This window comes from Nonomuraea sp. NPDC049607 (genome assembly GCF_040675375.1).
Taxonomy (GTDB): Bacteria; Actinomycetota; Actinomycetes; order Streptosporangiales; family Streptosporangiaceae; genus Nonomuraea.
Genome location: NZ_JBFAOV010000036.1, coordinates 1 through 93,042 on the forward strand (window position 1 = coordinate 1; position 93,042 = coordinate 93,042).

At 73.7% G+C, this 93,042-nt stretch carries 97 protein-coding genes; 40 read left to right on the forward strand and 57 right to left on the reverse strand.

What is annotated here, in order from left to right:
* Positions 1-472 precede the first annotated feature (472 nt).
* A complete protein-coding gene (locus tag AB0J97_RS42005) occupies positions 473-1,222 on the forward strand; it encodes a hemerythrin domain-containing protein (protein ID WP_364100060.1) in 750 nt (249 codons plus the stop codon).
* Here the strand turns inward: AB0J97_RS42005 and AB0J97_RS42010 are convergent.
* On the reverse strand, positions 1,206-1,907 hold the full coding sequence (locus AB0J97_RS42010) for an ABC transporter ATP-binding protein (RefSeq protein ID WP_364100063.1): 702 nt from the start codon (positions 1,905-1,907) through the stop codon (positions 1,206-1,208). The genes AB0J97_RS42005 and AB0J97_RS42010 overlap by 17 nt on opposite strands.
* Positions 1,904-2,971, reverse strand: a complete 1,068-nt coding sequence (locus tag AB0J97_RS42015) for an FtsX-like permease family protein (protein WP_357705710.1) — start codon at positions 2,969-2,971, stop codon at positions 1,904-1,906. Before AB0J97_RS42015 ends, AB0J97_RS42010 begins: the two co-directional genes overlap by 4 nt.
* A 148-nt stretch (positions 2,972-3,119) precedes the next feature.
* Here AB0J97_RS42015 and AB0J97_RS42020 point away from each other — a divergent pair, with 148 nt between their 5' ends.
* Positions 3,120-4,304 (forward strand): sensor histidine kinase, encoded by a 1,185-nt coding sequence (locus AB0J97_RS42020; RefSeq protein ID WP_364100066.1) that lies wholly within the window; start codon positions 3,120-3,122, stop codon positions 4,302-4,304.
* On the forward strand, positions 4,301-4,924 hold the full coding sequence (locus tag AB0J97_RS42025; protein ID WP_364100069.1) for a response regulator transcription factor: 624 nt from the start codon (positions 4,301-4,303) through the stop codon (positions 4,922-4,924). Before AB0J97_RS42020 ends, AB0J97_RS42025 begins: the two co-directional genes overlap by 4 nt.
* 23 nt (positions 4,925-4,947) lie before the next feature.
* On the opposite strand, the gene AB0J97_RS42030 is transcribed toward AB0J97_RS42025, so the two are convergent.
* Together AB0J97_RS42030 and AB0J97_RS42035 are read right to left on the reverse strand one after the other, a co-directional pair.
* Positions 4,948-5,445, reverse strand: coding sequence for a DUF1269 domain-containing protein (locus tag AB0J97_RS42030; RefSeq protein WP_364100072.1), 498 nt, complete (start codon positions 5,443-5,445; stop codon positions 4,948-4,950).
* Between the two features lie 26 nt (positions 5,446-5,471).
* Positions 5,472-7,286, reverse strand: a complete 1,815-nt coding sequence (locus AB0J97_RS42035) for an alkyl sulfatase dimerization domain-containing protein (RefSeq protein WP_364100075.1) — start codon at positions 7,284-7,286, stop codon at positions 5,472-5,474.
* A 141-nt stretch (positions 7,287-7,427) separates the two neighbouring features.
* Between AB0J97_RS42035 and AB0J97_RS42040 the strand changes: the two genes are divergently transcribed.
* On the forward strand, positions 7,428-7,925 hold the full coding sequence (locus AB0J97_RS42040; RefSeq protein WP_364100078.1) for a potassium channel family protein: 498 nt from the start codon (positions 7,428-7,430) through the stop codon (positions 7,923-7,925).
* Here AB0J97_RS42040 and AB0J97_RS42045 read toward each other — a convergent pair.
* Both AB0J97_RS42045 and AB0J97_RS42050 read right to left on the reverse strand, forming a co-directional pair.
* Entirely contained in the window at positions 7,920-8,096 is a 177-nt protein-coding gene (locus tag AB0J97_RS42045) for a hypothetical protein (RefSeq protein WP_357705580.1), read from the reverse strand. The two genes, AB0J97_RS42040 and AB0J97_RS42045, sit on opposite strands and share 6 nt — an antisense overlap.
* A gap of 33 nt (positions 8,097-8,129) precedes the next feature.
* A complete protein-coding gene (locus tag AB0J97_RS42050) occupies positions 8,130-10,271 on the reverse strand; it encodes an NACHT domain-containing protein (protein WP_364100081.1) in 2,142 nt (713 codons plus the stop codon).
* A 131-nt stretch (positions 10,272-10,402) separates the two neighbouring features.
* Between AB0J97_RS42050 and AB0J97_RS42055 the strand changes: the two genes are divergently transcribed.
* From AB0J97_RS42055 to AB0J97_RS42065, 3 genes are read left to right on the forward strand one after another with little or no spacing between them, the layout of a single operon-like run.
* Positions 10,403-11,179 carry a carotenoid biosynthesis protein gene (locus AB0J97_RS42055; protein WP_364100084.1) on the forward strand — a complete coding sequence of 259 codons (777 nt, stop codon included), beginning with the start codon at positions 10,403-10,405 and terminating at the stop codon, positions 11,177-11,179.
* A complete protein-coding gene (gene crtI, locus AB0J97_RS42060) occupies positions 11,161-12,600 on the forward strand; it encodes a phytoene desaturase family protein (RefSeq protein WP_364100087.1) in 1,440 nt (479 codons plus the stop codon). The genes AB0J97_RS42055 and crtI (AB0J97_RS42060) overlap by 19 nt, the downstream gene beginning before the upstream one ends.
* Complete coding sequence (locus AB0J97_RS42065; RefSeq protein WP_364100090.1) at positions 12,597-13,784, forward strand: glycosyltransferase family 2 protein; 1,188 nt, start codon at positions 12,597-12,599, stop codon at positions 13,782-13,784. The genes crtI (AB0J97_RS42060) and AB0J97_RS42065 overlap by 4 nt, the downstream gene beginning before the upstream one ends.
* Here AB0J97_RS42065 and AB0J97_RS42070 read toward each other — a convergent pair.
* A complete protein-coding gene (locus AB0J97_RS42070; protein WP_357705585.1) occupies positions 13,735-14,331 on the reverse strand; it encodes a glycerol-3-phosphate acyltransferase in 597 nt (198 codons plus the stop codon). The genes AB0J97_RS42065 and AB0J97_RS42070 overlap by 50 nt on opposite strands.
* Between AB0J97_RS42070 and AB0J97_RS42075 the strand changes: the two genes are divergently transcribed.
* Positions 14,303-15,010, forward strand: coding sequence for a spheroidene monooxygenase (locus AB0J97_RS42075; RefSeq protein WP_364100094.1), 708 nt, complete (start codon positions 14,303-14,305; stop codon positions 15,008-15,010). The two genes, AB0J97_RS42070 and AB0J97_RS42075, sit on opposite strands and share 29 nt — an antisense overlap.
* A 5-nt stretch (positions 15,011-15,015) precedes the next feature.
* Here the strand turns inward: AB0J97_RS42075 and AB0J97_RS42080 are convergent, their stop codons facing one another.
* Genes AB0J97_RS42080 through crtI (AB0J97_RS42090) form a run of 3 tightly spaced genes read right to left on the reverse strand, consistent with a single transcriptional unit; the run spans position 15,016 to position 18,328 of the window.
* On the reverse strand, positions 15,016-15,981 hold the full coding sequence (locus AB0J97_RS42080) for a phosphate acyltransferase PlsX (RefSeq protein WP_364100096.1): 966 nt from the start codon (positions 15,979-15,981) through the stop codon (positions 15,016-15,018).
* Entirely contained in the window at positions 15,978-16,877 is a 900-nt protein-coding gene (locus AB0J97_RS42085) for a phytoene/squalene synthase family protein (protein WP_364100099.1), read from the reverse strand. Before AB0J97_RS42085 ends, AB0J97_RS42080 begins: the two co-directional genes overlap by 4 nt.
* The gene (crtI, locus tag AB0J97_RS42090; RefSeq protein ID WP_364100102.1) at positions 16,874-18,328 is read right to left on the reverse strand and encodes a phytoene desaturase family protein; all 1,455 of its coding nucleotides are present in this window, start codon (positions 18,326-18,328) and stop codon (positions 16,874-16,876) included. Before crtI (AB0J97_RS42090) ends, AB0J97_RS42085 begins: the two co-directional genes overlap by 4 nt.
* Positions 18,329-18,490: 162 nt before the next feature.
* Between crtI (AB0J97_RS42090) and AB0J97_RS42095 the strand changes: the two genes are divergently transcribed.
* The 4 genes from AB0J97_RS42095 (at position 18,491) to AB0J97_RS42110 (ending at position 21,796) form a co-directional block, all read left to right on the forward strand.
* Positions 18,491-19,417: a MerR family transcriptional regulator gene (locus AB0J97_RS42095; protein WP_364100105.1), complete on the forward strand. Its 927-nt coding sequence runs from the start codon at positions 18,491-18,493 to the stop codon at positions 19,415-19,417.
* A 90-nt stretch (positions 19,418-19,507) separates the two neighbouring features.
* Entirely contained in the window at positions 19,508-19,996 is a 489-nt protein-coding gene (locus AB0J97_RS42100; protein ID WP_364100108.1) for an RNA polymerase sigma factor, read from the forward strand.
* 45 nt (positions 19,997-20,041) lie between these two features.
* Positions 20,042-21,208: a prolyl oligopeptidase family serine peptidase gene (locus AB0J97_RS42105; protein WP_364100111.1), complete on the forward strand. Its 1,167-nt coding sequence runs from the start codon at positions 20,042-20,044 to the stop codon at positions 21,206-21,208.
* A 51-nt stretch (positions 21,209-21,259) separates the two neighbouring features.
* Positions 21,260-21,796, forward strand: a complete 537-nt coding sequence (locus tag AB0J97_RS42110; protein WP_364100114.1) for a hypothetical protein — start codon at positions 21,260-21,262, stop codon at positions 21,794-21,796.
* A 112-nt stretch (positions 21,797-21,908) separates the two neighbouring features.
* Here AB0J97_RS42110 and AB0J97_RS42115 read toward each other — a convergent pair whose 3' ends face one another.
* A complete protein-coding gene (locus tag AB0J97_RS42115; RefSeq protein ID WP_364100117.1) occupies positions 21,909-23,528 on the reverse strand; it encodes a zinc-binding dehydrogenase in 1,620 nt (539 codons plus the stop codon).
* A gap of 89 nt (positions 23,529-23,617) precedes the next feature.
* Between AB0J97_RS42115 and AB0J97_RS42120 the strand changes: the two genes are divergently transcribed.
* Entirely contained in the window at positions 23,618-24,565 is a 948-nt protein-coding gene (locus AB0J97_RS42120) for an AraC family transcriptional regulator (protein ID WP_364100120.1), read from the forward strand.
* A gap of 35 nt (positions 24,566-24,600) precedes the next feature.
* Here the strand turns inward: AB0J97_RS42120 and AB0J97_RS42125 are convergent, their stop codons facing one another.
* Complete coding sequence (locus tag AB0J97_RS42125; protein ID WP_364100123.1) at positions 24,601-25,584, reverse strand: winged helix-turn-helix domain-containing protein; 984 nt, start codon at positions 25,582-25,584, stop codon at positions 24,601-24,603.
* 222 nt (positions 25,585-25,806) lie between these two features.
* On the opposite strand from AB0J97_RS42125, the gene AB0J97_RS42130 reads away from it, so the two are divergent.
* Entirely contained in the window at positions 25,807-26,568 is a 762-nt protein-coding gene (locus AB0J97_RS42130) for a hypothetical protein (RefSeq protein ID WP_364100126.1), read from the forward strand.
* A 49-nt stretch (positions 26,569-26,617) separates the two neighbouring features.
* Here AB0J97_RS42130 and AB0J97_RS42135 read toward each other — a convergent pair whose 3' ends face one another.
* The 3 genes from AB0J97_RS42135 to AB0J97_RS42145 all read right to left on the reverse strand — a co-directional run bounded on the left by AB0J97_RS42135 (position 26,618) and on the right by AB0J97_RS42145 (position 28,230).
* Positions 26,618-27,295, reverse strand: a complete 678-nt coding sequence (locus tag AB0J97_RS42135; protein ID WP_364100129.1) for a hypothetical protein — start codon at positions 27,293-27,295, stop codon at positions 26,618-26,620.
* A gap of 120 nt (positions 27,296-27,415) precedes the next feature.
* Positions 27,416-28,012, reverse strand: coding sequence for a cadmium resistance transporter (locus tag AB0J97_RS42140; protein WP_364100132.1), 597 nt, complete (start codon positions 28,010-28,012; stop codon positions 27,416-27,418).
* A 62-nt stretch (positions 28,013-28,074) separates the two neighbouring features.
* On the reverse strand, positions 28,075-28,230 hold the full coding sequence (locus AB0J97_RS42145; RefSeq protein WP_364100135.1) for a hypothetical protein: 156 nt from the start codon (positions 28,228-28,230) through the stop codon (positions 28,075-28,077).
* 29 nt (positions 28,231-28,259) lie between these two features.
* Here AB0J97_RS42145 and AB0J97_RS42150 point away from each other — a divergent pair, with 29 nt between their 5' ends.
* Both AB0J97_RS42150 and AB0J97_RS42155 read left to right on the forward strand, forming a co-directional pair.
* Positions 28,260-28,445: an antibiotic biosynthesis monooxygenase gene (locus tag AB0J97_RS42150; protein ID WP_364100138.1), complete on the forward strand. Its 186-nt coding sequence runs from the start codon at positions 28,260-28,262 to the stop codon at positions 28,443-28,445.
* 128 nt (positions 28,446-28,573) lie between these two features.
* A complete protein-coding gene (locus AB0J97_RS42155; protein ID WP_364100141.1) occupies positions 28,574-28,933 on the forward strand; it encodes a hypothetical protein in 360 nt (119 codons plus the stop codon).
* Here AB0J97_RS42155 and AB0J97_RS42160 read toward each other — a convergent pair.
* Positions 28,921-29,877 carry a LysR family transcriptional regulator gene (locus AB0J97_RS42160; RefSeq protein WP_364100144.1) on the reverse strand — a complete coding sequence of 319 codons (957 nt, stop codon included), beginning with the start codon at positions 29,875-29,877 and terminating at the stop codon, positions 28,921-28,923. The genes AB0J97_RS42155 and AB0J97_RS42160 overlap by 13 nt on opposite strands.
* Positions 29,878-30,012: 135 nt before the next feature.
* Between AB0J97_RS42160 and AB0J97_RS42165 the strand changes: the two genes are divergently transcribed.
* Together AB0J97_RS42165 and AB0J97_RS42170 are read left to right on the forward strand one after the other, a co-directional pair.
* Positions 30,013-31,254 (forward strand): MFS transporter, encoded by a 1,242-nt coding sequence (locus AB0J97_RS42165; RefSeq protein WP_364100147.1) that lies wholly within the window; start codon positions 30,013-30,015, stop codon positions 31,252-31,254.
* 23 nt (positions 31,255-31,277) lie between these two features.
* A complete protein-coding gene (locus AB0J97_RS42170; protein WP_364100150.1) occupies positions 31,278-31,922 on the forward strand; it encodes a cysteine hydrolase in 645 nt (214 codons plus the stop codon).
* On the opposite strand, the gene AB0J97_RS42175 is transcribed toward AB0J97_RS42170, so the two are convergent.
* Positions 31,897-33,000 carry a HAMP domain-containing sensor histidine kinase gene (locus AB0J97_RS42175; RefSeq protein ID WP_364100153.1) on the reverse strand — a complete coding sequence of 368 codons (1,104 nt, stop codon included), beginning with the start codon at positions 32,998-33,000 and terminating at the stop codon, positions 31,897-31,899. The genes AB0J97_RS42170 and AB0J97_RS42175 overlap by 26 nt on opposite strands.
* The gene (locus AB0J97_RS42180) at positions 32,993-33,688 is read right to left on the reverse strand and encodes a response regulator transcription factor (RefSeq protein WP_364100156.1); all 696 of its coding nucleotides are present in this window, start codon (positions 33,686-33,688) and stop codon (positions 32,993-32,995) included. Before AB0J97_RS42180 ends, AB0J97_RS42175 begins: the two co-directional genes overlap by 8 nt.
* 141 nt (positions 33,689-33,829) lie before the next feature.
* Between AB0J97_RS42180 and AB0J97_RS42185 the strand changes: the two genes are divergently transcribed.
* Entirely contained in the window at positions 33,830-34,084 is a 255-nt protein-coding gene (locus AB0J97_RS42185; protein ID WP_364100159.1) for a hypothetical protein, read from the forward strand.
* Between the two features lie 14 nt (positions 34,085-34,098).
* On the opposite strand, the gene AB0J97_RS42190 is transcribed toward AB0J97_RS42185, so the two are convergent.
* The 3 genes from AB0J97_RS42190 to AB0J97_RS42200 all read right to left on the reverse strand — a co-directional run bounded on the left by AB0J97_RS42190 (position 34,099) and on the right by AB0J97_RS42200 (position 36,493).
* Positions 34,099-35,319 (reverse strand): MFS transporter, encoded by a 1,221-nt coding sequence (locus AB0J97_RS42190; protein ID WP_364100162.1) that lies wholly within the window; start codon positions 35,317-35,319, stop codon positions 34,099-34,101.
* A gap of 96 nt (positions 35,320-35,415) precedes the next feature.
* A complete protein-coding gene (locus AB0J97_RS42195) occupies positions 35,416-36,165 on the reverse strand; it encodes a class I SAM-dependent methyltransferase (RefSeq protein WP_364100165.1) in 750 nt (249 codons plus the stop codon).
* Positions 36,166-36,280: 115 nt separating this feature from the next.
* On the reverse strand, positions 36,281-36,493 hold the full coding sequence (locus tag AB0J97_RS42200) for a hypothetical protein (RefSeq protein ID WP_364100168.1): 213 nt from the start codon (positions 36,491-36,493) through the stop codon (positions 36,281-36,283).
* Between the two features lie 139 nt (positions 36,494-36,632).
* On the opposite strand from AB0J97_RS42200, the gene AB0J97_RS42205 reads away from it, so the two are divergent.
* Positions 36,633-37,844, forward strand: a complete 1,212-nt coding sequence (locus tag AB0J97_RS42205) for an MFS transporter (protein WP_364100171.1) — start codon at positions 36,633-36,635, stop codon at positions 37,842-37,844.
* Positions 37,845-37,878: 34 nt separating this feature from the next.
* Here AB0J97_RS42205 and AB0J97_RS42210 read toward each other — a convergent pair whose 3' ends face one another.
* Positions 37,879-38,937, reverse strand: coding sequence for a spore photoproduct lyase family protein (locus tag AB0J97_RS42210; protein WP_364100174.1), 1,059 nt, complete (start codon positions 38,935-38,937; stop codon positions 37,879-37,881).
* A gap of 264 nt (positions 38,938-39,201) precedes the next feature.
* Between AB0J97_RS42210 and AB0J97_RS42215 the strand changes: the two genes are divergently transcribed.
* From AB0J97_RS42215 to AB0J97_RS42225, 3 genes are read left to right on the forward strand one after another with little or no spacing between them, the layout of a single operon-like run.
* Positions 39,202-39,660 (forward strand): hypothetical protein, encoded by a 459-nt coding sequence (locus AB0J97_RS42215; RefSeq protein WP_364100177.1) that lies wholly within the window; start codon positions 39,202-39,204, stop codon positions 39,658-39,660.
* Positions 39,661-39,681: 21 nt separating this feature from the next.
* Positions 39,682-43,164 carry a hypothetical protein gene (locus AB0J97_RS42220; RefSeq protein WP_364100180.1) on the forward strand — a complete coding sequence of 1,161 codons (3,483 nt, stop codon included), beginning with the start codon at positions 39,682-39,684 and terminating at the stop codon, positions 43,162-43,164.
* 1 nt (position 43,165) lies between these two features.
* Positions 43,166-47,530 (forward strand): hypothetical protein, encoded by a 4,365-nt coding sequence (locus tag AB0J97_RS42225; protein ID WP_364100183.1) that lies wholly within the window; start codon positions 43,166-43,168, stop codon positions 47,528-47,530.
* Positions 47,531-47,635: 105 nt separating this feature from the next.
* Here AB0J97_RS42225 and AB0J97_RS42230 read toward each other — a convergent pair whose 3' ends face one another.
* Positions 47,636-48,484, reverse strand: coding sequence for a helix-turn-helix domain-containing protein (locus AB0J97_RS42230; protein WP_364100186.1), 849 nt, complete (start codon positions 48,482-48,484; stop codon positions 47,636-47,638).
* A gap of 502 nt (positions 48,485-48,986) precedes the next feature.
* Here AB0J97_RS42230 and AB0J97_RS42235 point away from each other — a divergent pair.
* Both AB0J97_RS42235 and AB0J97_RS42240 read left to right on the forward strand, forming a co-directional pair.
* Positions 48,987-50,753, forward strand: a complete 1,767-nt coding sequence (locus AB0J97_RS42235; RefSeq protein ID WP_364100189.1) for an acyltransferase domain-containing protein — start codon at positions 48,987-48,989, stop codon at positions 50,751-50,753.
* 126 nt (positions 50,754-50,879) lie between these two features.
* On the forward strand, positions 50,880-51,206 hold the full coding sequence (locus AB0J97_RS42240) for a hypothetical protein (protein ID WP_364100192.1): 327 nt from the start codon (positions 50,880-50,882) through the stop codon (positions 51,204-51,206).
* A 65-nt stretch (positions 51,207-51,271) separates the two neighbouring features.
* On the opposite strand, the gene AB0J97_RS42245 is transcribed toward AB0J97_RS42240, so the two are convergent.
* From AB0J97_RS42245 to AB0J97_RS42260, 4 genes are all read right to left on the reverse strand, one after another.
* Positions 51,272-51,868: a hypothetical protein gene (locus tag AB0J97_RS42245; protein ID WP_364100195.1), complete on the reverse strand. Its 597-nt coding sequence runs from the start codon at positions 51,866-51,868 to the stop codon at positions 51,272-51,274.
* A gap of 67 nt (positions 51,869-51,935) precedes the next feature.
* Positions 51,936-52,349 (reverse strand): DUF6294 family protein, encoded by a 414-nt coding sequence (locus AB0J97_RS42250; RefSeq protein ID WP_364100198.1) that lies wholly within the window; start codon positions 52,347-52,349, stop codon positions 51,936-51,938.
* A 61-nt stretch (positions 52,350-52,410) separates the two neighbouring features.
* Positions 52,411-52,863 (reverse strand): cupin domain-containing protein, encoded by a 453-nt coding sequence (locus tag AB0J97_RS42255; RefSeq protein ID WP_364100201.1) that lies wholly within the window; start codon positions 52,861-52,863, stop codon positions 52,411-52,413.
* Positions 52,860-53,252, reverse strand: a complete 393-nt coding sequence (locus tag AB0J97_RS42260; RefSeq protein WP_364100204.1) for a VOC family protein — start codon at positions 53,250-53,252, stop codon at positions 52,860-52,862. The genes AB0J97_RS42255 and AB0J97_RS42260 overlap by 4 nt, the downstream gene beginning before the upstream one ends.
* Before the next feature lie 60 nt (positions 53,253-53,312).
* On the opposite strand from AB0J97_RS42260, the gene AB0J97_RS42265 reads away from it, so the two are divergent.
* Positions 53,313-53,936 (forward strand): TetR/AcrR family transcriptional regulator, encoded by a 624-nt coding sequence (locus AB0J97_RS42265; protein WP_357705626.1) that lies wholly within the window; start codon positions 53,313-53,315, stop codon positions 53,934-53,936.
* Between the two features lie 75 nt (positions 53,937-54,011).
* Here AB0J97_RS42265 and AB0J97_RS42270 read toward each other — a convergent pair whose 3' ends face one another.
* Positions 54,012-54,248 carry a hypothetical protein gene (locus AB0J97_RS42270; protein ID WP_357705627.1) on the reverse strand — a complete coding sequence of 79 codons (237 nt, stop codon included), beginning with the start codon at positions 54,246-54,248 and terminating at the stop codon, positions 54,012-54,014.
* A gap of 68 nt (positions 54,249-54,316) precedes the next feature.
* Positions 54,317-54,718 carry a DUF6223 family protein gene (locus AB0J97_RS42275; RefSeq protein WP_364100209.1) on the reverse strand — a complete coding sequence of 134 codons (402 nt, stop codon included), beginning with the start codon at positions 54,716-54,718 and terminating at the stop codon, positions 54,317-54,319.
* Positions 54,719-54,934: 216 nt separating this feature from the next.
* On the opposite strand from AB0J97_RS42275, the gene AB0J97_RS42280 reads away from it, so the two are divergent.
* Positions 54,935-56,047 carry a histidine kinase gene (locus AB0J97_RS42280; RefSeq protein WP_364100212.1) on the forward strand — a complete coding sequence of 371 codons (1,113 nt, stop codon included), beginning with the start codon at positions 54,935-54,937 and terminating at the stop codon, positions 56,045-56,047.
* Positions 56,044-56,709 carry a response regulator transcription factor gene (locus tag AB0J97_RS42285; protein WP_364100215.1) on the forward strand — a complete coding sequence of 222 codons (666 nt, stop codon included), beginning with the start codon at positions 56,044-56,046 and terminating at the stop codon, positions 56,707-56,709. The genes AB0J97_RS42280 and AB0J97_RS42285 overlap by 4 nt, the downstream gene beginning before the upstream one ends.
* A gap of 20 nt (positions 56,710-56,729) precedes the next feature.
* On the opposite strand, the gene AB0J97_RS42290 is transcribed toward AB0J97_RS42285, so the two are convergent.
* Positions 56,730-57,584 carry a universal stress protein gene (locus tag AB0J97_RS42290; RefSeq protein ID WP_357705631.1) on the reverse strand — a complete coding sequence of 285 codons (855 nt, stop codon included), beginning with the start codon at positions 57,582-57,584 and terminating at the stop codon, positions 56,730-56,732.
* A 202-nt stretch (positions 57,585-57,786) separates the two neighbouring features.
* On the opposite strand from AB0J97_RS42290, the gene AB0J97_RS42295 reads away from it, so the two are divergent.
* Positions 57,787-58,662 carry a universal stress protein gene (locus AB0J97_RS42295; protein WP_364100218.1) on the forward strand — a complete coding sequence of 292 codons (876 nt, stop codon included), beginning with the start codon at positions 57,787-57,789 and terminating at the stop codon, positions 58,660-58,662.
* Positions 58,663-58,677: 15 nt separating this feature from the next.
* On the opposite strand, the gene AB0J97_RS42300 is transcribed toward AB0J97_RS42295, so the two are convergent.
* On the reverse strand, positions 58,678-59,283 hold the full coding sequence (locus AB0J97_RS42300; protein ID WP_364100221.1) for a hypothetical protein: 606 nt from the start codon (positions 59,281-59,283) through the stop codon (positions 58,678-58,680).
* 225 nt (positions 59,284-59,508) lie between these two features.
* The gene (locus AB0J97_RS42305) at positions 59,509-60,387 is read right to left on the reverse strand and encodes a hypothetical protein (protein WP_364100224.1); all 879 of its coding nucleotides are present in this window, start codon (positions 60,385-60,387) and stop codon (positions 59,509-59,511) included.
* Positions 60,388-60,521: 134 nt separating this feature from the next.
* Here AB0J97_RS42305 and ppk2 point away from each other — a divergent pair, with 134 nt between their 5' ends.
* Together ppk2 and AB0J97_RS42315 are read left to right on the forward strand one after the other, a co-directional pair.
* A complete protein-coding gene (ppk2, locus tag AB0J97_RS42310; protein WP_364100227.1) occupies positions 60,522-61,316 on the forward strand; it encodes a polyphosphate kinase 2 in 795 nt (264 codons plus the stop codon).
* Between the two features lie 123 nt (positions 61,317-61,439).
* Positions 61,440-62,630, forward strand: coding sequence for a MarP family serine protease (locus tag AB0J97_RS42315; protein ID WP_364100230.1), 1,191 nt, complete (start codon positions 61,440-61,442; stop codon positions 62,628-62,630).
* Positions 62,631-62,647: 17 nt separating this feature from the next.
* On the opposite strand, the gene AB0J97_RS42320 is transcribed toward AB0J97_RS42315, so the two are convergent.
* The 12 genes from AB0J97_RS42320 to AB0J97_RS42375 all read right to left on the reverse strand — a co-directional run bounded on the left by AB0J97_RS42320 (position 62,648) and on the right by AB0J97_RS42375 (position 75,574).
* The gene (locus AB0J97_RS42320; protein ID WP_364100233.1) at positions 62,648-63,205 is read right to left on the reverse strand and encodes a hypothetical protein; all 558 of its coding nucleotides are present in this window, start codon (positions 63,203-63,205) and stop codon (positions 62,648-62,650) included.
* Between the two features lie 112 nt (positions 63,206-63,317).
* Positions 63,318-64,814, reverse strand: a complete 1,497-nt coding sequence (locus AB0J97_RS42325; protein ID WP_364100236.1) for a carboxylesterase family protein — start codon at positions 64,812-64,814, stop codon at positions 63,318-63,320.
* A gap of 128 nt (positions 64,815-64,942) precedes the next feature.
* Positions 64,943-66,055 carry an alcohol dehydrogenase catalytic domain-containing protein gene (locus tag AB0J97_RS42330; protein WP_357705639.1) on the reverse strand — a complete coding sequence of 371 codons (1,113 nt, stop codon included), beginning with the start codon at positions 66,053-66,055 and terminating at the stop codon, positions 64,943-64,945.
* Positions 66,055-66,972 carry a DMT family transporter gene (locus AB0J97_RS42335; protein ID WP_364100240.1) on the reverse strand — a complete coding sequence of 306 codons (918 nt, stop codon included), beginning with the start codon at positions 66,970-66,972 and terminating at the stop codon, positions 66,055-66,057. The genes AB0J97_RS42330 and AB0J97_RS42335 overlap by 1 nt, the downstream gene beginning before the upstream one ends.
* A gap of 26 nt (positions 66,973-66,998) precedes the next feature.
* Positions 66,999-67,610, reverse strand: coding sequence for a glycerol-3-phosphate responsive antiterminator (locus AB0J97_RS42340; RefSeq protein ID WP_364100243.1), 612 nt, complete (start codon positions 67,608-67,610; stop codon positions 66,999-67,001).
* Between the two features lie 10 nt (positions 67,611-67,620).
* On the reverse strand, positions 67,621-69,174 hold the full coding sequence (locus AB0J97_RS42345; protein ID WP_364100246.1) for an FAD-binding oxidoreductase: 1,554 nt from the start codon (positions 69,172-69,174) through the stop codon (positions 67,621-67,623).
* Positions 69,171-70,844 carry a glycerol-3-phosphate dehydrogenase/oxidase gene (locus AB0J97_RS42350; RefSeq protein WP_357705643.1) on the reverse strand — a complete coding sequence of 558 codons (1,674 nt, stop codon included), beginning with the start codon at positions 70,842-70,844 and terminating at the stop codon, positions 69,171-69,173. The genes AB0J97_RS42345 and AB0J97_RS42350 overlap by 4 nt, the downstream gene beginning before the upstream one ends.
* Positions 70,841-72,367 carry an FGGY family carbohydrate kinase gene (locus AB0J97_RS42355; protein ID WP_364100250.1) on the reverse strand — a complete coding sequence of 509 codons (1,527 nt, stop codon included), beginning with the start codon at positions 72,365-72,367 and terminating at the stop codon, positions 70,841-70,843. The genes AB0J97_RS42350 and AB0J97_RS42355 overlap by 4 nt, the downstream gene beginning before the upstream one ends.
* On the reverse strand, positions 72,364-73,800 hold the full coding sequence (locus AB0J97_RS42360) for an MFS transporter (RefSeq protein WP_364100253.1): 1,437 nt from the start codon (positions 73,798-73,800) through the stop codon (positions 72,364-72,366). Before AB0J97_RS42360 ends, AB0J97_RS42355 begins: the two co-directional genes overlap by 4 nt.
* A gap of 197 nt (positions 73,801-73,997) precedes the next feature.
* On the reverse strand, positions 73,998-74,495 hold the full coding sequence (locus tag AB0J97_RS42365; RefSeq protein WP_364100256.1) for a hypothetical protein: 498 nt from the start codon (positions 74,493-74,495) through the stop codon (positions 73,998-74,000).
* A 98-nt stretch (positions 74,496-74,593) separates the two neighbouring features.
* Positions 74,594-75,139, reverse strand: coding sequence for a GNAT family protein (locus AB0J97_RS42370; RefSeq protein ID WP_364100259.1), 546 nt, complete (start codon positions 75,137-75,139; stop codon positions 74,594-74,596).
* A gap of 36 nt (positions 75,140-75,175) precedes the next feature.
* Positions 75,176-75,574, reverse strand: a complete 399-nt coding sequence (locus AB0J97_RS42375) for a hypothetical protein (RefSeq protein ID WP_364100262.1) — start codon at positions 75,572-75,574, stop codon at positions 75,176-75,178.
* Positions 75,575-75,734: 160 nt separating this feature from the next.
* Here AB0J97_RS42375 and AB0J97_RS42380 point away from each other — a divergent pair, with 160 nt between their 5' ends.
* On the forward strand, positions 75,735-76,259 hold the full coding sequence (locus tag AB0J97_RS42380; RefSeq protein WP_364100264.1) for a GyrI-like domain-containing protein: 525 nt from the start codon (positions 75,735-75,737) through the stop codon (positions 76,257-76,259).
* 5 nt (positions 76,260-76,264) lie between these two features.
* On the opposite strand, the gene AB0J97_RS42385 is transcribed toward AB0J97_RS42380, so the two are convergent.
* The 5 genes from AB0J97_RS42385 to AB0J97_RS42405 are packed head-to-tail and all read right to left on the reverse strand — an operon-like array spanning position 76,265 to position 80,432.
* Positions 76,265-77,491 carry a hypothetical protein gene (locus tag AB0J97_RS42385; protein WP_364100267.1) on the reverse strand — a complete coding sequence of 409 codons (1,227 nt, stop codon included), beginning with the start codon at positions 77,489-77,491 and terminating at the stop codon, positions 76,265-76,267.
* The gene (locus tag AB0J97_RS42390; protein ID WP_364100270.1) at positions 77,488-78,153 is read right to left on the reverse strand and encodes an ABC transporter ATP-binding protein; all 666 of its coding nucleotides are present in this window, start codon (positions 78,151-78,153) and stop codon (positions 77,488-77,490) included. The genes AB0J97_RS42385 and AB0J97_RS42390 overlap by 4 nt, the downstream gene beginning before the upstream one ends.
* The gene (locus AB0J97_RS42395) at positions 78,146-78,652 is read right to left on the reverse strand and encodes a PadR family transcriptional regulator (RefSeq protein WP_364100273.1); all 507 of its coding nucleotides are present in this window, start codon (positions 78,650-78,652) and stop codon (positions 78,146-78,148) included. The genes AB0J97_RS42390 and AB0J97_RS42395 overlap by 8 nt, the downstream gene beginning before the upstream one ends.
* Positions 78,653-78,702: 50 nt before the next feature.
* Entirely contained in the window at positions 78,703-79,332 is a 630-nt protein-coding gene (locus AB0J97_RS42400) for a response regulator transcription factor (protein ID WP_357705653.1), read from the reverse strand.
* The gene (locus AB0J97_RS42405) at positions 79,329-80,432 is read right to left on the reverse strand and encodes a sensor histidine kinase (protein ID WP_364100277.1); all 1,104 of its coding nucleotides are present in this window, start codon (positions 80,430-80,432) and stop codon (positions 79,329-79,331) included. Before AB0J97_RS42405 ends, AB0J97_RS42400 begins: the two co-directional genes overlap by 4 nt.
* Before the next feature lie 87 nt (positions 80,433-80,519).
* Between AB0J97_RS42405 and AB0J97_RS42410 the strand changes: the two genes are divergently transcribed.
* Both AB0J97_RS42410 and AB0J97_RS42415 read left to right on the forward strand, forming a co-directional pair.
* Positions 80,520-81,224 carry an ATP-binding cassette domain-containing protein gene (locus AB0J97_RS42410; RefSeq protein WP_364100280.1) on the forward strand — a complete coding sequence of 235 codons (705 nt, stop codon included), beginning with the start codon at positions 80,520-80,522 and terminating at the stop codon, positions 81,222-81,224.
* A complete protein-coding gene (locus AB0J97_RS42415; protein WP_364100283.1) occupies positions 81,221-81,961 on the forward strand; it encodes a hypothetical protein in 741 nt (246 codons plus the stop codon). The genes AB0J97_RS42410 and AB0J97_RS42415 overlap by 4 nt, the downstream gene beginning before the upstream one ends.
* A 26-nt stretch (positions 81,962-81,987) precedes the next feature.
* Here the strand turns inward: AB0J97_RS42415 and AB0J97_RS42420 are convergent, their stop codons facing one another.
* The gene (locus AB0J97_RS42420) at positions 81,988-82,824 is read right to left on the reverse strand and encodes an EamA family transporter (protein ID WP_357705657.1); all 837 of its coding nucleotides are present in this window, start codon (positions 82,822-82,824) and stop codon (positions 81,988-81,990) included.
* Between the two features lie 117 nt (positions 82,825-82,941).
* Here AB0J97_RS42420 and AB0J97_RS42425 point away from each other — a divergent pair, with 117 nt between their 5' ends.
* Positions 82,942-83,541 (forward strand): XRE family transcriptional regulator, encoded by a 600-nt coding sequence (locus AB0J97_RS42425; protein WP_364100287.1) that lies wholly within the window; start codon positions 82,942-82,944, stop codon positions 83,539-83,541.
* Positions 83,542-83,556: 15 nt separating this feature from the next.
* Here AB0J97_RS42425 and AB0J97_RS42430 read toward each other — a convergent pair whose 3' ends face one another.
* Together AB0J97_RS42430 and AB0J97_RS42435 are read right to left on the reverse strand one after the other, a co-directional pair.
* Positions 83,557-84,312: a ZIP family zinc transporter gene (locus tag AB0J97_RS42430; RefSeq protein WP_364100290.1), complete on the reverse strand. Its 756-nt coding sequence runs from the start codon at positions 84,310-84,312 to the stop codon at positions 83,557-83,559.
* A gap of 143 nt (positions 84,313-84,455) precedes the next feature.
* Positions 84,456-85,712: a cation:proton antiporter gene (locus AB0J97_RS42435; protein WP_364100292.1), complete on the reverse strand. Its 1,257-nt coding sequence runs from the start codon at positions 85,710-85,712 to the stop codon at positions 84,456-84,458.
* A 188-nt stretch (positions 85,713-85,900) separates the two neighbouring features.
* On the opposite strand from AB0J97_RS42435, the gene AB0J97_RS42440 reads away from it, so the two are divergent.
* Both AB0J97_RS42440 and AB0J97_RS42445 read left to right on the forward strand, forming a co-directional pair.
* Positions 85,901-86,422, forward strand: a complete 522-nt coding sequence (locus tag AB0J97_RS42440; RefSeq protein WP_357705661.1) for a snapalysin family zinc-dependent metalloprotease — start codon at positions 85,901-85,903, stop codon at positions 86,420-86,422.
* 82 nt (positions 86,423-86,504) lie between these two features.
* Positions 86,505-87,926, forward strand: a complete 1,422-nt coding sequence (locus AB0J97_RS42445) for a hypothetical protein (protein ID WP_364100296.1) — start codon at positions 86,505-86,507, stop codon at positions 87,924-87,926.
* A 16-nt stretch (positions 87,927-87,942) separates the two neighbouring features.
* On the opposite strand, the gene AB0J97_RS42450 is transcribed toward AB0J97_RS42445, so the two are convergent.
* On the reverse strand, positions 87,943-88,476 hold the full coding sequence (locus AB0J97_RS42450) for a GNAT family N-acetyltransferase (protein WP_364100299.1): 534 nt from the start codon (positions 88,474-88,476) through the stop codon (positions 87,943-87,945).
* A 53-nt stretch (positions 88,477-88,529) separates the two neighbouring features.
* Entirely contained in the window at positions 88,530-89,132 is a 603-nt protein-coding gene (locus AB0J97_RS42455; protein ID WP_364100302.1) for a hypothetical protein, read from the reverse strand.
* 63 nt (positions 89,133-89,195) lie between these two features.
* Here AB0J97_RS42455 and AB0J97_RS42460 point away from each other — a divergent pair, with 63 nt between their 5' ends.
* Together AB0J97_RS42460 and AB0J97_RS42465 are read left to right on the forward strand one after the other, a co-directional pair.
* Complete coding sequence (locus AB0J97_RS42460; protein WP_364100305.1) at positions 89,196-89,792, forward strand: TetR/AcrR family transcriptional regulator; 597 nt, start codon at positions 89,196-89,198, stop codon at positions 89,790-89,792.
* A gap of 53 nt (positions 89,793-89,845) precedes the next feature.
* Positions 89,846-90,337, forward strand: a complete 492-nt coding sequence (locus AB0J97_RS42465) for a nitroreductase family deazaflavin-dependent oxidoreductase (protein WP_364100308.1) — start codon at positions 89,846-89,848, stop codon at positions 90,335-90,337.
* 30 nt (positions 90,338-90,367) lie between these two features.
* On the opposite strand, the gene pip is transcribed toward AB0J97_RS42465, so the two are convergent.
* Both pip and AB0J97_RS42475 read right to left on the reverse strand, forming a co-directional pair.
* Positions 90,368-91,330, reverse strand: a complete 963-nt coding sequence (gene pip / locus AB0J97_RS42470) for a prolyl aminopeptidase (protein WP_364100311.1) — start codon at positions 91,328-91,330, stop codon at positions 90,368-90,370.
* 12 nt (positions 91,331-91,342) lie between these two features.
* A complete protein-coding gene (locus AB0J97_RS42475; protein ID WP_364100314.1) occupies positions 91,343-91,792 on the reverse strand; it encodes an ATP-binding protein in 450 nt (149 codons plus the stop codon).
* Between the two features lie 125 nt (positions 91,793-91,917).
* Between AB0J97_RS42475 and AB0J97_RS42480 the strand changes: the two genes are divergently transcribed.
* Positions 91,918-92,769 carry an MEDS domain-containing protein gene (locus AB0J97_RS42480; protein ID WP_364100317.1) on the forward strand — a complete coding sequence of 284 codons (852 nt, stop codon included), beginning with the start codon at positions 91,918-91,920 and terminating at the stop codon, positions 92,767-92,769.
* 13 nt (positions 92,770-92,782) lie between these two features.
* Here the strand turns inward: AB0J97_RS42480 and AB0J97_RS42485 are convergent.
* A partial coding sequence (locus AB0J97_RS42485; protein WP_364100320.1) for a hypothetical protein occupies positions 92,783-93,042 on the reverse strand: 260 nt, incomplete at its 5' end.

Genomic DNA, 93,042 nt, shown 5'->3' on the forward strand with positions numbered 1-93,042 from the left:
GCCGCGCCGAGGGTGCTCTCGGCGGCGTCGGCCGGGATCGCCGTCGCCAGTGCTGTGATCAGGCCGAGGGCGCCTAACGCGCCGGTGATCAGTGCTCGGCGGCGCCGGCGGGTGACGGATGGGGACGGGGCGTTGACGCTCATGTCTGAGCCTCCGTATGCGAATCAAGGGATGGAACGGCGGGACGCGCCCCCGGACCATCGATCTGACGGGGAGATCGCCTTGAGGACTCAGTGTGAGAATCGGTCCGAAACTTGTCAAGAATGATATGAAAAGTTTCGGACCGCTACGCCTCCGTGCGGAAGAGGAATGCAGGACCAGGCATGCGGAAAGTTTCGGCCCATTGCCTCGGGATCCGCGTGAACGTTTCATCGCCGTCGTCGTGCAGAGGGAAGGATTACCGGGCCATTCGCGTCGGAACACCGGCGGACGGGCAGCACCTGGGAGGACGGCTGGGGAACGGGAGCGGGCGATGAGGGACGAACAGCGCGAAGGCCGCACGCCACAGAGCGTGCGCCGCCGCGAGCTGCTGACCATGCCCGTCGCCCTGGCCTGCGGCTCGGCGGCGCTGACCGGCTGCGACGCCACGCTCCAGGCCCGCGGCGCCATGACCGCCACCCCCACCCCCGGCCCGGAGCGGGAGGTGCCGGTCACGCCGCCCGAAGACCTCATGCGCGAGCACGGAGTGCTCAAACGCGTCCTGCTGATCTACCGGGAGGGCGTCCGGCGGATCGAGGCCGGCGAGCGGGTGCCGGCGGGCCCCCTGCACGCCGGGGCCGGCATCATCAGCACCTTCATCGAGCAGTACCACGAGCAGCTCGAAGAGCGGTACGTCTTCCCGCCCCTGGTCAAGGCGGGCAAGCTCACCGACGTCGTCCCCGTCCTGATCCTGCAGCACCGGCGCGGACGCGTCCTGACCGGCCGCATCCTGGGCGCCACCGCCCGGCCCACCTCCCAGGTGGCCCGTCGCGGCCTGGCCGCGGACCTGACCGCCTTCGTCCGCATGTACGAGCCCCACGAAGCCCGCGAGGACACCGTGGTCTTCCCGGCCATGCGGGAGGTGATCCCGCCCGGGCAGTTCGCCGACCTGGCGGAGACGTTCGAGGACGAGGAGCACCGCCGTTTCGGCCCGGCCGGGTTCACCGGTGTGGTCGGGCAGGTGGCCGACATCGAGAAGGCGCTCGGCATCTACGACCTGAACCAGTTCACACCCCGCGGCTGACCGCGGCTGACCATGGCCGGGCACCGAGCCTGCCGTCGTCCATGGCCAGGACGGTGTCCACCTTCGCCAGGGTGGCCAGGTCGTGCGTGACCATGACGGTGGCCAGGTCGTTCTTCCTGGTGAGGTCGGCCAGCAGGGAGACGATCCGCTCGCCCCGGTCGTGGTCGAGCGCGCTGGTCGGCTCGTCCACCAGCAGGACCTCGGGGGAGTTCATCAACGCGCGGGCGATGTTGACGCGCTGGCGCTCGCCGCCGGACAGCTGGTGCGGGCGCTTGTGCTCCTTGCCGCCCAGGTCGACGGCGAGCAACAGCTCCCGTGCCCGCGGGCCCGCGTCGCGGGGGGACTCGCCGGCCAGGTGCGCCATCACCAGGAGCTGGTCGAGCGCGGTCAGCGAGGGCAGCAGGTTGGCCTGCTGGAACACGATGCCGACGTGGTCGCGGCGGACCCTGGTGCGGACCGCCTGCCCGGCGCTGGAGACGTCCTGCCCGGCGATGATCACGCTGCCCGCCGCGGGCGTGATCAGCGTGGCGGCGACGGCGAGCAGGCTGGACTTGCCCGAGCCGGACGGGCCGACCACCGCGGTGAACTCGCCCGGCCCGACGGCCAGACTGACGTGGTCGAGCGCGGTCAGCGTACGGTCGCCGTCGGGGTAGGTGAGGACGACGTCGGTGAGCTGGAGGGTCATCGGGAGGCTCCCAGGGCGGTCAGCGGGTCGACAGAGGTGATCTTGCGGATGGCCAGCGCGGCTCCGGCCGCCCCGAGGACGATCATCACCGCCACCGGGGCCACGGTGGTCGTCACCGACAGCACGAACGGGACGGTCCCCTCGGCCAGCGCCCCGAGACCCGCCCCGAGCAGCCCCCCGACGCCCGCGCCGACCAGCAGCACGATGACCGCCTGGGCCAGCGCGTCCCGCAGGAGGTAGCCGGAGCTCGCGCCCAGCGCCTTGAGCACGGCGACGTCGCCGCGCCGCTGGATCGTCCAGACGGTGAAGAAGGCCCCGATGACCAGGGCGGAGATCGCGAACAGGAAGCCGCGCATCAGCTGGAGCGACCCGTTCTCGGAGGAGAACGAGCCGATCGCGGCGGGGGCCTCGGACAGCGGGACCGTCGTGGTGCCGATCCGGGCGTCGGCCGCCTCCAGCCCGGCAGTGCCGCTGGAGGGCAGCGCCAGGACGGTCGCCACGCTGTCGGCGCCGCCCTGGCGGCCCATCTGCTCCCAGTCGCCGATGCCGAGCCAGACGACGGGCGTGTGGCTGTAGGACGCCTGGCCGCCGACGCCGGAGACGGTGAAGTCCTTGCCCGCGATCCGGACCGTGTCGCCGGTCTTCACCCCGGTGTCGGCGGCGAGCGCGGCGGACAGGACGATCCTCCCCGTGTCCACCGGCCGCCCCTGGGCCAGGGCGCCGCCCGGCTGGACGCCGAAGAGCGCCACCCCCGCGCTCCGATCGTCGCCGTAGCCGAGTCTCGACATGGAGACGCCGAGCCTCTCGACGGAGTCGCCGGCCACCCGCCGCCACTCCTGCCAGGTCTGGTCGGTGACGCGGCTGTCGGCGAAGGCGGGCTTCCCGCCCCCGGCGAAGACGAGGTGCCCGGCGGGCAGGCTCTCCACGGCCGAGATGTTCTCCCGCGCCAGCCCGGCGGTCAGGCCGGACAACATGGTCACCAGGAGCGTGATGAGGAAGACGACGGCGCCCATGAGGGCGAACCGTCCCTTTGCGAAGCGCAGGTCTCTGAGCGCCACGAACACGGCGCGTCCCCCGTTGCGGTTGAAGGTCACATTGGCGTTCCCCAGCGTGCGGGCGTCCGGTGCCCGCCCGCATCGTGCATGCGGTCCGCCCGGAATACTTCTTTTGGACGATTTGGGGTGCGGGGCCGTCGCATACGCTTGGTGAGAGATGTCTGACTATCCGTTCCCGCCCGCCCTCCGGCTGCTCCGCTGGACCGTGCACGGCACGTTCGCGATCCTCCTGGTGGTCGCGCTGGTCGGCGTCGCCGGGAAGGGGCGGTTCGCGCTGGTGCTGGGCGGAGCGCTCCTCGGGGTCCTCTACCTGGCCGGTCTCGTGATCGAAGAGCGGCTGCCGCACTTCGGCGGCCCGACGCACCTGCGGCTGGGCCGGATCTGGCTGGTGCTGACCACGGCCGGATGGGCGGGGCTCGCGCTGGCCGCACCGCAGTTCGTCTGGCTGGCCTTCCCGCTCTTCTTCGCCTACCTGCACCTCCTGCCGCTGGCGGTCGCGGTGCCGGGCGTGGTGGCGCTGACCCTGGCGGCCGTCCTGGCCGCCGCCTGGCACGAGGGCCGGCTGACCGCCGCCCTGGTCATCGGCCCGACGATCGGCGCGGCGGTGGCCACCCTGATGGCCATGGTCTACAAGGCGCTGCACGCCGAGAGCGAGGAGCGCCGCCTGCTGATCGACGACCTGGTCCGCACGCGGGGGAAGCTGCTCCAGGCGGAGGGCGACGCCGTACGGCTGGCCGAGCGGGAACGCCTGGCCAGGGAGATCCACGACACGCTGGCCCAGGGCATGTCCAGCATCATCCTGCTCCTGCGCGCGGCCCGGCGGGACCTGGCGGAAGACCTCCCGGCCGCCGAGCGCCGCATCGCCGAAGCGGCGGACGCGGCCAAGGAGAACCTGGAGGAGGCCAGGAACTTCGTCCGCGCCCTGGCTCCTCCGGCGCTGCAACACGCGTCTCTGGCCGCGGCGCTGCGCAGGGCCGGCGACTCGGCCGTGGCGGGCACGCCCATCCAGGCGCGCTTCGAGATCTCCGGCACCCCGGCGCCGCTGCCCGCCGACTACGACGCCACGCTGCTGCGCATCGCCCAGGGCGCCCTGGGCAACGTCAGCCGCCACTCCGGAGCCGGTCACGCAGGGGTGACCCTCACGTACCTGGACGACGTGGTCGTGCTGGACGTGTACGACGACGGCCGCGGGTTCGACCCCGTACGTACGGCCGGGTTCGGCCTGCGCGCGATGCGCGAACGGGTGAGCGCCCTGGGCGGCAGCCTCACCGTGGAGTCGGCCCCCGGCGAGGGCACGGCCGTCGTGGCGACCCTGCCGCTGCCGCCCCTGGAGGGGCCGTGATCCGGATCGTCCTGGTGGACGACCATCCCGTCGTCCGCTCCGGCCTGCGTGCCATGCTGGCCGGGCAGCCCGATTTCGACCTGGTCGGCGAGGCCGCCACGGGCGAGGAGGGCGTGGAACTGGCCGCCAGGCTCGCCCCCGACGTCGTGCTGATGGACCTCCAGCTCGGGGCGGGCATGCACGGCAGCGAGGCGACCCGCCGGATCGTGGCCCTGGACGGCCCCCGGGTCCTGGTGCTCACGACGTTCGACACCGACGCCGACATCGTGGCCGCCATCGAGTCGGGCGCGACCGGCTACCTGCTGAAGGACGCCCCGTCGGAGGACCTGCACGCCGCCGTCCGGTCGGCCGCCACGGGGGCCGGCGCGCTGGCGCCGAGCGTGGCCGCGCGCCTGCTGGGCCGGGTCCGCGCTCCCGACGCCACGCTCAGCCCGCGCGAGCTGGAGGTCCTCGGGCACGTCGCCGCCGGCCTGTCGAACCGGCAGATCAGCAAGGTGATGTTCCTCAGCGAGACCACGGTCAAGACCCATCTGGCGCACATCTACACCAAGCTGGACGTGGACTCCCGCACGGCGGCCGTCGCCGCGGCCTCGAAGAGGGGCCTCATCCGTCCCCCGTGAGCCGGAACCGATGAGGCCGTGGGTCACACGCCGGCCCTGGCGGCCTCGGCGGTGGCGCGCAGCTGCTCCTCCTGCTCGTGGCTGAGCGAGGTTTGCAGGATGTCGCCGCCGTACTGGGCGATCTCCGGGATCACCTTGTCGGGGGTGCTCTGGACGACCAGGAGGAACAGGGCGGCGGTGCCGGGTTCGAGCTTGGCGCCCAGCTCGCGCATGAAGTCGTCGTTCACCCCGGTGTCGGTGAGCGCGCCGCCGACCGCTCCTCCCGCCGCGCCGAGCGCCATGCCGAGCAGGGGCATGAGGAACAGCAGGCCGATGAGGCCGCCCCACAGGGCGCCGCCGGCCGCGCCCATGCCCGCCAGGCTGGTGGCCTGGTGCAGCTTGATCTTGCCGTCCTCCCTGCGCTCGACGACGGCGGCGTCCGCCAGCTTGATCAGGTTCTCCTTCTGCATCTGCCCGAGGCGGTCGCGTACGGACATGGCGGTCTGGACGTCGGGGTAGGCGATGGCGATCAGGTTGCTCATGGCGGTTTCTCCTGCGGTTCGCGGTTTCAGGGCGTGACGATGGCGAAGTCGGGCTTGGGCTGGTCCAGCACGGAGGTCAGGCGGCGCAGGACGGCCAGGTCGCCGTCATGGTCGATCCCGCCCCCCTCCGTCCCGGCGTCGCCGTCACCGGCGAGCAGGCCGAGCAGGCGCTGTCGGCTCAGCCGCAGCGTCAGGTCGGCCCCGTTGCCCGAGGGCGACTTCTGGTGGACGAGGACGCCGTTGGACATCGTGGTCCGGTGGCGTTCGTCCAGGTCGGTGAGGTGCCAGTCGATGGCGAAGCGCTCGTTCCAGGCGGCGGGGCCGTTCACCCGGATGGCCAGGGAGTCGAAGAGCTGCTCGCTGGACAGCGCGCCGAGCATGTCGGGTGAGGTGGTGTTGGTGGGGGCCGGCGAGGGGCCGTCCTTCAGCTCGCCCGCGCCGGTGAGGTAGAAGTTGCGCCAGGTCGCGTTCTCGGCGCCCTGGCCGAGGCGGGTGTAGACGCGGGCCAGCAGCCTGCGGGCCGAGGCGTCGTTCTCGTCGGCGTACACGGCGTGGTTGAGCAGCGTCGCGGCGAAGCGCAGGTCGCCTTCGTTGACGTAGCGGTCGGCCAGGCTCACCACGGCCGAGGTGCCGCCGAACGCCTCGACGTAGCGGCGGGCCTGCTCGACGGGCGGGTGTTCCCACAGGTGGGCGGGGTTGCCGTCGAACCAGCCCAGGTAGCGCTGGTAGATGGCCTTGACGTTGTGGCTGACCGAGCCGTAGTAGCCGTGGGTGTGCCAGACCTGCTCCAGAGCCGGCGGCACCTGCACGACCTCGGCGATCTCGGCGCCGGTCAGGCCCTGGTTGAGCAGGCGGAGCGTCTGGTCGTGCAGGTAGGCGTACAGGTCGCGCTGCTGGGACAGGAAGGTGACGATGTCGTCCCTGCCCCAGGTGGGCCAGTGGTGGGAGGCGAAGGCGACGTCGGCCCGGTCGGCGAAGAGCTCGACGGCCTCGGTCAGGTAGCGGGCCCAGACGCGGGCGTCACGGACCACCGCGCCGCGCAGCGTGAGGATGTTGTGCAGGTTGTGGGTGGCGTTCTCGGCCAGGCAGAGGGCGCGGCGGTCGGGGAACAGGAAGTTCATCTCGGCGGGGGCCTCGGTGCCCGGGGTGAGCTGGAAGACGATGCGCACGCCGTCGACCGTCTCCTCCTGGCCGGTGCGGGTGACGTCCACGTTCGGCGGGATGAGGGAGACGGTGCCCTGCGAGGTGCCCATGCCCAGCCCGCAGCCGAGCTGGCCCTCCGGGGTCCGGGGGAGGAGCTGGCCGTACATGTAGAGGGCGCGGCGGTTCATGGCGGTGCCGGCGTAGACGTTCTCGGCGACGGCGTGTTCCATGAAGTGGGCGGGGGCCAGGATCGGCACGTCGCCGTCGGTGACGCCGCGTACGCCGCCGAAGTGGTCGACGTGACTGTGGGTGTAGACGACCCCGGTGACCGGGCGGTCGCCCCGGTGGTCGCGGTAGAGCGCGAGCGCGGCGGCGGCGCACTCGGCCGAGACCAGCGGGTCGATGACGACGACGCCGGTGTCGCCCTCCACGAGGGTCATGTTGGACAGGTCGAGGCCGCGCACCTGGTAGATGCCGTCGGTGACCTCGTACAGGCCCTGCTTGGCGCACAGTTGCGCCTGCCGCCACAGGCTCGGATGAGCGGTCTCCGGGCAGTCGCCGGCCAGGAAGTCGTACGCGTCGTTGTCCCAGACGACCTCGCCGTTCCTCGACTTGACCACGCCGGGGGTCAGCTTGGCGATGAAGCCGCGATCGGCGTGGTCGAAGTCCGTCCGATCCTGGAAGGGAAGGTCTGCCATGAGACCGTCCTGCCCTCGGCCGTCTTCGATGAGGGCAACGAGGACCCCAAGAAAGAGCATGCCCGGACGCGGCGTTCACCCTTGGCCGATTGCATACCCTCGCCCGCGTTGCACGCCGCCCGGCCGAGGAAGGCTGATCACATGTGTGCTTCTCGGGCCGGGCTGCTGGCATGGGCGCGCAGCGCGGTCGCGGCCGCGGTGATCACCGGCGTCTACTTCGCCGCGCCGCTGCCGGCGGGAAGATCGCAGGGCGCGTCGCCCGAGCTGCGCGCCCTGGCCTGCCTGGCCGGGGTGATGATCCTGGCCTGGCTGCTGGTGCGGCAGGTGGAACGCGCGCTGCGGCCCGGACGGTTCCTGGCCGAGCAACTGGCGATGCTGCTGACCGTCGTCGTCGTGGTGGTGGTCTTCTTCGCGGCGCTGTACTACGTGATGGCCGACCAGTTCCACGGGCTGCGCACGCGGGTGGACGCCCTGTACTTCTCGGTGATCACCCTGGGCACCGTCGGGTACGGCGACGTCGTCCCCTTGGGGCAGGGGGCGAAGGCGGTGGTCATCGTGCAGGTGATCTTCGACCTGGTCGTCGTGACGTCCGCGCTCGCGGTCATCGTCGGCGTGTGGCGCTCGCGTCCCTGGTCATGAGGCTTCCCATTCCTGGCAGGGGATCAGCGGGTGGTGGCGGTAGATGGTGCCGATGATCCGCTTGTCCGCCTGGATGTAGACCTCCTGGGAGGCCGGGCCGCAGGCGCACTCCGGGGACTCCTCGTGCCCCACGCTGTCGTCAATGGGACGTATATGCACAGTCTTTTGCATGGCGTCTTCTCCGGGGGAGAGGGAAGGCTTGGGTCATCTTATCCCTGTATGTGCATTTATTTGGTCGTTTGTCGCATTTTTTGGTGGTAAAGGATGCTCGGCCAGGTAGTCCTGGAGCTCGCGGTGACGGAACTGGTAGGCGACCCCGGAGATCCGCAGCAGCCCCGCGTCGTAGCACCGGTGCAGGAACCGTCCCAGCCGCCATGGCAGCCGCCCGCGCGTGGACAGCAGGAATCCCAGGTAGCGGCGCGCCAGCAGCGGCGACCAGGACGCCACCAGGGACATGCCGAACACCGCGCTCCCGGTGGCCGCCGTGGCGACCGACAGCCCGTCCAGCAGCTCCGCGAACCAGATCCCGAGGATGAACCCGAATCCGGGACCGAAGGTGAGCGCCGCCACCAGCGTCGAGACGACGTCGCCGCGGATGATCGCCCTGGGGTCGGCGCCGTCCCAGGAACCGCCGTCCCCGTTCTGACCGCCCCGCCCGGTCGCCATGCCGATCCCGAACAGGAGGCCGAAGACGACCGGCACCCACAGCGGAAGGGCGGTGCCGAACTCCATGACCACCGCCGCCCCCGCCAGGCAGCCGCCCAGGGCGGCGAGCACGCCGTCCACCACGGCCTTCCTGCGGTCACGTACGCGGCGGAGCCGGCGGAAACCGGCCTCGTCCGCCGTGGACCACACCTCCCGCCAGGCCCTGAACGGTTCCAGCAGCAGGCCCACCGCCACCACGCCGGGCAGCAGGAGAAGCATGAGCGCACCCACCGCCGCGCCCGTCAGCCGGCCGTCCACGATGTGCACCTGCGAGACCGCCAGGACGGCCAGGGCGACGACGACGCCGACCCCGGGGAGGCAGGTCGCCAGGGCCACCAGCGCGCCGACGACCCGAGGACGATCACCCGCCAGCGGCCACAACTGGTGCAGCACCAGGTCGGTGCCGGACAGCACGCGTCCGTGGAACGGCGGCCGGCCCACGTTCCCGCGCAGATAACCGGCCAGGACGGCCAGCCAGGCATGCGTCCGCTCGGCGGTGGGCCCCTTCCCCGCCGGGGCCGCCGCGGCCAGGCGGGCGGGGATGAACAGGCCGAGAAGGTGCTCCCGCACGGACGACTGGTCGGCGAACTCCGTGAGCACCTCGGGGGAGCGCACGTAGCGGCCGGTGCGCGGGTCGCGTTCCTCGTAGACGCTGACCGCCAGGGTCAGCCGCCACGGCGTGCCGAGCGCGTCGGCCAGGACGTGGCCGTCGCGGGTCAGCGCGTCCAGCACCGGCCGCCAGCGGTCCGGGTCCTCCTGGTCGGTGACGGCCTGGATGAAACGCCATGCCTTGTCGCTGGTCACCGTCCCCACGTCGACCCGGACGACGCCGCGGGGGACCGCCCGGTCGGCGACCAGGGCGTCGTACTGGCCGGTACGGCAGGTCACGATCAGGCTGCAACGGTCCGGCCCGTGCTCGTAGTCCTCCAGCGCGCGCAGCACCCGGGCGGCCCGCGACCCGTAGCCCGGCTCGTCGGTCTCGTCCACCTCGTCCAGCCCGTCGACGACGGGCAGGATCTTCTCCGCCGCCACGAGCGTGCGCGCCATCACCGGCTTCAGACCGTACGTCGCCGTCAGGTGCCGGGCGAGCATGGTTCTCACCGGCACGTCCGGGTCGATGCTCGTCGCGGAGATCCGCACCGGGACGCGGTCGTCGGGCTGCCTGCCGGCGAGCAGCTTGAGGACCAACTCGATCGCGAGGACGGTCTTGCCCGACCCCGCCACTCCGGCGATCACGAACCGTCGCGGCTCCCGCAGGCCGCGGAAGTAGTCGGCCACCTGCGTCAGGGTGCCGGACGGCGGGGCGGAGAGGGAACCGCCGGTGGGGCGGAAGAAGAAGTCGACGTCGATGACGACGTCGCTGCCCTTGCCGCCCAGCAGCTGGGCCCGCTGGGCCCGCTCCTCGGTCAGCACCCGCCGGGCCAGCAGGATCCCGGCCGCCTGTACGTCGGTGTCGGCCACGCGCTGCGCCTGCCACCAGGAGATCACGGCGAGGACGGTCCCGACGAGCGCGAACCCTCCGCCGACCGGGTCGACGTCGCCGGGATACCGCGTCCACAACCGCAGCGCGGCGGCGGTCAGCATGACCATCCCGATCGCCACGCCCGCCCGGAACCACCATGCCTTCGTACGCCGCGTCACGGTCCCAGCATGTCAAGCGCGCCCCTGACGTGTGCGGGGAAAGGCGCAAAGAACCCGCTTCGTCCCGTACCGGCTCGCGATCCGCCTCGGGACGTGCAACCCCTGACGCGGCACCTGCGAAACACAGGTATGTGGAACGCACACCAGGCCGGCAGGTGACGGGTGCGGCCCTGAGGCCGGCCCGCGCGCTCGGCGTGCTGTCGGCGCTGGCCATGGTCGGCTGCCAGGTGGCGTCAGAGCTGGATTCGCAGCCCGGACGGCTCACCGCGGTGATCGTCGCCCTGCTGGCGACGTGCGCCGTGGCCTTCGCCGCGGACGCCTGGGGGGCGGCCAGGGCGGCGGCCGCCTTCGCCGGAGCGGCGCTGACCGGGTACGCGGCCGAACTGGCCGGGCTGCTGACCGGGTTCCCGTTCGGCTCCTACAGCTACAGCGAGGCGCTGCGGCCGCAGGTGGCCGGTGTCCCCGTGCCGGTGGTGCTGGCGTGGGGCGGCATGGGGCTGGCGGCCTACGCGGTGGCGGTCGCGGTCGTGCCGTCCGGCGGGCCGGCCCGGGTGTGCGCGGGCGCGGGCGCGCTGACGGCGTGGGACCTGTTCCTCGACCCCCAGATGGTCCGGCTCGGGTTGTGGACGTGGGCGCGGGAGGGCTTCTACCGCGGCGTGCCGCTGAGCAACTTCGCGGGGTGGCTGCTGGTGTCGGCGCTGGTCATGGTGGTCGTCGGGCGGATCGCCCGCGCCACCGGGCCGGCGCGCGGGCTGCTGGCGCTCTACACGGTCATGGCGGTGATGGAGACGGTGGGCTTCGCGGCGGTGTTCGAGCCGCCCGACCTCCTGGTCGCCGCCGCCGGAGGGATCACGATGGGCGCGTTCGCCGCGCCGGCCTGGAGGCGGTCATGGCCGAAGTCACGGTGATCGGCGGCGGGGTGGGCGGCATGGCGTGCGCGCTGCTGCTGGCCCGCCAGGGGCACGAGGTGCGGCTGTACGAGCAGTCGCCGCGATTGGGCGGCAAGCTGGCCGAACATCGGCGTGACGGCTTCACCTTCTCCCTCGGCCCGTCGCTGCTCACCATGCCGCGCGTGCTGCGCGACCTGGGGCTCGACCGCGAACTGATCGAGCCGGCGCTGCTGTGCCGCTACCGCTTCGCCGACGGCACGGTCCTGGACGCCCACCGCGATCCGCGGCGGATGGCCGCCGAGGTGGAACGGCTGGCGCCGGGGGAGGGACGGGCCTGGTCGGCCTTTCACGACTGGGCCCAGGGCTGTCTGCGGGCGGCCGAGCGGACCGTGTTCGCCGGGCCGCCGATCCGGCGGCAGGGCAGGCCGCGCCTGTCGGACCTGACGGCGGTGGCCCCCACGCGCACGCTGGCCGGGCTGGCGCGGCGCCACTTCCGCGACCCCCGGCTTCGTCAGTACGTCGGCCGCTACGCCACGTACGCGGGATCGAGCCCGTACCGTGCGCCGGCCGCGCTGGGGTGCGTCCCGGCGCTGGAACACGGGCAGGGCGTCTGGTACGCGCCCGGTGGGCTGGCCCGGCTGGCCGACGACCTGGCGCTGCTGCTGAAGGCCGCGGGAGTGGAGATCTTCCTGTCCGAGCCCGTCACCGCCGTCGAGGCCGACGACTCCAAGGTCACCGGCGTGCGGCTGGCGGGCGGGCGCCGGGTGCGGGCCGACATCGTGGTGGCCAACACCGACGCCGCCGCCCTGTACGGACGCCTGTCCCCCGACCGGCGGCGGCTGCGCCGGATCGCCCGGCTCGGGACCTCGTCCTCGGCGTTCCTGCTGCTGGCCGGGGTGGAGGGGCGCACGCCGGGGCTGCCGCATCACTCGGTGCTGTTCTCGGCCGACTACGAGCGGGAGTTCGCCGACATCTTCGACCGGCGGCGTCCGCCCCTCGACCCGACGGTCTACGTCGGCTGCTCGGCGGTGGACGACGCCTCCCAGGCCCCGCACGGGGCGGAGAACTGGACGATGCTGGTCAACGTGCCCGCTCGTGATCCGGCGCGATGGGGGATCGGGGTCGAGGCGTACCGGGACCTGGTGCTGGAACGGCTGGCCGGGCGCGGCTTCGACCTGGCCGGGCGGCTGCGCTTCGTCGACGTCCTCACCCCCGCCGACCTGCGGGATCGTTACGGCGCGTGGGGCGGCGCGATCTACGGCAGCGCCTACCGCGGCAGGCTGGCGTCCTTCGCCCGGCCGGGCAACCGGGGGCCGAGGCGCGGGCTGTACCTGGTGGGCGGCTCGGCCCACCCGGGCGGAGGACTGCCGATGGTGGCGCTGGGCGCCCGCATCGTGGCCGACCTGGTGGCCCAGGACCTCACGGACGGCCCCCGATGAGGCCGGTCCGGGGCGCGGTCACCGTCGCGCAGGTCGCGGCGGCGGCCGTCGTGGTGGCGCGGCTCGCGCGGGGACGGCGGCGGCTGCCCGCGCTCCTGCCGCGTCCGGCCGCCGGCGAGCCGGTGTCCGTGGTGATCCCGGCGCGGAACGAGGAGGCCAGGATCGGGCCGTGCCTGCGCGCCGCGCTCGCCGCCCCCGCCGTCCGCGAGGTGATCGTCGTCGACGACGGCTCCGGGGACGGCACGGCGAGGCTGGCGGCGTCCCTGGGCGCCGTGGTCGTCACCGCCGATCCGCTGCCGCCCGGCTGGGTGGGCAAACAGTGGGCGCTGCGCCAGGGGGTGGCCGCCGCCCGGTCCGACGTGGTGGTCACGCTGGACGCCGACGTCCGGCCCGAGCCCGGCCTGTTCGGGGCGCTGGCCGCCACCCTGGACCGGTACGACCTGGTCAGCGCCGGCCCCCGCTTCGTCTGCGACGGCCCGCTGGAGCAGGCCCTGCACGCCTCGATGCTGGCGACCCTCGTCTACCGCTTCGGCCCGGTCGGCCCGCCGAGCCCCCCGCCGCCGCACCGGGCCCTCGCCAACGGCCAGTGCATGGCCTTCCGCCGGGCCCGGATGACCGAGACGGACGGCTTCGCACTCGTACGCGACCGGATGACCGACGACGTGGCGCTGGCCCGATGCCTGGCCGGACGGGGCTGGTCGGTCGGCTTCCTGGACGCCGGCGGCCTGCTGGAGGTCGACATGCACGACTCGGCGGGCGAGCTGTGGCGCGAGTGGGGACGTTCGCTGCCGCTGGCCGACGTGACCGGGCCCGGATGGCAGGCAGCCGACCTGGCGGTCGTCTGGCTGACGGCGGCGCTGCCCGTGCTGCGGCTGGCCGCGGGCCGCCCGACCGGCCTGGACCTGGCGCTGCTGGGCCTGCGGGTGTCGCTGACGGCCGCGCTGCGGGGCAGCTACCGGCGGCCGGGCGCGGGGCTGCTGCTGTCGCCGCTGCTGGACCCGGCGGCCGCGTTCCGGCTGACGCAGGCCACCGTACGGCCGGTGCGCAGGTGGCGCGGCCGCACGTACGGCCAGGTCACCGGCGGCGGCCGCACGTACGGTGAGGTCAGCGGCGGCGGCCGCACGTACGGTGAGGTCAGCGGCGGCGGCCGGCCAGCGCGGCCTGCCCGAAGCGGAGCCCGATGAGGCACATCAGCGCACCGGTGGCCGCCACCAGCTCGGCGGGCATGAACAGCAGCTGCAGCAGCGGCACCCCGAACACCGCCAGCCGCGCGCCCACCGCGAACGACCGCGTCACCAGCGCCGCAACGGTCAGCGCCGCCACGGCCAGCGCGAACGCCGGCGGGCAGATGACCGCGACCCCGCCCGCGAAGGTCAGCACGCAACGCCCGCCCCGGAACGCGGCGAACAACGGCCACGCGTGCCCCGCCATGGACGCCGCCACGGCCAGGTACACCGGCGCCACGCTCGCCCCGGTGACCACGCCGAAGGCGCCGGTGTGGCCGCCGCTGACCAGGAGCCCCGCCAACGCGGCCAGAGCGCCCTTCAGCGTGTCGCCCGCGAAGACCGGCACGCCCGCCCGCCGCCCGAGCTGCTCCTTGACGTTCCAGTACCCCGGGTTGCGGTCGCCGACGTGGCGCGGATCGACGCCGTGCGCCCGCCCCGCCAGGACCGCGACCGGCACCGAGCCCAGCAGGTAGCCGATGACGACCGCCACGAGCACCTCAACCATCGCGTCGTTCCACCTCGTCCGGTACGGCGGCAGGGGGGCGATGAAGCACATGGCCTTCGACCGGCCGCTGCTGCGTCGCGCCGGGGGCCTGCGGTTCTGGAAACTGCTCGGCACCGGCAGCGGCCGCTCGATGTCGCTGGGGGCCGATCTGCGACGCTGGGCGCTGTTCGCCGTCTGGCGCGGGGAGGACGACCTGGAGGAGTTCCTGCGCAGCTCGCCGATCGCCGATCGCTGGCGGGCGGAGGCGTCGGAGTACTGGCAGACCCGGCTGGCGCCGCTGGCCTCGCGCGGCGCCTGGGCCGGTCGCGACCCGTTCGGCGACCTCACGGCCCGCGACGACGGCGGACCCGGTCCGGTGGCGGTGCTGACCAGGGCGTCGATCCGGCCCGGCCGCCTGGTCGCCTTCTACCGGTCGGTCCCGCCGGTCGAGGAGCTGCTGCGGCGGCAGGACGGCTGCCTGGCCTCGGTCGGCATGGGGGAGTGGCCGCTCGCCCGGCAGGCCACCTTCTCGCTGTGGCGCGACCGGCGGGCCGTACGGGCCTTCGCCTACCAGGGTCAGGCCCACCGGCAGGTCATCGAGCGGGTACGGGCACACGACTGGTACGCCGAAGAGCTGTTCGCCCGCTTCGTCCCCTACGCCGGCGAGGGCAGCTGGGACGGGCGCGACCCGCTGGGCTGACCCGCTCATCCCGCCGCCGCCGTCACGATCCCGGCCGCCGGGGCGCGTCCCGCCAGAGTGCTGGCCACCACGCAGGCGCGGGCGATCGTGGCCGCCCGCGAGGAGCCGTGCGCGACCACGACGGTGCCGCGCAGGCCCAGCAGGACGGCCCCGCCGTGCGTCTGCGGGTCGTAGCGGGCCGCCACCTCGGCGAGCCGGCCGGGGGAGGCGATGCCGGCGCGGGCGACCATGGTCAGCGCCGTGCGCACGCAGCCTTCGACGTTCTTGAGCACGACGTTGCCGGTGAAACCGTCGGTGACGATCACGTCCACCGTGCCGGCCAGGACGTCGTGACCCTCGACGGGCCCGTGGAAGCGCACCGGCAGCCCGCCGAGCAGCTCCTCCGCCTGACGGGCCAGCCGGTTGCCCTTGCCCGGCTCGGCGGCGATGGACAACAGCCCCACCACCGGGTCGGCCACGCCGAGCACGGCCCGCGCGTAGCCCGCGCCGAGCTGCGCGAACTGGGCCATCATGGCGGGGCTCGGATCGGCGATCGCGCCGGCGTCCACCAGCACGCTCGCCCCGCCCGCCAGGGACGGGAGCGCCACGGCCAGCGGCGGCCGCAGCACGCCGTCCGCCCGCCCGATGCCGCGCACCGCGCACGCGACCACCGCGCCGGTGGATCCGGCCGACACCAGCGCCCCGGCCTCGCCCCGTCCGACCAGCCCGCAGCCGACCGCCAGGCTGGAGGCGGCCAGCGCGGTCGCGCCCGCCCCCCGCTCGGTCATGGGCACGGCCTCCTCGGCGTGCGCCACCGCGAGCTCACCCGCGGCGCCGTGCCGCCGCAGCTCCTCCTCCAGCAGCGCCGCCGGGCCTGCCAGGACGACGGGCACGCCGTGCTCGCGGCTCGCCAGCACCGCGCCCGCGACCACCTCGGCGGGCCCGTGGTCGCCGCCCATCGCGTCCAGGACCACGGGGGCCGCGCCGGTCACGGCAGCTCCACGCGGACGCGCCGCTCGGCCATGCCCGACCCGGCGGAGGCCAGCAGGTGACGGGCGAAGACGGCGGCCTTGCGACGGCGCGGCACCCGCACCCGCCCGGCCAGGACGTCGAAGCCACGGCGTTCGATCTCGGTGAGGATACCGCCGTACAGCTCGAAGGCGGCGCGCACGCACGGCCGCGAGGAGGCGACCAGCAGGCCGATCCCGGGGTCGGCGGCCCGGTAGTGGGCGCGGGCGCGCTCGGCCTCGAAGGCCAGCAGGTCACGCACCGCCCGCCGGGCCCGCGGCTCGCCCAGCATGTCAGGGGCGACGCCGAACTTGTCCAGGTCCTCCATCGGCAGGTAGACGCGGCCACGCGCGAAGTCCTCGGCGACGTCGCGCAGGAAGTTGGTGAGCTGGAAGGCCAGGCCGAGCTGGCGGGCGGGCTCGCGGGCCCGATCCTCCTGGCCGGGCGCCGGCTCCAGCAGCGGCAACATCATCGTGCCGATCGCGGCGGCCGATCCCGACATGTAGCCCAGCAGGTCGTCGTAGGTCGCGTAGCTCCGCACGGACAGGTCGGCGCGCATCGAGGAGAGAAAGGCCCGGACGTCGCCGTGGTCGATGCCGAACGAGTGCACCGTGTGCAGGAACGCGGGCAACATCGGATCGCCGGTCGCCGTCCCGGCGAGTCCCGCCGCGACCTGGGCGGTCAGGTCGTCGAGCGCGCGGGCCCGGTCGCCGGTCATGGTGAAGGAGTCGACGATCTCGTCGGCGTACCGGGCGAAGCCGTACAGGGCGTGCACGTGCCGTCGTTTCCACTGCGGCAGCAGCCGGGTGGCCAGGTAGTAGGAGCGGCCGTAGCGGGCGTGCAGCCGGCGGCAGCGTTCGTAGCTGGCGGTGAGCGTCAACGAGCCTCCTTCAGTATGCGTTCGGCGGCGAGCCGGCCGGAGATCAGCACCGGGGGGATGCCGACGCCGGGCGCGGTGTACATGCCGGCGAAGTGCAGTCCGGGCACCCGCCGGGCGACGGCCGAGGGCCGCAGCCATGCCGTCTGGGTGAACCGGTGGTCCAGCGCGAACGGGGTGCCCGCGCTGTGCCCGCGCGCGGCCCAGGCGGGTGGGTCGAGGACCAGCCTGGGCGCGTCCGCCAGGTCGCCGTAGCCGAGCGCGGCCAGGCGGCCGAGCAGCCGCGTCTCCAGCTCGGGCCGCAGCCGGTCCCAGTCGGCGGTCCGCAGGTTGGGCGTGGGTTCCAGGACGCTGAGCGTGGCCTTCCCGGCCGGCGCCGCCTCGCCGTCCGGCTCGGGATGGGTGATCAGCAGGCTGGGGTCCGGTTGCGGACGGCCGGCCGCCAGCGCCGCAAAGGTCTCCCGCCAGGCTCGTCCGAAATGGAGGGTGTGGTGGGCCTGGCCGCTCAGCGGACGGTCCAGGCCCACGTGCAGCACCAGGCAGGACGGGGAGTGGTGGGGGCGGCGCAACCGCCAGTCGGACGCCGCGCCGGGCAGCAGCCGCCGGGCGGCCAGGCGATCGCAGGCCACGACCACGTGCCGCGCCGGGAGCCGTTCGCCGTCCGCCAGCAGGACGCCGGTGACGCCGTCCGAGTCCGTCTCGACCTTCTCGGCGCGGACGCCGAGGCGGAGGTCCCCGCCCAGCTTCTCCAGCAGGGAGGCCATGGCCGTGGGGATGGCGTGCATGCCGCCGCGCTCGGGGAAGTACACGCCGCCGACGGTGTCCATGTGGGCGATGACGGCGTAGATGCCGAGCGCGCGTTGCGGGGAGAGCCCCACGTACAGGGACTGGAAGGTGTGCGCCTTGATCAGCCGCGGGTCGCGCAGGTGCCGGGCGGCCAGGCGGTCCAGCCGCCGGAAGCCGCCCAGCCCGGCCAGCCGCAGCAGCGCCGCGGGCCGGGCCAGGGCGCGCAGCCGGCTCACGTCCGCGTCGATGAACGTCGGCCACTCCACCCGGAACAGCTCGTCGAGCAGCCGCCGGTAGCGCTCGTAGCGCGCCGCCTCGGCGGGCCCGCACACCGTCCGCACCTGCTCGGCCATCGCCTCGCGCCCGGGCAGCACGTCCAGCCGTGACCCGTCGTCGAAGAGCAGCCGGTAGGAGGGGTCCAGGCGGCGCAGCGGCAGCCAGTGCCGCAGTTCCTCCCCGGCCGCGCCGAAAACCTCGGCGAGCACGCCGGGCATGGTCAGCACGGACGGGCCGGTGTCGAAGCGGAACGCGCCGAGGCGGGCGGTGCCGCAGCAGCCGCCGGGCTCGCCGAGTGCCTCGACCACGCTGACCCGGCGTCCGGCCGCCGCCAGCCGGACGGCCGCCGCCAGGCCGCCCAGCCCGGCCCCGATGACGACCACGGGACTCATCGGAGGCCCTCCTCGGTGGACGCGTCCATGCACGCAGCTCCTTCTGTCGCTATGAGAGCCTTCGTGGCGGGAGCCCGCCCGGTTGCACCCGGCCCGCGTGCGCCCAAGGACCTCGCAGGCGCGAAAAGATAGGCGGACACGTCGAACGGCAGCGGGAACACCATGGACGAGGACACACCGGTCAGCGAAGGGGACGCGGGATTCGGCATCGGGGCCGTCTCCCGGCGTCTGGGCATCCCCGCGCCGACCCTGCGCACCTGGAACCTGCGCTACGGCCTGGGCCCCAGCCGCCGCAGCCCCGGGGGCCACCGCCGCTACGGCGACGCCGACGTGCGGCGGCTGGCCGAGATGAAGCGCCTGATCGCCACCGGCCTGGTCCCGGCCGAAGCCGCCAGACTCGCCCTGTCCCTGCCCGACCCGCCCCCGCCCTCGCCGCTTAAGGGCGGCAGGCGCACGTCACCGCCCGTGCCGCGGAAGCCCGGGGGGCGGCCGGCCGTCGCCGCGCTGGCCCGTGCCGCGACCGTGCTCGACGGCCGAGCCGTCTCCGGCCTGATCGAGGAGACGCTGGCCGCGCAGGGCGTGGTGTGGACGTGGGAGCACCTCGTCCTGCCCGCGTTCGACGCCGTCTGCCGGGCCCAGGACGAGACCGGAACCGGCATCGACGCCGAACATCTGCTGTCCGGCCACCTCCAGGCGGCCCTGCACCGGCTCGCCGGCGACGTGCCGCCGCGGGGCGACGAGCGGCCGGTGCTCCTGGCCTGCGCGGAGGAGGAGCAGCACAGCCTGCCGGTGCACGCCCTGGCCGCCGCGCTAGCCGAACAGGGCGTGCAGACCCGCGTGCTCGGCGCCCGCACCCCCTACGCCGCGCTGGCCTCGGCGATGCGCCGGCTCGGCCCGGCGGCCGTGTTCGTCTGGTCGCAGCGGGCGGCCACCGGTGACACCGCCCCCCTCGCGGACCTGCCCCACGTGCGTCCCGCGTGCCAGGTCGTCATCGGCGGCCTGGGCTGGCGGGGCCGGCCTCCTTCGGGCGTCGTCAGGGTCTCGACGCTGCCCGCCGCCGTCGCATGCGTCATGTCGACCCTGATTTGAGCCGCCCTTTCCCTCGATGAGCTTGTGACCCCGTCCCGCGCCTCGGTATGAATAAGTTTTGAATAGGTTTTTGCGGTGAGGGGCAGGCGCATGGACACCAGCGACGAGGAAGCGCTCGGCGAGTGTTACCGCACGTACGCCCCTTCCGTGCGCTCCTACCTGCGCCGGTTCGTGCCCGCCCAGGAGGTGGAGGACCTGCTGCAGGTCGTCTTCGCCGACGTCTGGCGCTCGCGCCGGCGCTACGACCCCGGCAGGAGCCAGGCCGCGTGGGTCTTCGCCATCGCCCACCGTCGTGCTGTGGACCACCTGCGCGTCCGCAGGCTGCGGACCGTGCCGTTGCAGGAGGCCGGCGATCCGCCGGGACGCGGGCGGCTCGCGCCGGACGCGCTCGGCGACCGCGACCAGATCGACCGGGCGCTCGCCGAGCTGTCGGACACGCAGCGGCAGGCCATCGAACTGGCCTACTTCGCCGACCTGACCCAGCGGGAGATCGCCGACCACCTGCGCGTGCCGATCGGCACCGTCAAGGCCCGCATCTCGCGCGGGCTGCACCGGCTCTCCGATCTCCTGGAGAGCTGAGCGCTGATGTATACACCGTAAACGTTCATGGTTTACCGTGTATACATGCGAGCACGGGAGAAGAACGTCGAGACGCCGGACGTCGAACGGCGGACGCGCCGGGGCCGTCGGTGGTGGATCGCGGGCCTGGCGATCGTCGTCGTCCTGGCCGGGGTCGCGGGGGCCGGGGCCTGGTTCGGCAGCGACCAGTCGATCGCCGTCGTCCGCTACGGCACGGGCAACACCGAGGTCGTGGCCGTGCGGGGCGACCTGGTGACGCTCACACGAACGCCGGAGACCGACAAACCGGGCACGTACTGGCTGGAGTGGACCGGCTCGTACGCCATGCTCGGCGACGTCGTCACCCGCGCGCCGGACCGCGTGACGCGCAAGGTGCTGCGCGGCTCGGTCCCCTCGGTGGGCACGCCCGGCAACTTCGGCAACGTGCCGCCCGGCGACCCCCAGGTGGCCTGGGGCATCGGCTACACCGAGATCATGGTCCCCACCGAGCTCGGGCCCGCCCCCGCCTGGTACGTCCCCGGCGACGGCGACACCTGGGTCGTCGCCGTCCACGGCCAGAACGGCCGGCGCAAGGCGGAGCTGAAGATCCTGCCCGTCGTCCACGGGCTGCGGCTGCCCTTCCTGGACATCAGCTACCGCAACGACCAGGGCGCGCCGCCCTCGCCCGACGGGCTGCTGCACCTCGGCGACTCGGAGTGGCGCGACCTGGAGGCCGCCCTGCGCCAGGCGCGGACCATGGGGGCGCGGCGGTTCGTCCTGTACGGCACCTCGATGGGTGGCCAGATCGTCGGCCAGTTCCTGGACCGGTCACCGCTGGCGGGCCTGGTCGACCGGGTCGTCATGGACGCCCCCATGATCGACGTGCAGATGACCGCCGAACAGGGTGCCAGGAATTTCCACCTGCCCGCCTTCACGGCGGGACTGTCGAACCTGGTCGTCCGGTGGCGCACCGGCGTCGATGTGGACAGGCTCAGCCTGATCCGGCATCCGCCGCGCGTCCGGCCGCCGCTGCTGCTGATCCACACCGTCCCCGACACCGACCACCCGATCCAGGAGGCGCACGGCCTCGTGGCCGCGGGCAGGCGCCTGGGCTGGGACATCAGGTTCGAGCCCTTCGAGCAGGGCAAGCACACGGAGGCGTGGAACGTCGACCGCCCTCGCTACGATCGCCTCGTCGGCGACTTCCTCGCGCCGGATGTCACGCGGAGGTGAGTCCGCCTCTCGCCGGATCCACCCGAGCCGTTTCGCGGAATGGAGATATCGATGATCAGGCGTCTTGCGCCGGTTGTGGCGTTCGTGTTGTTACCGGTCCTCGGCGCGTGTGCCGCGCCGGCCAAGGAACCGATGCTGAAGGACCCGGCGCGATGGCCGCTGGCCGGCCTGAAGGGGGTCTCCGTCCAGGGCGGGCTGCCCGAGGAGGCCGAGCTGGCGCTGGCGCGGATCAAGGTCGGCCCGCACGACCTGACCGCGTGGATCAACCCCTCGGGGCTGTGCGGTCTGAGCGGCGAGGGGTGGAGCGTGAACGCCGACCTGACCAGGTCCGACGCGGCGGAGCCCACGCGGGAGGACGGCTTCGCAGGCCCGGCGGAGCCCGAGGTCGGCGGCGCCCATGAGAGCAAGGTCAGCCTGTTCTGCACCCCCACCAGGATGCTGATCAGGGTCGAGGGGGAGACCTCGAAGCCGTCCGTCTCGGGCAACGCGGTCGCGCAGGTCTACAAGGGCGGCCTCAACGCCGTCGTGGGCACGCCGGAGGCCCGGCGGGAGTCGCTGCCGGGCGCGACCGTGACCCCCGGCGGATAGCGGAAGCCGGGTTCGCGCGCGTCTCGTGGAAGGCCCTGCGTCATCGCCGTCTCCCTGGCCGCCTGCCTCCTGGCGGCCCGGCCCCGGCGCGTCCCGGCGAGGGGGTGACCGGTCATCCGGCCACCGTCAGCGTGATCTTGCCGCGGACGAGACCGCGTTCGGCCTCGCGGTGCACGTCGGCCAGCGACTCCAGCGGGCGGACGTCCGTCTCGACGTCCACCACGCCCTGGTCGATCAGGGCCACGAGCTCGGCCAGCTGGCCCGGGTCGTCGCGGGCCACGAACCGGACGGCGCGCGGATGATCGATCGGCCGGGTGATGGAGACGAACTCCTCGGCCAGCTCCGTCACCGAGGCGGGAAAGTCGGCCACCAGGTTGATCAGCACGTCGTTGCCGCCCGGCAGGGGAGCGGCGGTGTAGTCCACGATCTCGTCCGCGCCCAGCGCCCGTACGGCGGCGGCGCTGCGCGGGCCGGCGGTCGCCACCACGTACGCGCCCGCGTGCTTGGCCAGCTGCACGGCGAACAGGCCGACGCCGCCGCCCGCGCCGTTGATCAGCACCCGGCTGCCGGGGCCGATACGGGCGTGCTCGAAGACCGCCTGCCAGGCGGTGAGCCCGGCCACGGGCACGGCGGCCGCGGCCGTCAGCGGGATCCGCCGCGGCGCCCTGGCCAGCGTGCTCGCCTTCGCGACCGCGTACCCGGCCGCCGCGCCGTCGATGCGCCCGATCACCCGGTCGCCGGGGGCCAGGCCGCCCGCCCCGGTGAGCACGGTGCCCGCGACGTCCCAGCCGAGCGTGCGCGGCAGGGTGCCGCCGAACACGTCCCGCAGCAGGCCCATGCGCAGGCCGACCTCCGACGGGTTGAACGACGTCGCCGCCACCTCGATCAGCACCTCGCCCGGTCCGGGCCTCGGCACCGGCACCTCGTCCACCCTGATCACCGAGGCGTCGCCGTACTCGTGGAAGCGGGCGGCCCGCATGGTGCCGAGGAAGTCCGCGGCGTGCTCGCTCGCCCATGTCTCGAAGCCGGTCGCGGGCACTCCGGTGACCTCCTCGACGGTCCCGGTGGACGGGCCCGGCTCGGCGAGGGCGCGCAGCATCCCGTCCACGGCCGGTCCGGGCCAGCCCAGCCCGAGCAGCCGCCGCTTGGCCTCCTCCGGTGGCTCGTCCTCCCACCGCACCGGCCGGCCGATCGCCGCGCCGATCGCCCGCGCCTGCTCCCGCTGGGTCAGCGGACGCGGCCCGGTCAGCGTGTGGACCGCGCCGTGGTGCCCTTCGCCGAGCAGCGCGCGCACCGCGACGGCCGCGACGTCCCGCTCGTGGATCGGGGAAAGGACCGCGTCGCCGTACGGTTGCCGCACGACCCCCGTACGGACCTGCTCGGCCCACCGCAAGGCGTTGGCCGCGAACGCGTGCGGGCGCAGCACCGTCCACTCCCGCGCGGTCCGGGCGACCACGCGCTCGATCTCGACCTCGTACGGGCGGGCGGCGGCCGAGGAGAGGTAGACCACCCGCCGCGAACCGATCAGCTCCAGCACCTCGCGGGCCCCCTCGGCCGAGGCGAACGGCCACAGCAGGAACACCGCGCCGACCCCGTCGAGAGCCGCCGCCAATGCCACCGGGTCGGTGAGCTGCCTCGTCACCGTGCGGACGTCGGCGCCCGCCTCCTTCAACTGCTTCACCAGCGGACGGCCGATCGTGCCGGTCGCCCCGCTGACCAGGACTCTTGTCATGTCGTCAACCGTAGGAGCCAGGCGCGAGTCGTCCAATGTGTTTCCGTCTGCGATTAATACGCGATCATCTTGCGGACTAGACTCCCGTCATGGACGTACTGAGTGACGTGGTCGCCTCCATGCGCGTCGGCGTGCCGCGCTCGGCCCGGGTCGCGTGGCCGGCGCCGTGGGGGCAGCGGTTCCCGTCGGCGCCCGGCTCGGCGGGTTTCCAGGTCGTGCTGCAAGGCTCGTGCTGGGCGATCCCGCCGGAGGGCGAGCCGTTCCCGGTCGGGACGGGCGACGTGCTGTTCTTCCCCCACGGCCACGGCTACGGGCTGGCCGACTCGCCCACCAGGCCGCTCCCGGAGCCCGACTGCGACCCCTACGCCCCCGCCGAGCTGTTCGCCTCGGCCTCGATGGAGGGCCCCGGGCCGGTCACCGTGATGCTCTGCGGCGGCTACCGGCTCGATCCCGACAGGGCGCATCCGCTGCTCAAGGGGCTGCCCGAGATGATCCACCTGCCCACCGGGCTGGGGCGCAACACCGACCTGCGCGCCGCCGTCGAGCTGCTCGGCAAGGAGATCGACGACCCGCGGCCGGGCGCGGACCTGGTGGTGCCGGCGCTGCTGGACATGTTGCTGCTGTACATCCTGCGCGCCTGGTTCGACACCTCGGCCGAGCACTGCCGGGCCGGCAACTGGGCCGCCGCCCTGGCCGACCCGGCCGTCAGCGCCGCGCTCGACGGGATCCACCGCGATCCCGCCCATCCATGGACGGTCGAGTCGCTCGGCCGCCGCGCCCGGCTGTCGCGCGCGGCCTTCTCCCGCCGCTTCACCCAGTTCGTCGGACGTCCGCCGCTGGCCTACCTGACCTGGTGGCGGCTGAGCACGGCCGCCCACATGCTGCGCGACTCCGACGCCGCGCTGAGCACGATCGCCGCCGCGGTCGGCTACGGCTCGGAGTTCGCCTTCGCCAACGCCTTCAAACGCGAGTACGGCATGCCCCCCGGTAAATACCGCCGCCTCGACTGCGCCCCGCCCGCCCTCTCCAGGTCCTGACCCCCCCCGGGGGGGGCGAGCGGTTACGCGCCGGGTCAGCCGTTGGCCTCCAGGAGGCGGGCGCCGAGGGCGGTCAGGTGGTGGTGGACGGCCTGGCCGTTGCGGCGGGTGCTGATCAGCCCGGCGTTGCGCAGCACGGTGACGTGCTCGGAGGCGGTCGAGGCGCTGACCTTGAGCCGCCCGGCCAGCTCGTCCGTACGGCAGCCGGGCCCGCCGACGGCCCGCATCACCCGCGCCCGCGCCCGCCCGACCAGCGCGGCGAGCGAGTCGAAGGCCGGGGACGGCATCGCCTGGCGGCCGCTGTCGGGTATGGGGACCGTGAGCACCGAGCTGCGCTGGTCCTGGGTGGTCGCGATGCCCAGGTAGCGGGGCGAGGCGCCGGCGATCGGATGGATCAGCAGGCCGCGTCCGCCGAGATCGATGGTGCGATCCGGGCCGCCCGCGACGATCATGCCGCTGCCGTCCCAGGACAGCCGCGGGCTGAGCGTGCTGAGCGCCGAGCCGAGCCCGATCCGTGCCGCCGTCTCCTGGTAGGCGGCCAGGCGGGCTTCGAGCCGGCGGCGCATGCCGGGCCATTCGGGGGCGAGGAAGCGGTGGAAGAGCACGTACATGCTGTCGGCCAGGGCCCGGCGGAAGCGCGCCGGGTCCATGTCGAGGTCGGGCCGGCCCGGCAGCCCGCTGAAGCGCCACAGGTCGCCGCCGAACTCCCGCTCCTGCGGCGGGGTGTCCAGGGCGGCGAGCGCGTCGAGCTCGTCGGAGAGCGCGGCGGTCTGGATCGGCGGGGCCACCTCGGAGGCGACCAGGCCGTCATGGAGGGTGACGCGGGAGGCGCCGCGGTTGAGGATGTCGAGCAGCGGCAGCGTCCGGCGCGGCACGGTCCTGGCGATGTCCCGCCAGATCGAGCCTTTCTCGGTCAGCTCAGGATGATGGACGCTGAAGGCCGCGAAGATCGCGTGGGTCAGGGGCGAGACCACGATCCGGGTGGCCGCGAGGTCGCCCACCTGGAAGTTCAGACGCATGCGCCAATCGTCCCCTGATGATCGATTTCAGGCAATCGTCCGGTTGACGGCGAAACTGTTCGGTGCCCGGCCGAAGAGATTGTGCGCACCCCGGCGCCCCTCGACCATGGCAGCGAACGGCTCGCCCCACCCTCCGACCCGCCCTCGGCGCTCCTGCGTTCGCAACGGCCGCTCCCGGCCGGCGTCGTGGTCATCCCCCCGCACACCGCTGAGGAGAACATCATGCGAAGTCACCCCCCGACGCCCGGCACGACAGGCCGGCGGGCCCGCCGCTTCCTGTGCGCCGCCGCCGCTGCCGTCCTGGTCGCGGCCACCTCGACGACCCCGGCGTACGCCGCCGACAACGGGCGCCACAACGAGGACTGGGTCTACCGTTCGGGCTCCCTGTGCCTCCTGGTCTACGCCGAGATGCTCGACCTCTCCGACAGCAACGCCGGCTCCTACCAGACGTCCGCGGCGAACGTCTACGGGCCGAACGACGGCGTCCCGTGCGGCCGTGGACGGCCCGTGCCCGCCGGCGATCTCGCGATACGTCAGGTCGTGCTCGTCTACGACCTGACCCACCAGGTCTGGGGGCCCTGCCTGGGCCTGGACTCCGGCTTGCGTTTCACCCCCAACACCACCTCGCACGCCGACTGGTACATGTGGAGCGGCGAGGGGTCCAATCCCGCCCCCTGCGGCACCGCCTGGTACGCGACGCTGGCCTTCGGATACGTCTACGACGGCGGCTGGTACGGCGGCTCCCTGCCGTCGGGCAACGTGTGGATCACCGCCAAGTACGGCCTCCAGGCCAAGACGCCACCGGCGCAGCCGCCGCGCCCGTCCTGGATCACCGACACGGGCGCGGTCGACCCGAGCAGGCTCCCGGACCGCCTGCCTCTCATCGGCGCCGACGGCGAACCCACCCATACGGACTCGGGCGCCATCGCCACCGTCGACACCGCCACCTTGTTCGGCCCGCCGTCCCAGCCGCCGCAGAAGTGACGGACGGCTCACACCGAAGGAGAGACATCGGCGACCGGGGCGCGCGGCCTCACTCGTTCTCGTCGGCCTCGGCGGCGGGTGCGATCTGCAGCGGTGTCCCGGCCCCGCCTCCGGCCCCGCCTCCGGCCCCGCCTCCGGCGAGCTCGCGCCCCCGGTTCAGGGTGTGGTCGAGCTGCCTGGCCAGGACCGGGACGGTCGCCGGCGGCAGGTACGCGTCGGCCCCGGCGTCGAGCAGCCGCCGGACCGGGCCGTCGTACCGGACCCCGAGCTCGGGATCCTCGATCTCGGTGACGACGACGCGGGCCTTCGGGAACATCGACCGGAGCCCCGCGATCAGCTGTGGGCTGCCCGCGGGCACCAGCAGCACGTCGGCCGTCGCCGGGGCCGCGTGCATGTCGAGCACCACGTAGTCCGCCCCGAGCTGGGTGGACAGCGCGACGCGGGCCGCGTTCGAGAGTTCCATCGCGGTGGCCACGACGGTCACGCCGTCGTGGTCGACCGGCGCCGCTCGGTCGGGCTCGTCGGGCTCGTCCGGCTCGGCGCGATCGACGACGGCGCCCTGGACCACGTCGACGGTGCTGGAGATCGTCGCGATCGACGCGCCGTCACGCGTGAGGACCAGGCTCTCGCCGGGTTCGAGCGCGTCGATGAGCGCCACGACGTCGTCGGGGACGCGGGCCACGTCGATCCGCTGCGCCGCACGCGGGGTGCGTTTGCGCGTCACCACGCCCGGCCTCCGAAGGCGCCGTCCAACCGGATGAACACCCGAGCCCCCCTCTGACGCCGTGATCTCGTTGGATGCCGCCCCACGACCATTGGTTCGGCAATGCGCCGAAGTTTCACGGACCTACAGCCCGAAGGCCCCGCCCTCGACGAGGATGAGCAGGCCGATGCCGATCAGCACCACAGGCAGCAGGACGTGCCCCCACCGGCTCAGGGCCCCGGCGACGAGAGGGCGGGTGGCGAAGAACCGTCCGGCCGCGCACCACACGGCGACCAGGACGACGAACACGACGACGTGGACGCTCGTGCCGCCCGGCCCGGCGGTGGCGAAGACCGGCACGTACACGCCGATGTTGTCGCCGCCGTTGGCGAAGGTGACCGCGGCGACCTCCAGCGTCTTCGGCCCGTCGGCGTGCCCGCCGGAGGGTTCGTCACTGTCGCGGCGGCTCCTCCATGCCTCCCAGGCGGCCTTGACGCCCAGCGCGAGGGGCAGCAGCCCCAGGTACGGGACGAGCCGCTCGGGAAGGAAGGTCGCCCCGAGACCCGCCGCCACGGCCACCGCCACGAGGGCGAGGAAGCCCAGGTACTGGCCCGCCACGATCCGGCCGGCGGCACCCCGCCGGCCCGCGCCCCGGGCGAAGAACAGCGCCAGGATCAGGATGTCGTCGATGTTGGTGACGGCGAACAGCCCTGCGGCCTGTCCGACGATGCCCAGGTTCACCAGAGGGGGTGCTCTTTCTGTCCGAGGGTGCCCGGAATGACCTTACCGGGGCGGGTCGGCGCTCAGGGGGCGTGGACCGAGACGGTTCGATGGGATGGCGTGGTCTGCGGGGGCGAGGTGGCCAGTCCGGTCAGCAGGTTCAGGGACGTGGCGGCGTCGGAGCCCGGCGGGGCGCTGTAGATCATCATCGTCAGGTCGGGGTCGTCGGGCGCGCGCATGGCCACGTAGTCCAGGGCGAGCTCGCCGAATGGGCTACCAGCCCTACGCCGACCCCGAGCGCCCCGACCGCGTGATCATCGTGGAGGAGTGGGCCGACGACGCCGCGCTCGCCCATCACTTCTCGTTGCCGCACTTCAAGCACGTGGCCCAGGTGCTGGAGGAGATCCTGGCGGAGCCGTTCACGCTGCGCCGGCTGACCGACGTCCCGGCCTGAGGGGCGCCGCGCACGCGTCGCCGGTGCGGTGTCCCGGTTCGGCCGAGTCCGGCCGAGGTGCTGTTGGACACCGTCCCGGCGCTGTTTCGCTGTGGTCCACCGCAAACCCACGACCAGAGGAGACCACCATGGACGCACGCGGCGCACTCGCCACCACGGCCGTCATCGTCGCCGGAGCCCTGACCCTGCTCGGCCGTCCGGCGCAGGCAGCCCCGAACCCTCACCACCAGGCCGCGGCGGACGGCCCCTGCCGGGCCGAGCAGACCCACCGCGTCGGCGGCACGGTCATCAGGTACGAGCAGTTCGGAGCCCGGTCCGTCTGCCCGGTGGGCACCTACCAGCACTGGCACCAGGTGCACATCCGCTGCGGCATCGAGCCCGAGCGGCCCGGCCCCATGGTGGGCGGCACGTCCGTCAGCGAGGAGTGGTGCCCCAAGAACACCCTCCTCCAGGACTACTGGGTCACCCAAGGACCTCAGGAAGGCTGAGCCGGACCCCGGGAAGCCCGCGCCCACGCCGGGACCCAGGTCCCGGCGGCGCGGCGACCGGTCGCCGTGGCGCCCAGGTGGGCACGGAGGGCGACCAGCGCCGGGTGGGGGTTGTCGCGGTGCCACAGGAGCGAGTGCGGGTAGACGGGCACGGGGTCGGTCACCGGGATCCGGCGCAGGCCGTGGCCCGCCGGCCAGACGAGACGGGTCTGGTCGCCCATGAACGTGGCCAGCGCCGGGGTGTCGGCGACGGTGTCGAGCAGCGCGTCGGAGCCGAAGTTGGGCCCGGTCGCCTCGATGGTCAGGCCGAACTCGGCGACGAGGTCGTCGTAATAGGCGGTCCACTCGGTGCCGGGGGCGAGGCCGGGCATCCAGATCCGGTGCCCGGCGAGCCGGGCGAGCGGCACCGACCGGGCGTCGGCCAGCGCGTGGTCGGGCCCGGTGAGGAGCTGGAGGGCCTCGTCGACCACCCAGGCGGACTCGACGTCCTCGGGCAGCGGGCGGCCCGGCACGCCGACCGCGCGGAAGGACGCGTCGATCGTGCCGGACCGGATGGCGGCCACGGCCGTGTCCACGTCGAAGAGCATCACCACGTCCAGCTCGACGTCGGGGTGCGCCCGGTGGAAGCCGCGCATCAGGCCCGACCCCGCGCTGCGCGAGGCGAGCACGTCGACGCGCAGCGGACGGCTGCCCGCCCGTACGGACGCGACCGCGCGCTCGGCGACCCGGAGCAGCTCGCGGGCGTGCGGCAGGAACGCCTGCCCGTCGATGGTGAGCTTCGTGCCGCGCGGGGTGCGGATGAACAGGCGCACCCCGAGCGTGCGTTCCAGGGCGGCGACGCGCTTGGAGACGGCCTGCTGGGTGACCGCCAGGTCGGCGGCGGCCTCCTGGAACTGCCCCGCCTCGGCGGCGGCGACGAAGGTCCGGACGGTGTCGAGGTCCATGCGGGACACTCTACGGATACAACCAACGGTTGTGCCGACCTGCCCCCGCGGTTGTTTGATCTCCTGCTGCACGGCCCGCTTTGATACTCCCGATCGCGGATCGGTTGTACGGGTGAGTGACGAGGAGTGTCGGACATGGGGAACGGGCACCGGCTGGGCCGGCGGTTCGGCTGGCTCTGGGGAGCGTACGGCACCAGCGCGCTCGGCACGTGGCTCGCCTTCGGCGCGTTCCCGTTGATCGCCGTCCAGGTGCTGCACGCCGGGCCGGCGCAGGTCGCGGCGTTGTCGGCCGTGGGCGCGGCGGTCGGTGCGGCCGTGGCGGTGCCGCTGGGCCCATGGGTGGAGTTCCGCCGCAAGCGGCCCGTGCTCATCGGGGCGGACCTGGCACGGTTCGCGGCGTTGCTGACGATCCCGGCCGCGTTCGCGTTCGGCGTGCTCACCTTCGTCCAGCTGCTGCTGGTCTCGGTCGTGGTCGCGGCGGCCGACATCACCTTCCGCGCCGCCTCCGGGGCCTACCTCAAGACGCTGCTGCCGGCCGAGCACCTGCTCGTCGCGAACGCCCGCTTCGAGTCCACGACCTGGACGACCACGATCATCGGGCCGCCGCTGGGCGGCGCCGCGATCGGCCTGCTCGGCCCGGTCGCGACGGTGGTCGCCGACGCGGCCAGCTACCTGCTGTCGGCCCTGGGCATCCGCGCGACGGGCGGCCACGAGCCGCCTCCCGGACGCCGGGAGGCCGCGCGCCTGCGCGCCGGGGACCTGCTCGACGGCTGGCGGTACATCCTCGCCGACGCCACGCTGCGCCCGCTGTTCCTCAACACGGTCCTGTTCAACGGGCTGCTGATGGCCGCCGACGCGCTGCTGGCCGTCCTGATGCTCGGCCGGCTGGGGTTCACTTCGTGGCAGTACGGTCTCGCCTTCGCCGTGCCCGCGATCGGCGGGCTGGTCGGGTCGCGGCTGGCCCGTCCGCTCGTCACCAGGTTCGGGCAGCACCGCGTCCTGGTCGTGTCCGGGACGTTGCGCGCGGTCTGGCCGGTCGGGCTGGCCTTCGTGGGGCCGGGCACCGGCGGGCTGCTGCTGGTGATGGGCGTCGAACTCGGGCTCATCCTCTGCTGCGGCGTCTTCAACCCCGTCCAGGCCACCTACCGCCTCGAACGCACCGCGAACGACCGCGTCACCCGCACGCTGTCGGCCTGGTCGGTGACGACGAAGGCGGCGACCGCGCTCCTGACGGCGACGTGGGGCGTGCTGGGCGGCCTGCTCGGCCCGCGTACGGCGATCGGCCTGGCCGGCGTGCTCCTGCTGGCGACCCCGCTGCTGCTGCCCCGGCGCGCCGCGGCGCCCGTTCCCGAACCGGTGCCCGCACCCCACGCGTGATCCCTCACCACCAAGGAGAAAGAATGTCCACCACACCTCTCGCGCTCGACCCCCGCACCACCGCGCTGCTCGTCCTGGACTACCAGCAGGGAGTGCTCGCCTCGCTGCCCGGCCTGGACGACCCGCAGGCGCTGCTGTCCCGGATGGCCGGCGCGGTCGCCGACCTGCGGGCACACGGCGCCGTCATCGTGCACGTGCGGCTCGGCTTCACCGACGACGACTGGGCGGCGATCCCGGCCGCCAACAAGACGTTCTCCCTCATCGGCCACCGGCGGCTGCTGCACCACGCCGACCCCGCCACGGACTTCCACCCCCGGCTCGCCCCCGAGCCCGGGGACGTCGTCGTCCGCAAGACCCGGGTCGGCGCGCTGTCCACGACGGACCTCGACCGCCGGTTGCGGGATCGCGGGGTCACCACGCTGGTCGTCGCCGGCCTGACCACCAGCGGCGTCGTCCTGTCCACCCTCACCGACGCCGCCGACCGCGACTACCGGCTCCACGTCCTGTCCGACGGCGTCGCCGACCCGGACCGGCAGGCCCACGAGACGCTGATGACCACCGTGTTCCCGAGGATGGCCCACGTCGTCGACACCGCCGGACTGCGCTCACTCCTGCACGACAGGCACCAGGAACAGGCGGACTCTACCGGCGGTGGCCGTCGCCCGTGACCTCGGCCGGCAGGCGCACGGTGACGCGGAGGCCACCGGACGGCCGGGGCGTGAGGGTGAGGGTTCCGTCGTGCGCCCGCGCGATGCTCCCGACGATCGCCAGGCCGAGGCCCACGCCCGCGTGGTCGGAGCGCACGCGGTCGGTGCCGCGCCGGAACGGCTCCACCAGCGTGCGGACCAGCTCCGGGGGAAGCTCGTCGCCGGTGTTCTCGACGGTGAGCGCCACCGCGCCGGGATGAACGGTGGTCCTCACCCACACCGCGCCCTGTTCGGGCAGGTTGTGGACGATCGCGTTGTGCACGAGGTTCGTCGTCATCTGGAGCAGGAGCGCGGGTGAGCCGGTGGCCGGGGCCAGACCGTCGCCGGTGGTCTCGACGGTGAGGCCGCGCTGCTCGGCCAGCGGGAGGAGCGTCTCGACGGCCTCCTCCGCGACCAGCGACAGGTCGACGCCCTCGCGCGGGAAGGACCGCTGGTCGGCCCGGCTGAGCAGGAGCAGCGCCTCGGTGAGGTCGATCGCGCGGGTGTTGACCAGGTGGAGGCGGTCGACGAGTTCGGCGGGGTCGCGGGTGGGGTCGGTGCGGGCGACGTCGAGGAGCGTCCGGGCGATCGCGAGGGGGGTGCGCAGCTCGTGCGAGGCGTTGGCGGCGAATCGCCGCTGCTCGGCGACGTGCGCTTCGAGCCGTACGAGCATGGTGTCGAAGGCGTCGGCCAGTTCGCGGAGCTCGTCCCTGCGGCCCGGCAGCCGGATGCGGTGGGAGAGCGAGCCGCCCGTGGCCTTGCGGGCGGCGTCCGTGATGCGGGTCAGGGGGGCCAGCATCCGGCCGGCCAGCAGCCACCCGCCCACGAGGCCGAACACCAGCAGGAACCCCAGCACGAGAACCGCGACCGGAGCGAACGAACGCACGATGGCGGACCGGTTGATCAGGACGTCGCCGGTGGTGTAGACCGCGTGGTCGGGCAGGCCGCGCATGAAGTAGACCCCGACGGCGCCGAGCGGCAGGGCGCCGGCGATCATGAGGAATCCGGCGTAGCTGAGGGTGAGCTTGAGGCGGACACTCAGGCCGGGGGCCCTATCCATGGTCGCCGCCCTCGCGTCCGGCGCCGGACGCCGGGTCGATGCGGTAGCCGACCCCGGCCACGGTGGCGATCAGCCACGGTTCGCCGAGACGCTTGCGCAGGGCCGAGACGGTGATGCGGACGGCGTTGGTGAAGGGGTCGGCGTTCTCGTCCCACGCCCGTTCCAGGAGGTCCTCGGCGCTGACGACACCGCCCTCGGCGGCGACCAGGACCTCCAGCACGGCGAACTGCTTGCGGGTGAGCGCGACGTAGCGGCCGTCGCGGTAGACCTCGCGGCGGAACGGGTCCAGGCGCAGGCCGGCGATCTCGCGCACCGGCGGCCTGCTGTGGGCGCGTCTGCGGTCGAGCGCTCTGAGGCGGAGCACGAGCTCGCGCAGCTCGAAGGGCTTGGTCAGGTAGTCGTCGGCGCCCAGCTCGAACCCGCTGGCCTTGTCGTCGAGCCGGTCGGCGGCGGTGAGCATGAGGATCGGCATGCCGCTGCCGGAGGCGACGATGCGGGCGGCGATCTCGTCGCCCGACGGGCCCGGGATGTCGCGGTCGAGGACGGCGATGTCGTAGGCGTTGACGCTCAGCAGCTCCAGGGCGGTGTCGCCGTCGCCCGCGATGTCGGCCGCGATCGCTTCCAGGCGGAGGCCGTCGCGGACCGCCTCCGCCAGATAGGTCTCGTCCTCGACGATCAGTACCCGCATACCCCCGAAGGTACGGCCGGGGGCCTATCGCCCGCATATCGAAAACGACATACGCACCGGCAACGGCCTGCTGCCTTGACTGGCGGCATGATCCGCAGCGGACCAGCACGAACGGCATCCCGTCGTACCCGATCGGCCATCGTGGCCGCTCTCGTCGTCCTCGTCGTGGCGCTCGCAGGCGTCGTCGTCCACGGGGCGGTGACCTCCCTGACGGCCTCGGGGCACGGCGGGCCCTCCGAGGAGGCCGGGTGGCTGTCGAGGCGCGGCGCGGCGTACGGGCTGTGCCAGATCTACCGGAACGAACCCTGGCACTACGAACTGCGCCCCGAAGCCGCCGCCGACGGCTGCCCACGCAAGTACGCCGACCCCACCCGCGATCCCCGCATGCGGCGATGAGCCGCCCGTCCCTCTCAGGTCAGGGGCACGCCGCGGTAGGCGCGCCAGAGGGCGAGGTCGTAGCCCAGGCCCAGGGCCGCGCCGAGCAGCAGGGGAGCCCCCAGCGCGGCCAGGGTGCCGGTCAGCATGGTGGTGGCGGCGATCGGGGCGACCGAGACGGCGACGCTGCGCGCCAGGCTGGTCATGCTGGCGGCGGCCGTACGGTGCGCCGACGGCACGACCGCGGCCGTGAACGCCTGCCGCGCCGGTACGTCGATCTTGGACACCGTCTGGCGGAGCAGCAGCAACGTGACGGCGGTGGCCAGGTTCGGGGCGAACGGGATGCAGGCCAGCAGCAGGTTGGCCACGGTGTGGGGGAGCAGCATGGTGGCCAGCAGCCCGCGCCGGGCGGCCAGCAGGGGCGCGGTGAGCTGGGCCAGGGCCGGCAGCAGGTTGGCGGCGAAGAACACCAGGCCCAGTTGCGTGGTCGTCGCGCCGTAACGGTGGGCGAACCACCAGGCCAGCACCGCCTGGACGGCCAGCCCTCCGGCCAGGGCGTCCAGCGCGGACAGCCCGGCCAGCAGCCGGACCTGGCCGGACATCCGCCCACTCCGCCGGTCCTGGCCGGAGGGTGCGGTCCTGGGCGGCTCGGCCTGCGGCGTCAGGTTCCAGAACAGGGTCACGGTGCCGGCGGCCAGGAGCGCGTACAGGGCGAAGGCGGCGTCGGGGGCCGACGTCCAGGGCTGGAGCCCGAGCCCGGCGGCGGCCAGGGCGCCCAGCGCGCCGGAGGCCATGGCGGTGACGTTGTAGCAGGTGAAGACGGACGTGTGCCGGGCCTGGGGGCAGGTCTGGGCGAGGATCGCCTGCTCCACTCCGGAGAAGGGCGTGTTGTCGTTGGTGGACGGCGAGATCGTCCCGACGAAGGCGGCGGCGATCAGGACGGGGTAGGACTCGCTGAGCGCGAACACGGCGCCGGTCACCGCCATCAGGCAGCCGCAGGCGATCAGCGTCCGGCGCCGCCCCCACACGTCGGCGAACAGGCCCAGCGTCAGGCTCGCGACCACCGAGCCGGCGGAGGCCACGGCCAGCAGCAGACCGGTCTGCCAGGGGGCGTCGCCGTCCTGGGTGAGCAGTTCGGCGAGGAGCACGCTGGTACAGCCGTAGCCGAAGGTCCGCAGCGCCCGTGCTGCGATGACCAGCAGCCCGTTGCGCCCCAATTCGACCGGAAATAGGCTCCTGGCCTGCACGTTCGGCATGGGGCATGATGCCCCGGCCGGCGCGGCGGACGTGCCGCGAACACGCGAAAACGACCGACAATCTTCCTCGGCCCCGGCGAGAGCCGGCCCACGCCCTCAGGTGGCGGGGGCGAGATGGACGTGCAGGTCGGTGGCGTCGGCGGGGACGGGGGCGCCGTCCGGATCCGTGACGGCGGTGACGGTCAGGCCGGCGGTCGCGGCCAGTTCCTCGAACACCTCGCGGGGATACCAGTGCAGCACCCACGGCCGCTCGGTGACGCTGACGTCCGGGCCGTGGTGCCGTTCGTAGCGCAGCAGGGTCGTCTGCGTCCTGGCGGCCTCGTCGCGTCGTTCGGAGACGACGGACACCCGGAGGTCGGCGCCGCCGGGTCCGACGGCCGAGCGCACGTGGCCGATCCGGTCGGACGGGGTCGGTTCGGGGGTGAACAGGGGCACCAGCGCGGAACCGGCGTCCGTCAGGTGGGCACGGATGCCGCGCAGGGCGGCCAGCGCCGTGGCGTCGTCGGGGAGCAGGGTGAAGGTGGGCCCGGCGAGGAAGATCGCCCGGTAGCGGCGGGGCAGGTCCAGGCTCTCCATGCGCTGGTGGAACAGGTCCGCGGTGACGCCCTGCTCGCCGGCCCGGCTCCGCAGCCGCTCCAGCATGTCCGCGGAGGAGTCGACGCCGTCGACCTCCAGGCCGCGGCGGCGCAGCTCCAGCAGGGGATCGCCGTCCCCGCACCCCAGCTCCAGCGCGGGGACCCCGGCCCGCTCGACGAAGGCGGCGTAGGGCTCGGGGTCCTGGGCGAAGGACTTCAGCGGTCCGTAGAGCTCCGCGACGATGCCGGTGTAGAAGTCAGCTGGATCCATCTTCGCGACAGTACGCACAAGATCCTGCTGTTTCACTGCATTTTCGAGCCCTTCGCCGCGCCGACCGGGCCGCCCGGGTCCTGGGAGAGCACCGGGCGGCGCACCTGTCGGGGCCTCACGGCCCCTTGCTGTCAGGGGCGGTCTGGGCCGGGTCGTGGACGGTGCCCGCCGGCGCGTGCCAGGCCGGGCCGGCCGGCCCGAAGCCGGGGTACGGGTGGGGGAGCGGCAGGGGAGCGGCCGCCAGGGCCGGTCCGGCCAGGGCGGCGGTGACCAGCACACCGGTCACGGCGGCGGCGACGGCGAGTGATCCGCGTCTTCTCTTGTGCATCTGACGTCCCTTCGGCTTTGTCGGGAAGGATCGCTGACAGTAGCAGATTGTCGCATGACAAGTACAAAGAGTCACGTGACCTGTAGCGTGACCGTACGTGGGCGATCACATAGAGTCACCATCGGTCGGGAGCCGGTCCATGCGGCGGTGGGTCGTGCTGCTGCTCTGCTGGGCCTCGCTCACCATGACCTCCGTCGACCGTTCCACCTGGGGGCCCGCGTCGCTCCAGGCGGGCGAGGCGCTGGGCGTGTCGCTGGCGGGGCTGGGGGCGTTCGCGACGGCCTACTACGTCGGTTACGTGCTGTCCAACGTCGGCGGCGGGCTGCTCGGCGACCGGATCGGCAGCCGGTTCGTGTTGTCGGCGTCGCTGTTCACGGCGGGCGGCTTCATGATCGTGTTCGGGTCGGTGCCGTCCGCCGGGGCCGGGATCGCGGTGCAGGCGCTGATCGGGCTCTGCGCGGGGGCCGACTTCGCGGCGGGCGTCAAGCTCATCGCCTCCTGGTTCGGCGAACGGGAGCGCGGGCTGGCGATGGGCGTGTTCACCATGGCCTCCTCGCTCGGCACGATGATCGCCAACGTGCTCGTGCCCCGGCTGATCCAGTGGTACGACTGGCGGGCCTCCTACCACCTGTTCGGGATCGTCTCGATGGGGCTCGCGCTGGTGTGCCTGGCGCTGCTGCGCGACCGGCGGGAGCCGCCGGCGGCTCGCCCGTCACCGCGCGGCCTGGTCCGCGACCGCGACCTGATGCTGATCGGCCTGGCCGGCTTCGGCGGGCTATGGGGCACGTACGGCTTCGTGACCTGGTCCAACACCCTCATGGTGAAGGGGCACGGGCTCGATCCGGTGGCGGCGGGGACGGTCGTCGTGGTGTTCGCCGCGGCGGGCGCGGTGGGCAAACCGGTCATCGGCCTGGCCACCGACCTGGCCGGACGGGGACGCAAACGCCCCGCGATCGCCGTGCTGGTGGCCTTCGCGGGCTGCCTGCTGCTGTTCGGCGGCATGGAGACGGAGACGGCGTTCCTGGTCATGGCCGGGTTCGCGGGGCTGGGGGCGTACCTGTACTCGCCGCTGCTGATCGCCATGGTGCCCGGCCTGTCGGGGACGGCGCTGGCCGGCTCGGCGGCGGGCGCGACGAACGCGGTGGCGCAACTGGGCAGCGTCACCGTGCCGGTCGTGGTGGGGGCGGTCTACCAGGCGAGCGGCTCCTTCTCCGCCGCGTTCGCCACCCTGGCCGCCGGGCCCGTGGCGGGGGCCGTGGCCCTGACGTTCGTCCGGGAGGCGCGCCGCCGCGACCCGCCCGGCGAACAGGCCGGGCGGGCGGCGGGCGGAGCGGGATCCCGGCGACCCTGACCGTTCCCCTGGAGGCCGCCGGATCATCGGCCCGTCAGAAGGCGTAGCGGATGCGGCAGTAGGGGAGCCGGTCGGCGAGCAGGCCGGTGAGGTCGGCGACATAGCGGCCCTTGTGGCCGTTGCGGTAGCGGACGTTCCAGCCGCCCGTCTCCGACCGTTTGGCCTGCTGTAGCTCCGGCCGCCACAACACCTCCTCCGCCTTCGGATGCCAGCCCAGGTTGACCTGGTGCAGCCGGTCGTTGTGGGTGAGGAAGATCACCTCGGCGGCGAGCTGGGTGCGGGCCTCGGGCGACAACGCGTCGTCGAGGTGCTCCAGCAGGTCGGCCCAGTCCGCCAGCCAGCCGTCCCGGACCACCACCGGGCTCAGGTTGACGTGCACCTCGTATCCGGCGGCGACGAAGTCGTTGATCGCGTCGATGCGCTCGGCGACCGGCGAGGTGCGGATGTCCAGCAGCTTGGAGTCGGCGGCGGGCATGAGGCTGAAGCGCACGCGCGTACGCCCGCGAGGGTCCCAGCCGAGCAGGTCGCGGTTGACGTACTTGGTGGCGAAGCTGGCCTTGGCGTTCGGCAGGTCGCGGAAGAGCTCGACCAGGTCGCGGACGTTGCCGGAGATCGTGGCGTCGACCGAGCAGTCGGAGTTCTCGCCGATGTCGTACACCCACAGGCGGGGATCGACCTGGTCGGGCGCGGGCTTGACGCCCTGGCGGGCGGCGTGCCGCCGCAGGTAGCCGGTGATCCGGTCGATGTTGGCGAACACCGTGACCGGGTTGCTGTAGCCCTTGCGGCGCGGTACGTAGCAGTAGGCGCACGCCATCGCGCAGCCGTTGGCCGTGGAGGGCGCGATGAAGTCGGCCGAACGGCCGTTGGGGCGGGCCGTCAGCGACTTCTTGACGCCGAGCACGAGCGCCTCGGTCTTGATGCGCACCCAGCGGGCCACGTTCGCCTCGTCGCCGTACAGCTCGGGGATGCGGTGGTGGCTCTCGACCTCGACGATCTCGGCGGCGGGGAACCGGGCGAGGACCTCGCGCCCGCGCGGCAGCGCGGCGGCCTCGGGCTCGACGTAGATCCGCCGGACGTCGAGGAGGGCGGTCACGCCTGCTCCGGCTGTTCCATGCGGCAAGAATATGTGGCCCTGGAAGCGGGCCGCCGGGTCAGGCGCGGGCGCGCCGCAGCTCCGGCAAGGTTCGTGCGTACCCCGTGAGCTGCGCCGACGCGCCGCGCCCCGGCCGGTCCACTGAGTGGACCGAACGTTGCCCGCCCACCGCGACGCCAACAGCATGGACGCAACGTAAACGATCGCTCACCCCAAGCGACGACTCCGGGAGCGATCAGGCCGTTCCACGGAAGGACGAGCAGCATGAACGACAGATCCGCGAGAGCCCTGACCAGGGCCCTCGTCGCGGCGGCGGTCGCGGGGGCGGCGGTGATGGCGCCCGCCGTGACCGGCACGGGCGGCGCCTGGGCCGCGGCCGACCCGACCTGCGGAAGCTGGGTCTCCAGCCTGGTCTTCCCCGGCCTCTCGGCCCGGGCCTGCATCTGGGGCACCGGCGCCTCCTGGAAGCAGGCCCAGACGGAGGTCTTCAACGGCACGGGTTTCGCGGTCGAGGTCGAGGTCCTGACCGCCACGCTCGACCCCCTCCCCGGGAACGCCCGCTGCACCGCCATCCGCCTCCAGAACGGCCAGACGGCCTTCTGCGGCACCCGCGGCGTCCCCGACAACAACCCCTTCCAGTTCGACCGTGCCGTTGGCTCCACCCAGGTCACCGACCTGGTCCACCGGGAGCAGTTCGCCTTCGCGTCCCCGTTCGTCGGCTGAGCCGGAAAGGGTGGTGAAGCTTTGACCGGTCCCGAGGAGGAGCCGGAGCGGGTCCGCCTGGTCCGCACCGCGGACCTGGCGGATCTGCGCTTCCGGTTCCCCGGCCTGTCGTTCAAGCGCCCGGCGGCCCGCCGGGTCCTGGTCCGGGCCGTGCCGGACCGCGAGGGGCTGATCGTCGTCACCTTCCCCGCGCAGCACGTGGTGGAGCAGGCGTTCTTCGAGTCGGCCGGGGCCGGGCTGCCCGACCCCGTCCCGGTGCAGCCCCATCCGGCGCCGCCCGTCGTCTCCCGCATCAGCGGACGCAGCACACTGGTCTTCGTCGTGGGGCCCGACGACGAGATCCCGTACACCGCCGAGGGCCTGCTGGCGGCCATGGGACGGCTGCCGCTGCGCACCGTGGGCGACGAGGGCCCGGCCGATCCGCTGCGCGACCCCGTCGGCGACCCGAGGACCGCGATCGAGCTGCCGTACCGGCTGCTGCTGTCGCCGCCGCCGGACGTGCGCTGGACGCACCGCACGTCCCCCGCCGACGACACGGGCCGGGTGGAGCTGTGGCACACGCGGGTGAGTGGCACGCGGGCCAGGGCCGTGTGGACCAGGGACTTCCCCGGCGACACGCCGGTCGAGCCGCCGCCCGACCCGCTGACCACGTCGCTGACCCCCGCCGACCGGGCCGCGCTCGTCCACCTCACCAGCGACCGCGGGCTGTTCACCGAGCCGGGGCATCGGCCGTACGTGCCGGTGCCCGTCGAGGTCGGGCACCTGATCCTCTCCGCGCTGGGCGGCTGGCTCGACGCCCTCGGAAGCTGGGACCCCCGCCCGTCGATCACGAACGTCAGCCAGTGGCGGCACCGGGCGGCCATGGGCCGCGACCACTACGTACGGGTGCTCTACTCGGGCTACCTGTGCCCCTTCGGGCACCGCGCGGACCTGGTGAAGGTGACCGAGCGGAAGTTCGACCCGCAGCGCCCGGAACATCCCGCCTACCTCGCCCAGCGGATCTTCATCACCTGCCGCGAACCGGTCAGGGACTTCCCGCCCGGCACCGTCCGCCGCGACGCCGACGGCGAACGGCTCGACGCCCTGTTCCCGTTCCGGCGGGTCGAGCTGCTCAGCCTCGTCACCCCCGACCTCTCGCCGCCCGCCGACATCCTGCCGGTGCGCGAAGGGCAGCACGCCTTCTTCCCCGCCGTCCGCGACCAGGACCCGTACCTGTTCAAGGTGCGCGCGACCGACCTGGCCGGGCGGGAGACCGAGTTCGACACCCCGCTGCTGTTCCTCACCGAGAACTTCAACCAGGGCGCCGACCTGGTGGCGGCGGCCGCGGCGTACAACGCCCTGGACCCCGGGCCGGCCGACCCCGGGACGCCGCCGGCGCGGCTGAGCGCCGCCCTGCGCGGCGCCCGGGTCGCCGTCGCGGCGCCCGCCGCGCCCGACGACACCACCGTCGAGGCCGCCGGTCTCGTCTGGGGGACCGCCCTGCCGACGGACCGCGACGACGAGCTCTACCAGCACGTCCCCGGCTTCCTCCCGGTGCTGCGCTGGGCGTCGGCGGTGGTGCCGGCCGTGAGCCGGCTCACCGGCGCGCTCGGGCCCCGCCCGGTCCGGTACGCCCGTCGCTACCGGCAGGCCGCCTTCGACAGGACGCCCGACAGACCGGGCGACCCCGTCAACCCCGGCGAGGTCTTCCTGGAACTGGTCCCGGGCACGGGGACGTCCCCGCTGGTGATGGACTTCGACGACCAGCGGGACCGCTCCGGCGGGCTCGCCGCGCCCACGTTCACCGTCGCGGGCCTGTCCCGGCTGACCGGACCGGTCAGCGCCGCCAGGACGCCCGCCGCCGCGGCGGACGACCCCCTCGGCACGGTCGCCGACGGCACCTTCCGGCCCTCGGACTTCTTCGACGCGATCGGCGCGAAGCTGTTCGGCGTCATCCCGCTGTCCGCCCTGGTCAAGGCGGCCGGGCTGGACAAGGAGCTGAAGGCGCCGAGGTTCGTCACGCAGACCGTCAACGCCGCCACCGCCTTCCTCACCGACCTGCGCCGCGTCGAACGCCAGCTCATCGGCGTCGCCGCCCGCTTCCCGGCCGTGGCCGCCGCGGCCGGACGCGTCGGGACCACCGCGCTGACCCTCGTCAGGACCGTCGAGGCGTTCATCGCGGGAACGGCCGACCTCGGCCAGGTCGACACGGCCTTCCGCGACTTCTCCGCCGCCCTCGACGCGCTCGGCGCCGGCCTTCCCGCCGACGTGGACCACGCCGTCGTCGCGCTGCTCGGCCACCTGCGGCAGGCCCTCGCCATCTGGGACGACGCCCCCGCCGGGGTGCTGCCGCTGCGGCAGGCGATCGAGAGCGCCAAGGCCGGTCTCCGGCTGCCGGAGTCCGTCGCCGCCCGCCTGGAGTGGACGCCCGACATCCAGCCCTGGTCGCTGCGGGAGGGCGACCCGCCGATCTTCGTCCCGCACGACGGCCACGGCGACCCGGCGCGGGAGGGCCGCTTCTCCGTCGTCGTCGACCTGCGCGCCGGGCTGCGGCCGGACGTGCGCCCGGCCGCCGACGTGACCTGCACGCTGGAGGAGTTCGACCTGGTGCTGCTGCCGGGCGTGCTGGAGGCGATGCGGCTGGACTTCCGGCGGATCAGGTTCACCGTGCGCGCCGGGGAGAAACCCGACGTCGAGGTGGCGTTCCGGAACGTCGAGTTCATCGGGGCGCTGTCGTTCGTCGAGACGCTGCGCCGGATCATCCCGCTCGACGGGTTCAGCGACCCGCCGACGCTCGACGTCTCCCCGCGGGGCGTGCTGGCGCGGTACGGCATGCCGCTGCCGAACCTGGCGATCGGCGTCTTCAGCCTGGAGAACATCGCCCTGAACGCCTACCTGGACCTGCCGTTCGCGGGCACCAGGCCGCTGGAGATCGGGTTCGCGTTCTGCCGCAGGGACGCGCCCTTCCGGCTCACCGTCTCGCTGTTCGGCGGCGGCGGCTGGTTCGGGATCGTGCTGTCGCCCGACGGCGTCCGCGCGCTGGACGCGGGCCTGGAGTTCGGGGCCGCGGCGTCCGTCGACTTCGGCGTGGCGAGCGGCAGCGTGTCGGTGATGGCCGGGATCTACTTCCACCTGGACGCCGCCACCGGGCAGGCCGTGCTGTTCGGCTACTTCCGCGCCCGCGGCGAGGTGGACGTCCTCGGCCTGGTCTCCGCGTCGATCGAGCTCTACCTGGAGCTGGGGTACGAGGGCGGCGACGCGGTCGGCCGGGCCCGGATCACGATCACCATCGAGATCGGGTTCTTCGAGGAGTCCGTCGAGATCAGCTGCGAGAAGCGGTTCGGCGGCGCCCGGTCGCTGTCGGCCGCCGCGGGGCTCGCCGAAGAGGCCGGGGCGGTGGTCGGGGCGGCGGCGGGTTCCGCCTCGACCTTCGCCCAGATGATGGCGCCGTACCGGGATCCGGTCACCGGCGCGCGACGAGACCCGGTCGCCGAGTACTGCGGCGCCTTCGCGGAGGTGGGCTGACATGAGCGAGCGGACCGAGCCGAGCACGGGGGAGCGTACGGACATGGGCACGTTCAGGGTTCTGTGGACGGTGTTGCCGGCCGGGGTGGCCGGGCCGGGCGAGGTGCGGCTGTCGGTCGCCGTCAGCCCTCGGCTGGAGGCGCCACGCGGCCGGCTCGACGACGTCGGCGAGTTCACCGACTGGCCCAGGACGCTGCGCGAGACGGTGCTGCCCGCGCTGCGCGTCGTCTGGGACGGGCACGCCGCCCCCGTGGTCCCGCGTCCCGACCCGCGCTCACCGTCCCCCGACTCCGACCTGTGGGGGAGGATGTTCCCGGCCGCCTCGCCGGTGCGGTCGCGCTCCCTGGCCGCCGGGGGCGCGCTCGGCGCGGCGGTCGCCGCCGGGTCGGCGGGCGTGCGGGTGCTGCGCTCGTTCCCCGCGGCGCTGGTCCACGAGCGGATCGCCACGCTGTACGACCAGATCGGCCAGGTCGTGATCACCGACCGCCTCACGCCGCCCGGCAGCGGCGAGGCCGTCCGCCACCACTCAGGCGACCGGGACGGCGACGCGTCGCGGCCCTGGCGTCAGCCGTACACCGGTGTCGTCCGCGGCATCCCGGTGGTCGGGGAGATGAGCAGGTTCAGCGGCGATCCCCAGGCCGCCTACCGGGCCATCGACGGCATGATCGGGGACGCCCCGGCACCGCATGCCCGCGCCTCCGCCGACCTGGCCCCGGACCGGGCGGCGGACCGAGCCACAGACCGGGCCGCAGACCTCCGGCCCGCCACCCTCGATCGGACCAGTGCCGCCTACCGGGGTGACGAGACCAGATTCGCGCTCGCGGAGGCCGTCAGGTTCTACGACCGGCCCAAGCCCCCGCGCGACGGCCGCGGCCCGGCGGGCGCGGAGGCCGTCGCGCCCCGGCCGGAACCGCCCGACGTGGAGTTCCACGGCGTCTGCGGCTTCCTGGCCGACTACCCGGAGCTGTGCCGGCGGCTCGGGCTCGTCCTCGATCTCGTGGTCCCCGTGCCTCCGGGGCTGGCCGCGACCGGACGGCTCCGGGTGGCGTTCGAGGACGTCCCGCCGCCGTTCGACACCGACCCGCTGCGCCCGTGGACGCTGTTCGACTTCGCGGCGGGCAAGCGGTTCACCGCCGCGTCCCCGCAGGGGCACCCCGTCCAGGGCGGCTGGCTCGGCCTGGGCGGCGACGACTGGACGGTCACCGACGCCGACGTCGACGGCGCGGCCATCAAGGCGGCCGACTTCACCGCGCTGATCGAGCGCATGCACAGGCTGAGCGGCCCGAGCGGCCAGCCGAGCGCGCAACACCTGGGCACCGGCACGACGGCGCTCCAGGGCGCCGGCCTCACCGTCTTCCACCGGGGACGGGACGCCTGGCTGGCCGACCAGATCGGCGACGACGCCGCCCACCAGCGGGGATCGGGCGATGCGGCGCCTGAACTGCACGCCGGGCACCTGGTCCGCGGGTTCCGCGTGGACGCCGGGGTCGTCGGCCCCGCCGGCGCGATCAGTGGCTGGCTCTCCCTGTGCCGCCGCCGGGGCTCCTACCTCATCCGCCGGGGCGGGCAGCCGCCGTACTGGATCGAGGGGATCGCCGACGACGAGGGCGCCGTCCGGGCGAGCGCCGTCACCCGCGACGCGACGCGGTCCGACGAGCTGTACGTGCACCAGGCGCTGTTCGGCTGGGACGGCTGGAGCCTGTCCGCCCCGCTGCCCGGCCGCACGCTCGACAGGTTCGGCCGCCCGGTCGTCGCCGATCCGGAGGTGGACGCGAACTTCCCGCTCGACACCAAGTTCACGCCGGTGCCCGGCTCACTGCCGGCGCTCCGGTACGGGCGCACCTACCGGCTGCGGGCCCGCGTGGTGGACCTGGCGGGCAACGCCCTGGAACCGTCGGCGGAGGCGCCCGGGTCGGCGCTGTCGCGGGCGATCACGTACTCGCGGTGGGAGCCGGTGCCGCCGCCCGTGATCGTCGAGCGCAAGCCGTTCAACGAGGGCGAGTCCAGTCAGTGCCTGGTCATCCGCAGCACCGTCACGGCAGGCGGCCGGGACGTGCCCGCCTGGGAGTGGGCACTCGACCGCCAGGACGTCCCCGGCCACACCGACCAGCCGCCCGCCACGGACGGGCTGAGCCGCCGGTACCTCTACTACGACGAGCGGTTCGTCGCCCCGCCCAAGACCTCGCTGCAGATGGCCGAGCGGCACGGCCGGTTCGACGACGCCATCGGCGGCGACCGGCCGCAGGAGGTGCGAACCAGGTTCTTCACGGCCGCCGCGCGCGAGGCCGGCACGTTCCTCGACACCGTGGTCAGCTACGCCGACGACCCGCGCCGCACCCGCGACCTGCTGTTCTTCGACGAGATCGCGGTCGCCAAGCACGACGCCCTCGACCCCGAGCCGGTCACCCCGCTGCCCGTGACGCGCGGCGCCGGGCTGAAGCAGGGCGAGTTCGTCGTGCACACCGCCGCCGAGCTGATCCTGCCGTACCTGCCCGACGTCCTGGCCAGGGGCGTCACGCTGTACGGCCTGCCGGGCGCGCCGCCGATCCACCCCGTCCCGTTCTACGACGACTTCCACGACACCTGGCCGGACGCCGCGCCGTTCAGACTGCGGATCGAGGAGGGGGACGAGGCGCCGCGATGGCGGGACGTCCCCCGGCTGCTGACCGTGTACCTGCCCAAGGCCGAGATGGCCACCGTACGGCTGAGCTGCCGGCTCACCCCGGCCGACCTCGCCCTCCTGCCCGTCTGGCAGCGCCTGCTCGTCTCGGACTTCTGGCGGGGCCTGACCGACGCCGAGCGGGAGCTGATCGCCGACGAGACCGTCGCCGGGCTGAACTGGCTGCTCACCCCGTACACGGAGATCCGGCTCGTGCACGCCGTCGAACGCCCGCTGTCGCCGCCCGAGCTCGGCGAGGTGAGCTTCGCCCGCGAACCCGAACAGACCTTCGCCGACCTGCGCGGCACCCTGCGGTCGCACCCCCGCAGCACCGGGCACGTCGACATCGACGCCACCTGGACCCGCTGGATCGACGACGTCACCGAACCGGCCCCCCGCCGGATCAAGGAGCACGCCCACGCCGGCCGCGTCGAGCTGGCCTACTCCGACCGCGACGAGGTGCGCCTGCCGCACGCGGCGACCCCCGTCCGCCACGACTTCGGCGACACGCTGCACCGCAACGTCGTCTACCGGCCGACCGCCACCACCCGGTTCCGCGAGTACTTCCACCCGTCGATCACCGCCGATCCCGCCCTCGTCACCAGCCCCGGCGAGCCGAGCGCCGGGACGGCCGGCCGGGGCTGGCCGGTGCCCGCGAGCAGGCGTCCGGAGCCGCCGAAACCTTCGTACCTGTTGCCCACCTTCCGGTGGAACCGCCAGGAGGACCGCCCCAACAAGCGGTACGTGACGGTACGCGACGGCGCCGGCGTGCGGGTCTACCTGGACCGGCCGTGGTTCTCCTCCGGCGACGACGAATTGCTGGCGGTCGTCCTGGACCCGCCCGGCGGCGACCCGCTGCCCGGCCATCTGGCGACCCGGTGGGGCACCGATCCCGTCTGGTCGGACGCGACCGTGCTGCCCCCGCCGGCTCCCGCGAACTTCCCCGGCCCCGTCGCCTCCGCCGCGCTCCGGCTGGCCGAGTCGGGGGAGGGGCGTGAACTGGCCGGGGCGGTCGTGGCGTACCAGCCGTCGTACGACGCGGCCAAGGGGTTGTGGTTCGCCGACGTCGACGTCGATCTGGGAGCGGCGGGGCGGGAGTCGGCCTACTTCCCGTACCTGCGGCTGGCCCTGGCGCGCTACCAGCCGCACGCGCTGGCGGGGCTGGAGTTGTCGCCCGTGGTGCAGGCGGAGTTCGCGCAGCTCGTGCCGGGTCGTACGCTGACGGTCGAAGAGGTGTCCGGCGGCGGGTTGCGCGTCACGCTCGCCGGGCCCGCCGCCGCCACCGAGTTCGGCCTCCAGGCCGGTGCCGGGCTGCCCGCGGTCGCGGCCGGCCACCGTGTCACCGCCACCGTCCAACGGCGGCCCTTCACCAGCATCGAAGACCTCGACTGGACGGACACGGCGATCAGAACCGAGCTGACCTGCGGCGCGGCGCAGGCCGGGTTCCAGTGGTCCGCGGTGATCCCGCCCGCGGGACTGGACATCATCTGGCAGTACCGCCTCCTGGTGGAGGACCGCGAACGCCACCGCACCGACCCGGGCACAGCCGACGAGACGGCGCTCATCGGTGGCGAGGGCGGTGGTTCGTCCGCAGCCGCCGCGGGTGGTGGGGCGCAGCGGATTCCGGTGGCTGAGCGGCTCGTGCACGCGGACAGCGTCCCGCTCCGTGCCCGGCTGGGCCGGCTGGTCATCGACTTCGACGCATAGCCGGGCTGTCGGTCCGTGACCGGTGGCGACGGCTGCCGGTCACTTCCCGGCGCCCGCATGAGACCGATGGTTCGCAGGCGCGCTCGTGGTCCGGCCGGAGGGGGGTTATCGGTCGCGGGGTGGGCTTTCCGGGGTGGCCAGGAGGTTCAGGGCGCGGCCCGCTCCCGGCACGCGGGCCAGGTTGGCGCTGATGCACGCCGCGGTCTCCCGTACGGCGTCCGCCAGCAGGGGGAGCCGGTTCGTGCCGACCACGACGACGGCCGCCGCGGCCACCACGGCTCCCGTCGGCGCCCGTACGGGGGCGGCCACGCAGCCCAGGGGCGGGAGAGCCGCCTCGAAGTCGAAGGCGACCCGCCGGTCCCGGGCGTCGCCGACGCGCCGCGCCCACTCGGCCCGGGAATGCCCCGGCGGCAGGCTCCAACCGGGATCCGGACGGAGGCCCGACGCCGGGTTCCCCACCGCCAGCACGACCTCGGCGGCGCTGGCCGCGGGCAGCACGATGCCCGGACGCATCCGGAACACCTCGTCAACAGCCGGGTCGCCGATCCCCGCCACGACGATGACGTCGTCACCGTCCCTGACCGCGATGGTCACGCTGCATCCGGCGGCGGCCAGTCGCCGAAGCGGTCGTACGGCGGCCGTGCTCAGCACCTGGGCCGGTGACCACCGCTGACCCCAGCGGAACATGCGCGTCCCGATCCGGTAGCGGCCACCGTCCTCGCGGTGCACCACGCCGAGGTCGGTGAGCCGGCACAACAATCGATGGGCGGTCGCCTTGGGCAGGCCGGTGGCCACGGCGAGCTGCGTCAGCCCCGCCTCCTCCACCCGGGCCAGCTCCTCCAGCACCGCGAACGCGCCGTGCAGCACACCTCGGCCGCCGGAAGGCCCGGCCCGTCCCTCATCCCCGAGACCGCCGCCGATCGAGCCGGCGACCTCTTCCGGGCAGAATCCCATCGCGCACCCCCCAGGCCGCACCGACCCCACCCGTTCGTATCACCAGGATGGACGGGCTCCCCAGGTCCCTGGCAGCTATAAGTGACTAACCAATCACTGTGTGTGACGCCAGGGAAGGGGTTGGCGACCACCTGTCCCTGAAAGCGGCGCCTCTGTGCCGCAGGTCTGTGGGTCCGAGCACTTCGCGTCCGTTGGGGGGTCGGTTGCTGCCCCTGGGTGCACACCCGGACCTCCGTCCTGCAAGAGGTGAGGACGGCTATAGGCGAGTTTCTCCACCGATAGGGTGACGTGTCGCGATGACACGACTACTTATCGTGTGCGAGCGGTATCAGTCGTGGGGCCGAACGGGTCGTCGGCGATGGGACCGGCAGCTCGCAACAGCCGTACCCCTCGCCGCTCTCCCATGTGCCGCAAAAGCCCCGCCCCGCCTCCAGGAAGGGACTACATGCGCAGCAAAGTCGTCGTGGTTTTCCCGGGCAGCGTAGCCATTCCCTCCGCCGGTGTGCTGGCGCCTCTGGCCGCCCGTACGCCGGCCGTCTCGGAGCTCCTGCCGGAGATCGACGCCGTCGCCGCCGAGTACGGCTCCTCTCCGATCAGCGCCTACCTCCTCGCCCCGGACGCACCCCGTCCGCCCGGCCCCGAAAGCCACTACCTGGCCTTGATGGCGGTGTCGTTAGCCACCTTCGACACCCTCGTACTGGACGGGCTCCAGCCGTACGCGCTCGTGGGCCACGGGCTCGGGGAACTGTGGGCCCAGGTCGCCGCCGGAGTCCTGAGCGCGGGCGACGGCGCGCGCCTGGCCTGTGAACGCAGCCGCGCACTGACCGGCCTGAACTGGCGGGGCACGATGATGTCCCTCGACGTCTCCGCCGTGCAGGGCCGTCACCTGGTCGCCCTGCTCGACCATCCCCATCTCGTGGTCGGCTGTGACGACACCCCGCAGCGGTGCGTGCTGTCCGGGCCGGGCGAGCTGATGCCGCTGGCGTCCCGGATCGCCGAGCACTTGGGCTGGACGAGCACCGAACTCCATGTCCCGCATCCCGCCCACACACCCGCGGTCGCCGCCGCGGCCGCCGACCTGAGGCACCGCCTGCCGGACGTCAAGCCGTCCGCGGCACGCTGGCCGGTGTTCTCGCCGACACTGGGCCGCCTGCTCACCCCGGACGACGACCCCGTCGCGGTCACCGCCAACGCGATGCTCGTCACCGTCCACTTCCGGCAGGCCGTGACGGCGCTGTCCGCCCGCGGTGCGGAGGTCTTCCTGGAGTGCGGGGCCGGCGATGACGCGGTCACGCTCATCCGCGCCATCATCCCCGCCGCCATCACCGCCTCCCCTCTGACCACCGACGCCCCCTGGCTCCCGCTGGATCCCCCCTCCACACTCACCTCGAACGTCCCCACACCCGTACTGAACGGTCCGGCACCCGCCTCGAACGGCTCCGCGCCCACGCCGAATCACGCCGCACCTGCGCCGAATTCGGCCGCCCCCATCGAACCTGTCGCCCTGCCGCGAGCCACCGCCGACCTCCCACCCACCCGGGGCCATCCAGGCGACACCGACCAGGACCACGCCCACAGGCAGGGGGAGGGCTTTGGCCAGGGGCGTGGTCGGGGGCGGGGCTCTGGGTGGGAGGGGGTGGCCTGGGTGGGGATGGGGGATGGCGCAGTCGGCGGGCAGGCGATGCGTCCTCGGCTCGCCCCCGCGCCGCTGCCCTCGCCCGCCACCGAACGCATGCTCCCCCCGGCGACGCTCCTGCTGTGCGGCCGGGCCGACGCCCCGGCCTTACGGGCGCTGACCGACGATCGCGACGACGTGGTGGTGGCCGACGCCGACACCATCGACTGGACCTGGCTCCCGCTGACGCCCCGGCACCTGCGAGTGGTGGCCCGTCCCGGCCCCGACGCCGGCCTGGTGCACCGGGCGATGCTCGCCACCGCGGCCCGCTTCCCCCACCTCCGCAGCATCGCCGCCCTGGTCATGGACGCAGTACGCGAGGAAGTGGTCCCGCACCCGATCGCCGGCCTGTTCACCGGGGCGATCCAGCCGCTGGCCGCCGAACTGGCCGACTGCGCCTGCGTCGCGGTCGCCACCACGGACGTCGAGCTGCCCGCCGCACTCGACGCGCTGGCCGCCGAGTTGCAGGCGGCGCCCCCGTTGCTGGCGGCCTTCTACCAGGGACGGCAACGCCTGCTGTACGAGCTCACCCTCGGCGAACACCCGTGGCCGGGCGACGGGCGTTCGCGGCCCTCGGCGACCAACCCGGCGTGAACGACCCGCGTGCTGTCGGGTCTGTTCGGGAAGGGAGTCCTGGCCGGGCAGCGCTTTCCCTGCCGCCACTCTTTGCGTACGCTGCATGACGGTAAGTGACAGGTCATCACTCGTTCAGGAGGGGCTTTGCTCAAGACAAGGCATGTCGCGGCGGTCGTCGCCGGGTCCGTCGCGTTGCTGTCGCTGGGGTTCACCACGCCGGCGTCGGCGGCGACCGTCCTCGACTGCGACACCTTCGTCCACAACAACGACAACTACGTCGGCATCGCGATGTGCAGCAATCCCACGGGCCAGAACTGGCGGTTCCGAGCCGTGATCACCTGCGGCTGGGCGCCGGACGTCGTCGGGGAATGGGTGGACCTCCCGCCGGGCCGTTCAGGCCAGTCGCAGGGCGTCTGCGGCCGGCTCGGCACAGGCGTCGGCGCGGTGGGCGTCGACGAGCGCGCCGCCTGAACCAGGCGGCAAGGGCTCTTGACCACCATCACGGTCAAGGGCCCGGCCCTCTCGCGGCCGGGGGATCAGTGGGCGAGGCTGATGGACGTGGGGATGCTCCACGGGCCGCAGTCGGAGCCGAAGGTCGTCCGGTCGCAGCCCTGGACGATGAAGGCGAACTTGTCGACCTCATGGCCGTTGGTCGTGGTGCCGACGCCGCCCTGCACGTACGGGGCCATCAGGTACTGGCCGCTCCACGCGGTCAGCCGGCCGGTCTGGACCTGGGTGGCCTTGCCGCCGTTCTTGCTCCAGCGGACGTTGAAGTAGTCCCAGTCGCGGCCCAGGCCGCTCCACTTGAAGACGAGGTTCTGGCCCTTCTGATAGACGCGGACGAGGGTGCCGTTGCCGAGGTTCGGCGACCAGACGATCTTGCCGTTGGTGAAGCGTTGCCAGGAGCCCTTCTTGTCCGGGTAGCCGAATTCCTTGGTGGTGGGGCAGCCGTACACGCTCTGCTCGCCGCCGTTGGAGCGCCACAGGCCGCCGATGAGGCTCCCGGCGGGCGCCACCAGCGAGGGATCGCACGCGCTGACGGCCGCCGCGGCCGGTGACGTGGTGAGGGAGAAGGCGGCGGTGAGCACGGCGGCGGCCGTGCCGATGAGGGAGGGTGAAGCCGCGCTGGCCATGGGCGTCCTTTCGTCGGAGGGGCGGCGCGTGCAGTGGGCCGGGCTCGTCCAGGGGTGTTCGGGTGGCTCAGCAGTGCTTGCTCAGCGACATGCGCTTGACCAGGTCGAACAGTTCGGGGTCGAACTGGCCCTTCGCGATCCAGCGGTAGGTCCGCCGGTCGTGCAGGTTCTTGACGAACTTGGTGCTGGTGCTGCCGTGGACGCGTATGTCGCCGAGCAGGGCGCCGGCGCCGTCCTTCAGGTGCGCCCACATCAGCCAGGCGTCCTCGTCGCCGAGGCTGGAGATCGTGGCGTCCAGGCGGGCGGTCCCGTTCGAGTACAGCGTCCAGGTCGCGCCGGGCTCGATCGTGCAGTAGCCCGCCGACATGTAGCCGCGCCAGGTGTACGTCTTCTGCTCCAGGGCGGACGCGCCGGCCGTCGTGGTGCCGGAGAGCACCAGGGCGAGGGCGGTGGCGAGCACGCTCGTGGTCCTGCCTGTCATGAGATCTCCTCGAAGCTCGGCCTGAAGGGGGGTGTGCTGGGGGGACGGGTGCGGCGGGAGGTCAGGCGGCGGTGCCCGGGGGCGGGCCGATGACCTGGTAGCCGTGACGGGCGGCCACCTCGGCCAGTAGGCCGGGGCCGGCGTCGCCGGCGGCTGCGACGTCCGCGGCGAAGGTCTCGAAGCCGGCGGGCCAGGTCAGCTGGAGCAGGCGCAGCGGGGCGTCCCGGTCGTTGGCGAAGGCGTGCGGCACCCGGCGGGGGAGCAGGACGAAGGCGCCGGCGGTGGCCTGCCACGACTGCTCGCCGCAGTACATCCGCGCCGTTCCCGACAGTACGTAGAACGCCTCGTCGTCGTGCTGGTGCACGTGCCAGGGCGTGGCGAAGCCGGGCGGGCACTCCTGTTCGACGACGGTGAGGCTCTCGCCGGTCTCCGCCCGGCCCGCCTTCACCGTCATGGTCGTGCCGAGGAACCGGTGGGCGGAGCCTGTCCCGGCGGGCAGGTGGAGGGCGCTCATGGCCGTCTCTGCAGCGTGTAGAGCCGGATCTCGATGCCGTCGGGGTCGAGGAGGCCGCCGATGAGCCATCCCACGCTGCCCTCGGCGATGTCGGAGTGGCCGACGCCGAGCGCGTCGAGGTGGTCGGACCAGGCGTGGAGCGCCTCCAGGGTCGGCACGGCCAGCGCGACCGGATCGAACCCGCTCCACCCGCCGGCCCGCCCGGGCTCCTCGCGCAGCGCGATCATCATCGTGTGCGCCGCGTCGCTCAGGGCCACGCCGCGCAGCACGCCGTCCTCGACGAACTCGATCGCCACGTCCAGGCCCAGCACGCGCCGGTACCACTCCAGGCTCTTGTGGACGTTGGAGACGGGGAGCTTGACGTGGTGGAACCCGTTCAGGAGCGTCATGCCTCACCACCGTTTGTAGTCTCACTTTAAGGTACTACTCTAAAGTGGTACTCTAAATCGATGGACGACGTCAAGAGCCCCAAGCGGCGCTCGGCACAGACCAGAAGCCGGATCGTGAACGCCGCCCAGGGGCTGTTCGTCGTGCGGGGCTATGCCGGGACGACCTTCCAGCTGGTCGCGGACGCGGCCGAGGTGTCGGTCCAGACGGTGTACTTCCACTACGGAACCAAGAGCCAGCTGCTCAAGCACGTGGTCGACGTCGCCTCCGCCGGTGACGACGAGCCCGTGCCACTGCTGGGACGCTCCTGGTTCGAGGAGTTGCGGTCGGCGCGGGACCCGATGGAGGTCGTAAGGGGATGGGTGCACCAGAGCGGCGTCATCCTCGGTCGCGTCGCCCCCGTCCTGGCCGTGGTCCGCGACGCGGCCGCGGGGGACGCCGACATGGCGGCCCAGTGGGCCGTCAACAGCGAGCAACGGCACACCGCCCACGGCCAGGTCGTCGCCATCCTCGACGGCCTGCACGCCCTGCGGCCCGGCCTGACCGGCGACCGGGCCACCGACATCACCGTGGGGCTGCTGTCGCCGGATCTGTTCCTGGTGATGACCCGCGAGTGCGGCTGGACGACGGCGCAGTGGGAGAGCTGGAGCGCCGACCAACTGGCCCACGCCCTGCTGCGCCCCTGATGGGGGGCATGGTCGTCGGTACGGCGCCGGATCGCCCTCCCTCTCGTCCGGTCGCCTGCCCGACCGGGGGCGTCGTCAGTCGGTCGGTTCCATGTCCGGGGGCTCGGGTTCGCCGGGGTCCTCGGCCACTTCGCGCCGCTCCTGCGCGACCTTCTCCTCGGGGTCGGGCGGGGGCTCGACCGGCTCGGCGGGGATGGGCCGGGGAGTGTCCCGCACCTCGACCCCCGCACGGGCGGCGGTCGTGTCGCTCTCCCCGTTGACCTGTCCGACCGCGGGAGGCATGTCCTCGGGAAGCTTGTCCTCTTCGTTCATGACCGGCAACTGCCCTGGCCTTGACCTCTTGAACGGAGACCGGCGGCGGCCCGAGGTGAGCGGGACGGTCATCCGGTGCGGCGGTGGCGGGCCAGGGTGAGGGCGCCGAGGATCATGGCGGCCAGGCCGAGGGCCAGGTCCAGGTAGCCGCCGACGATGCCGTAGCCGGTGCCGGGGCCGCCCTTGGCGGCGGCCACGACCACGCCGCCGATGACCATGCAGGTCAGCCCTGCGGCCAGGGCGACGACGGCTCCGCGCCTGCCGGTCCCGGCCCCGGGCGCGGTCCCGGCTCCGGTCGCGGTGCGGGGGCGAGGGAGGAGGCGGCCGGTGGAGCGGGCGAGGGCGAGGGCGCCGACGGCGGCCCCCGCCAGGCCCAGCCCGGCGGCGATCAGGGACCACAGCCGGCCGGTGGTCATGGCGTAGGCGCCGACCGGGTCGGCCTGGACCGCGAGCAGGTGACGGATGAGCATGACAGGTCCCTTCGTCTGGACGTCGGCGTGGGAAGAGCATCGCCGCCTTAACCGCCGCCGGTCGTCCGGCTGCGGCGGGCTTTCCGGGGTGCCGCCGATGCCGCAGCCGCCTACCGCGCGGACGGCAGGAAGTGCGGGATGTACCGCGTCCGCGGTAGTCGGCGGGTGATCCCTGGGCAGGAGTCGGACGGGCGGACATGCGGCTATGGTGCGCGTATGAGCACAAAGCGGGCCGGGGCCGTCGACTGGCTGATCGCGGTCGGCGTGGCGGCGGCGCTGGTGGTCACGGGGTTGTCGGGGCAGCGTCCCGCCACCTCCCTCGCCCTGCTCGGATACGCGCTGCTGGCGGCCGGTGGCCTGGCGTTGGCCGCGCGCCGCAGGGCTCCGGTCCCCGTCCTGGCCGTGACGGGGTTGTGCGCGGTGGGGTACCAGGCGGCCGGGTTCGACGTGCCGGCCGTGGCGTACCTGTTCGCGGTGTACGCGGCGATGCGGGACGGAAGACGCCTGGTCACCGTGGCCGCGAGCGTCATCGTGCTGGCCCTGCTGCCCCTGGCGGCGCTGGCCTCGGGGTTGCACGACACGGGTGAGGCGTTCGCGCAGGCCCGGGGCGCGCTCGAACTGGCCTGGCTGGTCGCGGCCGGCGCGGCGGGGGAGGCGTTGCGGCAGGCGGAGGGACGGGCGGAGGAGGCCGAGCGTACCCGGGAGGAGACCGCGCGGCGGCGGGCCGACGAGGAGCGGCTGCGCATCGCGCGGGACCTGCACGACTCGCTCACCCACCAGATCTCGATCATCAAGGTGCAGGCCGAGGTGGCCGTGCACGTGGCCCGCAGGAAGGGGGAGCAGGTGCCGGAGGCCATGCTGGTGATCCAGGAGGCCGGCCGCGAGGCGACCAGGGAACTGCGCGCGACCCTGGAGGCGCTGCGCGACGACGTGACCCCGCCGCACGGGCTCGACCAGGTCCCCGAGCTCCTGGAACGGGCCCGCACCACCGGCCTGGACGCGACGCTGACGATCGGCGGACAGCGGCGGGACGTGCCCGTCGCCGTGGACCGGACGGCGTACCGGATCGTCCAGGAGTCGCTGACCAACATCGCCCGCCACGCCGTCGCCGCGACCGCGGAGGTCCGGATCGACTACCGTCCCGACGCCCTGGCGATCCGCGTGGACGACGACGGCACGGCCACGCCGGACACCGCCCCCGTGCCCGGCGTCGGGCTGATCGGCATGCGCGAACGCGTCACCGCGCTCGGCGGACGGCTGCGGGCGGCGCCGCGTGGCACGGGCGGCTTCACCGTCCAGGCCGAACTGCCGATGGACCGTACGCCGTGATCCGGGTCCTGCTGGTGGACGACCAGCCGCTGCTGCGCGGCGGATTCCGCGCGCTGCTCGACCTGGAGGACGACATCGAGGTGGTCGCCGAGGCCGCCGACGGGGCGGAGGGCCTGACCCTGGCCAGGCAACACCTGCCCGACGTCGCGCTCGTCGACATCCAGATGCCGGTCGTGGACGGCATCGAGACGACCCGCCGCATCGCCGCCGACCCGGCCCTGGCCGGCGTGCGCGTCGTCATCCTGACCAACTACGGCCTGGACGAGTACGTCTTCAACGCCCTGCGCGCCGGCGCGGCCGGATTCCTCGTCAAGGACGTCGTGCCGGAGGACTTCCTGCACGCCGTGCGCGTCGCCGCCCGCGGTGACGCGCTGCTCGCCCCCTCGATCACCCGCAAGCTGATCGACCGGTACGTCACCCGGCCGCCGGCCGCCGCCACCACCGGCGAGGAGCTGCGGGAGCTGACCAACCGCGAGCGCGAGGCCGTCGCCCTGGTCGCGCGGGGGCTGTCCAACGACGAGATCGCCGCCCGGATGACGATCAGCTCGATGACCGCGAAGACCCACGTCAACCGGGCGATGGGCAAGCTGCGCGTCCGCGACCGCGCCCAGCTCGTGGTCCTGGCCTACGAGTCGGGCCTGGTGACGCCGCGCACCCCGTGAGGAGCCGGCGCAGGGCTGACTCAGTGGCGTTCGCGGACCACCGCGACGGTGCAGTGCGCGTGATGCAGGACGCCGCGCATGACCGAGCCGAGCACGGCCGAGCCCAGCCCGCTCCTGCCGTGCGATCCGATGACCAGCAGGTCGGCCCGCTCGCCCGCGCCGGCGAGCGTCTTGACGGGATGGCCGCACTGGACGTCCGTGACGACCTTGACCTCGGGGTGCCGTTCCTGCCAGGGGGTGAGCTGTTCCCTGGTGATGCGCAGGTGGCTCTCCCTCAGGGCCTCGATGTCGCAGGAGAAGTCCGGCGCCAGCGCGAACGGCGGCGGCCAGGCGTGCACCGCCCGGAGCATGCTGCCGCGCAGCTCGGCCTGCCGGAAGGCGTAGGCGAGGGCGGGCTCGGCGGCGGGGGAGCCGTCCACGCCGACGGCGACCTCGCCGTACGCGGCGGCGCCTCCGTCCCGTACGACGACCACCGGGCCCGGCGCCTGACCGGCGACGCTCATGCTGACCGAGCCGAGCACGGCCCCGGCGAAGCCGCCCGTCCCCCTGCGCCCGACCACCAGCTCGGCGGCCTCGGACGCCTGCTCCCGGAGGGCGACCGACGCCTTCCCGGCGATGACCCGGGTGCTCACGTCGACCGTGGGCCGGCGTTCCCGGACGATCTCCTCCGCCTGGGCCAGGATCTCCCGCGCGCGTTCCGTCATCGAGCTCTCCCACTCGACGGCGGCGATCTGCGGAACCTGGTACGGCCAGGTCTCCACCACGGACACGATCCGCAACGCGCCCTTCGCCCTGAAGGCGTCGTCGGCCGCCCACGCCACGGCGTCGAACCCGGACGGCGACCCGTCGACCCCCACCACGACCAGCTCAGACATCGCTCATACCTCCCCTACTCATTCAGCCGTCCGGCAGGTGAGCGGACAGGATCGCCCGTCCCAAAACTTGGAGAAGATTGGCGGCCGGAGCGGGCGCGGGCGGCGCCGGGCGGCTTCGCGTCCACGGAACTGGAGGATTCTTCGCCCACTCCTGACTTTGCGGAGACGGGCGCCGAGGAAGATCCACGGCCGGGAGGGCACGATGCCGGGACGGATCATGGTCGGCGTCGACGGGTCCGCGCCGTCGAACGCCGCGCTGGGATGGGCCGCCGACGACGCGGCGCGCACGGGCGCGGAGCTGCGGATCGTGCACGCGCTGGACCGGCAGCCGTACAGCGTCGGCAGGTTCCCCGACTTCGGGCAGTGGAACTACCTGCTGCTGGCGGCGTCCAGGGTGCTGGAGGCGGCGGAGGCGGCGGCCCGTGAGCGGCAGCCGTCCGTGGCGGTGCACGCCGAGGTCGTCGAGGGGACGCCCGCCGCCGTGCTCCAGGAGCAGGCGCGGCAGGCCGACGAGCTGGTCATCGGCAACCGGGGGCTGGGCGGGTTCGCCGGAGCCCTGCTCGGGTCGGTGACCACGCAGGTGGCCGGGCAGGTCAGGTGCCCCGTGGTGGTGGTACGCGCGGACCCGCCCGAACGGGTCGGCGAGGTCGGCGTCGGGATCGACGACTCCGACGTCTGCGGGCCGGCGATCGGCTACGCCTTCGAACAGGCCGAACGGCGGGGCGCGACGCTCCGCCTGATCCACGCCTGGCAGGCTCCCGTGCACGCCTTCGCCCCGGAGATCGCCTTCGACGTGGACGAGGTCCGCGCCGCCCAGACTGCGGTGATCCGTACCAGGACGGCCGGATGGCGGGAGAGGTTTCCCGGGGTGAACCTGGTCGAGGACGTCCAGAGCGCTCATCCGGTCGAGGCGCTCACCGGCGCCCCCTGCGACCTGCTCGTGGTCGGCTCGCGCGGCCGGGGCGCGTTCGGCGCGCTGCTCCTCGGCTCGGTCAGCAGGGGGGTGCTCCACCACGCGCGCTGCCCGGTCGCGGTGGTCCGTCCCGCCGAGGACCCCGGGGGCGGTGGGCCGGGCTGAGGGGGACCGTTGCGGTCAGGGGCTGCGCCGGCGTCCCCAGTCCTCGTCGGCCCGCGCCCACTGGACCTCCCACTCCTGGTACCGCCTCCGGTCCGTCCACCACCGGAACCCCGCGAACCCGCCCAGAGCGGCCAGCACGATCACGGACATGAGCAGCGTCCCGGTCACCACGCCCCTCGTCCGCAGGACCGTGCGGTCGGCGGGCGGCGGCGCCGGGTTTCCGGCGGCGTCGATCCACAACGGGACCGTCGAGCCGGCCTTGGCCACCGCGGGGACCGGCACCGGGCCGCTCCGCACCGCGCCCGAGGACGTCGTCCAGCGCGCCATCGCCCGCTGCCCGCGCACCGGCATCTCGGTGAGGGTCACACGGGCGGCCGGCGCGTCCGCCAGCAACGTCGCCCTGACCTGGTGTCGCCCCGCGGCGTGCGCGCTCTCCTCCTGGAGCGCGCCCTCGTAGGCCAGCCGCCCCGCCAGGACGGCGGGCCAGACGCCCACGAGCAGCACGAGCGCGGTCACCAGCACGGCGACCGACTCCAGCCGGTCGGAACGGCGACGCAGCGGATTGCCGTCGGGACGGTACAGGCGTACACGCCGGGCCAGAAGATCGATCAACGCTTTCAACGGGCACCTCCTTGAAGCACTGTGCGAGTGTCCCGGCGGGGGACGGCAGGGGCGTGTGGCTCTTGACGGGAGGGCTTTCGTCCCGAGTGCGTCATGACGGGACGGACCGGGCGGCCCGGTCGTCCGGATCGCGGAGGGCACGGGGAGAAGGTGCGGTCACACCGCCATCATGAACGAACCCGGGAGATCAACATGGCCGTTCTCCTGGGAAGACACCCGGCTCTCTCAGCCCGGCTCCAGGGAACGGGGGATCGAGTCCGACGGCCCGGCGGGGGTCCCGGTACGGCCCGCCGCGTCGTAGATCTTGACCCACCTGATCGCCGGGAACTGCTTGAGCGTCGGCCTGATCTGGTCGGCGACGGTGAAGGCCGCCCCTCCGCCGTCGACGGGGCCGGTCAGGTAGACCCTGGCGATCCCGTCCCGCACGGTCAGCCTGCTGAAGCCGGTGGCCTTGGAGCCGACGAAGCGCAGCCCGCGCGCCCGCTCGTCCTGGGTCGGGCCGGCGAACAGCCGTCGCAGCGCGCCGAACGCGGTCGCGGGCGGGGCCACCGGGCGGGTCACGGCCGTCGTACGCGGGCTCCGGGCGGTGGTGTCGAGGAAGTGATCGCGTACGGGCACGGTCCGGTAGGACGTGGTCAGGTCGACGACGACCCTGCTGGGGTGGGTGAGCGTGCGGATCCGGTAGGGCACGCGCCTGGCGAGTCCGACGCCGAAAGTGAGCGTGGCCTCGAAGTCGCCGGTGTTGACGACCTGGACGACGCCGGGGAGCGCGTACGTCCGGCGGGTGGGGCCGTAGGTGGTCCGGCCCCGGCGGTCGTGGCCGTCGGCCTGGTCGAAGCGGACCTGGAGCAGGGCGTCGCCGACCGCGCCGACCGTACGCCCGGAGCCGTCGGCGACCAGCCGGGACACGTAGCGGACGTCCTGCCGGGCCGGGACCGGGCCTTGGAACTCGAAGACCAGCCGGTCCAGTCCGGGCAGGTGCGCGGCCCGGACACCCACCAGGACGGGGACGGCGGCCTGCCGCGCGGCCCGCGCGGGTAAGGCCGGCACGCCGGTGACGGTCACCGCCAGGGCGACGGCGAGCAGGGAACGGATCGGGGACATGGTCATCATCTCTTTCCCGTGGTCGAACCTGGTCCCAGACTGACGCGTGCGGCCGTGGGGCGACACCGCCGGACGTCCTGAACTCCGTGACCTTCCGCCCTCCCGGAAGGGGCCGGCTTCTAGAATCCGCAGGCATGGGGACTGACAGGTTGCGCCGCAAGCCGTACGAGAAGGAACTCCTCCGCCTCCAGCAGGAGCTGGTGGAGCTGCAGGAGTGGGTGCGGGCCGAGGGGCGGCGCGTCGTGGTGATCTTCGAGGGCCGGGACGCCGCGGGCAAGGGCAGCACGATCAAGCGGGTCGCCGAGTACCTGAACCCCCGGGTGGCCAGGATCGCCGCGCTGCCCGTGCCGACCGGGCGGGAGCGGTCGCAGTGGTACTTCCAGCGGTACGTCGAGCACCTGCCGGCCGCGGGGGAGATCGTGCTGTTCGACCGGAGCTGGTACAACCGGGCCGGGGTCGAGCGGGTGATGGGCTTCTGCACGCAGGAGGAGTACACGCGTTTCCTGCACCAGTGCCCGATCTTCGAGAGGCTGCTGGTCGAGGACGGGATCCTGCTGCGGAAGTACTGGTTCTCGGTGAGCGACGCCGAGCAGGAACGGCGCTTCCGCGACCGGCTGGAGGACCCGATGCGCCGGTGGAAGCTGTCGGAGATGGACCTGGAGTCGATCACCAGGTGGGAGGAGTACTCCCGGGCCAAGGACGAGATGCTGGTGCACACCGACATCCCCGAGGCCCCCTGGTACGAGGTGGAGAGCGAGGACAAGCGGCGGGCCAGGATCAACATGATCGCGCACCTGCTGTCCACGATCCCCTACCGGCGGGTGGAGCGGTCGCCGCTGGAGATCCCGCCGCGGCCGCCCGCCACCGGTTACCGGCGTCCGCCGCGCCGCCCGGACGGGTACGTGCCCGACGTCACGGCCGGGCTCTGATCGGGGGCTGTCACGTTGCCCGGCGCGCCGGGCCGGCCCTTCCGCGAGGGCGGGTGGATCAAGGAAAGCTGCCGTACCGGATGGAATGCTCCCTTGTCGGGGAAAAGGTGATTGTCTTTCCTTGTGCCTGGTGATCTGCTCGACGTCGTCCTGGTCGTCATGGTGATCGGCTTCGGTGTCGCCGGGTTCAGGCAGGGGTTCGTCGTCGGGGTGGCGAGCTCGATCGGGTTCGTCGCCGGATGCGTGCTGGGGATCGCCGTCGCCCCCGCGGTCGCGGACGCGCTCGTGACCGGCGACATGCCGCAGACGGCCCTGGCGGTCGTCATCGTGTTCCTGATCGCGCTGGCCGGGCAGTTCGCCGCGTCCACGCTGGGGGTGCGGTTACGCACGTACATCCGGGGCGAGCCGGCCCTGATCCTGGACTCCGTGGGTGGCGGGCTGGTCAACGCCGCGTTCGTCCTGGTGGTCGCCTGGCTGGTGGGCAGCCTGCTGGTGTCCGGCCCGTGGGCGCTGGCGGTGGAGCAGATCCGCGGCTCGGCGCTGCTGTCCACGATGGACGAGGCGGTGCCCGAGGCGGCGCGGGACTGGCAGCGGCCCTTCAAGCAGTTCGTCGACCGGTCGGACTTCCCGCCGGTGCTCGACGCCATCGCCGGGATGAGCACCGCCCGGGTGCCGCCGCCGGACGTGGCCGTGCTGCGCAGCCCGGCGCTGCGGCAGGCGCGGACGGGCATCCTCCAGGTCCAGGGGACCGCCACCTCCTGCGGCAAGCGCATCACCGGCACCGGCTTCACGTACGCGCCCGACCACATCATGACCAACGCGCACGTCGTGGCGGGGGTGGACACGGACCTCCAGGTCGTCGACCACCAGCAGCGGCCGCACCCGGCACAGGTCGTCTGGTACAACCCGCGGCGGGACATCGCGGTCCTGTACGTCCCGGGGCTCGGGCTGCCCCCGCTCACCTTCGGGCCCCAGGCGCGGGAGGGCCAGGACGCGCTGGTCGCCGGATACCCGAACGGCGGCGGGTTCACGCCGGAACCCGCCCGCGTCGCGATCCGGCAGCGGGCCGGCAGCCCCGACATCTACCGGGCCTCGAAGGTGACCAGGGAGGTCTACCAGGTCAGAGGCAAGATCCAGCAGGGCAACTCCGGCGGCCCGCTGCTGGCCGTCGACGGCCGGGTGCTGGGCGTGATCTTCGCCGCCGTCGCCGGCCAGGTGGAGACCGGCTACGCGCTGACGGCCGCCGAGGTCGCACCCGACGCCCGCCAGGCGGCCACGGCCACCAACCCGGTCAGCACCCAGGCCTGCGACTGACCGCCGGGGCCCGCCGGTCAGTACGAGACCGTGGCGTACTGGTAGACGGTGTCGCCGTTCTCGTCGCCGAAGTGCCTGCGGCCGGTCATGATCTCGCCCGGGTTCGCCTTCGACTCGTGCCTGCTCTCCTTGTACGTCTGCGACCAGCGCTTGTTCACCAGCGTCACGGGCCTGCCCTGCCAGGTGAGCAGCGCGAAGTAGGCCGAGGTGACGCCGTTCTCGTCCCCGTCGTGCTCGCGGCCCACCAGGGCGTTGCTCTCCGGCCCCTCGAACCACGAGTAGGTCTCGGTGGCGACCTCCTGGTGGTGGGCGGTGGACACGGCGACCTGCTCGGTGCCGATCCAGATCCGGCCGCACCAGTACGTCGTCCAGCCGTTCTCGTCCCCGTTGTGGGACCGGCCGATGAACACCTCGCCGGCCGGGCAGAAGAACTTGCTGTCGTTCTCCCGGATCGTCGCGGAGTACCCCTCGACGATCTGGACGGACGGCTTCGCCGCCGCGGGCGCGGCGGGAGCCAGGGTCAGGGCCAGGACAGCGGACGCCGCAGCGGCAAACGCCTTCTTGTACACGGTCACCTCAGGTCAGTCGATCTCGCCGGTTCTCCGGCACGACGGACACGATCGCCCAGCCTGGTGCAGTCCCACTTGGAAGTGACCTGTGACCGACAAGATCCGCAGGCCAGGGCGGTCACGTCCGCAGCGGCAGCGGGTCGAAGGCGTGCCCGGCCCACAGCGCACGGGACACCTCCTCCGGATACGCCGCCGTGCCCGGCTCGGTGTCGATGATCCAGGCCCGCCGGTCGCGCGGCTCGTACGCCGGCCAGCCCGGGTCGCCGGTCGCGGCGAAGGAGGTCCACGCCGCCCGGACCCGGGCCGACAGCTCGGCGGCGTCCGGGGGCGGCTCCTGGCCGAGCAGCAGCCCGGCCGCGCCCTCGGTCAGGTTGCCGAACGTCAGCGGCAGGCCCAGCCCGTGGCAGGCCCCCAGGGTCCCGCCCATGCCGGGGGCCGGCCAGGTCAGCTCGTACAGGTGGGCCCGGCCGTGCCTCAGGCGGGCCTCGGCCAGCCGCAGCGACGGCATCCGGAACAGCCAGTCGGAGTGCACCAGCTCGTACAGCCGTTCCTCGTCGGCCTGCGGGTGGGCGGCCCGGTAGGCCGCCGGGTCGGGGGCCAGCGTCCGCAGCGCGGTGGCCGTCTGCTCGGCGGTGACCTGGCCGAGGTCGCCGGCGAGGGCCATGAACAGCCGGTACTCGTCGCGGTTGTGGCCCACGACCAGCTCGACCCCGGGCGCGGCCCCGTCCGCCAGTGCCCGCCACGGCGTCGCGGGCAGCACCTCGCCGTCCACGACCGGCGCGAACGGCGTGCGGACGTGCGCGGCGAGCCCCCATCGCGGGTTGCCGCCCATCCTGGCGGCCACCGCGTCGCCCGCCCCGATCAGCTGCTCCGGCGACAGGCGGGCCAGCTCGTCGGCGTGCGGCGGCAGGCCCAGCTCGCCGGACACCGCGGCGGCGAGGTCGGCGGCCAGCTCGGGGGTGAAGAACAGGGCCGGCACGCTCTGCGCGATCGCCCGGCGGAACAGGCCGGCCCCGCCGGGCATGGTCATCAGCGCCGCGGCGCTCCCGGCGCCGGCGGACTCGCCGAAGACGGTCACCCGGTCCGGATCGCCGCCGAAGGCCGCGACGTTCTCGCGCACCCAGCGCAGGGCGGCCACCTGGTCCAGCAGGCCGCGGTTGGCGGGCGCGCCGCGGAAGAGGCCGAAGCCCTCGGCGGAGACGCGGTAGTTGACGGTGACCACGACGACGCCGTCCCGGGCCAGCGCGCGGCCGTCGAAGAGGGGGTCGCCGGACCAGCCGTACATGTAGCCGCCGCCGTGGAGCCACACCATCACCGGCAGCCGGGCGGCGCCCGGGTCGGGGGTCCACACGTTGGCGGTGAGCCAGTTCCCGTCCGTGCCCGGCTTGCCGGACGCGCCCAGCAGCCTGGACTGCGGCGGCGGCGGGCCGAACCCGGCGGCCTCGCGCACCCCGTCCCACGCCTCGGCCGGCTCGGGGGCGGCCAGACGCAGGCCGCCCACCGGCGGGCGGGCGTACGGCACGCCGCGGAAGACGGCCACGCCGCCCTCCAGCCGTCCGCGCAGCCGGCCCGTGCTCACCGTGACCTGCGGGCGATCGCCTTCGACGGCGCTCATGGCACGCTCCTCATCCGGGGGGCCGGCTCTCACGGCCGTGCGCGGCCATCCTCACCCCGGCGACGGTTCCGCCGCACCTCGTTTGTTCGCGCACCCCGTACGGGCCACGTGAGGACGGCGTGCCGCCCTCACGCGTCGAAGACGATCAGCTGGCGCAGGGCGGCGCCCTCGGCGAGCTGGTCCATCGCCTCGTTGACGGCCGCCAGGCCGATCCGGGCCGAGACCAGCCGCTCCACCGGCAGCCGGCCCTCGCGCCACATCCGGGCGAACACCGGGATGTCGCGGGCGGGCAGCGCCGAGCCCAGGTAGCTGCCGACGATGCTGCGCCCGCCGGCCACCAGCGCGAGCGGCGAGATCGAGGCGCGGGCGCCGGGTGCGGGCAGCCCCACGCTGACGGTGCGGCCGCCGGGGGCCGTCGCGTTCACCGCCGTCTCGAACGCCCGCGCGTTGCCCGCCGCTTCCACCACGACGTCCGCCCCGCCCGGCAGATCGCCCGGCAGGTCGGCGGGGCCGTACACCTCGTGCGCGCCCAGCTCGCGGGCGGTGGCGAGCTTGGCCGGGTTGGCGTCCACGCCGATCACCCGGACGCCGTCGAGGGCCAGCGCGGTGAGCAGCGCCGCCATGCCCACGCCGCCGAGCCCGACGACCGTGACCGTCTGCCCGGGGCGCGGCCTGCCGACGTTGAGCACCGCGCCCCCGCCGGTCAGCACGGCGCAGCCGAGCAGGGCGGCGACCTCGGGCGGCACGTCGGCGTCCACGGGGACGACCGAGCGCCGGTCCACCACCACGTGGGTGGCGAACGCCGAGACCCCGAGGTGGTGCAGCACCGGCAGGCCGTCCCTGCGCTGACGGACCGCGCCGCTCAGCAGGGTGCCGTCGTTGTTGGCGGCGCTGCCCGGGACGCACGGCGTGACGCCCTCGGTGGCGCAGCCGTCGCAGCCGCCGCACCGGGGCAGGAAGGTCATCACGACCCGCTGCCCAGGGGCGAGGTCGTCGACGCCGGGGCCCGTCCGCTCCACCACGCCCGCCGCCTCGTGGCCGAGCAGCATGGGCAGGGGACGCGTCCGGTTGCCGTCCACCACCGACAGGTCCGAGTGGCACACGCCCGCCACCTCCACCCGTACCAGCAGCTCGCCCGGCCCCGGCGGGTCGAGTTCGAGGTCGCAGACCGACAGGGGCCGCGAACCGGCGTAGGGCCGGGGCCGGCCGATCTCCTCCAGAACCGCGCCGCGAATGCGCATCAGTTCGCCCTTCTTCGTGTCGAGAGGTTGGCCAGCAGCACCCCGCAGCCGCCCAGGACGAGCCCGGCGACGGCGAGCGGGGGCAGCGGCTGCCCGGCCAGCGACCAGGCCAGCACGGCGGTCACGGCCGGGGTCAGGAAGAACACCGTGCTCACCCGGCTGGCCGGTGAGCGCAGCAACATCCGGTTGAGCAGGATGAACGCCGCGATGGAGTTGACCAGCGCCATCCAGCCGATCGACAGCCCGAAGGCCGTCCAGTCCGACACCCGTACCGGGCCGAGGGCCAGGCAGGCCAGCCCGGCGGCGGGGGCGCTGACGAGCAGCTGCGTCGCGGTGCCGCTCAGCGCGTCCATGCGGGGGGCGTACCGCTGCTGGTAGAGCGTGCCCGCGCTGAGCCCGGCCAGACCGAGCAGGCACAGCGCCACCCCGGACGCGGACAGGTTGATCCGGTCGGCCACCGCCAGCACCACCCCGGCCAGGCCGAGCGCGAACCCGGCCCACTGCCCGGCGCCGACCCGCTCGCCCAGCACCCGGCCGACCAGCAGGATGACCACCGGGTTCAGCCCCTGGACCAGGGACACGACCGCGGCCGGCAGGCCCGCGCCGAGCGCGCTGTAGAAGGCGCCGAACTGCACGGCCTGGATCAGCAGCCCGGCCACGGCCACGTGCGCCAGGGCCCGGCCCCGGGGCCACGGCACCCGCCTGACCAGCGCGTACGCCCCCAGCAGCACCCCGGCGACGGCGAACCTGCCGAACATCAGCAGCAACGGCGGCGCCGCCCTGACCCCGGGGATGCCCGCGATGAACGCGCTGCTCCACAGGACGACGAACACCGCGGGCGCCACCGGCCACCGCCTCCCGGCGCCCCGGACGGGCACCGTGGGGGCGGCGGTCTCCCGCAGGCGGGCAGGCGTCATCGCATGGTCCTTCCGGGTGAGAGGGATCAGGAGGCGCGCAGGGCCGAGCGGCGCAGCCCCCACAGCTCCTCATCGGAGGTGCACACGCCGACGGCCCCGTGCCGCAGCGCCTCCACCACGTCGTCGGCGCTCTGGACGAACCCCGCGGCCAGGCACGGCACCCCGACCGCCCTGACCTGCCGCTCGACGTGCCGCAGCACCATGGCCGGCATGAGCTGCACCAGGTCGGGGCGCGACCGCGTGATGGACTGCATGCTGCGCCGCAGGTTCGACCGGTCGGTCACGAACACCTTCTGCATGGTCAGCAGCCCGAGCCCGGTGGCCCGCTCGATCATCGCCTGCCGCGTGGAGACGATCCCGACCGCGCCGATGCCCTGCAGGTACGTCAGCGCCCCGGGGTCGTGCCCCAGGCCGGGGGTCGAGTCGATGTTGACGAACGCGATCTTCTGGGCGGCCACCGTGCGCTTGACGGTGGCCGCCAGGTCGGCGAGCGGGATCGAGGCCAGGATGCCGAGCGGCGTGGGGGAGGAGGTGAACCGCTCGACCATCTCCACCCCCACCAGCGACGCGGCGACGGGATGCTCGGCCAGCGCGGCGAGCAGGCGCCGATCCAGCGGGCCCTTGTGGCGAGAGTTCACCGCATCCACCTTAGTGCGCCGGGTTTTCGAAGGACGCGGGCAGGCCCAGCTTGCCGGGGTTCATGATGCCCCGCGGGTCGAGCGCCTGCTTGACCGCCACCAGCGTGGGGTAGCCGCTGCCCAGCGCGTCCCGCATGTACGGCGAGCGCAGCAGGCCGACGCCGTGGTGGTGGCTGATCGCCGCGCCGTGCTTGACGAGCACCGCGGCGGCGGCGTCCCAGGCGGCCCGGTACCAGGCGCGCCGCTGGTCGCGTTCGACGTCGCCGCGCAGGGAGAAGTACAGGCACGCGCCGTCGGTGTAGGCGTGCGACTGGTGGGCCGAGGCGCGCAGCGTGCCGGGGACGGCCTCGACGGCGGCCACGACCTCGTCGTACAGGGCGGGCAGCGCGGACCACGGCCCGGCGATCTCGCAGGTGTCGGAGACGAACCCCGGCCCCCGGACGAACCCGTCGGCGGCCTTGCCGACGATCATCCGCTCGTCCAGCCAGCGGGCGAAGACGGCGTCGCCGTCCAGCGTCACCGACGCGCGTTCGGCGCAGACCTCGGCGGCCACCTTCATGACGGCGTCGACCAGCACCGGGTCGCCCTCGTCGGCGATGAGCAGCAGGTTGGTGCCGGGCTCGCCGAAGTGGGTGCCGCTCTCGTGCCGGTCGTACAGGCGCAGCGCGGCCGGAGTGGCGCCGCGCTGCAGGATCTCCCGGCACGCGTCGAGCCCGGCGGCGAAGGTGTCGAAGCCGTAGGCGATGCCCTTGGCGTAGTCGGGCAGCCGGTGCGTACGCAGCCGCAGCCGGGTGATCACGCCGAGCGTGCCCTCCGAGCCGATGAACAACTGCCGCAGGTCGGGGCCCACCGCGGCCCGGGGGTAGGTGCCGTAGCTGGCCGTGGTGCCGTCGGGCAGCACGACGTCCAGCCCGACCACCATGTCCTCGATCTTGCCGTAGCGGGTGGAGAGCTGGCCCGCGCCGCGGCAGGCGGCCCACCCGCCGACGGTGGAGATGGCGAACGCCGACGGCCAGTGGCCGGTGGTGGCGCCGTGCGTCTCCTGCAGCTCCTTCTCGAACAGGTCGCCGAACATGCCCGCCTGCACCTCGACGATCATGGACTCGGCGTCGAAGGACAGGATGCGGTTGAGCCGGCACACGTCCAGCACGACGCCGCCGTGCACGGGCAGCGCGGCGCCCAGCACGTTGCTGCGGCCGGCCGAGACGGTCAGCGGGAGGCGGTGCTCGTGGCAGATCCGCACGACGGCGGCCACCTGCTCCTCCGCGTCCACCTCGACGACGACCGCCTCCGGCGTGGCCGGGCGGCCGTCGGTCTCGCCGATGGAGGTGCCCGCCCACCAGTCGCGGGTGCGCAGGATCACCTCGTCCCGCTCGGTGTGCACGGCGGCGGCGACCGCGCGCAGCTCGGCGACCACGCTCTCGGGGACCGGCACGACCTGGTCCTGGAGACTGGCCGGGCCCGTCCCCGGCGGGCAGTCGGCGGCCCAGCGCGGCGGGGTGGGCGCGCCCACGACGTAGTCGCCGCGGTTGAACGGATGGGTGACGGTCTGCCTGCTGATCATGAAAGTCCCTCCATCAGAACGCTCTTCTCGCGGTCCACGCCGCGTACGTAGTCCTCGACCTGCCTGGCCACCTCGTCGTCGGAGAGGCCGAGCTCGCGCTGGAGCAACCGGCCCACCTCCGGAGCCGCCTCGACCGACAGGTCGCGGGCGAAGACCCGCATCCGGGTGCGCCGCGACAGCACGTCGTCCACGTTCCTGGCCAGCTCGCAGCGGGCCGCGTAGACCACCTCGGCCCGCAGGTACTCGCTGCCCTCGACGACCGGCCCGGCCAGCGACGGGTCCTCGGTGATCAGGTCGGCGACGAACCGGGCCTCGGTGCCGTACCGCTCGCCCAGGTGGGCGCCGAGCCCGCCGGTCGCGGTCGTCGCCTCGGCGTCGTAGCCGGCGCCGCCGAGCAGCGGCAGCCGCGCGGTGCGGCAGCGCGCCTTGCGGCCGAGCACCTTCAGCGCCTCGTCCACCGCCAGCTCGCCCATGTGCCTGCTGGTGGTCAGCTTGCCGCCGGTGACCGTGACCAGGCCGAAGCCGTCGGTGATGATCCGGTGGTCGCGGCTCATGTCGAGCGTGGCGCCCTCCTTCTCGCCGACCAGCGGGCGCAGCCCGGCGATCGAGCCGATCACGTCGTCCGGGGTGAGGTCGGCGTCGAAGGCGGTGTTGGCGCCGTCGAGCAGGTACTGCATCTCCTCGCGGGTGCACAGCACCTCGTCCGGCGAGCCGTCGTAGTCGGTGTCGGTGGTGCCGACCACGACCACGTCGCCCCAGCGGGTGCAGGTGGCGCGGCGGGCCCGGCCGGGCACCGGGACGGTCACCGTGCCGTCCACCGGCAGCCGCGTCCACGGCACCACGATGTGCACGCCCTTGGCCGGACGCACCCGCGGGCGGTGTGCCGGGTCGGACAGCGCGTCCAGGGTGTCGGTCCACACGCCGGTGGCGTTGACGACGACCCCGGCGCGCACCTCGACCGTGCGGCCGTCCACCTCGACGCGGGCGCCGCGCACCCGGCCGCCCTCCTTGACCAGCTCGCGGCAGGTGGCGCCGTTCAGCACGGTGGCGCCGAAGTGGGCGGCGGTCCTGGCGATGGTCAGGGTCAGGCGGGCGTCGTCGGTGCGGCTGTCGTAGTAGAGCAGGCCGCCCTTGAGCCGGTCGGCGCGCAGGCGCGGCGCCCTGGCCAGCACCTCGGCCACGCTGAGCCGCTGGTGCAGCCGGCCGATGCGCCAGCCGCCCGCCAGGTCGTAGGTCCACAGCAGGCCCTCGAACGCCTTGGCGATGCGCGCGTCGAAGACGCCGTCCTGGGCGAGGATCGGCAGCACGAACGGCAGCCGCCGCACCAGGTGCGGCGCGTTGCGGCGGAAGCGCTGGCGCTCCAGCAGCGAGCGGCGCACCAGCGGCAGGTTGCCCTGCTCGATGTAGCGCAGGCCGCCGTGCACCATCTTGGAGGACTTGGAGGAGGTGCCCGAGGCGAAGTCGTCGCGCTCCACCAGCGCCACGCTGAGGCCGCGGGTCGCGGCGTCCAGCGCGGCGTAGCAGCCGGTCACGCCGCCGCCGACGACGAGCACGTCCACCGGCCTGGCGGCCAGGCGCTCGATCTGCGCCTGACGGTCAAGCCGCAGCGGGGTGCGCCGGATGGCGCTCCTGGTCTCCGATCTGGGCTTGCGTTCTGGAAGCCGGATCACGAGGGGGATTCCTCCTGTTGGTACGAGATGTGCCGGGCGAGCAGGTCGCGCCAGGCGGCACGGGCCTCCTCGCGGGCGGCGTCGGGCAACGTGGGCTCGAAGACGGGGACGTCGCCGAGCCCGGCGAGGGCGGCGGGCAGGTCGGTCCAGAGCCCCGCGCGCACGCCCCCGAGGTAGGCGGCGCCGCGCAGGCTGGCCGTCTCGTTGGCGCGGGCGCGGCGGACCGGCCGCCCGACGAGGTCGGCCTGGCTCGCCATCAGCACGTCGCTGCTGGCCAGCCCGCCGCCGCAGAACAGATCGGTGACCGGCGCGCCGAGCGCCTGCTCCACCCCGTCGAGCAGGTCGCACACCGAGTGCGCGATGCCCTCCAGGATGCCCCGGGCCAGCTCGGCCCTGGTGGTGGACAGGCTGAGCCCGGTCAGGACGCCGGTGGCCTCGGGCGACCAGACCGGGGTGCGCATCCCGGCCAGCGCGGGCAGGAAACGCACCCGGCTCGGCCCGGGATGCTCGCGGGCCAGCGCGGTCAGCTGGGCGGGCGAGTCGAACAGCCCGATCTCCTCGCACAGCCAGCGCACCGCCGAGCCGGTCGTGGCGGCGTAGCCCTCCAGGCTGAACACCGCCGCGCCGCGCGAACGCCAGCCGACGAGCGTCAGCACGCCCGGCACCGCGCGGCGATGCGCGGGCGGCCGGTCGCCGGCGACGGCGTCCAGGAACGTTCCCGTGCCGTGCACGCACATGGCCTGGCCGGGCCGGTGCGCGCCGAGCGCGATCATCGCGGCGTGCTGGTCGCCCATCACCGACAACACCGGCAGCCGTACGCCGAGCACCGACGGGTCGGTGTGGCCGTAGTCGCCGTCCTCGTCCAGGATGCGCGGGAGCACGTCGCGGGGGCAGCCGAGGAAGTCCGCCCACGGCTCGTACCAGTCGCCGGTGCGCAGGTCGTAGGCGCCGGCGGCGACCGCGTTGGTGGCGGACATGACGTGCCGCGCGCCGCCGGTGAGCCGCCACACCAGCCAGGTGTCGACCGACCCGAACGCCACCCGTCCCGCCTCGTGCGCCCGGCGCGCGGCCGGGTCGTCGCGCAGCACGTCGGCGGCCCACAGCAGCGGGGCGCGCGAGCCGACCGGCCGGCCGGTGTGCTCGACCAGGCGGGCGTCCCAGGCGGGTTCCCATTCCCGCAGCCGGGCGGCGTACCGGCGGTCCTGCCAGACCACGGCCGGGGTGAGCGGCTCGCCGGTGACGGTGTCCCACAGCAGCACGGTGGCGCGCTGGGTGGCGATCGACACGCCGGTGACCTCGACGTCGTGCGCCCGGGCCCACTCCAGCGCCTCGGCGCAGACCTGGGCGGTCTTCGTCCAGATCTCCATGGCGTCCTGCTCGACCCGCAGGTGGTCGGGGGAGTGGACCGAGATGGGCCGGTAGGCGGGCGGGGCGGCGGCGCCGTCGTCCAGGACGACCGCGGCGCGGGTGCCCGTGGTGCCCTCGTCGATGCTGAGAATCCCTCGTCGGGTGCGGCCGGTCATCGGCGCCCGTCCCTCTTCGGCAGCGCGATCTCCTCCTCCTCCAGGTTGACCGCCACGCGGGTGGGGTCCCACTTGATCAGCAGGCAGGTGACCAGGCCGGCCAGCGGCACCACCGACAGCACCATGAGGCTGGCGCCGACCCCGATGCCCGCCTGGAGCTGCGGGAACAGGTACAGGCCCGCGACCGAGCCGAGGCTGCCGAGCATGCCGGTCACGCCGGTGCCCAGGGTGCGGATGTCGCTGCGGTAGGACAGCGCGGCGATCGACTTGCCGTTCGGGCCCGGTCCGGCGGAGTGGAAGAAGATGAACAGCACCGGCAGCAGCGCGGCCAGCGCGACCGGCAGCTCCTTGAACGTCGCGCCCATCACCAGCAGGGCCACGAACACCACCGCGTACCCGGCCATCGAGCTGATCCGCAGGCCGAGGCGCCGGCCCGTGTAGGCGGCCAGGCAGCCGCCCACGATGCCGACCGCGTTGAACGCCATCGACCCGATCGTGGCCTTCTCGAACTCCTTGCCGAACAGCTCCAGGCTGATCACCGGCAGGTACCAGCCGACCGCGAAGTACTGCATGGCCTGGGTGAGCGAGATGACCGTGGACAACATCGTGCGCGGCAGGTACGGCTTGCGGAACAGCACGCCCGCGTCACCGAACCCCACCTGCCGCCCCTGCTCGGCCGCGCCGCCGGCCTGCCGGGTGTCCTCCTGGACGGCGAAGCCGTACATACGGCGCAGGGCGGCGGCGGACTCGCGCAGGCGTCCCTTGGCGGCCAGCCACGTCGGGCTCTCCACCAGGAACATCAGCTGAAGGATCAGCAGCACGACGGCGAAGGCGGCCGAGGAGCCCACCGACCAGCGCCAGATGTCCGCGCCCACGTCGAAACGGTAGAACACGAGCGTGAGCAGCAGGTTCGTGGTCGTGGCGGTGTACCAGACGCCTTGCCAGAAGTTGAGCCTGCCCTTGAGCGTGGACGGGGTGTACTCGGCCAGCAGGGCCATGGCCACCGCGAAGTCGATGCCGTACGCGATGCCGACCAGGCCGCGGCCGGCGAAGACGGTCTGGAAGTCCGAGCCCGCCGCGGTGAGCAGCGCGCCGAGCGCGAACACCACCTTGGTCAGCAGCAGCGGCTTGACCCGGCCGATCCGGGCGGCCAGCCAGCCGCCGAACGGGTTGGAGATGATGGCGATGGCCGGCGCCATGGCGGTGAGCACCCCGACCTGGCCCGGCGACAGGCCGAGCTGCTTGACCATGGGGGACAGGCCGGCGCCCAGGGCCGCGTTGGAGTAGGCGTCCAGGAACAGGCCCGCCAGGGCGAGGAACCAGATCCAGTTCGCCCGCCCGGTCAGCCTCGTCAGGGTGTTGATGACGTCGGCCGCGTCTCCGGCGTTGCGGATCGGCGTGGTGGAGGTGTTCTGCACGGGGGCGTCGCTCATGCCCGGCCGCCTTTCAGGGGGGTGTGATCCCTTGCCAGCGGTCCGGATACGACAAAGGCACAGACGAAGACCACTGACAGGGATGTCTTCGTCTGTGCCTGCCGATTGACGGGACACTATGTGCCCGTTGTCCGGTATGTCAAGCAGTCACTGTCGTATCGCCGCAGCTCGCACGCCCTGCCCGGCGCACCGGCCGGTCAGGAGTACCTGATCTCCCACCAGGCGCTGGTGCACGACCACTTGCCCGCGGCCTTCACGCAGGCGCGGAACTTGCGGCCCGCCGGGGCGTCCACCGCGTACGACGTGACGCTGCGGCGTCCGCCGCCCCTGACCACCGCGTGGCAGGCGTGGTAGGTGCGGCCCCCGTCGTCGGTCCAGTCGATGGAGATCCGGTCGCCGGAGCGCAGGCTGGTGCCCCATGCCCACCACACGTTCCGGCCGCGGTAGATGCCGTCGGCCTCGTACAGGTAGACCATGCCGCGGCGGCCCTTCGCCTTCGTCATGCGGTGCCAGGTGTTCCTGGCCACGTCCCGGCTCACCCGCAGCCGCGCGCCGCACGAGTAGTTGATCGGCCCGGCGGCCTGCGTCCGTGTCGCCTGCCGGGCGTCCTGCGCGGACGCGCCGGCGGGCGAGGCCGAGGTCAGGACGCCGCCGGCCACGATCGCGGCCACCACCAGGGCGTGAAGCTTGCGCATGTGCTCCCCCTTGTTGCGAGATCTTGTGATCGCAACGTAGGAGCACCGGTGTTGAAGATCTGTTGAGCCAGTGTTGATCTCTGCCCGGCGGACGCCGGTCAGGCGCCGCCGTCCGGGGCGGTGGCCTCCCGGTTCCCGTCCAGGTCGGCGCGGACGATGCCGTACATCACGCCGTCGCGCCACTCGCCCGCGCGGAAGCCGCACCCGCGCAGCACGCCTTCGCGGGTGAACCCGGCCTTCTCCAGCGCCCGCTGCTCGGCCACGTTGCCCAGCTCGGTGGTCGCCTGCACCCGGTTCACCGGCGAATGGTCGAACAGGTAGCGCACCAGCAGCTGCTGCGCCCGCGTCCCGTGCCCCTTGCCGCGGAAGCCGGGCGCCACGATCAGGCCCATCTCCCAGCAGTACGACACCCGGGAGGTGAGCTGCCTGCGCCACGACACGAGCCCCGCCCGCTCCTGGCCGGAGGCGATCACGAGGATGCCGCCGTCGTCGCCGAGCAGCCCGTTGTCGTCCCAGCGGCGGCGCAGGCGGTGGGGGTCCTGCCAGCCGTACCACTGGTACTCGCCGCTGCTCTCCGGGTCGCCGATCAGCCGGGTCAGGAACGCCAGGTCGTCCTCAAGGGCGGCACGCAGTTCGATCGTCATGATCGTGACACTATGCGCTGTATGTGACCCGCGCTCTCAGTCGCCGGCGGGCGGGACGGCACGGAAGGCGAGCACCGCCGCGGCGAGCAGCAGCACCCCGCAGACGCCCTGCTCGGCGACCATCCAGCTCGGCAGCGGCAGGAACAGCAGCACGCCCACCACCGCGACGAGGATCACGACGAGCACGATGCGCAGGCGCAGGAGCGCCCGGTCGCCCCCGTTCTGGGCCCGGCGCGCGAAGGCGAAGGTGAGGACGGACGTCGCCGCCACGATGACGCCGCGCCCCCATGCCTCGGGGGTGACGAGCGACGGCGCGACGGCGGAGAAGACGGCGATCGCCACGACGGTCAGCAGGCTGAGCGCGGCGTAGGCGGATATCAGGACCTTGGCCGTGTGCAGGCCGGGCAGCGCGGCCGGAGAGTTCGGCGTGGTCATGGGACATCCTCCGGATCTGTGGGGGTGGAGCCGGTCGGACGGCGCGCGGAGGCGATCGGGGGCAGGAGCACTCTGCGCACCCCGCCGTCGCTGACTGGACTCTCCCCCATTGGGAGACCCCACGCTAGGGGGATTCCCCCGAGATCTACCCGGAGAATCGATGACCCCGCGACTGATCCACTGCGCCCCCGTCACCTGTCTCAACGTCACGGGCATGGGAGAGCCCGGCGGCGCCGAGCACGTCTCGGCCATCGGCGCCCTGTACGCCGTGGCCTCCGCCATGGGCGGCCCCGCCGGGCCGCTGGAGGGGCGCTGGTGGGTGGAGGACACCTCGCTGCCGCCGCTGGAGACGCCCCGCGACCGGTGGCGCTGGCATCTGCTGCTGCCGTTGCCCGAGACGCCCGAACCCGGGGCGGCCGAGGTGGCGCGTGAACGGACGCGGGCGTCCGGGGCGGCCGTGGACCGGGTCGTGGTCGTCACCTTCACCGAGGGCGAGTGCGTGGAACTGCTGCATGAGGGGCCCTACAGCGAGGAGAAGAGATCGCTGGAGGTGATGGAGGCGTTCATGGCCGAGCACGGTCTGGAGCCCAGCGGGCCGCACCACGAGATCTACCTGACCGACTTCACCGCCCCCGCCCCCAGGACGTTGCTCAGACAGCCGGTCGCCCGCCGCCCGTCAGCGTAGCCGGATCACGCCCGCGCCTCGGGACGCAGCGCGCCGCGCAACAGGGGACGGGCCGCCAGGGCGACGACCACGGCGGCCAGCACCCCGACGCCCGCCATGAGGACCGCCCTGGTGATCGCCCACGCCAGCGCCTCGACGGGGTAGACGTCCACCACGGTCAGAACCACCACGGCGACCCCCGAGACGGCCGCCACCACGCAGACCGGCAGCGCCGCGACGACCGCCTGCCGCACGAGCACCCCGCCCAGCGCCCGTTCCGGCACCCCGGCGGCGGACAGCGCGGCCAGCGAGCGGCGCAGGTCGATCAGCTCCTCCGCCTGGTGCACCACCAGCGCGACCGCCGAGGTCGTCAGGGCCAGCAGGAGCGCGACGTCCACCAGGGCGTGGGCCTGGGAGTAGCCGACGGGGGCCTGCTGGGCCCCGGCCGCCGCGCCGAAGAACACCGTCAGGCTCACCACGGACAGGGCCCTGGCCCACGCCCGGGGGTCGGCCTCGACCAGCCGCGCGGCCAGCAACGCCTCCGGCGACCGGGCCCGCCGGCCGGTCCGGCGGGCCGACAGCCCGATCAGCCAGGTCGTGGCCAGGGTCAGCCCGAACAGCATCATGACCAGCCCGGCCGCCATGGCCAGCACGGACCCGTACGGACCGGCCAAGGGGAAGCGGCCCTTCAGCCAAGCCCCCAGAACGTAGAGGCCGATGCCTGCCGCGAGGAGGAGCAGGTCCCGCACGCGCGGCCCCCGCACGCGCGCCCGGCGGGTCACTCCCAACGGGGAGACGACGACGTCCCGCCCGGCGCGCGCCCCCGACACGACCCCGCCGTACGTCACCAGGGCCACGACCACCGGCACCTGCGGCAGCGGGCCGCCGAGGTGGGTGACCACGTAAAGTGCGCCGCCCGCCAGCGACCCGGCCAGCGTCAGCAGGCCGCCCTCCAGGGCGCCCAGCCGCCGTACGTCGCCCGGTGTCGCGCCCGCCAGCCGCAGGGCGGCCAGCCGTCGTTCCCTGGTGGCCGAGGCCAGCCGGTTGGCCTGGTGGACCAGGCCGGCGACGGGCACCGCCAGCAGGGTCAGTGCGAGCCCCGTCAGCGAGCCGCCCTCGTCCTCGACGTCGGCCAGGCTGACGGCCGTGCAGACCAGGAACGTCGCCACCGCCGCGCCCGTCCCCACCAGCCAGGCGCGTACGCGCTCGGCCCGCGAGCGGCCCCTGTTCAACATCAGCAGTACGGCGATCATCGTTCCACCCCTGCCAGCACCGCTCCGTCGCGCAGGGGGATCTCGCGGTCGGCGTAGGCGGCCACCCGGTTGTCGTGGGTGACCAGGACGACCGCGGCCCGGCCGGCGCGGGCCGCGCCGAGCAGCGCGCCCATCACCTGCTCGCCGCCGAGCGTGTCCAGGGCCCCGGTGGGCTCGTCGGCGAAGACCACGCGCGGTCCGGTCACCAGCGCCCGCGCGATGGCGACCCGCTGCCGCTGCCCTCCGGACAGCTCGCCGGTGCGCTGCCCGGCGCAGTCGGACACCTCCAGCCGGGCCAGCCACTCGGCCGCGGCGGTCATCGCCTCCTGCCTGCCGTGCCGGTTGAACAGCAGCGGCAGCGCGACGTTCTCCGCCGCGGTCAGCTCGGGCACCAGCTCGCCGAACTGGAAGACGATCCCGAAGCTCTCGCGTCGTAACCTGGTCAGGTCGTCCTCGGGCAGGGTGTCGATGCGCCGGCCGTCGAGGACGACCTCGCCGGACTCCGGCCGGACGACCCCGGCCAGGCAGTGCAGCAACGTCGACTTGCCCGCGCCGCTCGGCCCCGTGATCGCGACGACCTCGCCCTCCGCGATCTCCAGGGAGACGCCGTTCAGCGCCCTGGCGCCGCCGAACAACTTGCTCAGGCCCCTGGCCTCAAGCATCGTGGTCCTCCTTCATCCGCGCGAGCGCGGTCTCGATCCAGCGCAGGTCCGCGTCCAGGTGCTGGAGCGCGTAGTCGGCCGCCAGCACCTGGGCGGCCCCGCCGGACGCCTTCTCGGCGGTCAGCTCCCGCATGCGGGCCAGGTGTGCCTCGCGTTGCCGCACGAGATAGCCGTCGGCGGCCTTCCCCGCGACGGCGACCCGGGCGAACAGCGGGCCGGCGACGTACGGCGCCGACGGTTCGACGGTGTTCAGCCACCGGTCCAGCTCCGCCCGGCCGGAGTCGGTGATCGTGTACAGGGTGCGTTCGGGGCCGCCCTCCTGCCGGGTCTCGGCCACCTCCGCCAGCCCGTCGCGTTCCAGGCGTTGCAGGGTGGCGTAGACCTGCCCGTACGCCAGGGGTCTGGCGCCGGCGAGACGGTGGTCGTGCTCCTTCTTGAGCTCATATCCGTGTTTCGGCCGCTCGGCGAGGAAGCCGAGCAGCACGTGGCCGGTTGACATGATCACGACTATACATTCAATGAATAGTCGCGCGGCCGGGAACGACGCCCTCAGACGAGCCGCGCCTCGTAGGCGGCGATGACCAGATGCACGCGGGTACGGGCGCCGAGTTTGGTCAGCAGGCTGCTGACGTGCGTCTTGACCGTGCTCATGCTGACGAACAGGGTGGCGGCGATCTCGGCGTTCGACAGGCCCCTGGCCACCAGGACGAGGACCTCGCGCTCGCGTTCGGTGACGTCCAGGCCGTCCGCCGTCGACGGCGGACGCACGTGGCGCTCGACCAGCCGCCGCGTCGCGCTCGGCGCCAGCAGCGACTCGCCGGACGCGACGACGGCCATGCTCCTGATCAGCTCGGCCGGGGGCGTGTCCTTGAGCAGGAAGCCCGCCGCGCCCGCGCGCAGCGCGCCGTAGACGTACTCGTCGAGGTCGAAGGTGGTCACGATGAGCACGCGGGTCTCCGGCAGGTCCGCGCAGATGCGGCGGGTGGCCTCGATGCCGTCCATCTCCGGCATGCGCACGTCCATCAGGACCAGGTCGGGACGTTCGCGGGCGGCCGCCGTCACCGCCTGCGTGCCCGTCGCGGCCTCGCCGACCGCCCGGAACCCCGGCGCGGAGTCGACCAGCCGCCGGAAGCTCGCCCGGATGAGCACCTGGTCGTCGGCCACCAGAACCCTGATCACAGCGGCAGCCTCGCCCGCACCCGGAAACCGCGCACGGGACGGGCGCCCGCCTCGAACTCGCCGCCGAAGACGCGCACCCGCTCGCGCAACCCGGTCAGGCCGTGCCCGTCGGGGCGCGCCCGGCCGCGCGTGCCGTCGTCGGTGACCTCCACGGTCAGCTCGTCCGCCCGGCGCTCGACGCGAACGACGGCGTGCCGGGCGCCGGCGTGCTTGAGCACGTTGGTCAGCGCCTCCTGGACGATCCGGTACACCGTCGGCTCCATCTCCCCGTTCACGGCGCCGTCGATGGACAACTCCACCTCCAGGCCCGCCGCCCTGGTCCGCGCGACGAGCGTGCCCAGGTCGGCCAGGCCGGGAGCGGGCGCGAGCTCGGCCTCGCCGTCCTCGCGCAGCACGCCGAGCAGCTGCCTGGTCTCCCGCAGGGCCGACCTGCTGGTCTCCTCGATCGAGGCCAGCGTGCGGCCCATCTCCTTCGCCTCGCCCACGTGCCCCGCCACGCCCGCCTGCACGGCGATCGTGCTGAGGCTGTGGCCGATGACGTCGTGCAGCTCCCTGGCGATCCGCAGCCGCTCCGCCACGGCCTCGGCGCGGGCCCGCTCCTCCGCCTGCGCGGCGAGCTGCCCGGTGTAGAGGTTGCGCTGGCGTACGGCCGTGCCGGCGGCCCAGGCGGCGAGCAGGATCGCCAGCGCCAGCCCGAGCCGGTCGCGGACCGCGTCCGTCAGCGGGACCTCCGCCACGCCCTGCGCGGCGACCGCGCACGCCACCAGCAGCGGCAGCACGGCCCTGCTCCGCGTGGCCAGCGTGTACAGCGCGAGCGGCAGGCAGAGCAGCTCGGCGTGGGGAAGCAGGAACTCCCGCATGCCGAGCCCGCCCAGCAGGACGACCACGAACACCGGCCCCGGCCACAACCGCCTGACCGCCACGGGAAGGCCCGCCGCCAGCGCCGCCACGAGGTCCGGCACGCCCGGCTCGGACGGGTTCCGCGACCAGGTGAGCCCGGCGTAGGCGAGCGTGACGATCAGCGCGACGGCGGTGTCGACGGAAACCCAGCCCCAGGCCGGCACCCGGCTCAGCAGAGGAGGACGGATCTGTTGGCGCACGGTACGAACCTAGCCCGGCGCCCCCGCCGCCCGTATCGGTCTCAGGACCGATGCGCGCCGGACGGGCGGCCGTGGAGGGTGAAGGGCATGATCGAAGTCAACGGACTCACCAAACGCTTCGGGCGGACCCTGGCGGTGGACGACGTCACCTTCACGGTCCGGCCCGGCCGCGTCACCGGCTTCCTCGGCCCCAACGGCGCGGGCAAGACCACGACCATGCGCGTGCTCCTCGGCCTCGAACAGCCCACCGCCGGACGGGCCACCGTGAACGGCCTGCCCTACCGGGACCTGGACCGCCCCCTCACCCGGGTCGGCGCGCTGCTGGACGCGTCGGCGGTGCAGGGGGGCAGGCGCGCCGAACAGCACCTGTGGTGGCTGGCCCGCTCCAACGGCCTGGCCCGCGCCCGCATCGGCCCCCTGCTGGAGCTCGTGGGGCTCGGCGGGATGGGCGGCAGGCGCGTCGGCGGGTTCTCGCTGGGCATGAAGCAGCGGCTCGGCCTGGCCGCGGCGCTGCTCGGCGACCCCGAGGTGCTGGTGCTGGACGAGCCCGCCAACGGGCTCGACCCCGAGGGCATCCGCTGGATGCGCGGCCTGCTCAGGTCGCTGGCCGCCGAGGGCCGCACCGTGCTCGTGTCCAGCCATCTCATCAGCGAGATGGCGGTCACGGCCGACCACCTGATCGTCCTGGCCGGGGGCAGGCTGCGTGCCGACGCCGGGCTCGGCGAGCTGGCCGGGCAGGGCGTCTCGCTGGAGGAGGCGTTCATGGAACTCGTCGGAAGGGGCGAGCGGTGAACGCCGTCGCGGCCGAGTGGATCAAGTTGCGGACCCTGCGCTCGACCTGGTGGGCGCTCGGCGTCGGGGTGCTGGTGTCGCTCGCGCTCACCGTGCTCGGCGCCGGCACCGTCATCTCGCGCTGGGACCCCGGCCGTACGGCCGACCAGGCGGCCATGGGGGTCGTGGTCGCCGTGTACGTGGGGGTGGTCCTGGCCCAGCTTCCACTCGGCATGCTGGGCGCGATGACCGTCAGCGGCGAGCGCGCGTCCGGCATGATCGACATCACGTTCGTGGCGATGCCGTCGAGAGGCCGGGTGCTGGCGGCCAAGGCGGTCGTGCTGGGCGGCGTCGCGGTCGCCGGCTCGCTGCTCATCGCGGTGCCCGGCTATCTCTACGGGCGGTCCGTCGCCGCCGGGTTCCACCCGTCGTGGCTGCCCGCCGGCTCGTGGACGATCGTCGCCGGCGGCACCCTGATGATCGTGGTGACCACGCTGCTCGGGCTGGCGCTCGGCGCGATCCTGCGCAACGGCGCCGTGGCGACGGCGGCGCTGGTGGCGATCGTCCTGGTGCTGCCGTTCGTCGCCCGCATGCTGCCGGGCGGCGAGGTGGTCAACCGGGTCCTGCCCGCCTTCCCGGCTCTCCAGCTGATCGAGCAGGTGCCGGACGTCATGCCGACGTGGGCGGCGTTCGCCGTGCTGGCCGGGTGGGCGGTGGTCCCGCTGGCCGTCGCCGTGGTCGTCAACTCGCGCTCCTGACGCCCGTGAACGGCCGGGCGCCCTGCTCAGGGCAGGGCGAGGAGGCTGACCGCGACGGCGGCGGCGCCCAGGCCGACGAGCTGGCCGCGGTGGATGCGTTCGGCCAGCACGCCGCGGGCGAGCAGGACCGTGCCGGCCGGGTAGAGGGCGGTGATCACGGCCACGACGGCCAGGTCGCCGCTGCGGGAGGCGAGCAGGAACAGCAGGTTCGCCACCGAGTCCAGCACGCCCGCGGTGGCCGACAGCGCGTACGCGGGCCGCTCGGAGCCCAGCCGGCGGCGCAGCAGCCCGGCCGCGGTCAGGGTGACCGCCGAGGAGACCGCGCGGCCGACGATCAGCGGCGCCACCCCGCTGTCGGACGGCGCCTGGTGCAGGAAGACGAGCTGGAGCGCGATCGCCGACCCCGCGCCGAACGCCAGCAGCAGCGCCGTGCGCGACGGACGCGCCGAGCCCCCGCCGTGACCGGCGCTGACGAGCACGACCGCCACCAGCGCGAGCGGCAGCCCCACCAGCCCGGCGGCGGACAGGTGCTCGCCCTGGAGCAGGCCCACGGCGACCGGCAGCGCGGCCGAGACCAGCGCGGTCACCGGCGACAGCACGTTCATCGGGCCGATCGCCAGGGTGCGGTAGAGCAGGGCGAACACGGCGGCCGAGGCCACCCCCGAGGCCGCGCCCCAGCCGAGCGCCGCCGGGCTGAACGACGCGCCGAGCATCGGCCACAGAAGCAGCTCGACCACGAGGCTGGCCGGGGCCGCGACCATCACGGTACGCAGCACATGGGCCCTGCGGGCGCCCAGGCCGCCGAGGAAGTCGGCGCAGCCGTAGGCGAGCGAGCTGCCCAGGGCCAGCAGCAGAGCGATCACGACACCTCCCGTGCCTTCAGCGGAACGACCAAACAGTACAGTAGAATGACCGCAGCATGCCAACGGACCGACCGCGCAGTACATTGCACTGGTCTGCCTGCGAGGGAAGGTGAACAGATGGCCGAGCCGGCCCAAGCCCTGCGAACGGTCGCCCACAACGTCAAGGCCGCCCGCACCCGCGCGGGCCTGTCGCTGGAGGAGCTCGGCCGGCGCGCCCAGGTCAGCAAGGGCGCCCTGGTGGCGCTGGAGAGGGCGCAGGGCAACCCCAACCTGGCCACCCTGGTGCGGCTGGCCGACACCCTCGGCGTCCCGGTGTCGGCGCTGATGCAGGGGCCGCCCGAGGGTCGGCTGCGCATCGTGGCCGCCGACGACGTCACCCCTCTGTGGACCGGGCCGCGGGGCGGTCAGGCCACGCTCATGCTGACCACCGCGGGCCCGGTTCCGGTCGAGGTCTGGCGCTGGCGGCTGGAACCCGGCGAGGAGTACCCCAGCCAGCCCCACCAGGCCGGGGTCGTGGAGACCCTCAGCGTCGTGTCCGGGCGGATGACGCTGATCCTCGACGGCGTCGAGCACCCGGTCGAGGCGGGCCAGACCGCCACCTTCGACGGCGACGCCCCGCACGGCTACCGGGGCGCGGGCACCGGCGCCTGCTCCATGATCATGACGGTCCAGCTGCCTCCCGGCCCGTGGGCACTCGGATCGGCCGCCGCTCCCTGACCTGATGGGCGGCCGTCAGGCCGCCAGCCGCTCGATGGCGAACGCCGACAGGAAGCCGACGGTGGTGATCAGCCCGGTCAGGACGTGCGCCTGCTCGAACGCCTCCGGGATCATGGTGTCGGCCACCATGGCCAGGATGGCGCCGGCCGCGATCGCGGTGATGAGGGCGATGGCCTCGGGGGAGGCCGTCCGCAGGGTCAGGTAACCGACCAGGGCCGCCAGGCCGCTGACCACGGCGATGCCGCCCCAGACGCCGAACACGTACGCGGGGCCGCGCCCGGCCCGTCTCATGCCGGCGGCGCTGGACAGGCCCTCCGGGACGTTGGAGACGAACACCGCCGCCACGACGGCGAGGCCGATCTCGCCGCCGTGCAGCAGGGACAGCCCGAGCACCACCGACTCGGGGATGCCGTCGAGCAGCGCGCCGACGGCTATGGCGGCGCCGCTGCCCTGCGCGTCGGCCTCGCTGGGCTGCTGGTCGCCGGAGCGTTTGCGGTGCCGGGCTCCGTGCCGCGCCAGCATCGCGTTGGCCGCCACGTACGCGCAGGCCCCCGCGAGGAAGCCGACGGCCGTGGGCAGCAGGCCGCCCGACCGTTCGGCCTCGTCCAGCAGCTCGAAGGAGAGCGCCGAGATCAGCACCCCGGCGCCGAAGGCCATGATGGTGGCGATCATCCGCGCCGGGACCCGTACCAGCATCGCCACGGCCGCGCCCAGGACCAGCGCGGCCCCGGCGACCAGCCCCCATGTTCCCGCTTCCAGCCACTCAGGCATGTGCACCACCCGTCTCGCGCGCTCGTCCGCGCCCCAGGTTCTCTCGTCCAGGTCCCGTTCGCCACCCGTCCCGGGCGGGCGTCCGTCCTGCGGCAGGCGTATGGTGACGCGGCCTCGCGGCCCCCTCTCCGCGAGGCCGCGTCCTACCTCCGCGCGCGGGGCGTCACCCGCTCGCGGAGGGCGTCGAGGCGGGCCATGGCCGGGGTGGCGGTGATGCCGTGCAGGACGACCGAGAGCACCACGGTGAAGGCCGTCACCGCCCACAGCTCCTCGGGCGGCACGCCGAAGTCGGCGTGACCCAGCGCGTACGCCAGGTAGAACAGCGACCCCACCCCCCGGATCCCGAACAGGGAGATGACCCGGCGCTCCCGGGGCCCGGCCCGGCCGCGGATCTGGGCGAGCCGGCCCGACAGCGGGCGGATGACCAGGATCAGCAGCAGGCCGACGAGGGCGCCGCGCCAGGTGAGCGGGGCCAGGCCGCCGGTGGCGACGAAACCGCCGAGCAGGAGCAGCAGCCAGGAGGTGAAGAGCCGTTCGAGCTGCTCGACGAAGCCGTGCAGGACGTTGTTGTAGCCGTGGCCGTGCTCGACCCGGCGGATGGCGCAGGCGGCGACGAAGACGGCGATGAAGCCGTAACCGCCGGCCAGCTCGGTGACCCCGTAGGCGAGCAGGGTGGCGCCCAGGGCCACGAAGCCGTCGCGGCGCTCGGCCAGGCGCAGCTCCTCGGCGGGGGAGTGGAAGAACAGCCGGCCGAGCAGGCGGCCGATCAGCAGGCCGCAGACGACCCCGGCGACGATCCGGTAGAGCACGTCCGTCAGCGCCCACTCGCCCGTCCAGCCGAGTCCGCCGGCGGTGGCCAGGGCGATGGCGGCGTACACGATGGGGAAGGCCAGCCCGTCGTTCAGGCCCGCCTCCGAGGTGAGGGCGAAGCGCACCTCGTCGTCGGCGTTCTCGGCGTCGGCCGGCTCGCCCACGCTGACGTCGGAGGCGAGCACCGGATCGGTGGGCGCGAGCACGGCCCCGAGCAACAGCGCCGCGGCGACCGGCCAGCCCAGTACGCCGGTCGCCGCGGCCGTGACCCCGGCGACGGTCAGCGGCATCGCCCAGCCGAGCAGCCGCCAGGTCGTCGACCAGCTCCGTAACCCGATCCTCCGGTTGAGCGCCAGCCCCGCGCCCATGAGCGAGACCAGCACGCAGATCTCGGTGATGTGCTCGACGGCCGCCCGGTGGGCGACGGGGTCGGGCTCGGGCAGACCGATCGGCAGCAGGTACAGCCCCATGCCGCCGAGCAGGTAGAGCAGGGGAGGGGAGAAGGCCCGGCGGGCGAGCAGGCCGGGCAGGACGGCGGCGAGCAGCGCGGCGGCGCCGCCGAGGGCCAGGACGAGATCGGGGGTGGACATCCCGGCCCCACTGCCCTGCGCAACTCACGACAATCTTGTCTTTTGCGTCCAAACCGCTCAGTATCGCCCGCAACGGGAAGCTATTGCCGCCATTGTCATATGGCGGCAATATGCACTAATTGCTACTTTTCTAACCCCTGAATTCCTGCATACCGTGACATGGCCCCCCAACTCCATGAGGAGGATCCGTGTCAAGGTCTCTCCGTGCCGCGCTCTCCGTCGTCCTCACCCTCTCCTTCCTGCTGCTCACCTCCCCGGCCCAGGCCGCCGTGCTGGTCCGGGTCGTGCGGTACGACGCCTCCCGGTCGGCGGAGTTCGTCAACGTGGTGAACCAGGCGGCCCAGGTCTGGAACGCGAACGTGGTCAACGTCCGGCTCATGCAGGGCTCGCCCGCCAGCTTCGTGGTCCTGGCCGACGACGGCTGGCCCAGGACGCTGCCCACCAGCCTCGGCCGCGGCACCATCTGGATGGGCCGCCAGGCGGTCAACCAGGGCTACTTCCCGCTCCGGATCGCCACGCACGAGATCGGCCACATCCTCGGCCTGCCGGACCGCCGTACCGGGCTGTGCAGCGACCTGATGTCAGGCTCCAGCGCCCCCGTGAGCTGCACGAACGCCACCCCCAGCCCGGCCGAACGGGCCGAGGTGGACCGCAACTTCGCCGGCAGCGCCCCGGCGGTGGAGTTCGGCCGCGTGCACGAGGACCGCTGACCCCGCCCCGCCGTCCCGCCCCCGGTCCGGGTGGCGGGACGGCGTCGTTCCACGAGACACCCCCCGACGTGAGGATCAGCGCATGCCCCGATCGACAGCCGTCCTGTCAGTCCTCGCCGCCGTCGCCTCGGTCCTGACGGCCGGCGGATCGGCCGAGGCGGCGGCGGACGTCCCGTTACCCTCGGCGGTCTTCCGCGCCACGCACAACAGCTACTCGGGCAACATCGCCGGTGCCCGGAACTCGATCGCCTACCAGCTCGACCACGGCGTCCGCTTCGTCGAGCTCGACGTCCACGACAACGGGTACGCCACCGCCCGCGACTACTCCGTCGGCCACGACGCGCCCGGCGACGAGGTCGACCACGCGGGCAACCCGGCCACCAACCTGCTCGGCGACTGGCTCGCGGTGATCGGCGACTGGTCGGCGGCGCATCCCGCGGCCGCCCCCGTCGTCGTCGCCCTCGACCTCAAGGACGACCTGACCGACAACCCCTCCCACGCCGCCGGCAACCTGACCGCGCTGAACCAGAAGCTCGTCTCCGCCTTCGGGCCGCGGCTGCTCCGGGCCGAGGACTACCCGGCCGTCCCGCCGACCGTGGACGCGCTGCGCGGCCGCGTGCTCGCGGTGATCTCCGGCGACGGCGGGACCCGCACCCAGTACAAGCGCGACGTCGGCGCCAACCCGGCCGTCGCGGCCAACAACCGCGGCCAGGTCGTGGAGGTGCACGACTCCGGTTCCGGGGCGCTGTGGTACTGGACCGGCAGGTACGGCGCCGACGGCCGCGTGACCTGGCTGCGCCACGGCCGGTACGACACCGGCGTGACCCCCGCCGTCGCCCTCAACGACAACGGCGACCTGGTCGAGGTCCACCAGTCCCAGAACGCCGCCACGCTCTGGTACCACGTGGGACGCCTGGACGCCGACGGCGAGATCACCTGGTCCGCCAGCCGTCAGTACGACAATGGCGTCCTGCCCACGGTCCGTTTCACCGACGCCGGTGGGACCCGGCTCCGCGAGATCCACCGCAGCCAGAGCAACAACCAGAACTGGGAGTGGACCGGCACGCTGGACGCCGCCGCGTCGAGCGTCGCCTGGACCGGCAACGCCAGGACCTCCGACGCCCGCCACGACAAGACCACCTCGGCCGGCACGGCTCCCCGCGTGCACGTGTGGACCGGCGCCGACGGCCCGACCCCGTCCGGCACCCTGCGGGTGGACACCGACGCGTTCACCGGCGACCGCATCCGCCCCCAGCAGGTCGCCTTCACCGAGTTCCAGCAGGGGAACAGCGCGGAGCTGCGGCAGGACGCGCTGTTCTACGCGGCGCCCGCCGGGCAGTCGGCGTTCATCATCCAGGCGCGGCAGGCGGGACGGCTCGTGCGCGGCTGGGACTTCGACTCGGCCGGCCAGGCCACCGATCCGCCGGCGAACTACCCGGCGGCCAACCGTCCCTACGACGCCTGGTACCAGGACCTGCTCACGCGGGCGGGCGCCGTCGAATGACCGGCGGGCGGGCCTCCTACGACGCCGGGACCGGTTGATCGGCCGGACGGCGGCGGGTCAGCACGTGGGTGCTGCCGCCGTCGTCCTCGGCGATGTCGCGTACGTGCTCGAAGCCGATCCTGCGCAGCACGGCCAGCGAGGCGAGGTTGGCCGGCGCCACGGTGGCGTGCACCTCCGTCAGGTCGAGGGCGTCGAAGCCGTGGGTGACGATCGCCTCGGCCAGCTCCCGGCCCAGGCCCGCGCCCCACACCTCGGGGGTGAGCGCGTAGACGAGCTCGTGGCCCGCCACCGTGTCGGTCGCCTTGATCTCGGCGTGGCCGATCAGCGCGCCGTCCCGGCGTACGGCCCAGACGGCGAACAGGTCCTGGGCGTAGACCTTGCTGAAGATCCGGCCGAACAGCGCGCGGTCTTCGGCCTCGGTGGCGGTGCCGTCCCCCATCCAGCGCGTGACCTGCGGATTCTGGAACAGGGCGACGAAGGCTTCCTCGTCCTCGGGGACGTACGGCTCCAGCAGCAGCCGTTCGGTGCGCAGCGTCGGGGTCGTGGTCATGAACGGCGAAGCTACTCGACCGCCGCCCCTTCCCACGACTGGTTTTCCGCCGGTCACCGGGCCTCCAGTTCGGCTGCCCGGCGCAGGTCCTTCGGGCGGCCCAGGGCGCGGCGCATCCCGATCAGGTCGTCCCGCGAGACGTAGTGGACCTCCAGGCCGTCCGGGCCGGTCGCGGTCACCGCGCGGTCCAGGCACTCGCGGACCCGGAACCCTCCCCAGGGGAGCGCGGGGGTGCAGCAGTCGCCGCCGGCCCCGGGCGAGGTGAAGCGCACCTTCGGGCGCAGGAGGGAGTCCGGGTGCGCGGCCAGAGGGCGGCCCGTCTCGTCGCCGAGCCGGGCGCCGGCGGAGGCGAAGGCGGCGGCCAGGGCCGGGGCGTGGGCCGGGACGCCGTCCCAGAGCAGGTCGAGGTCGCCGGTCAGCTCGGCGGACCCGTGCATGATGCCGGCGACCTGCCCGATCACCACGGCCCGGACGCCGTGCCGGTGGAGGGCTTCCAGCAGCGGGAACGGGTCGAAGCCGAGGGCGCCGTCGGTGCCGATCGTGCCGGCGTCGTCGTCGGCGTCCTCGTGGCCCACGCCGGTGGCCCCCCGCTCCAGGGCCAGTTCGCGGGTACGTCGTGCGGCGGCGCGGAGGCGGTCCAGGGGTTCGTCGATCATCCGGACATGCAACACCGGCGACCGCCCCTGGCGCACGCGAATTTCCGGTGCTAACTTGGCCGTATGACCAACTTGGCCGATCGGCCAAATTCCCCGCGCGGCGACCGCCGTCGCGAGCAGTTGGTGGAGACCGGGATCCTGTTGCTGGGGGAGCACGGATGGCCCGGCGTCACCACGCGGGCCGTGGCCGAGCGGGCCGGCACCAACCCCGGCCTGATCCACTACCACTTCGGCGGGCTGCCCGGCCTGCACGAGGCGATCTTCCGCCGCGCCACGGACCTCGTCGTCGGCCCGCTGGTCACCGAGCTGCTGAACGCCGAGGACGAACGCGCCGCGCTGACCCTGATGCGCGGCCTGCCGGCTCAGGCGGCGGGCGACGAGCCGACGCCCCGCCTGGCTGCCGAGCTGATCGTGGGCGCCACCCGCGACCCCGCCCTGGGCGCGGTGCTGCGCGACGAGCTCCGCCGGGGCCGCGCCAGGATCGCCGCCCGCCTCGGACGCCTGCGTCCCGCCTGGACGGCCGCCCGCCTGGACGGCGTCGCCACGCTCGTCACGGCCGCGATCGACGGGCTGATGCTGCACCGCTTGATCGACCCCGGCCTCCCGGTCGGCGAGGCGCTGACGGCGGTGGAGGACCTGCTGGAGGCGGACGGCCCGTAAGTAGGCCGGTCCGGTGCGCGGAGCATTCCGACCCACTACGGAAGGCCCGAACCATGGAGATCGTCAGGAGACCCGACCCGCCGGCCGGGCTGAGCCGCCGGCTGTGGCGGCTGCCCATCCTGCTGTACCGCCTCGGCCTCGGGCCGCTGCTGGGCCGCCGCGTCATGCTGCTCACCCACACCGGACGCGTCTCGCGCCTGCCCCGCCGGGCCGTCGTCGAGGTCGTCCAGCACGACGAGCGCGGCTACGTGGCCGCCTCCGGCTTCGGTCCCAGGGCCGACTGGTACCGCAACGTCAAGGCCACCCCGCAGGTGACCATCCAGGTGGGTGGCCACCGCTCACGGGCCACGGCCGTGCCGCTGGAACCGGGCGAGGGCGCCGCCATCATGGCCCGGTACGCCCCGCGCCACCCGTCCGCCGCCCGCCGGCTCTGCAAGATCATGGGCTTCGCCGTCGACGGCAGCGTGGACGACTACCGCGAGGTCGGCCGCCGCATCCCGTTCATCCGGTTCGTTCCCGCCGAGGGGCGATCCCTGGCTCCCTGACCGGCCGGAACGGCTCCTCGGCGGTCGCGATCAGGCGGGGGCGGCGGCGAAGCCGTCCAGGGCCTTGAGGATCTCGTCGCGGAAGGTGCCGCTCCCGGTGTGCCCGGAGTCCTCCACGATCACCAGACGGGCGCCGGGCCACGCCCGGGCCAGGTCCCAGGCGTACTCCAAGGGCGCGCCGAGGTCGAAGCGGCCGTGGATGAGGACGCCGGGGATGCCCGCCAGCCGGTGCGCCTCCCGCAGCAGCACACCCTCCTCCAGCCAGGCGCCGTTGGAGAAGTAGTGGGAGCAGACGCGGACGAGCGCCGCCAGGCTGTCCGGCGGCCGGTCGCTGTAGGCGTTGGGCTTGCCGTTCGTCTCCAGCGAGATGACCGTGTCCTCCCACGCCGTCCAGTCGTGGGCGGCCTTGGCGCGGACCGCCGGATCGGGGTCGGCCATCAGCCCGGCATAGGCGGTCAGCACCTCGCCCAGGCTGCCCCGGTGGGCCTCGGGCACCCCCTCGCGGAAGCGCTGCCGCTGCTCGGGGAAGAAGCGGCCGACGCCGTCGTACAGCCAGTCGATCTCCGAACGGCGGGTCGTGGTGACCCCCGCGAGGACGATCTCCGAGACCCGCTCGGGGTGGGCCTCGGCGTAGGCCAGGATCAGCGTGGAGCCCCACGAGCCGCCGTACAGCAGCCAGCGGTCCACGCCCAGGTGCTCGCGCAACCGTTCCATGTCGGCCACCAGGTGGTGGGTCGTGTTCGCCGACAGGTCGGCGGCCGGGTCGGCGGCGTGCGGCCGGCTGCGCCCGCAGTTGCGCTGGTCGAACAGGATCACGCGGTACCGGTCCGGGTCGAAGCCGCGCCGCTGGCCCGGGGTGCAGTTCGAGCCGGGGCCGCCGTGGACGACCAGCGCGGGCTTGCCCTCGGGGTTGCCGCACGCCTCCCAGTAGACGAGGTGACCGTCACCGACGTCGAGCAGACCATGATCATAAGGTTCGATGGCGGGATACATCCGGCCACCGTACTAGGGGTGTGTGGTCTCCTCGTCCGTGTTCGCGGGGGCGCGGCTCATGAACAGCTCCAGTCGTGAACGGCCGTCCGGATGGTCGAGCGTGACCCGGTCGCACACGCGCTGCATCATCCACAGGCCCATGCCGCGCTGCGGCGGCCACGGCGGGACGCGGTTGAGGTGGGCGTCCGTCAGGGTGCCGCTCTCGTCCACGACGTGCACCGTCACGCCGTCGGGGTCGTTGCGGGCGCTCACCATGCCGGGCGCCCGGGCGTGCTCCAGGACGTTGCTGGCCGCCTCGCTGACCGCCAGGACCAGCCCTTCCACCCGCTGCCCGTCGAGCCCCGCCTCCAGCGCGAAGGCGCTGATCAGGCCACGCAGCAGAGCCAGGTTCGTACCGATCGGCACGTGCAGTCCGAACGACTCGCCCATGGTCACCGCCTGATTCGCCCCGTGGCCGCTCATCCCTCTCAGTGAGCAAATCCTAAGCACCTTGATACGACATTCGGCCGCAAAATCCTCGAAAGCCCTCCGGCGGACGTGCCGCGCCTGCCTAGGATGAAGGGCAACCGGGCATGGGAGGCAGCACGATGGCGATTCTGCCGCCAGTGCACACGGGCGACCACCTCGGAGCGCGCTTCGGCTCCGACGACGCCTTCCTGTCGGCCGCCGCCGAGTTCGCGCACGTCGGCGTCACGGGAGGGGCCCAGGTGATGATCTTCCCCTCGCCCCGGCTGCGCGGCTCGCTCGGCGACCGGCTCGGCGCGTCCCCGCCGCTGCGGCGCGCGCTCCACGAGGGGCACCTGCACGTCATGGACACCGTCCAGGCGCGACACGCCGGCGGCGGGTTCGACGCCGGCCGCCTGCACGCCGCCTACCGGGACGCCGCCCTGGCCGCGACCGCCGCCGGCTACCCGGGCCTGTGGGTGGCCGTGGACATGGCGTGGGCATGCCCCGTGGACCGTGCGGACGCCGTGGACGCGGTGGACATCGACGCGCTCGTCGCGTTCGAGGCCGCCGCCAACACCCTGTTCACCCTGGGGACGCTGACCGCCCTGTGCGCGTACGACACCCGCGTCTTCACCTCCGGGCACGTCTTCCGCGCCTGCCAGGCGCATCCGGCGATCGCCGAGGCGGCCCGCTTCGGCCACCGCGCCACCGCCGACGGCGACGGGCTGGCCTTCTCCGGCGAGGCCGACCGGTCCAACGCCCTGGCCTGGAACGCGCTGCTGTCCTCGTTCGACCCCGGCCACCACGTCGTGGACATCAGCGCCATGTCCTTCCTCGGCGTCCGGGCGCTGGCCGACCTGGCCGACCTGGCCGCCGCCGACCGTTCCCGGCCGCTCACCATCCGCGCCACCTCCAGCCAGGTCACCCGGCTGTCGCTGCTCAGGATCGACCGGCTCGCCGCCATCGAGGTCCTTCCCGCCCGGACGCCCTGACGTTCGGGGCGGGCTACCGGCCGGTCTCGTGCGGCGAAGGCGGGCCGGAAGGCGGGGCGGAAGGCGGGGCGGAAGGCGGGGCGGAAGGCGGGGCGGAAGGCGGGGCGGAAGGCGGGGCGCCGGAGGGGAACAGGATCGCGCTGAGCAGGTAGGGGGCGCGGCCGGGGGCCGGGGTGTTGCCCAGGCGGCCGCCCAGGACCGCCAGCAGGTCGGTCAGCATCGCGGCGAGCTCGTCGGGGCTGAGCCACAGCGTGCCCTGCCGGTAGGAGACCG

Excerpts from the sequence above, each read along its gene's own strand:
- AB0J97_RS42005 (WP_364100060.1), top strand. The coding sequence starts at position 473 with ATGAGGGACGAACAGCGCGAAGGCCGCACGCCACAGAGCGTGCGCCGC.
- AB0J97_RS42010 (WP_364100063.1), bottom strand. The coding sequence starts at position 1,907 with ATGACCCTCCAGCTCACCGACGTCGTCCTCACCTACCCCGACGGCGAC.
- AB0J97_RS42020 (WP_364100066.1), top strand. The coding sequence starts at position 3,120 with ATGTCTGACTATCCGTTCCCGCCCGCCCTCCGGCTGCTCCGCTGGACC.
- AB0J97_RS42030 (WP_364100072.1), bottom strand. The coding sequence starts at position 5,445 with ATGAGCAACCTGATCGCCATCGCCTACCCCGACGTCCAGACCGCCATG.
- AB0J97_RS42035 (WP_364100075.1), bottom strand. The coding sequence starts at position 7,286 with ATGGCAGACCTTCCCTTCCAGGATCGGACGGACTTCGACCACGCCGAT.
- AB0J97_RS42040 (WP_364100078.1), top strand. The coding sequence starts at position 7,428 with ATGTGTGCTTCTCGGGCCGGGCTGCTGGCATGGGCGCGCAGCGCGGTC.
- AB0J97_RS42045 (WP_357705580.1), bottom strand. The coding sequence starts at position 8,096 with ATGCAAAAGACTGTGCATATACGTCCCATTGACGACAGCGTGGGGCAC.
- crtI (WP_364100087.1), top strand. The coding sequence starts at position 11,161 with ATGGCCGAAGTCACGGTGATCGGCGGCGGGGTGGGCGGCATGGCGTGC.
- AB0J97_RS42065 (WP_364100090.1), top strand. The coding sequence starts at position 12,597 with ATGAGGCCGGTCCGGGGCGCGGTCACCGTCGCGCAGGTCGCGGCGGCG.
- AB0J97_RS42075 (WP_364100094.1), top strand. The coding sequence starts at position 14,303 with ATGACGACCGCCACGAGCACCTCAACCATCGCGTCGTTCCACCTCGTC.
- AB0J97_RS42070 (WP_357705585.1), bottom strand. The coding sequence starts at position 14,331 with ATGGTTGAGGTGCTCGTGGCGGTCGTCATCGGCTACCTGCTGGGCTCG.
- crtI (WP_364100102.1), bottom strand. The coding sequence starts at position 18,328 with ATGAGTCCCGTGGTCGTCATCGGGGCCGGGCTGGGCGGCCTGGCGGCG.
- AB0J97_RS42095 (WP_364100105.1), top strand. The coding sequence starts at position 18,491 with ATGGACGAGGACACACCGGTCAGCGAAGGGGACGCGGGATTCGGCATC.
- AB0J97_RS42100 (WP_364100108.1), top strand. The coding sequence starts at position 19,508 with ATGGACACCAGCGACGAGGAAGCGCTCGGCGAGTGTTACCGCACGTAC.
- AB0J97_RS42105 (WP_364100111.1), top strand. The coding sequence starts at position 20,042 with ATGCGAGCACGGGAGAAGAACGTCGAGACGCCGGACGTCGAACGGCGG.
- AB0J97_RS42110 (WP_364100114.1), top strand. The coding sequence starts at position 21,260 with ATGATCAGGCGTCTTGCGCCGGTTGTGGCGTTCGTGTTGTTACCGGTC.
- AB0J97_RS42115 (WP_364100117.1), bottom strand. The coding sequence starts at position 23,528 with ATGACAAGAGTCCTGGTCAGCGGGGCGACCGGCACGATCGGCCGTCCG.
- AB0J97_RS42120 (WP_364100120.1), top strand. The coding sequence starts at position 23,618 with ATGGACGTACTGAGTGACGTGGTCGCCTCCATGCGCGTCGGCGTGCCG.
- AB0J97_RS42125 (WP_364100123.1), bottom strand. The coding sequence starts at position 25,584 with ATGCGTCTGAACTTCCAGGTGGGCGACCTCGCGGCCACCCGGATCGTG.
- AB0J97_RS42130 (WP_364100126.1), top strand. The coding sequence starts at position 25,807 with ATGCGAAGTCACCCCCCGACGCCCGGCACGACAGGCCGGCGGGCCCGC.
- AB0J97_RS42145 (WP_364100135.1), bottom strand. The coding sequence starts at position 28,230 with ATGCGCGCGCCCGACGACCCCGACCTGACGATGATGATCTACAGCGCC.
- AB0J97_RS42150 (WP_364100138.1), top strand. The coding sequence starts at position 28,260 with ATGGGCTACCAGCCCTACGCCGACCCCGAGCGCCCCGACCGCGTGATC.
- AB0J97_RS42155 (WP_364100141.1), top strand. The coding sequence starts at position 28,574 with ATGGACGCACGCGGCGCACTCGCCACCACGGCCGTCATCGTCGCCGGA.
- AB0J97_RS42160 (WP_364100144.1), bottom strand. The coding sequence starts at position 29,877 with ATGGACCTCGACACCGTCCGGACCTTCGTCGCCGCCGCCGAGGCGGGG.
- AB0J97_RS42165 (WP_364100147.1), top strand. The coding sequence starts at position 30,013 with ATGGGGAACGGGCACCGGCTGGGCCGGCGGTTCGGCTGGCTCTGGGGA.
- AB0J97_RS42170 (WP_364100150.1), top strand. The coding sequence starts at position 31,278 with ATGTCCACCACACCTCTCGCGCTCGACCCCCGCACCACCGCGCTGCTC.
- AB0J97_RS42175 (WP_364100153.1), bottom strand. The coding sequence starts at position 33,000 with ATGGATAGGGCCCCCGGCCTGAGTGTCCGCCTCAAGCTCACCCTCAGC.
- AB0J97_RS42180 (WP_364100156.1), bottom strand. The coding sequence starts at position 33,688 with ATGCGGGTACTGATCGTCGAGGACGAGACCTATCTGGCGGAGGCGGTC.
- AB0J97_RS42190 (WP_364100162.1), bottom strand. The coding sequence starts at position 35,319 with ATGCCGAACGTGCAGGCCAGGAGCCTATTTCCGGTCGAATTGGGGCGC.
- AB0J97_RS42195 (WP_364100165.1), bottom strand. The coding sequence starts at position 36,165 with ATGGATCCAGCTGACTTCTACACCGGCATCGTCGCGGAGCTCTACGGA.
- AB0J97_RS42200 (WP_364100168.1), bottom strand. The coding sequence starts at position 36,493 with ATGCACAAGAGAAGACGCGGATCACTCGCCGTCGCCGCCGCCGTGACC.
- AB0J97_RS42205 (WP_364100171.1), top strand. The coding sequence starts at position 36,633 with ATGCGGCGGTGGGTCGTGCTGCTGCTCTGCTGGGCCTCGCTCACCATG.
- AB0J97_RS42215 (WP_364100177.1), top strand. The coding sequence starts at position 39,202 with ATGAACGACAGATCCGCGAGAGCCCTGACCAGGGCCCTCGTCGCGGCG.
- AB0J97_RS42225 (WP_364100183.1), top strand. The coding sequence starts at position 43,166 with ATGAGCGAGCGGACCGAGCCGAGCACGGGGGAGCGTACGGACATGGGC.
- AB0J97_RS42230 (WP_364100186.1), bottom strand. The coding sequence starts at position 48,484 with ATGGGATTCTGCCCGGAAGAGGTCGCCGGCTCGATCGGCGGCGGTCTC.
- AB0J97_RS42245 (WP_364100195.1), bottom strand. The coding sequence starts at position 51,868 with ATGGCCAGCGCGGCTTCACCCTCCCTCATCGGCACGGCCGCCGCCGTG.
- AB0J97_RS42250 (WP_364100198.1), bottom strand. The coding sequence starts at position 52,349 with ATGACAGGCAGGACCACGAGCGTGCTCGCCACCGCCCTCGCCCTGGTG.
- AB0J97_RS42255 (WP_364100201.1), bottom strand. The coding sequence starts at position 52,863 with ATGAGCGCCCTCCACCTGCCCGCCGGGACAGGCTCCGCCCACCGGTTC.
- AB0J97_RS42260 (WP_364100204.1), bottom strand. The coding sequence starts at position 53,252 with ATGACGCTCCTGAACGGGTTCCACCACGTCAAGCTCCCCGTCTCCAAC.
- AB0J97_RS42265 (WP_357705626.1), top strand. The coding sequence starts at position 53,313 with ATGGACGACGTCAAGAGCCCCAAGCGGCGCTCGGCACAGACCAGAAGC.
- AB0J97_RS42270 (WP_357705627.1), bottom strand. The coding sequence starts at position 54,248 with ATGAACGAAGAGGACAAGCTTCCCGAGGACATGCCTCCCGCGGTCGGA.
- AB0J97_RS42275 (WP_364100209.1), bottom strand. The coding sequence starts at position 54,718 with ATGCTCATCCGTCACCTGCTCGCGGTCCAGGCCGACCCGGTCGGCGCC.
- AB0J97_RS42280 (WP_364100212.1), top strand. The coding sequence starts at position 54,935 with ATGAGCACAAAGCGGGCCGGGGCCGTCGACTGGCTGATCGCGGTCGGC.
- AB0J97_RS42290 (WP_357705631.1), bottom strand. The coding sequence starts at position 57,584 with ATGTCTGAGCTGGTCGTGGTGGGGGTCGACGGGTCGCCGTCCGGGTTC.
- AB0J97_RS42295 (WP_364100218.1), top strand. The coding sequence starts at position 57,787 with ATGCCGGGACGGATCATGGTCGGCGTCGACGGGTCCGCGCCGTCGAAC.
- AB0J97_RS42305 (WP_364100224.1), bottom strand. The coding sequence starts at position 60,387 with ATGTCCCCGATCCGTTCCCTGCTCGCCGTCGCCCTGGCGGTGACCGTC.
- ppk2 (WP_364100227.1), top strand. The coding sequence starts at position 60,522 with ATGGGGACTGACAGGTTGCGCCGCAAGCCGTACGAGAAGGAACTCCTC.
- AB0J97_RS42325 (WP_364100236.1), bottom strand. The coding sequence starts at position 64,814 with ATGAGCGCCGTCGAAGGCGATCGCCCGCAGGTCACGGTGAGCACGGGC.
- AB0J97_RS42330 (WP_357705639.1), bottom strand. The coding sequence starts at position 66,055 with ATGCGCATTCGCGGCGCGGTTCTGGAGGAGATCGGCCGGCCCCGGCCC.
- AB0J97_RS42335 (WP_364100240.1), bottom strand. The coding sequence starts at position 66,972 with ATGACGCCTGCCCGCCTGCGGGAGACCGCCGCCCCCACGGTGCCCGTC.
- AB0J97_RS42345 (WP_364100246.1), bottom strand. The coding sequence starts at position 69,174 with ATGATCAGCAGGCAGACCGTCACCCATCCGTTCAACCGCGGCGACTAC.
- AB0J97_RS42355 (WP_364100250.1), bottom strand. The coding sequence starts at position 72,367 with ATGACCGGCCGCACCCGACGAGGGATTCTCAGCATCGACGAGGGCACC.
- AB0J97_RS42360 (WP_364100253.1), bottom strand. The coding sequence starts at position 73,800 with ATGAGCGACGCCCCCGTGCAGAACACCTCCACCACGCCGATCCGCAAC.
- AB0J97_RS42365 (WP_364100256.1), bottom strand. The coding sequence starts at position 74,495 with ATGCGCAAGCTTCACGCCCTGGTGGTGGCCGCGATCGTGGCCGGCGGC.
- AB0J97_RS42370 (WP_364100259.1), bottom strand. The coding sequence starts at position 75,139 with ATGACGATCGAACTGCGTGCCGCCCTTGAGGACGACCTGGCGTTCCTG.
- AB0J97_RS42375 (WP_364100262.1), bottom strand. The coding sequence starts at position 75,574 with ATGACCACGCCGAACTCTCCGGCCGCGCTGCCCGGCCTGCACACGGCC.
- AB0J97_RS42380 (WP_364100264.1), top strand. The coding sequence starts at position 75,735 with ATGACCCCGCGACTGATCCACTGCGCCCCCGTCACCTGTCTCAACGTC.
- AB0J97_RS42385 (WP_364100267.1), bottom strand. The coding sequence starts at position 77,491 with ATGATCGCCGTACTGCTGATGTTGAACAGGGGCCGCTCGCGGGCCGAG.
- AB0J97_RS42390 (WP_364100270.1), bottom strand. The coding sequence starts at position 78,153 with ATGCTTGAGGCCAGGGGCCTGAGCAAGTTGTTCGGCGGCGCCAGGGCG.
- AB0J97_RS42395 (WP_364100273.1), bottom strand. The coding sequence starts at position 78,652 with ATGTCAACCGGCCACGTGCTGCTCGGCTTCCTCGCCGAGCGGCCGAAA.
- AB0J97_RS42410 (WP_364100280.1), top strand. The coding sequence starts at position 80,520 with ATGATCGAAGTCAACGGACTCACCAAACGCTTCGGGCGGACCCTGGCG.
- AB0J97_RS42425 (WP_364100287.1), top strand. The coding sequence starts at position 82,942 with ATGGCCGAGCCGGCCCAAGCCCTGCGAACGGTCGCCCACAACGTCAAG.
- AB0J97_RS42430 (WP_364100290.1), bottom strand. The coding sequence starts at position 84,312 with ATGCCTGAGTGGCTGGAAGCGGGAACATGGGGGCTGGTCGCCGGGGCC.
- AB0J97_RS42435 (WP_364100292.1), bottom strand. The coding sequence starts at position 85,712 with ATGTCCACCCCCGATCTCGTCCTGGCCCTCGGCGGCGCCGCCGCGCTG.
- AB0J97_RS42445 (WP_364100296.1), top strand. The coding sequence starts at position 86,505 with ATGCCCCGATCGACAGCCGTCCTGTCAGTCCTCGCCGCCGTCGCCTCG.
- AB0J97_RS42450 (WP_364100299.1), bottom strand. The coding sequence starts at position 88,476 with ATGACCACGACCCCGACGCTGCGCACCGAACGGCTGCTGCTGGAGCCG.
- AB0J97_RS42455 (WP_364100302.1), bottom strand. The coding sequence starts at position 89,132 with ATGATCGACGAACCCCTGGACCGCCTCCGCGCCGCCGCACGACGTACC.
- AB0J97_RS42460 (WP_364100305.1), top strand. The coding sequence starts at position 89,196 with ATGACCAACTTGGCCGATCGGCCAAATTCCCCGCGCGGCGACCGCCGT.
- AB0J97_RS42465 (WP_364100308.1), top strand. The coding sequence starts at position 89,846 with ATGGAGATCGTCAGGAGACCCGACCCGCCGGCCGGGCTGAGCCGCCGG.
- pip (WP_364100311.1), bottom strand. The coding sequence starts at position 91,330 with ATGTATCCCGCCATCGAACCTTATGATCATGGTCTGCTCGACGTCGGT.
- AB0J97_RS42475 (WP_364100314.1), bottom strand. The coding sequence starts at position 91,792 with ATGAGCGGCCACGGGGCGAATCAGGCGGTGACCATGGGCGAGTCGTTC.
- AB0J97_RS42480 (WP_364100317.1), top strand. The coding sequence starts at position 91,918 with ATGGCGATTCTGCCGCCAGTGCACACGGGCGACCACCTCGGAGCGCGC.